Below are 108,592 nucleotides of genomic sequence, written 5' to 3'. Positions count from 1 at the left end.
GCCGCTCGGGTACGCGGCCGCCCGGGTACGTCACCCCGGCGGCACGCGACCGCCCCGGCACGACCGCCCCGGTACGTGGCCGGGCCGCGGGGCCCGGCGGGGGCTCAGGCGGTGAAGGAGCCGTGCCGGCCGGCCCCGGAGGCGAAGCGGGCGGCGCCCGTGAGGGTCTCGCCCGCCGCCAGGGGCACCCTCCCGTGCCGCAGCTCGTTGGCCAGGGCCTCGGGCTCGGCCAGCCCGTGCTGCTCCCGTACGGAGAGCCGGTCGTGGCGCAGGCACAGCTGCGGGAACCCCGCGATCTCCCGCGCGAGCTCCTCGGCCGCCGCCCGGGCCCGCCCGGGCGGTACGAGCCGGTTGGCCAGCCCGATCGCGTGGGCCTCCGCGGCCGGGACCGGGCGGCCGGTCAGGATCAGGTCCATCGCGCGGCTCTCCCCGATCAGCCGCGGCAGCCGCACGGTGCCCCCGTCGATGAGCGGGACCCCCCACCGGCGGCAGAACACCCCGAAGACCGCGTCCTCCTCCACCACCCGGAGATCGCACCACAGGGCCAGCTCCAGCCCGCCCGCCACGGCGTGGCCCGCGACGGCCGCGATCACCGGCTTGGTCAGCCGCAGCCGCGTCGGCCCCATCGGGCCGTCACCCTCGGGTTCCACGCGGTTGCCGCGCCCGGTGCCCACGGCCTTGAGGTCGGCGCCCGCGCAGAACGTCCCACCCTCGCCCCACAGCACCGCGACCGCCGCCCCCTCGTCGGCCTCGAACTCCCGGAAGGCGTCCGCCAGCAGCCGTGCCGTCGGCCCGTCCACGGCGTTGCGTGCCGAGGGCCGCGACAGCACCACCGTGGTCACGGGCCCGTCCCGCTCGACGCGGACGGCGGGGGCGGCGGCATCGGGTTCGGTCATGGCGGCATTCTCGCGGGGGAGCGGCCCGTTGACCACCTTCGGCCGAAGACCCCGCACGACCGCGGACGTCCGACGTCCGGCCGCCCGCGCCCCGGCTCAGCCGATTCGCCGGGCCCCCGCCGACGGTACGGCCTCCAGTACCGCCGGTGCGTGGAAGCCGGCGGCCGCGAAGGCGGCCGTCACGGCTTCGGACACGGTCCCGGCCCCGTCGGCCCGCACCAGGGCGATCACCGAGCCGCCGAAGCCGCCCCCCGTCATCCGGGCGCCCAGCGCACCCGCGGCCACGGCGGCCTCCACCGCGAGGTCCGTCTCCGGGCAGGAGACCCCGTAGTCGTCCCTCAGCGAGGCGTGACCCTCCGTCAGGAGCGGTCCCAGCCCCTCGGGTCGCCCGGCCGTCAGCCGGTCCACCGCCCGGCCCACCCGGGCGTCCTCCGTGACCACGTGCCGCACCAGCGGCACCAGCGCGGCCGGCAGCCGGTCCAGCGCCGCGGGCAGCTCCGCCTCCGAGAGGTCCCGCAGGGCCGGCAGGCCCAGCAGCCGCGCCGCCCGTTCGCAGCCGGCCCGCAGGGCCGCGTACGCCCCGTCCGCCAGGTCGTGCTGGACGCGCGTGTCGAGCACCAGCAGCCGCAGCCCGTGCCCCCCGAGGTCGAAGGGCACCTGCCGGACCTCCAGGCTGCGGCTGTCCAGGTGCAGGGCGCTGCCCTCGGCGCAGCAGACCGAGGCCATCTGGTCCATCACCCCGCAGGGCACCCCCGCGAACGCGTTCTCGGCGTACTGGGCCACCCGTGCGAGCTCCGGCCGCTCCAGACCCAGCCCGTACATCTCCTCGTACGCGACGGCCACCGCGCACTCCAGCGCCGCCGACGAGGACAGCCCGGCCCCCGCCGGAACGGTGCTGTCGACGTGCAGGTCCGCGCCCCCGACGGGCAGCCCCCGCTCACGCAGCGCCCACACCACCCCGGCCGGGTAGCGGGCCCAGCCGGGCACGGAGCCCGGGGCGAGGTCCGCCACCCGCAGCTCGGTGACCCGGCCGTCGCCCTGGGCGCTGTGCAGCCGCAGCAGCCCGTCGGCGCGGCGGCGGGCGGCGAGCACGGCGGCCTGCGGCAGCGCCATGGGCAGGCAGAAGCCGTCGTTGTAGTCGGTGTGTTCGCCGATCAGGTTGACCCGGCCCGGGGCGGCCCAGAGCCCCTCGGGGGCCCGGCCGTGGACCCGCTCGAAGTCCCGGCGCACCCGCGCGTTCACCGGGCCTCCCGCAGCCGCCGCGCCGCCGTCTCGGGGGACACGTCGTTCATGAAGGCGTCCATCCCGGACTCCGTCCCGGCCAGGTACTTGAGCTTGTCGGCGGTCCGCCGGACGGTGAACAGCTCCAGGTGCAGGGCCAGTTCCTCCCCGCCGTGCAGCGGGGCCTGGTGCCAGGCGGCGATGTACGGGGTGGGCTCCGCCAGCCCGAAGAGCCGGTCGAAGCGGCGCAGCAGCTCCAGGTACAGGCCGGGGAACTCGGCCCGTTCCGCCTCGTCGAGCCGGGTCAGGTCGGGCACCCTGCGGTGCGGGTACAGGTGGACCTCGTAGGGCCAGCGGGCGGCGTACGGGACGAAGGCCGTCCAGTGCTCCCCGGCCAGGACCAGCCGTTCCCCGGCGGCGCGGGCCTGCGCGAGGAGGTCCTCGAACAGGTTCCGCCCGGTGGCCGCCCGGTGCGCGGCCGCCGCCGCGAGGTGCTTGGCCGTGCGGGGGGTGGGCGCGGTGAAGGCGTAGATCTGGCCGTGCGGATGGGGCAGGGTGACGCCGATCTCCGCGCCCCGGTTCTCGAAGCAGTACACCTGCGCGACGCCGGGGCGGGCGGAGAGCGCGGCGGTCCGGTCGGTCCAGGCGTCCAGCACCAGCCGGGCCCGCCCGGGCGTGAGGTCGGCGAACCCCGCGTCGTGCTTGGGGGTGAAGCACACGACCTCGCAGCGGCCGGCGGTGCCGGAGAGCGAGGGGAAACGGTTCTCGAAGATGGCCACCTCGTAGTCGTCGGCCGGGATCTCGCTCGGCCGGCCCTCCCGCGACGGGCACAGCGGGCAGGCGTCGGCGGGCGGGTGGTAGGTGCGGGTCTGCCGGTGGGCGGCGATGGTGACCCAGTCGCCGGTGGCCGGGTCCCGGCGCAGCTCCGGGGTGCTCTCGACGCGCTCCAGGGGGCGCGGGTCGCGGGCCGTGCGGTCACGGCCGGGGGCGCTGTCGTAGTAGATGAGCTCGCGGCCGTCCGCGAGCTCGGTGACGGTCGTGTACACGTCCTCGCCTGTCTGTCGGGGGAGTGCGCGGGGCGGAAGGGGTCGGGAGGGGCGATCGGGGCGGGCGGGTTCAGGAGGGGGCGACCGGGGCGGTCGAGGAGCGGATGACCGGCTCGGGGCAGGAGTGCCGCTCGCCGGTGGGCACGTCCCGGTTGCCGACCGCGGGTTGCCGGACCGTGGTCGGCGGGGGGTCGGTGCACTCGGTGACGCCCGTGCCCTCGTAGCCGACCGCCGACACGTCCCCGGGGTCGGAGCGGCCCTGCCGCCGGATCCCGCGGATCGCGCCGAGCGCCATGCGGTCGCCGGCGGCGCCGATGGCGGTGGCGGTGGCGCCGAGCTCCGGCAGCGCCGAGGCGGCAGCCGGCCCGCCCTCCCCGGCGTACCACGGGCGGATCACCCACCGGCCGGCGTCGTCGATCCCGCGCCGGGCCATGGCGGCCGGGAAGCCCGCCACCCGCCGGTCGGCGGGCCGGCTGCCGGCCGGGCCCGAGGCCCTGCCGATCCGCCGGTGGCCGAGCCGGTACGGGTTCGACGCGGGGTCGGTGATCAGGGCCACCGACCGGCCCTGGGCGGTGCGCTCGTACCCCGGCTCGGCCATCGCCCGCGCGACCGCGTCCCGGGGCTTGCGGGACACGCCCTGGCGGCGGTTGACGACCCTGCGGACGGTCGCCTCGCCGGCCTGCGCGCGGGCCGCGACGTCGGTGATCCCGACCTTCATCGCCGTCCTTCCGTGACCGTGGGCGACACCAGGCCGCCGCGGGGGACGGCCGGCGTGTGCGGCCCCTCCCCGCACGGGCCGACGCGGACTCGATGATACGGCCGTCCGGGGTGTGGATCACCTGTGCGACCTCGGCCGGACCGACCCGCACCGACAGCGTGAGGACGTCGTGGGCGGACCCGTTGACCGGCCCCCCGGCGGTGGACGGCCAGGTCGAGGGGGACCACCACACCACCGTGGACGGCGGCCGCCCGCACAGCAGGGCCAGCAGCCCCGGCCGGACCGGGGTGCGGCCGCGCTCCGGCAGCGACGCCTTGGCCAGGGAGGCGTCGGCGGTCCGCGCGTGGGGCGGGACCCTTCAGCCCGGTCGGGGAGGACGCGTCGTTCCCGGCGTCCGGGTCGGCGGTCTCCGCGCCGACGACGGCCCCGTTCACGATGTCCGAGCCGTCGCCGTCGTACGAGGCCGCCAGCCGGCCGTGAGCACCCGGGTGAGCGTGCGCCCCACCGGCAGGAGGGCCGGCGGCCCGCACCGGACGCCGCGGCCCTCGGGGGCGCACCCGTCCCGGGAGGAGACGAACTCCAGCACGCCGGGAAGCCGGTCGGTGACGACCACCTGCCGGGCGGCGGACGGGCCGTGGCTCGTCACGGTCACGGCGTACTCGAAGGTCTCGCGGACGGTCCGGCGCTCGGCCGCCCGGCGGAGCCCGCCCGCAGCTCGGCGGAGACCGAGGTCGATGGTGTTCCCGGCGCCCCCGCCCCGGGACGCCCGGCGCCGTGCTCCGCCGCGTCCGCCCCCGGACCCGTTCCCACCGCGGCGCCGGCCTCCCCCGACGAGAGGGATGGCACCGCTGCGGGCGAGGGCCGCCCGGCGTCCGGCTGTGCCTCCACGGCCGGGACGCGCACGGGTACGGTCTCGGGCGCGGCCGTCGCCGAGGCGGCCGGGGACGGCAGCGGGCAGGCCGTGCCCGCGCACATGGTCAGGAGGCCCCGCAGGGGCGGACGGCCCACCGGACCCCGAGAGACGCTTGGCTTCGTCGCGCGGTCATCTCTTCACGCTTCTCCGCTCAGTGGATCACCGTTCGTGATCACTTGCCGCCTCAGGGTGATCGTATTCCGCCCGTCCGCCCTGCCCCGTCCGTCGCCGTGAGGAACGGGGGTGGCGCCGCCCCCGCGCGGATAGGGCAAGATCGGGGGATGTCTGATCGCATCATCGCCGCCTGTGACGGGGCGGCCAAGGGAAACCCCGGCCCGGCCGGATGGGCGTGGGTCATCGCGGACGCCGAGGGCCGGCCCGAACGCTGGGAGGCCGGTCCGCTGGGGCGCGCCACCAACAACGTCGGCGAGCTCACCGCCCTCCAGCGGCTGCTGGAGGCCGTGGAGCCGGGTACCGCGCTCCAGGTGCGCATGGACTCCCAGTACGCCATGAAGGCCGTCACCCAGTGGCTGCCGAACTGGAAGCGCAACGGCTGGAAGACCGCCGCCGGCAAGCCCGTCGCCAACCGCGAGCTCGTCGAGAGCATCGACGGGCTGCTGGCCGAGCGGGACGTGGAGTTCCGCTACGTTCCGGCCCACCAGGAGGACGGCGACCACCTCAACGCCATCGCCGACCAGGCCGCCAGCGACGCCGCCGTCAGCCAGGAGCCCGCCGGCACCGCCCACGGCGCCACCACCGTCCCCGTACCGGCCCCCGGCCGTACCGCCCCGGCCCGCAAGGCCCCGGCCCGCGGCGCCGCCTCCGGAGCGGCCCGCGGCGCCGCCTCCGGAGCCGCCCCCGGCGGCGGCGCGGCCCGCTCCGGCGCGCCGCGCACCATCACGGCGAAGTTCCGCGGGACCTGCCCCTGCGGGCAGCCGTACGCGGCCGGCGAGAAGATCGCCAAGCTGGGCACCCGCTGGGGGCACCCCGACTGCCGGCCGGCGGCCGCCTCGGCGTGACCGGAGCGCCCGGCGGCGCCGCCGGCGCGCCGCCGGGCACGGCGCGCCGCCGCGCCGGGGGCCGAGGACGGCCAGAGGTGCTACAACTGGGGGCGTGACCCCTTCTCGCCACCCGTGCCGGGCACGTCGGTGCGGTCACCTCTAGGCAGCCGATCCCGAAGCGTCGCCAGACAGGTATTCGTCCTCCAGGTGGCGATCGTGGTGTTGCTCGCGGCCGGCGCGCTGCTCGCGCTGGTCCTCCAGTCGCGGCACGACGTCGACCGCGAGGCACGCAACCGGTCGGTGGCCGTCGCCCAGACCTTCGCCCACTCCCTGGGCCTCCAGGCGGCGCTGAAGTCCCCGGACCCGACGGCCCTGCTGCAACCCCTCGCGGAGCGCACCCGCAAGGATGCCGGGGTCGACTTCATCGTCGTCATGGACACCCACGGCATCCGCTACACCCACCCCCAGCCCGACCGCATCGGCAAACGGTTCGTCGGCACCATCGGACCCTCCCTCGCCGGGCACACCTACACCGAGAGCGTGAACGGCCCCCTCGGCAAGGAGATCCAGGCGGTGGTGCCCGTCACCGCACCCGACGGCAAGGTGGTCGGACTGGTCTCCGCGGGCCTCACCGTCAAGAACGTGACCGGGGTCGTCAACCGCCAGCTCCCCGTCATCCTGCTCTCCATCGCCGCCACCCTGGCGCTGGCCACCGCCGGCACCGCCCTGATCAGCAGACGGCTGAACCGGCAGACCCACGGCCTGGGCCCGCTGGAGATGACCCGCATGTACGAGCACCACGACGCGGTGCTCCACGCCGTCCGCGAAGGGGTGCTGATCATCGACGGGGACGGGCGGCTGCTCCTCGCCAACGACGAGGCCAAACGGCTGCTCGGGCTGCCCGAGGACGCCGACGGCCGGCACATCGGGGACGTTCCGGGGCTGGACCGCCGGATGGCCGAGCTGCTGCTGTCCGGCCGGGTGGCCACCGACGAGGTGCTGGAGACCGGCGACCGGCTGCTCGTCGTCAACCAGCGGCGCACCCACCCCCGGGGCCGCGCCGACGGCGGCACCGCCGTCACCATCCGCGACTCGACCGAGATGCGGATCCTGACCAGCCGCGCCGAGACGGCCCGCCGCCGCCTGAAGCTGCTCTACGACGCGGGCGGCGACATCGGCACCACCCTGGACGTCGTCCGCACCGCCGAGGAGCTCGCCGACGTCGCCGTCCCCCGCTTCGCCGACTTCGCCACCGTCGACCTGGCCGAACCGGTCCTCGACGGGGACGAGCCCGGGCCCGGGGCCGACATGCGGCGCACCGCGGTCTCCGGCATCCGCTCCGACCACCCCCTCTACCCCCGCGGCCTGCTGATCGACTTCCTGCCGTCCACCCCCCAGGCGCGCGGCTACGGCACCGGCAAGGCCGAACTGGTGCCCGACCTGTCCGCCGATCCGGGCTGGCTCGCCCAGGACCCGCCCCGCACCCGCGCGATCATCGACTACGGCATCCACTCGCTGATCGCGGCCCCGCTCACCGCCCGCGGTGTGGTCCTCGGCGTGGTCAACTTCTGGCGCTCGCGCAAACCCGAGCCCTTCGACGAGGACGACCTGTCGCTCGCCGTGGAACTCGTCGCCCGCGCCGCCGTCAGCATGGACAACGCCCGCCGCTACACCCGCGAGCACGCCCTCGCCGTGACCCTCCAGCGCAGCCTGCTGCCCCGTGCCCTGCCCGAGCAGAGCGCCGTGGACGTGGCGCATTTCTACCTGCCCGCCCAGTCCGGGGTGGGCGGCGACTGGTTCGACGTGATCCCGCTGCCGGGCTGCCGGGTCGCCCTGGTCGTCGGGGACGTCGTCGGACACGGCCTGCACGCCGCCGCGACCATGGGACGGCTGCGCACGGCCGTGCACAACTTCTCCTCGCTCGACCTCGCCCCCGACGAGATCCTCGCCCGCCTCGACGACCTGGTCCAGCGCATCGACCACGACGACGAGGGCGGCGACGCGAACGGCTCCGTCATCGGCGCGACCTGCCTGTACGCCGTCTACGACCCGGTCTCCCGGCGCTGCACGGTGGCCCGGGCCGGGCACCTGCCGCCCCTGCTCTCCGCCCCCGACGGCACCACGGAGATCGTCGACCTGCCCGCCGGGCCCCCGCTGGGGCTGGGTGGCATGCCCTTCGAGACGGCGGAACTGGAACTGGCGGAGGGCAGCCGGCTCGTCCTGTACACGGACGGGCTGATCGAGGAGCGCGGCCGGGACATCGGCGAGGGGCTGGAACTGCTGCGCACCGCGCTCGCCGCGGCCGACGGGGACCCGCGCCAGGCCTGCAAGGACGTCCTCGACCGGGTGCTGCCGCTGCGCCCGGCCGACGACGTGGCCCTGCTCGTCGCCCGGACCCGCACCCTGGGCCCGGACCGGGTCGCCGAGTGGGACGTGCCGTTCGAGGCGAGCGCCGTCGGGCAGATCCGGGGCGAGGCGGCCCGCACCCTCGACACCTGGGGCCTGGCGGACCTCGGCTTCGCCACGGAGCTGATCCTCAGCGAGCTGGTCACCAACGCCCTGCGCCACGGCAGCGCCCCGGTACGCGTCCGGCTGCTCCACGACCACGGCCTGACCTGCGAGGTCTGGGACGGCAGCAGCACCGCCCCGCACCTGCGGTACGCCGCCACCACCGACGAGGGCGGCCGCGGCCTGTTCCTGGTGGCCCAGCTCAGCGAGCACTGGGGCACCCGCTACACCCCCGAGGGCAAGGTCATCTGGGCGGAACTGGCGCCCCAGGGATCCGGGGAGCCGCTCGAACCGGACCCGTCGGCCTTCCTGGACGCCGAGCCGCTCTGAGGCCTCCCGCGGCCTTACCGCCGGTACCCCTCACGGGTATCGCTTCCGGGCACCCCCCGATGATCATCCGCGGCCGCCCATGGGGCAGAATCCGGAACGCCGGGCACGACCATCCCGGCGGCACCGCGCCGGTCACCCCCGGCCCTACGCACGACAGGAGCACGCCCGTTGAACCAGGACAGGCGCGAACAGGTCCGACCCTTCCTGCGTGCGGGGGAGCGCCTCGTCGCCGTGTGCGCGTACGAGCTCGGACCGGGCGTTCCCACCCCGCCCGACGACCTCGTCCCCCCGGCCGACCAGTCCGCGCTCCACCGCCGGATCGAGGCGAAGCTGCCCAAGCCCCTGGCGCAGCTGGTCCGCACCCGCGTGATCGACCCCCGGCGCTCACGGCCCGCCGCCGCGGCGGCCGCCGTGGACCGGCTGCCGGACGCCGTGGACCAGCTCGGGACCCGGCTGGTGCACGGCAAGAGCATGGAGGGCGGCTGGCAGAGCGCGGCCGGGCACTTCCTCATCAGCCGCGCCGCGGCGCGCGGCTCGGTCACCGGCGTCCTCGCCGTCACCGACCGGCGCTGGTTCGCCCTCACCGACGTCTCGCACCTGTGGCAGTCGGCCCCGGTGATGAAGGAGTACTGGGAAGTACCCCGCCCGGCCGTCGCCGCCGTGCGCGCCAGGCCGACGGGCGTCCTCCAGCGGGGCCGGATGGACCTGGAGTTCACCGACGGCTCCTGGGTGGCCCTGCTGGCCTCCGTCCCGGCGCAGGCCGTGACCTTCGCGGAAGCCGCGGCCCACTACCGCTGAGCCGCGGCCCGACGGGGCCGCGGGGGCGCATGTCCGCGGTGGGGGCGGGGAAGACGCCCGGCCACAGACCCGCGAGCCGGCGCGACCCGGCCGCCGACGCGCAGGAGGCCGTGATGGACGGCACCGGACTCTCGCCCCGGGAGAGAAGGACCCTGACGGCGATCGAACGCGCCCTGCGCGCGGACTCCCGATTCGACCGCGCCATGACGTTCGGCACCGGTCTCTTCGCCCAGGAACCCGAGCGGGCGGAGCGGCGGCGCGGCGACCACCACGGCGCGCTGACCGGCACGGTCTGCGCCATGACCGCGGTCGCCCTGGCCCTGCTGCCGCTGGCCGTCGCCACCTCCGCGCCCGCCCTCATCGCGGCCTTCACCTTCTCGTACGCGGCCACCCTGGCCGGTCTGTTCCTCCTGGTGCGCCGCTGGTGCCGGCGCAGCGGATGAGCGCGGCGCCGGTGCGGCCCGGATTGCCGGGGCCGGGCCGGGGCAGGCGCCGCACATGACCTTCGAGCACCCTGCCAAGAAGACCCGCGAGGGGCGGCGCGGCCGCTTCGAGACGCTGGCCGAGCTGGCCTCGAACTTCACCAGCTCCGCGGCTTTCCTGCTGCTCTGCGTCGTCCTCGTGGCCGGCTTTGCCGCCGTTCACCTGGCCCGGCTGTCCATGGAGTGGCAGCACCTCGCGGGCGACGCCATGGGCGCCCTGTCCCTCCTGCTGCTGGCCCTGCTGAAGAACTCCGAGCGCCGGGCCGAACACGCCATCCAGCGCAAACTCGACGCCATCGCCGCCGCCCTCCTGCAACAGCAGGAGGGCGAATGGAGCGAGGCGCACCAGGACCTGGAGGACGCCATCGGCATGGAGGACCGCCTCTAGGACACCGCCCCGGCCGTCCGTGCCCCGGCCGCCCCGGCCGTCCGTCCCCCGGAAGCGGGTGCCCCGTAGCGGGCGAGGCAGTGCCACACCTTCTTGAGCCCCTGCGGGTCGTGCCCGCCGGCGGCCGCGGCGGCTCCGACCACACCCGGGTCGAGCCGGCCGCCGGCGGCGATCCGTGCGCCCAGCTCCACGACCGCCGGCCCCCGGTAGGCGGGGTGCCGGCGCAGCTCCTCGACCGTGAGGCGGAACCCGTCGTGCCACTCCACCGGGCACGGCAGGCGGCGGGCGGCGTCCTCGACGGCCGTGCCCCGGTAGCAGGGGTCCAGGACCAGCGCCTCGACGTCGCGGTCCAGCCGGACCGGGCCGTGCACCTGCGCTTCGACGTAGTCGTCGAGCTCGTCCTGGTCGTCGGCCAGGGCGAGCTCGACGAGCCCCATGCGCCGCGCCGTCCCGAAGTCCGAGGGCTCCAGGAAGCTGTCGGGGTAGCAGAACGTCGTCCGCTCCAGCGCGCCGGCGGTGAGCCGCAGGTGAGCGGAACCGAACCGGGGCGCCGCGCCCACCGTCTTGCGGTGGTGGTTCAGCGCCCCGTAGACGGGCCGCGTGTGCGCGGCCGCCCTGTCGTAGGCCCCGTCGAAGATCCGGCTCTCCCACCGCCACCGGTCACCGCCGGGGTGGGCGGTGAGGCCGCCGTTGCTCGTACCGGTGACGAACTGGGACAGGTAGACCCCGGTCTCCGCCAGCGCCTCCAGGAGGGGCCTGCCGCCGGCCGCACGGTCCGGATGGAAGTTCAGGGTCACCCGCAGCGCCGGGTCCACCGGGGGACCGGCGGAAAGACCGGCCACATGGGCCAGGGCCCGCTGCTGCGCTGCCAGGAGGCGATCGGTGTTCATCCGCGCAGTCTCCCCCGCGCCGACCGCACGCGCACGAGGATTTCCGCCGCCCCGCACCCCCGCCCCGCCCCGCCCCCCGCGCCGACACCACCGCAACGCCCGATCGTCGGCCGAAGCCGAGGCCGGCGCCACCGGCACGGGTTCGGCCGGGGTGGCGGCGCGGCCGAGTGGCCCCCGGACCGGACGCTTTCGGGTGACACCGCCGCCCGCCTGCGCCACCGCCCCCGGCCCCCGCGCCACGATTTCGGGCGGCCGGTCATGACCCGGTCACGAGCTGCCGATCGGACCGGGCGCCGCCGCGCCCCGGCCCCGGGCCCCCCGGGAGACCCCACGTGCACGTCCTGCTCCTCGCGAGCGCGTTCAACAGCCTCACCCAGCGGGTCCACGCCGAGCTGCGCGACCACGGCCACAGCGTGGCCGTCGAACTCGCCCTCCCGGGCCGCCCCCTCGCCGAGGCCGTACGCCGCCACGCGCCCGACCTCGTCCTCGCGCCCATGCTGCGCACCGCGATCCCGGAGGAGGTCTGGTCCGCCCACCCCTGTCTGATCGTCCACCCGGGACCGGTCGGCGACCGGGGACCCGCCTCCCTCGACTGGGCCGTCCAGGAGGGCCGCACCCGCTGGGGGGTGACCGTCCTGCAGGCCGAGGCCGTCATGGACGCCGGCCCCGTCTGGGCCACCGCCGAGTGCGTCCTCCCGGCGGTCGGCAAGAGCGACCTCTACCGCGGCGAGGTCGCCGACGCGGCCCTGGAGGCCGTCCTGCTGGCCGTGGAGCGCTTCGCCTCCGGGACGTACGCCCCGCAGCCCCAGCACACCGGCCTCGCCCGCCCGGCCCTGCGCCAGGAGGGCCGCCGCATCGACTGGGAGACCGACACCACCGAGCGGGTCCTGCGGGTGCTGCGCGCCGCCGACTCCCGGCCGGGCGTACGCGACGACCTGCTCGGCGGGGACTGGTACCTGCACGGCGGCCACCCCGAGGACCGGCTGCGCGGCCGCCCCGGCGAGCTGCTCGCCACCCGCACCGGCGCGGTCTGCCGGGCTACGGCCGACGGCGCCGTCTGGATCCCGGAACTGCGGGCCCGCCACGCGCCCGGGCAGCCGCCGGCACCCCGGCTCCCGGCTGTCCTCGCCCTGGGCGACCGGCTGCCCCCGCTGCGGGAGCACCCCGCGCCCCTGCACACCGACCCCCGCCGCCGCACCTGGTCCGACATCGGCTACCGGGAGGAGGGCCCGGTCGGCTTCCTGTCGTTCTCCTTCCCCTCCGGAGCGATGGACGCCGACCGCTGCCGCCGGCTGCTGGCGGCCTACAAGGCCGCCCTGTCCCGCCCGGCCTCGGTGCTCGTCCTCGGCGGCGGCCGCGACTTCTTCTCCAACGGGATCCACCTGGGCGTGATCGAGGCCGCCGCCGACCCGGCCGCGGAGTCCCGGGCCAACATCGAAGCCATGGACGACCTGGTCGAGGCCGTCCTGACCACCACCGACCGGCTCGTGGTCGCCGCCCTCGGCGGGAACGCCGCCGCCGGCGGGGCCATGCTCGCCCTCGCCGCCGACGAGGTCTGGTGCCGCGCGGGTGTCGTCCTGAACCCGCACTACCGGCTGATGGGCCTGTACGGCTCCGAGTACTGGACGTACACCCTGCCCGCCCGCGTCGGCGAGGCCGCCGCGGCCCGGCTCACGCGGGGCGCCCTGCCGCTGAGCGCCGACGCGGCCCTCGCCCTGGGCCTGTCCGACCGTACGATCGCCTGCCCGCCCGAGGACTTCGCCGGCGAGACGGCCCGGCTCGCGGCCCGCCTCGCCGCCCTGCCCGCCACCGGCGCGCGGATCGCCGCCAAGAAGGCCCGGCGCGAACATGACGAGGCCCGGCGCCCGCTGGCCTCCTACCGGGAGGCGGAACTCGACCGGATGCGGCGGACCTTCGACGACCCGCGGGCCCCCTACCACGCCCTGCGCAGGGCCTTCGTCCGCAAGGAGCCCGCCCGGGAGACCCCGCCCCACCTCACCCGCCGCGCCGCCGCCGCGCCCGCCGGCGTCACTGGACCGGCCGTACAGGACAGCGCGTCCCCGGCCGGTCCCTGCTAGCAAGGAAGAGGTGCGGTCCGCCCGCCCCCTCCCCACCTTCCCCCGCATCCCCTCCAAAGGAGGCCCCGCATGGATGCAGCAACGTCGGACCCGGCAGAGGACCCGACGATCCACATCCTCTGGATCAACGCCGGACTGAGCTGTGACGGCGATTCGGTGTCCCTGACGGCGGCGATGCAGCCCAGCATCGAGGAGATCGTCACGGGCGTCCTGCCGGGCCTTCCCAAAGTGGCCGTGCACTGGCCCCTGATCGACTTCGAGTGCGGGCCCGTCGGCGGCGCCGACACCTTCGTCGAATGGTTCTTCAAGGGCGAGCGCGGCGAGATCGACCCCTTCGTGCTCGTCGTCGAGGGATCCATTCCCAACGAGTCGATCAAGCCAGAGGGCTACTGGTGCGGGTTCGGCGACGACCCCCGCACCGGCCAGCCCATCACCACCAGCGAGTGGATCGACCGGCTCGCCCCCAAGGCGCTCGCCGTGGTGGCCATCGGCACCTGCGCCACCTATGGCGGCATCCACGCCATGGAGGGCAACCCGACCGGCGCCATGGGCGTGCCCGACTACCTCGGCTGGGACTGGACCTCCAAGGCCGGCATCCCCCTCGTCTGCGTCCCGGGCTGCCCCATCCAGCCCGACAACTTCTCCGAGACCCTGACCTACCTGCTGTACCAGGCCGCGGGCTCGGCCCCGATGATCCCGCTGGACGACAAGCTCCGCCCGACCTGGCTGTTCGGGCAGACCGTCCACGAGGGCTGCGACCGCGCCGGCTTCTACGAGCAGGGCCAGTTCGCCGAGGCCTACGACTCCCCGAAGTGCCTGGTCCGGCTGGGCTGCTGGGGCCCCGTGGTCAAGTGCAACGTCCCCAAGCGCGGCTGGATGAACGGCATCGGAGGCTGCCCGAACGTGGGCGGCATCTGCATCGCCTGCACCATGCCGGGCTTCCCCGACAAGTTCATGCCGTTCATGGACGCGCCCCCCGGCTCGCACGTGTCCGCGAAGGCCAGCGGGGCGTACGGGGCCGTGATCCGGCGCCTGCGCGCGGTCACCCTGCACACCGTCGACCAGGAACCCAAGTGGCGCCACGCCGGGGGCAAGCTCACCACCGGCTACCGCCCGCCCTGGTGACGGACCCCTCCCAGCCGACCTCCTCCCCCCTCCCTCCGATCCGATCCCGCACACCCCGCACCGAACGAAGGGTCACGGCACAGACGATGGCACCGAAGACGAACGCGGCCGGCGACGGCAGCGGCCTGGTCGAGATGGCCTGGGATCCGATCACCCGGATCGTGGGCAGCCTCGGCATCCACACGAAGATCGACTTCAAGCAGAAGCGCGTCGCCGAGTGCTACAGCACCTCGTCGGTCTTCCGCGGCTACAGCGTCTTCATGCGCGGCAAGGACCCCCGCGACGCGCACTTCATCACCAGCCGCATCTGCGGCATCTGCGGGGACAACCACGCCACCTGCTCCGTCTACGCCCAGAACATGGCCTACGGGGTCAAGCCGCCGCACCTCGCCGAGTGGATCATCAACCTCGGCGAGTCTGCGGAGTACATGTTCGACCACAACATCTTCCAGGAGAACCTGGTCGGGGTCGACTACTGCGAGAAGATGGTCCGCGAGACCAACCCCGGCGTCCTCGAACTCGCCGAGCGCACCGAGGCCCCGCACGCCGGCGACCACGGCTACCGCACCATCGCCGACATCATGCGCTCCCTCAACCCCATCGAGGGCGAGTTCTACCGCGAGGCCCTCCAGGTCAGCCGGTACACGCGCGAGATGTTCTGCCTGATGGAGGGCCGCCACGTGCACCCCTCGACCCTCTACCCCGGCGGCGTCGGCACCATCGCCTCCGTGCAGCTGTTCACCGACTACATGAGCCGCCTCATGCGGTACTGCGAGTTCATGAAGCGCGTCGTCCCGCTCCACGACGACCTGTTCGACTTCTTCTACGAGGCCCTCCCCGGCTACGAGGAGGTCGGCCGCCGCCGCGTGCTGCTGGGCTGCTGGGGCGCCCTCAACGACCCCGAGCACTGCGACTTCACGTACGCCAACATGACCGACTGGGGACGGAAGATGTTCGTCACCCCGGGCGTCGTCGTCGACGGCAAACTGGTCACCAACGACCTCACCGAGATCAACCTCGGCATCCGCATCCTGCTCGGCAGCTCGTACTACGACGACTGGGAGGGCCGCGAGCAGTTCGTCACCCACGACCCCCTCGGCAACCCCGTCGACCCCCGCCACCCCTGGAACCAGCACACCATCCCCGCCCCGCAGAAGCGGAACTTCGACGACAAGTACAGCTGGGTGATGTCCCCGCGCTGGTTCGACGGCAAGGACCACCTGGCGCTCGACACCGGCGGCGGCCCCATCGCCCGCCTGTGGTCCACCGCCCTGTCCGGGCTCGTCGACGTCGGCTACGTCAAGGCCACCGGCCACAGCGTGGTCATCACCCTGCCGCGTACCATGACCAAGCCGGAGACCACCTTCGAGTGGAAGATCCCGAAGTGGTCCAACGCCCTGGAGCGCAACCGCGCCCGCACCTACTTCCAGGCGTACGCGGCCGCCATCGCCCTGCACTGCGCCGAGAAGGGCCTGGCCGAGGTCCGTGCCGGACGCACCCAGACCTGGGAGAAGTTCGAGGTCCCCGACGAGTCCATCGGCGTCGGTTTCACCGAGGCCGTCCGCGGCGTGCTCTCGCACCACATGGTCATCCGCGACGGGAAGATCGCCAACTACCACCCCTACCCGCCCACCCCCTGGAACGCCAGCACCCGCGACACCTTCGGCACCCCGGGCCCCTACGAGGACGCCGTGCAGAACACCCCGATCTTCGAGGAGAACCCCCCGGAGAACTTCAAGGGCATCGACATCATGCGCGCCGTGCGCAGCTTCGACCCCTGTCTGCCCTGCGGGGTCCACATGTACGTCGGCGGCGGGAAGACCGTGAAGACCATGCACGTCCCCACCGGCCTGAGCGGACTGGGCGGATGAGCGCCGCCGCCGACGCCCGGCGGGCCGGAGCCCGCGTCGAGGAGGTCCTCGACCGGCTGGCCGACTCCGGCGACCGCGCCGCCTGCGCGGCCGCCGAGGAACTCGTCCGCGTCCTCATGGAGTTCTACGGGGCCGGCCTGGCCCGGATCACCGAGCGGCTCGGCGCCCCGGCGCTCGCCCCGCTCCTGGACGACGACCTCGTCGCGAGCCTGCTCACCCTGCACAACCTGCACCCCGACGACGTCGACACCCGCATCGGACGGGCCCTGCGCACCGCGGACACCCCCGTCGAACCGCTCGGCTTCGACCGGGCCACCGGAGTACTGCGGCTGCGCACCGCTCCCGCCGCGGCCTCCGGCTGCGGCTGCGGCTCCGGTGCGGCGGACACCACCCGCACCGCCCTCGAAGACGCCCTGGCCTGCTTCGCCCCCGAGGTCACCGGCGTCGACATCGAGACGGCCGCGCCCCCGGCGCCCCTGCTCCAGATCGGCACCCGCCCGCCCACCCCGGCCCGGGTGCCGTGACGGGCCCCCGCGCCGGGGGGCTGCGCCGCTTCACCGGCCCCCGGCCGCCCCGGCCCGAGAGCTGCGAACTGTGCGGGACACCCGTGCCACCGGACGGCCACCGCCACCTGGTCGAGACCGAGAAGCGGGCCCTGGTGTGCGCCTGCACCGCCTGCGCCCTCCTCTTCGACCGGCCGGGCACCCGCACCGGCCGCTACCGCGCCGTCCCCGACCGCTACCTCGCCGACCCCGGCCACCGGCTCGACGACGCGGACTGGGAACGGCTGCGCATCCCCGTCGGCGTGGCCTTCCTCTTCCGCAACGCCGCCCTCGGCCGCCTCGTCGCCCTCTACCCCAGCCCGGCCGGCGCCACCGAGAGCGAACTCGACCCCGACACCTGGCAGTCCGTCCTCGGCGGCGGACGGCTCGCCGGACTCCTCGAACCCGACGTGGAGGCCCTCCTGCTCCGCCACGCACCCGGCCGCACCACCTGCCACCTCGTCCCGATCGACCTCTGCTACGAACTGGTCGGCCGGATGCGGCTGCTGTGGCGCGGCTTCGACGGCGGAGCCGAGGCCCGGGCCGCCCTCGACACCCTCTTCGCCCACGTCGAGAGCCGCGCCAAGGTCCTCGCGGAGGCCCGCCCCTCATGACGGACCTCACCTTCGCCTGCACCGGGGTGCGCGCCGACCCGTACGCCGCCGGCCCCACCCTCGTCCTGCGGCTGCGCATCACCGCCGCGGCCCCCGACACCCGGGTCCACGCCCTCGCCCTGCGCTGCCAGATCCGCATCGAACCGGCCCGGCGCGGGTACGCCACCGACGAGGCCGAGGCCCTCGCCGACCTGTTCGGCGACCGCTCCCGCTGGGGCACCACCCTGCGGCCCGTGCAGTTCGCCCAGGTCGGCCTGCTGGTGCCCGGGTTCACCGGGGAGACCGAGACCGACCTCGTCGTCCCCTGCACCTACGACATGGACGTCGCCTCCACCCGGTACTTCAACGCCCTCCGGGACGGAGAGGTCCCGCTGCTCCTGCTGTTCTCCGGCACCGTCTTCACCGGGGCCGGAGGATTCCGCGTCGCGCCCGTGCCCTGGGACCGCGAAGCCGCGTACCGGATGCCCGTCGCCGTGTGGCACGAGATGGTCGAGCAGCACTTCCCCGGCTGCGGCTGGCTGCGGCTGCCCCGCGACACCATGGCCGAACTGCTCTCCTACCGCTCCCGCCACGCCCTCGCCTCCTGGGAGGCCACCCTGCGCGCCCTGCTGGACGCCGCCGAACCCGCGCCCGCGGCGCTCCCGCTGCCGGGAGCGCCCGCGCCCCGCGTCACCGAGAGGGCGGCCCCATGACCACCACGGCCCCCGCGGCCACCGCCCAACGCCCGAGCCGCCGCTTCGAGTCGGCCCGCCAGGTGGCCGACGCCGTCCTCTTCGAGGGCTACGTCCTCTACCCCTACCGGGCCTCCGCCGCCAAGAACCGGATGCGCTGGCAGTTCGGCGTCCTCGTTCCGCCGGCCTGGGCCCCCGTCCAGGGCGAACACAGCCTCCAGCGCACCGAGGTCCTCATGGAGCCGCGCGGCGCCGCGACCCTCTCCCTCGAACTGCGCTTCCTGCACGCACAGCGCCGTACCGTCCAACGGGCCTTGGACGACGGCACGTTCGCCGACACCACCGAACTCCACCTGGCCGATCGGGTCCTCGTCCCCTGGGACGAGGGCACCGAGGAACGCGTCGAACTGCGCGTCGCGGTGCCGGAACTGACGCAGAAGGAGGTCGTCCTCCCCTTCGCCCGCCCGGCCCGCGAGGACGTGGAGCCGGTGCTCGACGACCGGGGCCGGACCGTCGGCCGTCTCGTCCGGCGCACGCGGGAGGTCGAGGGGGTGGTACGCCTGCACGCCGAGGAACTCGGCGGCCCCTACCGGGTGCTGAAGCTCACGGCCGTGGTGGAGAACACCAGCCCCTGGGCCCCGGACGCGGCCGCGGCCCGCGAGGAGGCCCTGCCCCGCTCCCTCGTCGCCGCCCACCTGCTGCTCGGCCTCACCCCGGGCTCCTTCCTGTCCATGACCGACCCGCCCGAATGGGCCCGGGCCGCCGTCGCCGCCTGCGCGAACCTCCACACCTGGCCGGTCCTCGCCGGCGAGGACGGCCGCGCCGACGTGGTCCTCTCCTCCCCGATCATCCTGGAGGACCACCCGGCCATCGCCCCCGAGAGCGCCGGCGCGATGTACGACGCCACCGAGATCGACGAGATCCTCGCCCTGCGCACCGCCGCCCTCACCGACGAGGAGAAGCGCGAGGCGCGCGGTACGGACCCCCGCGCCGCGGCCGTCGTCGACCTCGCCGAATCCCTGCCGCCCGAGGTGCTGGAACGGCTGCACGGAGCGGTGCGCTCCCTGCGCGCGGCCACCGGCGGGGCACCGCCCGAAGAGGCCGCCCTGGACGCCCTGTTCAGCCCCGGCACCCCCTGGTGGGACCCGGCCGGCAGCGCCCCCGCGGAACCGGGACCCGACCGGGTGCTCGTCGACGGCGTCCCTGTCGGCCCCGGCAGCCGCGTGACGCTCCGCCCCGGCCTGCGGCGCACCGACGCCCAGGACCTCTTCCTCCAGGGCCGCGCCGCCCACGTCGAGGCGGTCCTGCACGACGTCGACGGGGGAGTGCACCTCGCCGTCACCGTGGAGGGCGACCCGGGCGCGGACATCCGCCGCGAACAGGGCCGGTTCCTGTACTTCCAGCCCGACGAGGTCACCCCGCTGGCGGGGCCGTGAGCGGCCGGGTCCTGGTCGCGGGCATCGGCAACGTCTTCCTCGGCGACGACGGGTTCGGCGTCGAGACGGTGCGGTCCCTGTCCGCGCACGCCCTGCCCGGCCACGTGGAGGTGGCCGACTTCGGCGTGCGCGGCGTCCACCTGGCCTACCAGCTCCTGGACGGCTACGACACCCTCGTCCTGGTCGACGCCACCGAGCGCGGCGGCGACCCCGGCACCCTGTACCTGATCGAGGCGCCCGGCTCCGCCCCACAGGGCGGCGGCCGCCCCGTCCTCGACGGCCACCACATGTCCCCCGACGCGGTCCTCGGCCTGCTGGGCACCCTGTGCGCCGGCACCGGTACCACCCCGCCCCGGCGGACGTACGTCGTCGGCTGCGAACCGGCCCGCGTGGACGAGGGCATCGGGCTCAGCGCCCCCGTGGCGGCCGCGGTACCGGGAGCCGTACGGATGCTGCTGGACCTCCTGACGGACCGGGAGACGGAGCCCGGGCCGGAGACAAGCGACCGGTGCGAACTGAGGAGAACCCCATGAAGAAGGCCGTCTTCTGCGCGGCCGCGGCCCTGGCCGCGGCCGCCGTACTCGCGCAGACGTTCCCCGACATCAGGCGCTACCTGCGGATCCGCCGCATGTGACGCCCCGCGTCCGAACGGAGTACGGGGCGGGCGGCGCGTCGGCGCGCCCGCCCCCCGCGCCGTGGTCCTGCCGCTGTAATGAGGCCCGGCAGGACGGAGTCCGATGCACGAGATGTCGATCGCCATGGCCGTCGTGGACCAGGTGGCGGAGGCGGCCCAGGCCGGAGCGGCACGCTCCGTGAGCCGCGTGGAGCTGGAGATCGGGGAACTGGCCGGCGTCGTCCCCGACGCACTGGCCTTCTCCTTCGAACTGGCCTGCACCGCGACGCCCCTCGAAGGCGCCGAGCTCGTCACCCGCACCGTGGCCGCCCGCGCCCGCTGTGCGACCTGCGCGGGGGAGTGGGCCGTCGGCATGCCCCCCGACCTGTCCTGCCCGGGCTGCCGGAAGGCCACCCCCGTGGAGCTCCTCTCGGGGCGCGAACTGCGGATCCTCCGCGTGGTCTGGGACGACGCCCTCGAACCGATTCCCGAGGAGGCCTGACCATGTGCCGAGAGGTCGAACTGCGCCAAGCGGTGCTCGCGAAGAACGACGGCGCCGCCGAGGCGCTGCGCGCCGGACTCGCCGCCCGCGGAACGGCGGTGGTCAACCTGCTCTCCAGCCCCGGCAGCGGGAAGACGGCGCTGCTGGAACGCGAACTGACGCTCGCCAGGAAGCGGGGCGTGCGCGTGGCCGCGCTGACGGCCGACCTGGCGACCGAGAACGACGCGACCCGGCTGGCCCGTTCGGGCGTCCCGGTCAAGCAGGTCCTCACCGACGGCCTCTGCCACCTCGAAGCGCACATGCTCGGCCGCCACCTGGACGACTGGCTCCCCCCGGACACCCGCCTCCTGTTCGTCGAGAACGTGGGCAACCTGGTCTGCCCGGCCTCCTACGACCTGGGCGAGTCCCTGCGCGTGGTGCTGGCTTCGGTGACGGAGGGCGAGGACAAGCCCCTGAAGTACCCGACCGCCTTCGGGCTGGCCCAACTGGTGGTCATCACCAAGACCGACATCGCCGAGGCCGTCGAGTTCGACGAGGCGGCCTTCCGCGCGAACGTCCTGCGGGTCAACCCCGGGGTGCGGATCCTGCGCACCTCCTCCCGCTCCGCCGAGGGCACGGGCCTCCTCCTCGACCACGCCCTGGCCATCGCGGGCGGCACGCGCCCCCACACCCCGGTGATGTCCCGGCAGCCCCGGGCCGCCCACGTCCACGACGACGCGCCCCCGCAGGCGGGTCCCGCGGCGCGGCCCGCGCAAGCGGCGCAGGGCCCGGCGGCGGACGGCCCCGCGGCGCCCCCGGCACCGGCCCACCCACACGCCCACCTGCACTCCCACCCCCACCCGCACCCCCACCCCCACCCGCACCCCCACCCCCACCCGGCCCCCGCCACCACGGCCGGCCCCCGCTGATGGAGGCCGCGGAACGCCGCCGCGTGACGGTGCGCGGCGTGGTCCAGGGCGTCGGCTTCCGCCCGTACGTGTACACCCGCGCCACCACCCTCGGCCTGGCCGGCCACGTCACCAACACCCCCGAGGGCGTGGTCGCCGAGGTCGAGGGACCCCCGTCGGCGGTGGCGGCGTTCTGCGAGCGCCTCGCCGCCGACGCGCCGCCCCTGGCCGTCGTCGACACCGTCGACCACCGCACGGTCCCCCTCGCGGGCGGCGCCGGCTTCACCATCGTCGCCTCCCGCACCGGCGGCCCGCCCCGCACCCTGGTCTCCCCGGACACCGCCACCTGCGCCGACTGCCTCGCCGAACTCGCGGATCCGGCCGACCGCCGCCACCGCCACCCCTTCATCACCTGCACCCACTGCGGACCCCGCTTCACCATCGTCACCGGGCTGCCCTACGACCGCGCCCACACCACCATGGCCCGCTTCCCGATGTGCCCCGACTGCGCCCGCGAGTACGCCGACCCCGCCGACCGCCGCTTCCACGCCCAGCCCGTCGCCTGCCCGGCCTGCGGCCCGCGCCTCAGACTGCTCACCGGGCGCCCGCCCCGCGAGGAGACCACCGCCGACCCCGTCGCACGGGCCCGCGGGCTGCTGTCCGACGGCGCCGTCCTCGCGGTGAAGGGGCTCGGCGGCTACCACCTGGCCTGCGACGCCGGCAACGCCGCCGCGGTGGCCGCGCTGCGGCGCCGCAAGGAACGCGGCGACAAGCCCTTCGCCCTCATGGCCCGCGACCTCACCGACATCGAGCGGCTCGCCGACGTCGGCCCCGGGGAGCGGGAGCTGCTCACCGGCGCCGTCCGCCCCATCGTCCTGCTCCGCCGCCGCGCCGCCGCGCCCGCCGAGGGCCTGGCGGACGCCGTCGCCCCGGGCAGCCCCGACCTCGGCGTGATGCTCCCGTACACCCCCGTCCACCACCTGCTGCTCGGCCTGCCCGGCGACCCGCCCGGCCCCCGGCTGCTCGTCATGACCAGCGGCAACCTCTCCGGCGAACCCATCGTCACCGACGACGCCGAGGCCCTGGAGCGCCTCGCGCACCTCGCCGACGCCTGGCTCACCCACGACCGCCCCATCCACGTCCCCTGCGACGACTCCGTCGTCCGGATCTGCGACGGCGAACCCCTGCTCCTGCGGCGCTCGCGCGGCTACGCCCCGCTGCCGCTCACCCTCCCCCTGCCGGTCCCCGCCACCCTCGCCGCCGGCGGCGACCTCAAGAGCGCCTTCTGCCTCGGCGAGGGCCGCCGCGCCTGGCCGTCCGCCCACATCGGCGACATGGACGACCTGGCCACGCAGACCGCGTTCGCCCACGCGCAGCGGCAGCTGTCGGCCCTCACCGGGGTCAGCCCCGCCCTGCTGGCCGCCGACCGCCACCCCGGCTACCGCTCCGGCCGCTGGGCCCGCGACTACGCGGCGGGCCGCCCGCTGGTCCCCGTCCAGCACCACCACGCCCACATCGCCTCCGCGCTGGCCGAACACGGGCACGACGGCACCCGCCGGGTGATCGGCGTCGCCTTCGACGGCACCGGGTACGGGGACGACGGCGCGGTGTGGGGCGGGGAGGTCCTCCTCGCCGACTACGCCGGCTACACCCGCTTCGCCCACCTCGCCTACGTCCCGCTGCCCGGCGGCGACGCGGCCGTGCGCCGCCCCTACCGCATGGCCGTGTCCCACCTGCGCGCCGCCGGCCTCGCCCGGACACCGGACCTGCCCTGCGTCGCCGCCTGTCCGGCCGGTGAACTCCGCGTACTGGAAACACAGTTGGCCCGAGACCTGAACTGCGCGCCCACCTCCAGCATGGGCCGGCTCTTCGACGCCGTCTCCTCCCTGGCCGGCGTCTGCCAGTACGCCGGCTACGAGGCCCAGGCCGCCGTCGAGCTGGAGGCCGCCGCCCTGCGGGCGCCCGCGGACCGCCGCGCGTACGCCTTCGGCCTGCGCCTGCCCGCCCCGGATGCGCGGGGTCCGGTCGTCGCCGACCCGGCTCCCGTCCTGGCCGCCGCGGCGGCCGACGTACGGGCGGGCGCGGCTCCGGCGCTCATCGCCGCCCGCTTCCACACCGCGGTCGCGGACCTGGTCGCCGACCTCTGCGAACTCGCCCGCGCCGGACACGGCCTGGACACCGTCGCCCTGACCGGCGGGGTCTTCTGCAACACCCTCCTGTCCTCCGCGTGCGCCCGCACGCTGCGCGCCCGGGGGTTCACCGTCCTGCGCCAGCGCCGGGTGCCGCCCAACGACGGCGGACTGGCACTCGGCCAGCTCATGGTGGCGGCCGCGGCCGCCACCACCGCACACCACCCATCACGAGGAGAGGCCCATGTGCCTGGCGGTACCCGGCAGAGTGCTTGAGATCGGGGAGAGGGACGGCACCCGCATGGCCACCGTCGACTTCGGCGGCGTGCAGAAGGAGGTGTGCCTGGAGTACCTCCCGGACCTCCGCGTGGGCGAGTACGCCATCGTGCACGTGGGCTTCGCGCTCCAGCGGCTCGACGAGGAGTCGGCCCGCAAGACCCTCGACCTGTTCGCCGAACTCGGCATGCTCCAGGAGGAGTTCGGCGACCCCTGGGAACAGGCCGAGGCCGCTCGGCTCGACGACGGAACGGAGGCCCGGCGGTGAGGTACATCGACGAGTTCCAGGACCCCGCCCTCGCCCGCAGGCTCCTCGACGACATCCGCTCCACCGTCACCCGCCCCTGGGCGCTCATGGAGGTGTGCGGCGGGCAGACCCACACCATCATCCGGCACGGCATCGACCAACTGCTCCCCGACGAGATCGAGTTGATCCACGGGCCCGGCTGCCCGGTGTGCGTCACCCCGCTGGAGGTCATCGACAAGGCCCTGGAGATCGCCTCCCGCCCCGAGGTGATCTTCTGCTCCTTCGGGGACATGCTCCGCGTCCCCGGCACCGGCCGCGACCTCTTCCAGGTGCGCGGCGAGGGCGGTGACGTCCGCGTGGTCTACTCGCCGCTGGACGCCCTGAAGGTGGCCCGGCAGAACCCGGACCGCCAGGTGGTCTTCTTCGGCATCGGCTTCGAGACCACCGCCCCGCCCAACGCGATGACGGTCCACCAGGCCCGCAGGCTCGGCATCACCAACTTCAGCCTGCTCGTCTCCCACGTCCGCGTCCCCCCGGCGATCGAGGCGATCATGCGCTCGCCCCGCTGCCGGGTCCAGGGCTTCCTCGCCGCCGGGCACGTGTGCAGCGTCATGGGCACGGCCGAGTACCCCGGCCTCGCGGCCCGCCACCGCGTCCCCATCGTCGTCACCGGCTTCGAACCGCTCGACATCCTCGAAGGCGTACGGCGGGCCGTACGGCAGCTCGAACGCGGCGAGCACACCGTCGAGAACGCCTACGCGCGCGCCGTCCGCCCCGAGGGCAACCCGGCCGCGCTCGCCATGCTGGAGGACGTCTTCGAGGTCACCGACCGGGCCTGGCGCGGCATCGGGGTCATCCCGGACAGCGGCTGGCGGCTCTCCGAGCGGTACCGGGAGTACGACGCCGAACACCGCTTCTCCGTCACCGGCATCACCACTCGCGAACCGGCCGCCTGCCGCAGCGGGGAGGTGCTCCAGGGGCTGATCAAACCGCACGAGTGCGAGGCCTTCGGCGCCCTGTGCACCCCGCGCAACCCGCTCGGCGCCACCATGGTCTCCAGCGAGGGCGCCTGCGCCGCGTACTACCTCTACCGGCGCCTGGAGCTCGGGCCCCCGCAGGCCCGGCCTGCCGCGCCCCCGGCCCAGCCCACCGACCCGACCGCCCCGCTGGAGGCGAGCCCCGTTGTCTGAGACCACGCTCGACGTCACCGGCTGGACCTGCCCGGCGCCCCTGCGCGACCGGCCCCGCGTGGTGATGGGCCACGGGGGCGGCGGAGCCCTCTCGGCGGAACTGGTGCAGCACCTGTTCGCGCCGGCGTTCGGCGGCGAGACCCTCGCCCAGCTCGGCGACTCCGCCGCCCTGCGCCTCGGCGGGGTCCGGCTGGCCTTCTCCACCGACTCCTACGTGGTGCGCCCGCTGTTCTTCCCGGGCGGCGGCATCGGCGGGCTCGCCGTCAACGGCACCGTCAACGACCTGGCCATGAGCGGGGCGGACGCCGCCTACCTGTCCTGCGCCTTCATCCTCGAAGAGGGCGTCGAGACGGCCACCGTCGCCCGCGTCGCCCAGGACATGGGAGCGGCCGCGCGGGCCGCCGGAGTGGAGGTGGTCACCGGCGACACCAAGGTCGTCGAAGCGGGCCACGGGGACGGGATCTACGTCAACACCGCCGGGATCGGCCTGATCCCGGACGGGGTCGACCTGCGCCCGCAGCGCGTCGTACCCGGTGACGTCGTCATCGTCAGCGGGGAGATCGGCCTGCACGGGGTGGCGATCATGAGCGTCCGGGAGGGGCTGGAGTTCGCCGTGGACGTCGAGAGCGACTGCGCGGCCCTGGGCGGCCTCGTCCGGGCGATGCTCGCGGTCACCCCCGACCTGCACGTGCTCCGCGACCCCACCCGGGGCGGGCTCGCGGCCGCCCTCAACGAGATCGCGGCCGCGTCGGGCACCGGTGTCGTCCTGCACGAGGGACGCGTCCCCGTCCCGCCGGCCGTGGCCAACGCCTGCGCGATCCTCGGCCTCGACCCGCTCTACGTGGCCAACGAGGGCAAGCTGGTCGCCTTCGTCCCCCGCGAACACGCCGAAGCGGTCCTCGACGCCATGCGGGCGCACCCGCTGGGCCGGAACGCGGCGGTCGTCGGCGAGGCCGTCGAAGCCCATCCGGGCCTGGTCGTGGCCCGCACCGGCCTCGGCGGCACCCGCGTGGTGGACCTGCCGCTGGGGGAACAGCTGCCACGGATCTGCTGACCGGGATCCGCCGACCGGGATCCGCCGACCGGGATCCGCCGACCGGATCGCGTCGGCGGGATCCGCCGACAGGGCCCCGGCGCCCGTTCCCGCCGCCGCTACGGGCGGGCGTCGTCCGGCCACCCGTAGCCGGTGCGCGGCGGGACGGGAACGGCGCCCATGGCGGCCAGGTCGCGGTCGGCGGCGCGCATCAGCCGCGCCGACAGGTCGCGCATCGCCCGGCTCGCGGCCAGCTCGTCACCGATGGCGGGGACGTCCACGTCCTGCGGATTGCACCGGGCCCGGCCGCTGCCGGTGATCGTGGTCCGCCCGTTGTCGAGTACGGCCCGGGCCCTGGTGGTGCCGCCCTCCTCCACGAGGTAGAGGTCCACCCTCCACTCCTCGGCGTGTGTCATGGCCTGCCTCCTCCGTGTCCGGCCCCCGCTCCCAGGATCCCCCCGGGCGGCCCGCCGGCACAGCGGGTCAGGCGGCGGTCCAGCCGCCGTCCATCGGCAGCGAGGCCCCGGTGACGTGCCCGGTGTGCGGGCCGCACAGCCACAGGGCCACCGCGGCCACCTCCTCCGGCTCGATCAGCCGCTTGATGGCGGAGCCGCGCAGCAGGACCTCCTCGACGACCCGCTCGGCGGGGATGCCGTGGGCCTCGGCCTGGGCGGCGATCTGCCGCTCCACCAGCGGGGTGCGGACGTAGCCGGGGTTCACGCAGTTGCTCGTCACCCCGTACGGGGCGCCCTCCAGCGCGGTGACCTTGCTGAGTCCCTCCAGGGCGTGCTTGGCCGCCACGTAGCCGGACTTGAAGGCGCTGGCGCGCAGCCCGTGCACGCTGGAGATGTTCACCACCCGCCCCCAGCCGCGCCCGTACATGTGCGGCAGTGTCCGGCGCAGCAGCAGGAACGGGGCGTGCACCATCACCCGCTGGATCAGCTCGAACCGCTCCGGCGGGAACTCCTGGATGGCCGCGACGTGCTGCAGCCCCGCACTGTTGACCAGGATGTCCACGGCGGCCGGCAGGGAGTCGACGGCGGCGGGGTCGGCGAGGTCGGCCGTGTGGGGCGTCCCGCCGATCCGCGCGGCCACGGCCCGGGCCGCCTCCGCGTCGACGTCCACGACGTGCACGAAGGCACCGGCGCCGGCCAGCGCCACGGCGCAGGCGCGCCCGATACCGCTGCCGCCCCCGGTGACCAGGGCCACCCGGCCCGCCGGGCCGTGACCGTCCGCCGGGCCGTGACCGTCCGTCCGGCCGGACCCGGTGCCGTCGGACGCGATGCTGGAAGATCCGCTCGTCATGCTCCGAACGGTAGGGATCCCCGGCGCCCTCTGCCGATGTGTGCCGCCCCCACACTCCGCCCGCAGCCCATGGGGGCGAGCGCCACCGGCGGACCGGCGGCGAGGGGGGAGGGGCCCGTTACGGGTGGCGCCAGCCCTGGAGGCCGCCCGACGGGGGCCGGCCCGCCATCACCTGGGCGAGGTGGTGGAGGATCTCCTCCGCCTCACGGCGGACCTGACCCGGAACATCGCCGCGCTCGCGTACGAGCCGGTCGTAGATCGGCGCTTCACTGCTGGTGCTGCTCACTTAGGACGTCGCTCCCCTGAAGCCGGCACCGGCGGCCGGGCGGCACAAGTGTAGGTGGCGGAATCCCGGCACCCGAACACAGGTCGGTACGGGCGCCGGGGCAAACGCCGGAACAGGGGGCAAAGCGGAACTCAGGAACAGACGGTCCCGTCGGCCGGCGCGGTGCCGTCGACGAGGAACGCGTCGACCGCCTTGGTCGCGCAGGCGTCGGAGCCGTAGACCCCGTGCCCCTCGCCCTTCACCGTCAGGTTGACGCCGACGCCCCGCCCGAGCGCGTCGGCCATCCGCTTGGCGCCCTCGAAGGGGGTGGCCGGGTCGCCGGTGTTGCCGATGACGAGGATCGGGGCCGCGCCCTCGGCGGCCACCTGGGGCCGGTCGGACGTGCCGCGCACCGGCCAGTCGGTGCAGACCAGCAGGCCCTTGGCCATCGACGGCCCGAAGACCGGGGAGGCCGAACGGAAGGCCGGCTCCTGGGCGCGCATCTCCTCCACCGTGTAGCGGCGGCCGGTGTCGGCGCAGCCGATCGCGGTGTGGGCGGCGTCGGTGTTGTCGTAGTGGCCGTCCGCGTCCCGCCCGCTGTAGGCGTCGGCGATGGCGAGCAGGTTGTTCCCGGTGCCGCGCAGCTGCAGCTCGGCCAGGCTCTGGACGAGGTAGTCCCAGGTCCGCTTGTCGTAGAGGGTGGCGGCGATGCCGGTGAGCGCCTGGTCGGAGGTGAGCGCGCGTCCGCTCCTGGTGGTGGCGGGCCGGGTCTCCAGCTTCTTCAGCAGCTCGCCTATCCGGCGGTTGCCCTCGTCGGCGCCGGCGCCGGTGGGGCACTTGGCGGCGTACTTGTCCCGGCAGAACTCCATGGCGTGCTCCAGCGCCTGCTGGAACCCCTTGGCCTGGTTGAGGCCCGCCTGGAGCTCGTCGGAGGTGGGGTCGACCACGGCGTCGAAGACGGTACGGCCGACGTTCTTCGGGAACAGGTGGGCGTAGACGCCGCCCAGCTGGGTGCCGTAGGAGATGCCGAAGTAGTTCAGCTTGGCGTCGCCGAGCACCTGGCGCATCAGGTCCATGTCCCGCGCGGTGTCGGCCGTGCCGACGTGGGGGAGGACCTTGTCGGAATTGCGCCGGCACGCCTGCGTGTATGTGCGGACGGGGGCGAGCGGGTCGGCGTCGGAGGGGCCCGGCCCCTCGTCCAGGGCCTTGTCGTCCAGGCAGATCACGGCGGCGGTGTTGCCGACGCCGCGCGGGTCGAAACTGACCAGGTCGTAGACGGCGCCCAGCTTCTCGTAGTCCTTCGCCGCTTTCGGGAGCGTCTTGACGCCGGAGGCGCCGGGGCCGCCGAAGTTGTAGACCAGCGAGCCCAGGCGCTTGTCCGCGGCGGTGGCCTTCCTGCGGATCAGCGCCACGTCCAGGGTTTCGCCGTCGGGCTTGGCGTAGTCCAGGGGCGCCTTCATCGTCGCGCACTCCCAGTCGCCGCCGGGGGCCTTGCCGCCGCCCTGCGCCACGGAGGGCGCCGGGCAGGGGGACCAGGCCGGCTTCTGCCCGGTCAGGGCGGCGGGCAGCGCGGCGGCCGCGCCGGGGGAGGGGGCGGTCGCGGGGGCCGGGGGCTTCATCGCCGCCGGGGCCTTGGCCCCGCCGTCGCAGGCCGCCAGAGCGGGGACCGCCAGCAGCGCGGCGGCGGCCAGTGCGGCCGTCCGCGCGGGGCGGCGCAGGGGGTGGGGCATGCGGGAGCTCCTGGGGACGCGGGCGGCTTCGGTGCCGCCGGGCAAACGGGTGGCAAACTATCCGATCGGTCTCCGGCCGGATCCCCCGGGGTGGGCGCGGGCGGCCGGGGCGGGGCCCCCACGAAGCTGAACACTCCGATGATCGGACTGTTACGGTCGGGGCATGCCCGCACTGATCGCCCCCTCCCCGCACCTGCACGCCTCCTGGCTCGACGCACAGGCCGAATGGGGACCCGACGCCCACATGGACGGCGCCGGACTGGGCTCCGCCGACGAGGTGGAGACCCCCGGGGGCTTCGCGGCCTGGACCGAGCGCCTGCGCCGCCAGGCGGACCGCACGGCGCCGGTGGAGCAGGGCCGCGTCCACGCCACGTACTGGTGGATCAGCGAGGGCGACACCTACCTGGGCGCCATCGACCTGCGGCACTACCTCAACGCCTTCCTCCTCGACGCCGGCGGCCACATCGGCTACAGCGTCCGCCCCTCGGCCCGCCGGCGCGGACTGGCCGGCTGGGCGCTCGGCGAGGTCCTGCACGAGGCCCGCCTGATGGGCATGGACCGGGTCCTGCTGACCTGCGACCCCGGCAACGCGGCCTCGCGGCGCACGATCGAGCGGGCCGGAGGCGTACTGGAGGACGTACGGGAGACCCTGGTCGGCCCCAAGCGCCGCTACTGGATCGGTCTCTGACGGCGGCTCCTCCCCAGGAGCCCCACCCGTCACGGCTACAGTGCGGGGGACCCCGTACCCCGGGGAGGCGCGACGGGATCCCGCCCGCTCCGCCCCCGCCCCGGACCGTGAGAGGCGGCGCACATGGCCGAACCCGTCCCCGACCGACGGCGGCGGCCGGGCCCCCCGCGGGGCGTCGGCCCGGCCGCCCGGGTGGCCCTCGCCGCCTCGGCCGGGTTCGCGCTGCTGGCGCTGTGGATGGTCCTGGCGCCGACCGGGCCGCTGCCCTTCGACACCGGCCCGCACACCTGGTCCGCCGCGCACCGGCCGCCGGCCGCGCTGACCGTGGCCCGCGCGATCACGGACACCGGCACCGGGATCCCGCCGTACGCCCTGGTCGTCCTGGCGGGTCTGTACGCCGGCCGCACCGCCCTGCAGCGGGTCACGGCCGTCGCCGGGTTCGTGCTGTGCCTGGCCGCCGGTCAGGCCGTCCGGCGCGGACTGATGTACGCCTTCGCCCGGCCGCGGCCCCCGGCCGCCGACTGGGCGGTCCACGCCGAGAACTGGTCCTTCCCGTCCGGTCACGCCACGACGGGGGCGCTGACCGCCGGACTGCTGCTCGTGGCCCTCGCCCTGCGCCACGGCGGGCGTCCACCCCTGCCCGCCGCCGCGCCGGTCCTCCTCTGGGGCGCGGCGGTGGGCCTGACCCGTGTCTACCTCGGGGTGCACTGGCTCTCCGACGTGATCGCCGGCTGGCTCCTGGCCACGGCCTGGCTGGCCCTCGCCGTCCTCACGGCCCGCTGGTACATCCGCCGGAAACCGGCCTAGGCAGGCCGGCCCCGGCGGAAGGCCGTCAGCGGACGTCGCGCTCCGGCAGGTCCACGTCGGCCGGGGCGGACGCGAAGCCGCGGGCCTTGGCGGCGGCCGGCTTCTTGCCGCAGAACGCCCCCTCCAGGGTGGCGCCGAGAGCCGTGTTGGCGACGCCCCGGTTCGAGGTGTTCGCCATGGCCGTCATGCTGCGCTTGCCGTCGCGCGTGGTGAACGCGTAGGTGTAGAAGCCCTGCACCGTACCCGTGTGCCCGTACACCGAGGTGCCGCAGGACAGGTCGTAGCGGCGCAGGCCCAGCCCGTAGAAGCGGGTCCCGGCCGCGTCCGTCGGGGTCATGGTGAGCATCTGGTCCAGCAGCTTCGGCGCCACCAGCTTGCCGCCCACCAGCGCGGACATGAACGTGCCGAGGTCCGCCGGGCTGGAGATCATCGCACCGGCCGACTGCGCCCACGACACCGTCTGCTCGGTGGAGTCGACCAGCGGGGCCCCCGCCTCGTCCGGGGTGAGGTAGCCGTGGGTGTGCGGCCCGGAGATCTGCGTGCCGGGGTGCACGTACGCGGTGTCCCGCAGCTTCAGCGGCTTGATGATGCGGCGGTCGTACTCCTTGCCCACGGGGTTGCCGGTGGCCTTCTCGATGAGCATGCCGACCACCACGAAGTTGGTGTTCGAGTACTGGTAGGAGACGCCCGGCTCGGTCGTCCTGGGCTCGGCCAGCGAGAGGTTCACCAGCTCCTGGTAGGTGAACACCCGGTTGCGGACGGCCTCGAAGCCGGGCACGGTCTTGTCGAACATGGCGTTCGTGTAGTCCGAGAGCCCGCTGCGGTGGGTCAGCAGGTGGCGCACGGTGATCCGGTCGTCGGGCAGGAGTCCCGGCAGGTAGCGGTTGACCGGGACGTCCAGCTCGATCTTCTTCTCGTTCACCAGCTGGAGCAGCACGACGCTGGAGAAGGTCTTGGTGACGCTGCCGATCCGGAAACGGGCCCGGGGGTCCATCGCCGCGCCCGTGGCCTTGTCGCTCACGCCCTCCGTCGCGCTCAGGACGCGGCCGCCCTCGGTGATCCGGGCCAGTGCGCCCGGGGCCCCGGCGGCGAGGGTGTTGCGCAGCGCCTGGTCGACGGCCTCCATGTCCGCCGCCGGCAGGGCCGGCCCGGCGGCGGTGCGCAGGGCCTCGGCGGAGGGGGCGGCCGCGGCCTGGGCGGCGGTGGCGGGCGCCACACCGGCGACCACGGCCAGCAGGGCGGCACCGACGGCCAGACGTCGGTTCAGGGGACGGCGGTTCGCGGACAGGGGCACGTTGCTCCTCGGCTCGGTGGGTGCGGTTCCGGGCCCCCGGGGGTCGGCCGGGGTGATCACGACCCTACCGACGCCCCGCGGGCCGCCTGAGGTTCCGTCACCGCCCGCGCGGCCGAAAGTCGTTGTCCCTTCGTACGAGGCTCCCGGCGCGGGATGCCCCGTTCCGGGCCGGAGTGTCCGGTCCGTGCGGGAGCGGAGTCCGCCGGGCCCCGGGGAGGAGGGCCCGGGCGGGGCGGGGGCCGGCACCGGGGGACCGGGCCGGCCCCGGCGGGCCCCCGCGGCGCCGGGCGGGCGGAGCCGAGCCGAAATATGATGTGCCGGGGTCTTGCACACAGCGGGAGCAGAGAGGCAGATGGACGTACCCGGGAGTGGTCCGTGACCCCGCGCCGGCGGCACCCCCGGCCGGCCAGCGCCGATCTGCTGAGCACGCTGGGGCGGCTCACCGCCCAGGCGCGGGAGGGCGCCCAGCTGCACCACGCCCGGGTCGAGCTGGCCCAGGCCCTCCAGCGCGAGATGCTGCCCGCCTCCCTTCCCGTCCTGCCGGGGCTGCGGACCGCGGCCCGGTACGCGCCCGCCCAGCACGGCCTGGACATCGGCGGCGACTGGTACGACGGCTTCCGGCTGCCCGAGGGCTCCCTCGCCTTCTCCATCGGCGACGTCCAGGGGCACGACGTCGCGGCCGCCGCCTTCATGGGGCAGGTACGGGTGTGCCTGCGCGCCGTGGCGGCCGTGGTCTCCGACCCGGGGGAGGTGCTGGGCAGGGCCAACGACGTCCTGCTCTCGATGGACTGCGAACTGTTCGCCACGTGCAGCCTGCTGCGCTACGACCCGTCCACCGGCGAGCTCCAGGGAGCCCGCGCCGGCCACGTCCCCGCCGTCTGGGCCACCGTCGACGGACGCCACGGCATCGCCGAGGACGCCGGCGGGCCGCCGCTGGGCCTGGCCCCCGGGTCCGGGTACGGGGTCACGCGGCGCCGGCTGACGGCGGCGGGGTCCATCGTGCTGCTGACCGACGGCGTGGTGGAGGGGCCCTCGTTCCCGATCGAGGCGGGGCTGGAGCGGGTGTCGCGCATCGTCCGCGAGGCGGCGGGCGGCGACCCCGACGAGCTGGCCGCCGAGGTGATGAAGGTGGCCGACTCCACCGGCCACGCCGACGACGCCGCGGTGCTCGTCCTCAGTCACGACGGCCCCGGGGCGCAGGCCCCGGAGGAACCGGACGGCCGCGGCGGGGCCGCCGCCGCGGGGGGCTGACGCGTGTCACACCGGGGCGGGGGGCCCGGGCTGTTGTCTGATGCTGTGGTGCGCACCCTGCAACGGCGCCGTACGTGGCCATGGCGCCGTACGTGCGGAACGCTCCTGCTGGTCCTCGCCGTCGCCGCCGCCTACTACGCGACCGGACGGCTGGGCCTGCTGCGGCAGGTCGTGGTCGCGGGCGCGGTCGTCACCCCCCTGTGGCCGCCGACCGGCATCGCCGTGGCCGCGCTGCTCCGGTTCGGCCTGCGGGTCTGGCCGGGATTCGCCCTCGGGACGTACCTGGCCATCGAGGCGATCGCCGCGTTCCACCCCGCCGACCTGGGCATCGTGGCGGGCAACGTCCTGGCCCCGGTGTGCGCCCTGCTGCTCCTGCGCCGGGCCGGGTTCCGTCCCGAGCTGGACCGGCTGCGCGACGGGCTGGCGCTGGTCTTCCTGGGCGGGCTGGTCCCGATGCTGATCAGCGCGACCGCGGGGGCCTGGACCCTGGTGCTGACGGGCAACCTGCCGATGAGCAGCTTCTGGCCCACCTGGTCGGCCTGGTGGGCGGGGGACGCCATGGGGGTGCTGTTGGTGACCCCGCTGCTGCTGGCCTTCCCCGGGGGCGGGCTGCCGCGCGCCCCCCTGCGCGTGGCCGAGGCGGCGGCCCTGATGGCGGCGACCGCCGTCACGACCGTCGTCGCCACGCACAGCACCCTCTCCCTGCTGTTCCTGGTCTTCCCGCTGATCATCTGGGCCGCGGTGCGCTTCCAGCTGGCCGGGGCGGCGCCGTGCGCCCTGCTCGTGTCCGTCCTGTCGATCTGGGCGGCCACCGACCACGCCGGCCCGTTCACCGGGCGCAGCCTGCTGGAGCTCATGGTCAACCTCCAGGCCCTCAACGGCGCGGCGGCGCTGACCGGGCTGCTGCTGGCGGCCCTGGTCACCGAGCAGAACAACGTCCGGCTGAAGATCGAGGAGGCGTGCGAGGAACTCGCCGAGGTCGTCGCCCACCTGACCCCGGACGGCGCGGACGGCGGCCCGCCCGGCCGGTTGTAGGGGTGCGGGCGGCCGGTTGCTGCACCACTCCTTGACTCCTCAAGTTTCTCACATATGCTTGAGGGGTCAAGGAGGTAGCAATGAGTGATGCGCTGGATGTGTCCCTGCGCTTGGTGAAGGCCCAGACCGCCCTGGTGCGACGGTTCGACTCCCGGCTGGGTGCCCTGTTCGGGGTCAGCCTCGCCGATTTCCTGGTGCTGCTGCACCTGGGGCGGGCCGAGGGCGGCCGGATGCGACGGGTCGACCTCGCCGGAGCGCTCGGGCTCACGGCCTCGGGCGTGACCCGGGGACTGGCGCCCCTGGAGCGGATAGGGCTGGTGGTGCGCGAGGCCGACGCCCGCGACGCCCGCGTGGCGTACGCGGCCCTCACCGACGCCGGACGGGAGCGGCTGGGGGACGCCCTCAAGGCCGCCGAGCAGGTGGCCGCCGACGTCTTCGGCGGGCCGGAGTGGGCCGGCGGCGACATCGGCGAGCTGAGCGGACTGCTCACCCGCCTGGGCGGCACCGGCCTCCCCGAGGACCGCGGCACGGACCACCCCGCCGACGCCTGACCGGCCCCGGGGGGCGCGGCGCCGGGCGGCCGGAGCCGCGCCGTCCGTACCGGACGGGTCGGTGCCGCGCCGTCCGTACCGGGCGGGTGTTCAGCGCGGGCATCCCGAGTGCGAACCCGGTAGGGGGTCGGCTCTCCGCTCAGCGCTCCGTACGCCGTCAGGTACGGCATCCACACCGCCGCGCCCCGCACCGCGTCGACCCCGGCGGGGCGGCGCAGCACGGCCGTCGCCGTCACGACCGCGCCGGACGTGCGCTGACCGCCCCCGCCGCGAAGCGGAGCGGTGCCCTCAGGGGAACGGCGCCTTAAGCGCCGGGGGAGTTCGGGCCGCACCCGGTGCCACCTCGGTGAACAGGCGGGAAATACCGTCGAGTTGGCGTTGACGCACCCCGCTCTACGCGCGTTGTGTGGGGCGCATGAGGATTCCCCCACGTTTCGCGGCCCTGGCCGCCGCGGCCGCCGTCGCCGCCACCCTGTTCACCGGTCAGGCCGCCACCGCCGCCCCGGCCTCCGCGCCCGCCGCCGTCGCCGCGGTCGGCAGCGTCTGCTACTCCGCCCTGCCCGACGAGGCGTACGACACCCTCGGACTCATCGACCAGGGAGGCCCGTTCCCGTACTCCCAGGACGGCATCGTCTTCCAGAACCGCGAGCGCGTCCTGCCGGCGCAGAGCACCGGCTACTACCACGAGTACACGGTGATCACCCCCGGTGCGTCGACGCGCGGGGCCCGACGGATCGTCACCGGGCAGCAGTACCAGGAGGATTACTACACCGCCGACCACTACGCCACGTTCCGCCGCGTCAACTTCGGCTGCTGACAAGGGCGGAGAACGCCCCGAGACCCTTCCCCCCGCAGCCGCCGGGCCGCGCGGGGAAGGGTCCGGCCGCCCGCCCCGGCCGGTTCATGACTACTGTGTGGGGTGCACACGCATCGGCGTGTGACCGTGCACGGCAACACATGCATTCAGGGGGATTGCAATGGCGCTTGGGACCGAGATAGTGGACCTGCTGGAACTGAGTCCGGACTTCGTCCGCGACCCGTACCCGGTCTACGCCCGGCTCCGCGACCGCGGACCCGTCCACCACGTCCGCACGCCGGACGGCGAGGAGCTGTGGCTGGTCGTCGGGTACGAGGCCTGTCGTACGGCCTTCAACGACCCGCGGCTGAGCCGTGACTGGCTCCGCTCCGGCGACATCAGCCAGATCATCAACGTCGAGCAGGACAACCCGGCGCTGGCCCACATGCTCATGGCCGACCCGCCGCACCACACCCGGCTGCGCCGCCTGGTGGCCCGGGCGTTCACCCCGCGCCGGATCGAGGAACTGGCGCCCCGCATCCAGCAGATCACCGACGAACTGCTCGACGCCATGGAGGCGAACGAGGAGCGCCGGACCGACCTCCTGGAGGCCCTGGCCTTCCCGCTGCCGATGACCGTCATCTGCGAGCTGCTCGGCGTGCCCGGCCTGGACCGCGACGCCTTCCGCGCCTGGTCCAACGAAGCGGTCGCCCGCACCAGCCCGGAGGCCGAGGCCGCCGCGTACGAGGAGATGATCGCCTACCTGAGCGGCCTCATCGACGCCAAGCGCGCCGAGCCCGGCGAGGACCTGCTCAGTGCGATGATCCACGCCGTCGACGAGGGCGGGGACCGGCTCTCGCCGTCCGAGCTGATCGGCATGTCGGTCCTGCTGCTCATCGCCGGCCACGAGACCACCGTCAACATGATCGGCAACGGTCTGCGCGCGCTGTTCGCCCACCCCGAGCAGCTCGCCGACCTGCGCGCGGACCTCGGCCTGCTCGACGGCGCGATCGAGGAGATGCTCCGCTACGACGGCCCGGTGGAGACCTGCACCGAGCGCCTGGCCCTGGAGGACGTGGAGATGGACGGGGTGGTGATCCCCAAGCGCTCCACCGTCCTGATCGCCATGGCCGACGCGGACCGGGACCCGGCCCGGTTCGAGGACCCGGACCGCTTCGACATCCGCCGCGACGCCCGCGGCCACGTCGCCTTCGGGCACGGCCTGCACTACTGCCTCGGCGCCCCGCTGGCCCGCCTGGAGGGCCGCATCGCCCTGCGCTCGCTGCTGGAGCGCTTCCCCGAGCTCACCGGCGACGCCGACGAGGCGAAGCTGCCGTGGATCCCCGGCATGCTGATCCGCGGTGTGAAGCGGCTGCCCGTCACCTGGTGACCCGGCACCCGGGGCCCCGTCCGCGGGGCCCGTCCGCGGGGCCCCGGGAATGCGGTTGTGCGGCGGCCGAGAGGTGCGCCCCCTGTGCGGCGGCCGAGAGGCGCGCCCGCTATTCGGCGGCCGCGAGGTGCGCTTCCGCCGCCAGGACCGCCTGGTGCGTGCTGGGGCGGCCCATCAGCACGCACAGGGTGTAGGCGACGTCGTCCATCGCCCGCAGTGTGCCCGGGTCCGTGGGCGCGGCCGCCAGGCGGGCCTGGCAGCCGCGCAGCCGGGACAGCACCTCCTCGGTGCGCAGCCGGCTCGGCAGGATGCCCACGGACTGGACCGCCCCGGGGCGGTGCGGGGTGCGGGCCGCCTCCAGGGACCGGCGCAGGGCCCGCTCGATCCGGACGGGCATCGGTATCCCGAGCGTGCCGGCGACCATCGCCGCCGCCACCTCCACCGCCGTGACGCGGGCCAGTTCGGCCGCCGCCAGCAGGATCTGCTTCGCCTCGCGCACCGAGCAGGGGGCCGCCGCCATCAGCAGGCCCACCGCCCAGGTGTGGGTCGGGCTCTCCCCGGGCGGCCCGCCCCGTGCGGGAGCGACCTCGACCGGGAGGGCCGGGGACGGCGGATCACCAGGAGACGCCACGAGAGGATCCCTTCAGCCCGAGGCCGCGCACCGCGACGACGACAAGCACGTCAGGCCGGCCCGCCCCGCGCGGGACGCCCGCTCCCACGCTGACACACCCGGTGACGATCCGCATCGCGGGTCGGGCCCGCCGGCGCCCTCAGAACTCCGAGTTGGCGAACCAGAGGTCGAGCAGCTCCGCGTCGCCCGCGGCCGTGACCGTCGGCGCCGATCGGTCCAGGCGGCCGTACAGCAGCAGGAGCAGGTCGGCGGCCGGGGCGCTGACCACCGCGTCGGCGGGGTCCGCGTCCCCGGCGCCGTCCGGGACCACGCCGAAGCCGTCCGGGCGCAGCCGGACCAGCCACGAGCCGTCCGTGTCGGCGCACTCGAACCGGATGCTCCGGTCCGGTGCCCGCAGGGCGGCCACCTTGGGCGCGAAGAGGGCGGCGTAGGGCAGGTTGGCGAGGAACTCGTCCACCCCGTCCCGTGCCAGCGCGAGGTCGACGGCCGAGGGCAGCCCCAGGGTCCGTTCCGCGTCCACCCGGTGGACCAGGGTCTCGAAGAGCATCCGGCGCACCCAGAAGCGGGCGTGGCCGTCGGCGCCCCACACCCACATGGGTGCGTCCAGGTCGGTGCCGGCGAACACCTCCGCCGCCTCGGCGGCGCCCTCGGCCAGCCAGTCGGCGTACCCCTCCGGCCGCTCCGGCAGGCGCAGGTCCACGTCCCGGCTGGTCGGCGGCGCCTGGATGCGCTGCCGCAGCAGCACCGAGAACCAGCGGTGCACGCTGCCGGCGTGCCGGGCCAGGTCGGTCAGGTCCCAGCCGGGACAGGTGGGCACGGGGGCCGTCATGTCGGCGCCGCGGAGCAGGTCCGCGAACCGGGCGGCCTCCGCCGCCACGGCCGCCGGGTGGTCGGGCTGGTCGGCTGTGTTCATGCTGGTGGGCCCTTCTGGCCTGTCGGATGGATGCCCCGGGCACTCTTTCACAGCCCGGTCGGCGGCCTCCCACCGGCTCGGCTCAGGCCGGGCGCTCCCAGAGCCGGGACAGGTGCGCGTGGAGGACCTCCTGGGCCGCGGGCGGGCCGAGGTGTCCGATGAGCACGTGGGTGGTGAGGCCGTCGGCGAGGGCGAGCAGGGTACGAGCCTCCTGCCGCGCATCGAGGGGCACGACCCCGGGACGCGCCGAGGCCGCCTCCGCCAGCAGCCGGGCGAACATCGACTCCAGGGACGCGTAGTTCGCCCTGAGCGTCTCGGCCAGCGGCGCGCTGACCGCCGCCTGCGCCACGAACGCGAGCCAGACCCGGGCCTCCGCGCGGTGCTCCCCGCGCAGCAGGGCCACCTCCGTGGCCGCGTGGCCCAGGGCGGAGGCGGGCGACTGCGCCGGGGTGCGTACGAGCCGGGCCCGCACCCGTTCGCCGATCCGCTCGCCGATGTGCGCCAGGGTGAACAGGAGCATCTCCTCCTTGGTGCGGAAACAGCGCTGCACCGCGCCCATGGACACCCCGGCCCGCCCGGCGACGTCGCGCAGGGTCACGCCCTCCAGCCCGCTCTCGTCCGCGAGCCGGCACACCGCCTCGGCGATCAGCCGGCGCCGCTCCTCGTGGTCCACCTGCCTGGGCACGTTCCCCGCCTCCCTCTCCGCCGCGATCCCCGCCAGCTTATTCGATGCGCTCGCATCGGTTCGGCGTATAGGGTTCCGATGCAAGCGCATCGAAACGACGACGGGAGCGTACGAACCATGCCGGAACCCCTCTGGCGGATGACGGCCGCCGCACAGGCGGCAGCCGTGCGCGGCGGCGAGGTCTCCGCCGCCGAGCTGGTCGAGAGCCACCTGGAACGCATCGCCGAGGTCAACCCGCGGGTGAACGCCGTCACCCAGCCGATGGCCGCGCGGGCCCGCGAGACCGCCGCCCTGACGGACCGCCGGCGGGCCGCCGGGGAGGAGCTCGGACCCCTCGCCGGCGTGCCCTTCACGGTGAAGGAGACCACCCCCGTCGAAGGGGTCCCCACCACCTTCGGCGTCCCCCGCTTCCGCGACCTGGTCGCCCCGGCCGACGCACCCCCCGTGGCCCGGCTGCGCGCCGCCGGCGCCATTCCCGTCGGCCACTCCAACATGCCCACCCTGGTCCTCGCCGGGATGCACACCCGCAGCGAACTCTTCGGCGACACCGCCAACCCCTGGGACCCCGCCCGCACCCCCGGCGGCTCCAGCGGCGGCGACGCGGTCGCCGTCGCCACGGGCATGGCCGCCCTCGGCCTCGGCAACGACTCCGGCGGCTCCATCCGCGTCCCGGCCCAGTTCTGCGGGGTCGCCGGACTGAAGCCGACCACCGGACGCTTCCCCGCCGACCACCGCGTCCTCGGCCCCGACGACCCGGGCCCGGCCTCCCAGGCGCTCGTCACCGACGGCCCGTTCGCCCGCTGCGTCGCCGACCTCCGCCTGGCCTACGAGGCGCTGGCCGGCACCGACCCCCGCGACCCGAGGGCCGTCCCCGTCCCCGCCTACCTGCCCTCGCTCCCCGGCCCCGTGCGGGTCGCCGTGGTGGCGGACCCCGGAGGCCGGGGGGTCCACCCGGCCGTCCGCGCCGCCGTCGCCGACGCGGCCGCCGCGCTCGCCGACGCCGGGTACGAGGTGTGCGAGGTCGCGGACGTCCCGCGGCTGGACGAGACCCTCGACGCCTACGACCGCCTCACCCTCACCGAGTTCGCCCCGGCCTGGCCCGCCGTCCGCCCCCTCCTGGGCGAGGGCGGCGACCGCTACATCGGGTTCGCCATGGACCGCACCCCGCCCGCCACCGCCGCCGAACTCGTGGCGCTGGCGGGCACCTGGCTGAACCTGCGCCGCTCCTGGGCCGGCTTCCTCGACGCCTACCCGCTGCTGCTCGGCCCCTCCTTCACCGAGCCGCCGGTCGAGCCGGGCCTGGAGTCGCGGGACCGGGCGGGCCGCGACCGCGTCGCCTCCGGCATGCGCCTGTGCACCGCGACCAGCTTCGTCGGCGTACCCGCCGTGGCCGTCCCCACCGGACTGCGCGACGGGCTCCCTTCCGGGGTGCAGATCATCGGCCGGGCCTTCCGCGAGGACCTGTGCCTCGCCGCCGCCCAGGCGGTCGAGGACCGCCTCGGGGTCCTGACGCCCGTCGACCCCCGGCCCGCCGGTTAAGGTCTTGCCATGGGGTTGACAGCGAGTCACGAGGGAGGTGCCCTGCCGGCGCAGGGCCCGACGGGGCAGTTCGGTCCGGCAGGGCGGTTCGGGCCGCCGGGGCAGTTCGGTCCGCCGGGCTGGCAGGCGCCGAGCGCGGTCGAGCGCGGACTGTACGAGGCGAAGGAGCGCGGCGACTGGCCCGCCTACTACGACCTCCTCGCCCGCGCGGACCTGTACATGATGCAGTCGCGGGCGTACGTCGACGCCAACCCCGGAAAGAGCCTCTTCCACCCGTACTGGAACCCGCGGACGCAGACGATGTGCCTGGCCGTCTACACGGCCGGCATGCTGCCGCAGCCGCTGCCCGACCCCGTCTACAACGCCTACGACCTGGACTGGTTCGCCGGGGTGTGGACCACGCAGGACCCGCCGTACCTCGTCGTCAACCCCGGCAGCCCCTGCGAGGGAGTGCTGCCCGCCGGGCCCGAGGGCCGGGCGCTGTGGCGGCGCCACCACCACGCCGTCGAGGACCAGGGTCCGGTCGCGGACACCGTCCGCACCCTGGAGCAGGGCGGTCCTCTCACGGGCCGCGTCGCCTTCGGGCTGGCGGCCGGCGCGCACATCGCCGTGGCCAACGGCCGGTTCTGGAACGCCATGGCCTACCACGGCGGCGGCTACGCCGCCGAGAAGCGGTCGCTGGAGCGGTGGTGGGGAGTCACCACCCGCGAGCAGTGGCAGAGCAGCCTGGAGCGACTGCTCGCCGCCGACATGGTCAGCGGGGTCTGGGAGTTCGTCCTGCGGCTGCGCGGCGGCATGGCCCTGGACTTCGCCGGCCCCGTCGAGGCCGACCACTGGCGCCAGGCCGCGGTGAACGTGCTGCGCCGGCGCGCCGAGGCGGCGGCGCAGCCCCGGCTGACCCCCGACGGCGTCACCGAGGGCAGCCCCGTGTCCCCGGCCGAGCTGGAGGGCCAGGTGGCCGGGGTGCAGCGGCTGATCGGCCGGATCACCCGCTACGAGGCCCGCTTCCGCGCCGACGGCCTGCTGCCCGACGGCGGATACGTCCGCAGCGTCGAGGCCTGGGACTACGGCCGGGCCTCCGGCATGGCCCGCTGGGGCCTCGGGGCCCGCCTGTGCACCCCGGCGGAGGCCGAGGCGGCGGTGGTCCGCGCCGGACGCCTCGTCCACGACAACTACCGCTCCTGGGAGGACTTCTCCGCCGGCTACGTCCTCGGCCGCTGCCTCCACTTCGACGACGAGGAGTTCGGCGAGTGGTACGAGTCGGTCCTCGCCGTCCACCGCCTCCTCACCACCGACCCCACCAGCCCCTGGCGCACCCTGCCCTGGGTCTAGAGCGGCGCCAGCGTCGCCGGAGTCGGCCCGTCGGGGCGGACCGTGAGACCGTACGCGGCCCCGTCCGGGACGGAGGAGAAGGCCGGTACGTACAGCGGCAGCAGGTGTTCCAGCAGCACCGTCGACTCCCGCAGTGCGAACTGCGTGCCCAGGCAGGCCCGGGGGCCCATCCCGAAGGGCAGATAGGCGCCCGTCGCGGCGGGGCGGCCGCCCCCGGCCGTGAACCGGCGCGGGTCGAACCGCTCGGGGTCCGGCCACAGGACCGGGTCGCGGTGCGTCAGGTACGGGCAGACCAGCACGTCGCTGTCCGCCTCCACCGCGTACCCGGCCACGGTGTCGGCCTCCGCGGTGTACCGGGGCAGGATCCACGCCGACGGGTACAGCCGCAGGGTCTCGCCGACCAGCGCCTGGACCGCCTCCCGGCGCTGCGGCGAACCCGCGGCGCCGGCGGCGAGCGCCTCCTCGCGGGCCCGCGGATGCCGGTCGAGCAGCAGGTACAGCCAGGTCAGGGTGGTGGCGGTCGTCTCGTGCCCGGCCACCAGCAGGGTCACCAGCTCGTCGCGCACCAGCCGGTCGGTGTACTCGGGGTGCTCCCGCGCGGCGTCGACCAGCACCTGGAGCAGGCCGGGCCCGTCGGGCCCGGCCTGCCCGCGGCGGGCGGCGGCGACGGCCTCCCGGGCCACCGCGTCGATCCGCGCGAGGTCCCGGGCCACCGTGCCCCGGGCCTCCACCGCATCGGCCGGCAGGCTGGGCAGCGCCGCCACCACCGCCGCCACGGAGGCCAGTTCGCGGGCGGTGACCGGGTCCAGGGGGTGTCCGGTGAGGGAGCGCCAGATGGTGTCGAGGGCGAAGTGCCGCATCTCCTCCCCGACGTCGAAGGCCTGCCCGGTGCGCGCGTACCCCGCCCACCGCTCCGCCGCGGCCCGGGCCGCGGCGGCGATCCGCCGCTCGTAGCGGCGCATCCCCGTCCCGGTGAACTGCGACTGGAGCAGCCGCCGCTGCCGCTTCCAGTCCCCGCCGGTGGCGGCGAGCACCCCGTCGCCGATCAGCAGGCGGGCCCGGTGGGAGCGTTTGACGTACCGGTCCGGGTGCCGGGCGAGGACGTGCCGCACGGCCTCCGGCGCGGTGACCAGGACGGTGGGCCGGGGCCCCAGCCGGACGGCGGCGACACCCCCGAGCCGCTCGCGCGCCCGCGCCAGCAGCTCGACCAGCCGGCCCCCGTCGGCCCGCCAGGACTCCACGGCCGCGGGCTCCAGTTCGGGCACGGGCACGGCCCGGCCGCCCGGTCCGGTCGGCTGCGGGGGAAGCTGCTCGGGGGCGGCGTCTGTGGCCACGGGACTGCTCCTGTCCGGCCGTCGGCCCGGCCGTCGAGAGGTGCGGGACAGCACGGACTGTACGCGGACCGATGCCGCGGTACCGGCCGTACGGATCTTCTGGAGCGGAGCCCGGACGCCTACGATCGGGTCGTACACCGGTGTACGACCCGTGGGAGGGGCCCGACGTGTCCGACGCATCCGACACATCCGACGTGAAGACCGAGCTCGACGAGCTGATGCGCGCCTTCCTCGGCGCGTTCGCCAACACCGGTGCGGCCCCGGACCTCGACGCCGTGCGGAAGGTGTTCATCCCCCAAGGGATGATCATCAAGAACGTCGGCGGCCACCCCGTCGTGTACGACCTCGACGCCTTCGTCGAACCCCGCCGCCGGATCCTCACCGACGGCACGCTGACGGAGTTCTCGGAGTGGGAGGTGAGCGAACGCACCGAGATCTTCGGGTCGATCGCCCACCGCTTCAGCACGTACCGCAAGTCGGGCCGCCTGGAGGGCGAGTGGTTCGAGGCCGAGGGCCGCAAGACCACCCAGTTCGTCCGCACCCCGGAGGGCTGGCGGATGAGCTCGATGGCCTGGGACGACCTCCAGCCCCCGCACGACGGCACCTAGACCCCGGCCCCGTCCGGCACCTCGATGATCCGGCCGTCGACCCCCGCCCGGTACAGCCGCCCGGCCGAGAACCCCTGCGTGCCCCGCCCGTACACCAACTGCGTCGACAGGCGCAGTTCCGGCCCCGAGGCCACGGCGCACAGCGCCCCGTCCTCGACCCGCCACACCTGGCCCGCCGCGTGCGTGGCGATCAGCGGGCGGCCCCGGCCGTCGAGGGTGAGCCCGTCCGGCAGCGCCGCGGCGTCGGAGGCCCCGACCGAGACCCACCGGCGCGGATGCCCCGGGTCCCCGACCGGGATCCGGTACACCCCGGGCGCGAGGGTGGTCTGGACGACGTACACCTCGGACCCGTCCGGGGACACGGCGATCCCGTTGGGCTGCGCGACCCGTGCCCACGCGGGATCCACCCGGCCGTCCGGGGTGACGCGCCCGATGCCGGAACCGCCCAGGGTCGTCGTGTACACGGTCCCGTCGGGAGCGAGCGCGACCCCGTCGATCCCGCCGAGCCCCGAGGCGTACACGGAGACGGCCCCGGTGTCCGGGTCCACCTCCAGCAGCTTCGAGACCGGCAGCAGGTCCCCGGTCAGCGAGTGCGCGAGGTCGTTGCCCGTACCGACGAGCAGCCGGCCGTCCTCGCGGACCACGATCCCGCCGTCGGCGCCGATGTTCCCGGTGAGCGCGACGGGAGCCGCCCCCGGGGCGTCGATCCGGTAGACCCGGCCGCTGAAGTACGCGGTGGCGAACATCCGGCCCCGCCGGTCCACCGCGATCGACTCGACCCAGTCCGGGACGTACCCCACCTGCACCGCCCCGCCCGCTCCGGCGGACCCGCACCGCGCCGCCGCCCCGGCCGGCGCCGCGGGGACGAGGACCCCGGCTCCCAGCACCCCCAGCACCGCCAACGCCGCGACCCCGCGCCCGCGCTTGCGCGCGCCGCCGCCCCACAGCCCGCTCGATCCCATCGGTTCCCCGCCCCTCCCGGCCCGTCCCTGCCCCACCCGTGCAGTATCGGCACGCCCCGCCCGCCGCCGCGACCGGTTCCCGGGCCAACTCCGCGCGCCGACAGGCCGGAACCGCTCCCGTGGAGGCGGACGAATCGGGCGCTTGCCGTGGCCACAGGGACGCATGTGACGATGACTCCCGGCACATCCGCACCACATGGGGGGACCATGCGCACCCGTACGACCACCGCCGGCCTCGCCGCCACCCTCGCAGCGCTGCTCGCCCTCTCGGGGTGCACCTCGTCCGACGGCGGCCCTCGCCCGGCCGCGAGCACCCCGGCGGCCGCGCCGGCGCCCGTACAGGGCGGCGGCGCGGGCTACGAGGGCCCCCGCCCGCAGGACCAGAACCTGCTGGCCTGGACCGGCGACCCCAACGACGCCGGGCACGTCACCGCCCAGTCGGCCGCCGGCGTCGGCGGACGGATCACCCTGGTGCGGATCGGCCTGCGCGAGCAGATCACCTGGTCCAACATCTGGCTGGGCCTGGCCGGCGTCGACGCGGGCGCCCAGCTCTCCAACTGCTACCTCGGCGTGTACGACGCCACCGGCAAGCTGGTCGCGTCCACCGCCGACGTCTCGCCCCAGCTGATGACCGACGCGGTGGCCAAACCGCTGCCCCTCACGAAGCCCTTCACCGCCGGCCCCGGCACCTACTTCATCGCCCTCCTGCTGAACGGCACCTGGGCCACCAACGCCCTCACCCTGAAGGCGACGGGCGCCGGCATCTCGGTGAACGCGGGCCTCGCGCCCCCGGCCCTGCGCTACAGCACGGTCCTGACCGGCCAGACCTCGCTGCCGCCCGCCCTCAACCTGGCGGAGCAGTCCACCGGCACGATCAACACCGGCTGGGGCAGCCAGTGGTACGGCGTCTCCTGACGCCCCCTCCGGCCGCCCGTCCGGCCCGTCCGGGTCAGGACGGCTTGGTCAGGGAGAAGGGGGTGACGGTCACCTTGTTGTCGCACTCGGCGATCTGCCCGTCGTCCAGGCCGATCTGGTGGGCGCCCGCGCCCGGCACGCGGATGACCAGGCTGGGGAAGACGACCGGCGTGGAGCCGGACACGCAGTAGCCGTCCGCCTCGCCCTGGACGTTGACGAAGGTCAGCTTCGTCCAGGCGCGGGCCCCGGGGGTCAGGGACACCGGGGCGGCCGTACCGCTGTTGGTGGTGGCCAGCGGGAGGTTCTTGTCGGGCGAGCCGTTGCCCGCGCCGGCGACCTGGGGGAAGCCCTGCAGGGTGCAGTGCGCATGGCTGGTGACCGAGACGAGCGCCGCGCCGGTGCCCGTCCCGGGCGGGCGGACGTCGGCCTGGTGGGCCGGGGAGACCTCGATGTCGTCGATCGTGCAGGCCTTCGTCTTGCCGCCGCCGCCCGGTGCGGAGGGCGTCGGCTTGGCGCCGGTGCCGCCCGCCGTGCCCCCGGTGGCGGAGGAGCCGCCCGTGCCCCCGTTCCCGCCCGTGCCGCCCCCGGCGGGGGTGGTCTGCGCGGGTCCCGAAGCCGCCGGCGGGGAGGAGGGCGTGGCGGCGGCGCCCGTGTCCCCCGTCGGGCCGCAGCCCGTCATCAGGGCGGTGGCCGCTGCGGCCGCCGCGAGTGCGGCGGCGGTGCGCCGGAGGCTGTTGGTGTACTGCATGGGGTGCTCCCGTTGGTTCACGACCGGTTCCGCGCCGGCACTCGCGTCCACGGTCACGCGCCGCGCTCCCGCCCGGTTGCGCGGGCGCGGCGCTGTGGCGGTTCCGTGACATGACCTGGACGGATCACCACCCGCACCTGGGTCTCCTCGGAGTGCACATGACCCACTATGTGTGATCACGTCCCGGAACGGGCGGAAGGCCCGCACGATGTTTTCGGCCTCCCGTTCCGGCCACTCGGTACATGTGGCCCATCCGGCGATCTTGTAGTGGAAAGGCGGCAATGAGCCAGGGAACCGCCTGATCGCCACCTTGCAGGGCAGAACAACAACCCCACAGGTCACCCCTGTTGACTGGGGCAACATCTGAGTCCAGAACCCGAGACGAACTGTGCGGTAATCCAACCGGAGCCGTGCTTTGCGGATAGGTTCTGAACGTCGCCGCCGCACCCGGGACACGGGGTCCGAGCGGGGAATCGCGGCGACAGGGACGTGACCACTCCCATGACCACAGCAATCCGGACCAGCGCCTTCCGCGTTGACCCCTACACCCCGCACTGCCAGGTCATCGCTGGCGAAGGGGACCATGCCGTCATCGGCATCTCCCCCGGCAACTCCTACTTCTCCGCCCAGCGCGTGCACGCGCTCGCCGAATGGGCCCTCGACAACTTCCGTCAGGCGGATCTGATCTACACCGACCTGCACGTGGCCGAAATGTATGTGGCCATGGGCTATCCGGAAGACGAGGCCCGCCGAAAAACAGTCAAGAACCTCCGCGGCGTACGCGCCAAGGTGACCAACGCGGTGGCCGATACCGACCCATCGGGGACCCGTCTGCGCGGGAGGCCCATGTCCTCCCTCCAGGGCATCCCCGCCTACGACCTTATGCACGCGGACCTGCTGGAACGGCTCGGCACCGATCCGGCGTTCGCCGAGACCGCGAACGAACTCGTGGACATCTTCCTGTCCTCGAAGGTGCTCGGAGGCCGGCAGCCCACCGCGCAGCAGCGGAAGGTCTGCCTCGACTACGTGTGCGCCGAGGCGCCCCTGTTCCTCGACACGCCCGCGATCCTCGGCGTCCCCTCGTCGCTGAACTGCTACCACCAGGCGCTGCCCATGGCGGACCTGCTCTACTCGCGCGGCGCCGGACTGCGGGCCTCCCGCAACCAGGGCCACGCCGTCGTCACCCCCGCCACCGAAGGAGACCAGCTGTGACCACCCACGCGGACCCGATCCTCGACTTCCCCTTCACGTGGGACGGCACCCACCTGCCCGCCCAGATCGACGAGCTCGCCCCGGTGGTGAAGGTACGCACCATCGCCGGAGCCGAGGCCTGGCTGGTCTCCTCGTACGAGCTCGTCAAGCAGGTCCTGGAGGACGACCGGTTCAGCCTCAAGAACACCTCCGACCCGGGAGTGCCCCGCCAGTACGCGCTGACGATCCCGCCCGAGGTCGTCAACAACATGGGCAACATCACCGGAGCCGGCCTGCGCAAGGCCGTCATGAAGGCGATCAACCCCAAGGCCCCGGGCCTCCAGGAGTGGATGGAGCAGCACGCCGCCGAGCTGGTCGAGCGGATGCTCCGGCACGGCGCCCCCGTCGACATCCGGTCCATGTTCACCGACCCCTTCTCGGAGGCGATGCACTGCCGGATCCTCGGCATACCGCAGGAGGCGGCCCCGCTGCTGTCGGAGTCCCTGCCGATCGCGTTCATGAACAGCCCCCGGGAGATCCCCGCGGCCCGGCTGAACTGGGACCGCGACATCGCCTACATGACGGCCCGTCTCGACGACACCGAGCAGGGCCTGGTCGGCGATCTCGCGAAGCTGCGCGGCACCGAGGGCTACGAGCACGTCAGCGACGAGATGTTCGCGACCGTCGGCGTCACCCTGTTCGGCGCGGGCGTCATCTCCACCGCCGGCTTCCTCGCGATGGCGCTGGTCACCCTGCTCACCCACCCGGAGGAGGCCGACCACCTGGCCGACCACCCGGAGCTGATGCCCCAGGCCGTGGACGAGCTCCTGCGGATCAACCTGTCCATCGGTGACGGGCTGCCCCGTCTGGCCATGGAGGACATGACCCTCGGCGACGTCGAGGTGAAGAAGGGCGAGCTGGTGCTCGTCCTGCCCGAGGGCGCCAACTTCGACCCCTCGGTGTTCCCGGACCCGCACCGCCTCGACTTCACCCGGGCCAACTCCTCCGCCCACTTCTCCTTCGGCGGCGGCTCGCACTACTGCCCGGCCACGGCCCTCGGCAAGAAGCACGCCGAGATCGGCCTGCGCGCCGTCCTCGCGGCGATGCCCCGGCTGCGGCTGGCGGTCCCCGTCGAACAGCTCGTGTGGCGCACCGGCTTCATGAAGCGCCTGCCGGAGCGCCTGCCGGTGATGTGGTGACCCTCCACCGGTCCCGCTGACGGCACGACGAGGCCCCCCACCCCGGACGCGGGGTGGGGGGCCTCGGCCGTTCAGCTGCCGGCGGAGAGGTTCCCGGAGAGGACCGGGATGTTGTCCAGGATGTGCGAGAGCGGCTCGTCGCCCTTGGCCTGGGTGGAGTTCTCGGTGCACTGCTGGTTCTGCGGGTTGGACAGGACATTGATGTCCTGGACACCGACGTTGGCGATGAGGGCCACCAGCGACTGGGCGTTCACCTTGACGGGCAGGCCGACGCAGGGCTTGTTCAGCGTGCCCTGGACCAGGCCGAGCTGGGGGCTCAGGTCGCCCGCGGTCTTCTGGTTGCCGTAGATCTGCTGGGCACCGTTGCCGTTGACGGTGTTGATCCCGTTGTCGTTGCCGATGGCCATGGCCGGGGCGGCAGCGGCAGCGCCCGCGCCGAGCGCGGCGGCGGTGGCTGCGGCGGTGACCATCATCTTCTTCAGCATGCTCGAAAGGTTCCTTGTCTGGCGGAGGACCGGCCCCGGACGGGAGAGGTCTTCCTGGTAACGGGGGACCGGGCGGGAGGTGGCGCAACGTCACCCGATCGCCGGGCGGTGCGCCCGCCGGTGCCCGGACCCCCCCTTCGGACTCGTGTCCGAATGTGACGGGGAAGCGTCATTGCGGCCCCGCGCCGGCCGCGGGGAGGATGGGGGCATGCCCACCGCACACCGTGTCGTCATCGCGGTCTTCCCCGATGTCGACCTCCTCGACGTCACCGGCCCCGCAGAGGTCTTCGCGCTGGCCAACCGCGAGACCGCGGGCCGGGCCGGGTACGAGGTCCGCCTCGCCGGCGCGGCGGCCGGCGCGGTGCGCACGTCGGCGGGCGTACGGCTGCTGACCGACGTGGCGTTCGGCGACGTCGGCGCGGAGGTGGACACCCTCCTCGTGCCGGGCGCGGTCGACATGGCCGAGGACGGTCCCGTAGCCCGGATCGACGAGGAGGTCGTGGCGTGGGTGCGGGAGACCGCCCCGCACGCCCGGCGCGTCGCGTCGGTGTGCGTGGGCGCCCACCTGCTGGCCGCCGCCGGACTGCTCGCCGGGAGGACGGCCACCACCCACTGGTCGACCGCCGCCCAGCTCGCCGCCGACCACCCGGACGTCACCGTCGACCCCGATCCGATCTTCGTACGGACGGACCGGGGCCGGCTGTGGACGGGGGCCGGGATCAGCGCCTGCCTGGACCTCTCGCTGGCCCTGGTCGCGGAGGACCTCGGCGAGCAGACCGCGCTGGCCGTGGCCCGGCAGCTGGTCATGTACCTCAAGCGGCAGGGCGGGCAGAGCCAGTTCTCGGTCCCGCTCAGCCGCCCGGCCGCCGGCCGGAGGGAGATCGACGACCTGCGCCTGTGGATCGCCGACCACCCCGACGCCGACCTGTCCGCGCCGGCCCTGGCCGCCCGCATGTGCCTGAGCGAACGGCACTTCGCCCGCGTCTTCAAACAGGAGACGGGCACCAGCCCCGCCGCCTACGTCGAGGCGGTCCGCGTCGAAGTGGCCCGGCGGCTGCTGGAGAGCACCGACTGCCCGCTCGACCAGGTGGCGGCCGGCTCCGGACTCGGCTCGGCGGAGACCCTGCACCGGGCCTTCCGGCGGCAGCTCGCCACCACCCCCGCGGCCTACCGGCGCCGCTTCCGCACCCGGACGGCCTGACGGCCGACGGCCCCGACCACCCCTTTTCCCCGGCGGCCGGCCGGGCGGACGCTCCGCCCTGCCCGCTCCCGCCGGACCGCATCCCGATGAGAGGCATCCCGTGACCACCAAGACCACCACCACGACCACCGACGGCACCACCACGACCACCGCCGCGTCCGCGACCCTGCGCGAGCTGAGCGGACTGGACCAGCAGCCGCCCCGGCTGGGCGACTCGGTCCTGATCATGATCGACTTCCAGAACACCTACCGCTCCGGCGTGATGGCGCTGGAGGGCGCCGAGGAGGCCGTCGCGGCCGGCGCCCGGCTGCTGGAGCGGGCCCGCGCCGCCGGCGCCCCCGTCGTCCACGTCGTCCACGACGGCGGCGAGGGCAGCCCGTACGACGTCCGGGAGCACATCGGCGCCCTCGGCGACGAGGTCGCCCCGGCCGACGGCGAACCCGTCGTCGTGAAGAACTTCCCCAACGCCTTCCACGCCACCGACCTGGAGAAGACCCTCACCGGCCTGGGCTTCGCGGCCGGCAGCGGCAAGGACCTGGTGCTGGCCGGGTTCATGACCCACATGTGCGTCACCTTCACCGCCCAGCAGGCCTTCAACCTCGGCTACCGGCCCACCGTCGTCGCCGAGGCCACCGCCACCCGCGCCCTGACCACCCCGGACGGCACGGTCCTGCCCGCGTCCGCCCTCCAGGCCGCCGCCCTGACCACGATCACCGACCTGTTCGGCCTCGTCGTCCCCACCGCGGAGGACCTTCGCGCGTGAGTGCGGGACAGGCCGCCGCCGTGACCCGCGCGGCGACCGGACGACGGCCCCTGATGGCCGCCGGACTCGGCTTCGCGGTCGCGGCGGCCCTCCCCGGCTGCTCCGGCCGCGCCGCGCCCGTACCCCGGCTCCGGCTGGCGACCGGGCCGCGGGGAGGCCCGTACAACGCCTTCGGGCGGGCGCTCGCCCGCGCCGTCGCCGACAGCGGAAGCCGGCTGGAGATCGTCCCGCTCGCCACCGCCGCGAGCGTGGACAACCTGCGCCGGCTGGACGAGGGCTCCGCCGACCTCGCGCTCTCCATGGCCGACGTGGCCGAGGACGCCGCCCTGGGGCGCGAACCGTTCGCCCGGCCGGCCCCGGTGACAGCACTGGCCCGCGTCTACGTCAACTACACCCACCTCCTGGTCCGGGCCGCCGGACCGGTCCGCTCGCTGACCGACCTCGGCGGGCGCCCGCTCGCGGCCGGCGCCGCCGGGTCGGGGGTCCAGGTGCTGGCGGGCCGCGTGCTGCGCGCCGCCGGGCTGACGCAGGGCCCGGCGCCGGCCGGCGAACGGCAGCTGGGCCTGGCCGAGTCGACGGCCGCGCTGCGCTCGGGCGAGGTCGACGCCGTGTTCTGGTCCGGCGGCGTACCCACCCCCGCCCTGACCGACCTGGCCCGCGAACTCCCCTTGCGGTTCCTGCCGCTGGACGGCTACGCGGACGCCCTGCGCCGGATCCACGGCCCCGTCTACACGGCCGTCACCCTGCCCGCCGGAGCCTACGGACTGCCCGGGCCGGTGGGCACCATCGGCGTCGCCAACCACCTCCTGGCCCGCGAGGACGTGGGCGCGTCCGCCGCGGGCGCGCTGCTGCGGGTGCTGTTCGACCGCCGGAGCGACCTGCTGCGCGAGGTGACGGCGGGCGTCCGGCTCGAACCCCGCTTCGCGATCTCCACCGGCGGGGTGCCGCTCCACCCGGGCGCGGTCTCCTACTACCGCTCGGTGTACGGCTGACCGTCCCCGGTGCGGGGCCCACCGTCCCCCGCGTGGGGCCCGCCGTCCCCCGCGCGGGGCGGACCGTCCCCCGCGCGGGGCCGGCTCTCCCCGGAGCGCGGCGCGCCGCTCGCGGGGGGCGGCAGCCGGAATGTGAAGGCCAGGCCCCGCGGGGCGTTCGCGGCGACGTCGAGCCGGCCCCCGCTGATCCGGGCGATCTCCTCGGCGATGGCCAGCCCCAGCCCGCTGCCGCGCACGTTCTGGTGCTCGGGCGCGCGGGCGAAACGCCGCAGGAGCAGGCCCAGTTGGTCGGCCGGAACCCCGGGCCCGTCGTCGGCGACCCGGACCAGGGCCCCGCCGTCGGCCGGGGCCGTGACGCGTACCTCCACCCGGCCGCCGGACGGCACGAACTTCACCGCGTTGTCGAGCAGCGCGTCCAGGATCCGCCCCGCGGCGTCGGGCAGGGCGCGGACCGGCAGCTCCCGCGGCAGGCCGTCGGCCGCCAGCTCCAGCCCGGCGGCCCGGAACACCGGGGCCCAGGCCTCGACCCGTCCCCATACCGCACCCACCAGGTCCTGGTCCGCGAGCTCCGCCGCCCCGGATTCCACCCGCGCCAGCGCCAGCAGCCCGTCCAGCAGCTCCTCCAGCCGCTCCGCCTCGTCCAGGGCCCGGGCGTGCTCGGCCAGCCCCGGGCCCGGGGCGATGTGCGGTTCGACGTTCTCCAACTGGAGCACCAGCGTGGCCAGGGGGTTGCGCAGCTGGTGGGAGGCGTCGGCGACGAAGTCCCGCTGGCGGCCCAGGGAGTCGGCGACGGCCTCCGCCATCCCGTTGAAGTGCTGCCGCAGCCGCCGCAGTTCCGGCGGCCCGGTGTCGGAGGCGGCCCGGGCCCGCAGACTGCCGGCGGCCAGCCGCTCCACCGCCCGGTCCAGGTCGAGGACCGGCCGCATCAGCCAGCGCGTGATCCCCGCGGCGACCAGGGCCGCCGCGGCGAAGGCGGCGACCGCACCGGCGCCGATCAGCGACCAGCGGACCGTCACGTCCCGGCGGGCGGCGTCCGTGGGCACGGCCAGCAGTACCGCCCCGCTGACCCGCTCGTCCCGCCCCACCGGCTCGGCGAGCGCCACGCCGTCCGGGCCCCAGGGGCGGATCGGGGGCAGCCGGTCGGTGGAACGCCCGGTGAGGGCCCTGCGGAGGGCGTCGGCGGCACCGGACGGCTGGGCGGCCCCGGCGGGGCCGCCCCCTTCCGCCCGGGCCACGGTCGCCCCCGCCGCGTCGACCACGATCACCGAGGTCCCGTACAGCTGTGCGTACCGGCCGATCTCGGCGGACAGCTCCGCCCGGTCCGCGTCGCTCTCCGTCCGGTCGGCGAGGTCGGCGAACCGGACGGCCTCCGACCGCCGCTGGAGCAGCAGGTGTTCGGTGCGCCCCCGCGCGTAGGCGTCGGCCAAGGGCACGCAGAGCAGCAGCGCGGCCACCCCCATGAGCACCATCAGCACCACGAGCAGCCTGCGCCTCACCGGTCCGTGTCCCGCTCCCCGCGTACGGCCGGGTCCGCGCCGAGCTGGTAGCCGAACCCGCGCACCGTGCGCACCAGGCCCGGACGGCCCGTCTTGGCGCGGATGCCCGCCACGTGCACGTCCAGGGAGCGGGAGGCGGCGAGGAAGGCGTCGCCCCAGATCCGGTCCAGGATCTCCTCGCGGGAGTGCACCTCGTCCGGGCGGGCCGCCAGCAGCGCGAGTACGTCGAACTCCCGCCGTGTCAGGCGGACTTCGCACGCGGCCACGGTGACGGTCCGCCCGGCCGGGTCGACCTCCACGTCCCCGGCCCGTACGGTCCGGCCGTCGGCCGGGTCCCCGCCGGGCGGCCCCCCGGCGGCCCGCGTCCGGCGGCGTACGGTGTCGATCCGGGCGATCAGCTCCGCCATCCGGAACGGCTTGACCACGTAGTCGTCGGCCCCCGCCCGCAGCCCCTGCACGACGTCCCGCTCCTCGCAGCGGGCGGTCACCACGATCAGCGGCGCGTCACAGACGGTGCGCAGCCGCCGCAGCAGCTCCAGCCCGTCGAGGTCGGGCAGGCCGAGGTCGAGCAGGACGAACCCTGCCTCGTGGACGTACCGCAGGGCGTCCAGCGCCCGGCTGACCCGGCGCACCGTGTGCCCCCGTCGGGCCAGGGCGGTGCCCAGGGCCCGGGCCATGCGGTCGTCGTCCTCGACCAGCAGCGCGTGCACCGCACCCTCCCCGCACCCGACCCCGCAACCGGCCGGCAGCCTATCGCGCCGCCTCCGCCCCGGCCGGCGCCGGCTCCTCCCGCGCCTCCTCCTCGGCGCGGCTGAGCGCCGCGTGGCGGGTGTCGGGCATCAGCACGTACGTCACCAGCGAGACGAGGGCGCACCCGGACACGTACCAGAAGAACGCCTTCTCGTGCCCGCCGTTCTTGAACCACAGCGCCACGTACTCCGCCGTCCCGCCGAACAGCGCGTTGGCGACGGCGTACGGCAGGGCCACGCCCAGCGCCCGGACCCGGGTGGGGAACAGCTCGGCCTTCACCGCCGCGTTGATGGAGGTGTAGCCGGTGACGATCACCAGGGCCAGCAGGGACAGGCCGAGCGCGGACCAGTACGAGGACGCCGAACCGAGCGCCGTCATGATCGGGTACGTGCCGACGGTGCAGCCCACCGCGAAGGTGATCAGCAGGGGGCGGCGGCCGATCCGGTCGGACAGCATCCCCGCGAAGGGCTGGAGGACGGCGAAGAGGGACAGGGCGGTGAAACTCACCAGCGTGGCCGTGTTCTTGGCCATGCCCGCGCTGCCGACCAGGTACTTGGTGAGGTAGGTGGTGTACGTGTAGTAGGCGACGGTGCCGCCGAGGGTGAGCGCCATGACCAGCCCCGCCTGCCGGCGGTGCTCCCACAGCGCCCTGAGCGAGCCGCGCGCGCTGTCGTCGTGGGCGCCGCCCTCCTTGAACGCGTCGGTCTCCTGGAGCCGGCGCCGGATCCAGAACACCACGACCGCGAACACGGCGCCGATCACGAACGGGATCCGCCAGCCCCAGCTGCCCAGTTGCTCCTTGGTCAGCGTGTGCTGCATCGTGATCAGGATCCCCAGGCCGAGGAGCTGACCGCACGTCATCGAGACGTACTGGAACGAGGACCCCAGCCCGCGCCGGCCGCGGGCCGAGGCCTCGGTGAGATAGGTGGCGCTGGCCGCGTACTCCCCGCCGATGCTCATCCCCTGGAGCAGCCGGGCCAGCAGCAGCACGACGGCGCCGAAGTAGCCGGCCTGTCCGTAGGTCGGGGCGACGGCGATCATCAGGGCGGCCACCGACATCATGCTGACGGTGAGCGTGAGCGCGCTCTTGCGCCCGTGCCGGTCGGCGGCCCGCCCCAGGATCCACCCGCCGACGGGACGCATCAGGAACCCGACCGCGAAGATCCCCGCCGTGTTCATCAGCTGGGTGGTCGGGTTGTCGCCGGGGAAGAAGGAATCCGCGAAGTAGAGGGCGAAGCTGGCGTAGACGAACCAGTCGTACCACTCCACCAGGTTCCCGAGCGAGCCGCCGACGAGCGCCAGACGGCGCCTGCGGCGTTCGTCCCCGGGCGGCGGACCGGGCGTGACGGCGGACGAGGACATGGCGGCTCCGGAGGGAAGTCCCCGAGGGGAGGGAGTGGTGCCCCGGTTGCGGGGGAGTGCCCAGAGTGGAGCCGCCGCCGCACCCGGACAAGGTCCGCCGCCCAGATCTAACGTTCCGCTAAGAAAGCCGCGCACGCCCCCCGCCGAGGAGGGCCATCTCCTCGTCCACCGCCGCGCGTTCCTCCGTCCGGGCCATCAGGTCCAGCTGCTCGCGGTAGCGCCCCAGCGCGGTGAGCAGCAGCGGGGTCCGCCCGTGCTCCAGGTCGCACATCCGGCGCGCGGCGGCGACGGCCTCGGCCCGCAGGGCCAGCGCCGTGCCGGGTTCGTGGGCGAAGTCCTGGCGGCTGTACTCGTACAACGCCTCGGCCAGGCGCGGCAGATGGGCCAGTGGGCTGACCTGCGCCAGTACGCGGCGGGCGGCGACCTCCTGCCGGGCCGGCAGGGTCCCCGAGGCGAGGAGGGCAACGCGGGCGCGCAGGACGGCGTCGTGATGGATGTGCGGGGTGGGATTCATGAGGGAGATTCTGAAAGCCGCACAGCCCCCCGAACAAGGGCAATCCGCTGTGCTTTCGGTCCTACGAAAACCCCCTCTGACCTGTCATGATGGATACGTCTTCACCCCTGCGCCCCGGCAGGCCCGCGACCGCGCGGAGGGAGCCGCGTGGCGATCAGCGGGACCCGGTGGCAGGCTGGGACGCGAAGTCACGGCGCCGAGCGCCTCCACACCGTCTCCGCAGGAGGTGGGATCCGTGGGAAGACTTGCTCCCCAGACCCGTTTCGCAGTGAGCCTGGCGACGGCCGGATGCCTCGCCGTCGCCCTCGTACCGGTCGCGGCCGCGCCCGCGTCGGCCGCGTACTGCGACCCCGCCGCGTCCGGCAGTTCGCCGGCCGGCGGCGCCGACGCGGCGCGGCTCGCCGTCGCCTGCCTCATCAACGCCGAGCGCACCCAGCGCGGACTGCCGCCCCTTACCGGCAACCCGTCCCTCACGGCGGCGGCCCAGCAACACACCGCCGCCGCCGTGCAGTTGAAATGGTGGGGCCCCGGCAAGGACGCGCACACCAACCCGCAGACCGGCTCCACCCCGCAGAGCCGCATCAAGGCCGCCGGCTACTGCCCGAACCCCCGCTCGTGGGCCGTCGCCGAGATCGCCTACACCGGCTGGGGCACGGCCGGCACCCCGAAGGCCGCCGTCACCTGGTGGATGAACAGCCCCACCCACCGCAACATCATCCTGGACGGCTCGCTGCGCGAGTACGGCAGCTGGGCCCAGGCCGGCGCGGCCGACCGGGCCGGAGCCGGGGCCGCCGGAGCCGGTACGTACGTGGTGACGTTCGGGCGCTGCCAGCAGTGACGGCCCCGCCGGGTCCGCGCCCAGCGGGTGCGCGGACCGCCCGGATGGGCAAAGCTGGACAGGGTGCGGCAGCGCCGACAGCGGAGCCGACTGGCGAGGAGGGGCTCGTGGACGCTTCAGGAGACGTGCGGCGCGCCCGCCCGGCCCGGCGGCGCGGGCGCAAGGCGGGCCTGCTCTGCGCGGCGGCCGTCCTCGCGGCGGTGGCCGCGCCGGCGGCGGCGCAGGCCCCCGCCGACCCCTATCCGGTCGTGGTCGTCGACTGCTTCTCCACGGCCCAGGTCCAGCCCGAGGAGTACATCCTGGCCTGCGGAGACGGCAACAACCGCCTCGTCGGGCTGCACTGGCGGTCCTGGGGCGCGAGCACGGCGACCGCCACCGGAACCGACATGGTGAACGACTGCACCCCGTCCTGCGCGGGGGGCCGTTTCCGGCCCTACCCCGTGAAGGTCACCCTGAGCGCCCCGCGCCCCTGGCCCACCCATCCCGGGGTCCAGCGCTTCACCGTGATCCGGCTGCTCTACCCGGACCGGGCCCCGGAGCCCGTGCGGAAGGACGTCACCTACAAGCTCCTCTACTGAGCCGGCCGGCCGGCAGGGATCGCCCCGAGCAGCTTCTCCCGGAACAGGTCGAGGACCCGCTCCAGCGCCTGCCGCGTGGGCTGGCCCGGCTCGTCGACGAGGTGCTCCGTCAGGACCGAGTGCGGGGGGAGCGGGCTCTCCGGGTTGGCCGTGTCGTCCTCCAGCTCGACGGCGACGAAGGCGTCGCCGAGCTCGCGGCGCAGGAACGCGAACCGCTCCCCGGGCACCAGACGGTCCCCCTTGAACCGCAGCCCCAGCACCTGCAGCCCCTCGCGCTCACAGCGTCCGCGCACCACCGCCAGCTCACGGGGGCTGATGTCGATCGAACCCGCCCGGCCCGGGGTGCACGGCAGGGGGAGCGACGGCTGGGACAGCACAGGGGCGAGCATCCGCTCGTCCGTGGCCATGGCGAGCGCGAAACCGCCGGTCAGGCACATACCGACCGCCCCCACGCCGGGACCGCCGCAGCGCTCGTGCTCGGCGGCGGCGAGCGCGCGCAGCCAGCCCACCACGCGTGAGCTGCGCCCCGTCGCCAGGAGCGTGAACTCCCGGCTCACGCACACCTGCCCCATGGTCGAGGCCATGGTGCGGGCGGCGCCGGCCCATCCCGCGGTCGAGGGGTTCGCGTCCCGCCCGGGCGTACCGAACAGCACCGGGAGCACGGCCGTGCAGCCGGCGTCCGCCACGCGCTCCGCGAACCGCAGGACCGCGGGGGTGATCCCGGGAACCTCGGCCATGACGACCACCGCAGGGCCCGTGCCCCGGCGCAGCACCCGGCGGGTGGTGCCGTCGTGGGTGAACGTGCTCCTGGTGAACCCGGTCAGATCGTGGTCCGCCACGGTCTCCCCTTCCGTCGAACCTCCTGGACGGCGCTCAAGTTACCGGTACGTACGAGCGACTGGCCAAGCGGACGGCCCGCCGGCCGCGGTTTGTCCGCGACCGACGGGCCGTCCGTCGCCCTAGCGGCCCGCGGCGCCGCCGGCGAGGGGCCACTCGCGGTGCAGGGAGCCCAGCGGGATGCGGCGTTCCAGGACGGGGGTGCCGAACAGGGAGAGCTGGAGGTGCAGTTGGCCGTTCAGGTCGAAGCCGCCGTACAGGGCCCAGGCGCCGCTGACGGAGGTCTTGCCGTCGCTGGACGCGGAGGCCTTCGCGTCGGCCTCGCCGCGCACGTAGGGGGCGAAGTCGGCGCCGACCCCGACGGCCCCGTACAGGCCGACGGAGGCCTCGGCGCCCAGAGCGCCCTTGACCCGTCCGGCGGCGGTCACGGTGGCCTTCACCGGGGTGCTGTGCACGGCCGAGGTGCTGACCGGCTGCCAGCCCTTGCCCGTTGCATAGCTGCCGCCGACGCGGAAGTCGCCCTGGACGTCCTGCTGGACGTCGAGGGTGACCTGGCCGTCGGCCTCCACCTGGATGTAGGTGGTCAGGTCGAGGTTGACCACGACCGGGACCGGGCCGACCTGGATGACGGGGGCGCTGTGGAGCTTGGCGAACGGGATCCGCTTGGGCGCTCCGGTGCTCGCCGCCGCGCGTCCCTTGAGGGCCCACTGCGAGGACCAGTCGCCGCTCATGCCGAGGAAGGCCGCGCTGGGAGCGGAGCCGATCTTCGTGCCCGTGTACGAGAACTCGACCTGGGGGGCGAGCTGGACGAAGCCGGACACCGAGGCACCGGCCGAGGCGGGGGCGTCCTTGGCGGTGTCGATGGCCGCGTTCACGTCGAGCCGCAGGTTGCCCAGCGGCAGCTTGGCGCCCTCGGGGCCGAAGCGGGCGCCCTCGCCCTTGGCCCAGGAGAAGGTGACGCCCTTCATCAGGGGTTCGACGACCATGGCGGAGGGGTCGACCTTGACCTTGCCGTCGGCCTTGGCCTCGCCGAGGGCGGCGGACAGGGTCGTGGGGGCGGTCTTCACCTCGGTGCCGCGGTCTGTCTTCCCGACGACCTCGGTGACCTTCGCGAGGAGGCCGTCGGGGGCGCCGGGCGCCGGGGCGCTGGCGATGACGTCGCCCACCGCGACCGGCTTGGCCGGGGCGGGGGAGTGGTCGGAGGGGGAGTTCTGGCCGCCCTTGGGAGGCTTGGGGGCCGCGGCTATGACGGCCCGCCGGCTGTTCTGGTCGTAGGAGGCGACCCGCAGCGAGGAGGTCTCCGGGCGGCCCTCGCCGGTGGCCGTGCGGGCCAGCGGCGTCGGGTCGGCCGCGCCCTGCGGCGCCGCGGCCACTTCGAGGTGCTGGGAGCCGCCCGCAGCGGGGGCGCCGGGGGAGGTGCCCGGCCCGGTGGAGGCGGTGTGCGCCGGAGAGGAGCAGCCGGCGGTGGCGAGCGCCAACGTGGTCAGGCCGGGAAGCAGGAGGCGTCGGGCGAACGTGCGCACGTAGGAAGAACCATTCGGTAAATGGGGGGAATTGAATGCGTTACCGAGAAGTAACGTGAGGGTTGATCATGACATGAGCAGACTGGTCCGGTCATCTCGGGATCCGGCCAACTCGCTTGCGGCCACTGAAGGTTGAACATTCAAAAGCGATATCCGCAGGGCCGGGTGGCTGACAGCGCCGGCCGGACCGCCACACCCGCCGCCGCCCCTCGTTGAAGGGACAGCCCTCCGCCATCCCGCCGCCAGCCGACCGCCGGCCCACCCCGACCGGAGCCACCGTGACCGCAGTCGCCCTCCCCTTCCGGGCGGCCCTCCCCGTCGCCGTCAAGGTGCCCCTGACGGCGACGGGGTGCGCGCTGCCGCTCTACGGGGTGTGGGCGACGGTCCTCGCGACCGGCGGCGGGGACCTCGCCGCCCAGACGGCCTGGGCCGGCTTCGCCGCCCGCCACCCCGGCTCCGCCTACCAGCTCGGCTGGTACGGCGGACTGCACCCGGCCTCCTACAGCCTCCTCTCCCCGTACGCCATGGCGGCGTTCGGGGTGGTGCCCGTCACCGTGGCGGGCGGCCTGGCCGCCACCTGGCTGGCGGGACTGCTGTGCGTGCGCGGCACCGCCCACGGCGTCCGCGCCCCCGCCCCGGCGGCGCTGGCGGCCGCCCTCTGCGTCTGGTGCCAGGCCGCCTCCGGCCGGACCACCTTCGTCCTCGGCGCCGCCCTGGCCCTCGCGGCGCTGCTCGCCGTCCCGGCCGACGGGCCCGCCCGCCCGGGCCGCCTCGCCGCCGCCGCGTCCTGCGCGGCCCTGGCGACGACGGCGAGCCCGGTCGCCGGACTCCTGCTCACTGTGATCGCGGCGGCCCGGGCCCCGTTCCCCCGCCGCCCCGACGCCGCCACCGCCGCACTCCTCGCCCCGCCCGCCGCCGTACTCGCCCTGACGGCCTGGCTGTTCCCCTTCCACGGCGAGCAGCCCATGCCCCTCCTGCGGATCTGGCCCCCGCTGCTGGCGGCCCTCGCCGTCCTGGCGGCGGCCCCCCGCTCCTGGCCGTGGGTCAGGCGGACGGCCGCGGTCTACGCCGCCGCCGTTGTCCTCGCCCACGCCGTCCCCTCACCGATGGGCACGAACGTCGAGCGGCTGGCCGGCCTCGCCGCACCCCCGCTGCTCCTGGCCGCCGCCTCGGCCACGACCGCCCGGCGGCGCCGGACACGGGCCCTGACCGCACTCGCCCTCTGCCTGCTCTGGCTGGGCGGGAACACCACCGCCCACCTCCGGGACACCGCACGGATCCCGCCCTGGGCCGCCGACACGGACGGGGTCCGCGCGGCCCTCGTCCGGTTCGGCGCCGGCCGGACCCGCGTGGAGGCCGTCATGTCCCGCAGCCACCGCGAGGCGGTCGCCCTCGGCCCGGACGTCCCCCTGGCCCGGGGCTGGAACCGGCAGGCGGACGTGGAGCGCGGCCGCCTGTTCTACGAGGGATTCGGCCCCCGCGCCTACCGCGCCTGGCTCGACCACTGGGCCGTGGGCCTGGTCGCCGTGCCCGCCGGCCCGCCGGACGCCGCCGCGCGGCAGGAGTACGCCCTGGTCACCAGTGGCCCCGACTACCTCGAACCGGTGTGGCGGGACCGGAACTGGCGGGTCTACCGCGTCCGGGACGCCGTACCCCTGGCCGACCCGCCCGCCACCGTGGTCCGCGCGGACGCCGCCCGGATCCGGCTGCGCCTGCCCCGGCCCGGCACGGTGACCGTCCGCGTCGTCGACTCGCCCTGGCTCACGACGGACACCGGATGCCTCGAACCGTCCCCCGACGACCGCGGATTCGCCCGCCTGACCGTGCGCGGACCCGGTGAGGCCACCCTCGGCTCCTCCTACCGCGCCCGCCTCACAGGAGCCCCCCGATGCGCGGACTGAGCCGGATCCCGGCCCGGCTCGCCCTGGTCTGCGTACGCCGGCACGTGCTCGTCCTGACCGTCTGGGCGCTGCTCCTCGGCTCCGGACTGGCCGCCGCCGGCCCGGTGGTCCACCGGCTCGACCGGCGGCCCTGGAGCGTCGCCGCCCACGAATCGGTACGGGCCAACCGGCTGCTGGACGCGGCCAAGCCCCACGGGACCCAGATCGACGCGGTGGTCGCCGGCGCACCCGCCGCCGACCCGGCCCTGCGCCGTGCGCTGACGGCCGCACGCCACGACCTGGCCGCGCTCCCCGGCGTCCACGACGTCGCCCCCCTCACCGGCCCGGCCGTCGCCGCCGACGGCCGGGCCGTCCTGCTCTCCGTACGGCTCGACCGCACCCTCCCCGACCCGGCCCGCCGCCGCTGCGAACGCGCCGTCGAAACCCGGCTGCGCGCGGTCCGCCGGGCCCTGCCCGGCGTCACCGTGACCCTCGGCGGCAGCGACCGGGCCCGGGCCGACGTGGCCGCCCGGACCCTGGCCGACACCAGACGGGCCGAACTGGTCACCCTGCCGGTGACCCTGCTCGTGGTCTGCCTCCTCTTCGGCGGCTTCGTGGCGGCCGCCGTGCCGCTGGCCGCCGCGATCGCGACCGTCGCCACCGGGATGCCGTGGCTCCTGCTGCTCTCCCGCTGGTACGACCTGACCTCCCCGGTCCTGTCCACCACCGCGATGGTGGGCCTCGGACTGGCCGTGGACTACTCCCTGCTGATCGTCGGCCGGCTGCGGGAGGAACGCGCCGCCGGACACGACCTCGCGGAGGCCGTCGTACGCACCATGGGCAGCGCGGGCCGCTCCGTCCTGTTCGCCGCTCTGGTGATCGCCGCCGCCCTCACCGGGCTCGCCGCCTTCCCGAGCGACTTCTACGCCTCCGTGGGCCTGGCCGCGGCCGGCACCGTCCTGCTCTCCCTCGCCGCCGCCGTCACCCTCACCCCGGCCCTGCTGGCGGCCTGCGGACGGCGGATCGGGGCCCGCGGCTGCCGCGACGCCGACGAGGGCGCCTTCGCCGCCCTGGCCCGCTGGACCCGGCGGCGGGCCCCGGCCGTCGCCCTCGGCGTCGGCGCGCTCCTGCTCGCCTCCGCCGCACCCTTCCTCCACGTCCGCCTGGAAAGCCCGGTCGGCGAACGGCAACTGCCGCCCGGCAGCGAGGCCCGCCACTTCGCCGACCTGGTGGCCGGCCGGTTCCCCCAGCACCGGGCCGACGCCGTCGTGGTCGTCGCCCGCACCGACCCCGCCCGGCTCGGGGCCTGGGCGCGGGGCCTCGCGCACCTTCCCGGGGCGGAGTCCGTCGGCCCGGCCACCGCCGCCGGGCCCGGCCTCGCCGCCGTCCGCGTGCTCCCCGTACGCGACGGGGACCCCGCCACGGCCGAGCGCCTGGTCGGCGCGCTCCGGGCCGAACGCCCGGCCGGCCTCCCGCTCCTGGTCACCGGCCGGGCCGCCCTGGACGCCGACTTCCGGGCCGAGGTCGTCGACCACGCCCCGCGCGCCGCCGCCGTCATCGCGCTCGTCAGCTACGTCCTGCTGTTCCTCATGACCGGCTCGCTGCTCCTGCCGCTCAAGGCGATCGTGATGAACACCCTGTCCCTGGGGGCGTCGTTCGGCGCGCTCGTCCTCGTCTTCCAGGACGGCTGGTGCGCCCGCGCCCTCGGCGTGCACACCCTGGGCGGCCTGGGCTACTGGCTCCCGGTGGTCGTGTTCGCGCTGGCCTTCGGACTGTCCATGGACTACGAGGTCTTCCTGCTCTCCCGCATCCAGGAACTCCACCGCGACGGGGCGGACAACGACCGCGCGGTGGAGGCCGGCCTCCAGCGCTCCGCCCGGGTCATCAGCTCCTCGGCCCTGCTCATGTGCATCGTCTTCACCGGCTTCGCGACGGGCGAGGTCCTGGTGATGAAGCAGCTCGCGACGGCCCTCGCCCTCGTCGTCGTGGTCGACGCCACGCTGGTCCGCTGCCTGCTGGTCCCCGCCACGATGACCCTGCTGGGCCGGGCCAACTGGTGGGGCCCGCGACCCCTGCGCAGGCCGCGCGCCGTGGCTCAGGCGATGCCGACGGTATAGGCGGCGCGGTACCCGCCGCCCTCGGCCACGGGCGCCAGCGTCATGGTCCCGGCGGCGGCCCTGTACCGGTCGTCGTGGGCGTTGGGGCTGCGCGGCGCCTTGCGGCGGGTGTAGGGCGCCCGGGCGTAGACCTCCCGCAGGAAGTCCTCGGGGAGGAAGAACTGCGAGGTCGTCTCGGAACGGGCGTCCGGCCGCACCTTGAAGTGGATGTGCGGCGCCAGCCCCGCGTACCAGCCGGGGACGATCGTCCGGAACACGCACCGCCCTGCGCCGTCGGTCACCTGCACCCCGCGCAGCGGGCCCTGGCGCCCCTGTGAGTACACCCCGCCGGCGTCGGCCTGCCAGATGTCCACGGCGGCACCGGCCAGCGGACGGCAGCCGGCCGAAGCCCGCACCACCGTCAGTTCCAGCCGCAGCGGCACCCCCTCACGCCCGTCGGTGACGTCCGAACGGGTCAGGCCCGCACCGGAGTAGTTCGGTCCCGCACCCGCCTGCACCGCCAGCACGCACCCGGGCGTGGCCCCGGCCGGCGGCGCGGCGGCCGGGCGGCCGCAGCCGGCGGTCAGCGCGGCGACCGAGGCCGAGCCGGCCGCCAGCAGAAGGGCACGACGACTGCTCGGGAAGGTGCCGTTGTCGGTCATCCGAACCTCTCACGCGTACGCCCGGGGCCGCACGACCCGCACGGCCGCCCCCGGCAGCCACCGTGCCGCACCCCGCCGCCGGGCCCCGCGACCGACACACCGCCGACCGGGCGTCACACCCGCCCCGCCCCGCTCAGTTCCCGTCCCCGAAGCCCCATGAGGCGATGTCCCGGTAGTGGATCGGACCCGGGCCGCGCCCGATGTTGCTGCCCACCAGGTGGAGGCGCCCGGCGTGCCAGGCGCGGCCGGCGAACCCGGTGAGACCGGCGGCCGCCTCCGGCACGCTGGCGGTGTCCCCGCGCCGGGCGCGGGCCAGCGTGAGGTGGGGGCGCAGCGGCCGGCCCACGTAGGGGATGGCGCACTCCTCGACGAGGGAGCGCACCTCGCCGGCCAGCCGGTGCAGCCCGTCGAGGTCCCCGTCGATCCCGGTCCACAGCACCCGCTCGTCGAAGTGGCCCCCGCCGCGCAGTGCCAGCCGCAGGGGCCGGCGTATCGCGGCGAGGCCGGCGAGGGGACCGCGCAGGCGGGGGACGGCCGCGACCGGGAGCTCACCGAGGAAGGCCAGGGTGATGTGCCAGTCCTCGATCCGGTTCCACCGCATGCGCGGGTACGCCTCGTACGCGGGCAGCAGCTCCCGTTCCAGTTCCTCCTTCGCGTCGTCGGGCGGGGCGAGGGCGATGAACACGCGGACGGTCGCGCTGTGGGTCTGATGTTTCACAGGGGACTTCGTACCGTGCCGGGGCCGTCGGAACCAGCCGGCGGACCCGGGGCCCGCCCGGCGTGGCAGAATCACGGCACGTGACCGAACCAGCGATGTGCCCCACGCCCCGTCGGACCGGGCCCCGCCGGGAGGGGGCGTGACCCCGCGCCCCGTGCTGATCGTCGACGCCGCGAACGTCGTCGGTTCCGTGCCCGACGGCTGGTGGCGCGACCGCAGGGTGGCCGCCGAGCGGCTGCGCGACCGGCTGGCGGAGCGGGACGCCGGCGAGGAGGTGATCCTCGTCGTCGAGGGAGCCGCCCGGGGCGTCGCGTCCGTGCCCGGCGTACGGGTCGAGTCCGCGTCCGGCAGCGGCGACGACCTCATCGTGGAACTCGCCGCCGCCCACGCCGACCGCCCCTGCACGGTCGTCACCGCGGACCGCGCCCTGCGCGAACGCGTCCGCGCGCACGGCGCCGCGTGCGCGGGCCCCCGCACGGTGCGCCCGGTCTAGGCCGTCCAGGTCGTCCCCGCCGCGTCGGTGGCGCTGCCCAGCTGTGCGGCCAGGCCGTCCAGGACGAGGCGCAGGCCCAGTTCGAAGCCGCGGTCGTCCAGGCCGGCGAGGCCGCCGGGCACGGAGCGGGTCGCTTCGAGGGAGTCGGCGAGGGCCGGGTAGCCGGGGCGGTAGTCGCCCGGGGCGCGGGTGAAGCCCGCGGTGAAGGTCTCCAGGGCCGAGCCGAGGACCAGGTAGTCGAGGGCGGCCGCGGCCTCGGCCGCCCCGGCGGGCGTGCAGCCCGCCCGGACCAGGGCGGCCAGCAGGACGTCGTAGCTCCGCAGGGCCCGCTCGGCCTCGACCCGGCGGCGGGCCACCAGGGCGATCATGTGCGGGTGCTGGAGGTACACGCGGCGGTAGCCGCGGGCGTACTCGGCGACGCCCCGGCGCCACTCGGGATCCTGGAGCGGTCCGAGGTCGATCTCCTCGTTGAGCAGCTCCGACGCCGCGTCGAGCAGGTCCTCCTTGGACGCGACGTGGTGGTAGAGCGAGGCGCCGCGCACCCCGAGCCGGTCGGCCAGCGACCGCATCTTCAGCGCGTCCGGGCCCTGCTCGTCGAGCAGTTCCAGTGCGGCGCGCGCGATGATCGCGCGGCTCAGCAGCGGCTGGCTCGGTCGGCCCACGGCGGTTCTCCCCCTCTTTCGCCGCAAGGTTACCCGCCGGCAGGTCTTCCCAAGAGGTCGAGGGCGCGTTAACGTCCCCGCAACCCCGTTACCTAACAAGGTTAGATTTAAGTTCGGGGAGCCGCCGGGGTCACGGGACGGCTCCCCCTGCCCTCCGAGGTGTCACGTGTCAGAACCCTCCACCGGCGGCAGACCCGCCACCGCCACCCCGCAGGACGGCGACGCAGCCCGCCTGAACGACCTCGGCTACCGGCAGGAGTTGCGCCGCAGCCTCGGCGTCCTGGGCAACATCGCCATGGGCTTCGCCGTGGTCTCGCCCGTGGTCGCGCTCTACGCGGTGTCCATGGTCGGCACGACCATCGCCGGGCCCGCCTGGGTCTGGGCGCTGCCCGTCGTGCTGCTCGGCCAGTGCCTGGTCGTCAACGTCTACTCCGAGCTGGCCTCCCAGTGGCCGCTCGCCGGCGGCCCCTACCAGTGGGGGCGCCGCCTGCTCGGGCCCTCCTTCGGCTGGATGAGCGGCTGGGTCTGGCAGTTCGCCGTCATGTTCGGCAACACCACCGTCGCCTACCTGGCCGCGCCCTGGGTCTTCGCCCTGACCGGGGTCACGCCCACCCCGGCGGCCATGGTGGCGGTGGCCGCGGCCATCCTGCTGGCCTGTACGGCCGTCAACGCCTTCGGCATCAGGATCCTCAGCTTCTTCGTCTCGCTCGGCATCGCCGCCGAAGCCGTGGCCTCGGTCCTGGTCGGCTTCAGCCTGCTGCTGTTCTTCCGCAAGCACGGCTTCTCCCTCTTCACCGAGACCCTCGGCGCCGAGCAGCTGTCGGGCGGCTCCACGGTGATGGCCTTCCTGGCCGTCCTCGCCGTCGCCGGCTGGGGGTTCATCGGCTTCGACGCCTGCGTCTCGACGGCCGAGGAGACCAAGGACGCCGGACGGCAGGTGCCGCGCGCCATGTGGTGGGCGCTGCTCAGCGTCGGCACCGTGGTCATCCTCAACGCCATGGCGGTGGCCCTGGCCCACCCCGACCCGGCCGCGGTCGTCGCCGGCCGCGACCTCGACCCGGTGACCACCGCCGTGGTCACCTCCTTCGGCTCCTGGTCCGACAAGCCCTTCGTTCTCGTCGTCCTGGTCGGGTTCCTCGCCTGCGCCATGGCCTCCCAGGGCGGCGCGGCCCGCGGCGTCTACTCCCTCGCCCGCGACGGCGTCTTCCCCCTCTCCCGCCAGGTGCGCCGGGTCAACCGGCGCCAGGCCCCGATCGGCGGCCTCGTCGCCTCCACCGCCGTCAGCTGTTCCGCCCTGCTCCTGGGCCTGAACGCCACCGCCATCGGCAGCCTGATCGCCTTCGGCACGGGCGCCACGTTCCTACCGTTCTTCCTGGTCTCCCTCGCCGCGCTCATCGCCCGGCTGCGCGGCACCTGGGTGCCGTCCGGGCACGTCCGCCTGGGCCGCAAGGGCACCTTCCTCAACGTGCTCGCCGTGCTCTGGACGGCCTTCGAGGTGGCCAACGTCTGCTGGCCGCGGGCGATCCTCGCCCCGCCCGGCGCCCCCTGGTACCAGATCTGGGCCGGCCTCCTCGGCATCGGCGCCGTCATCTCGGCCGGCCTGCTCTACCTGCTGGTCCGGCGCCCCCAGGAGAAGCTCCGCGCCCTGGAGGAGCCGACGGCGCCGCGTCGGCCCGCGGACCGCTCCGCCGAACCGGCGCCCGGGCTCTCCTGACCCCACCTGACCCCACCCGTCCACCCCTCCATCGGGAGATATGTCATGCGCATGCCATCGATGAGCCGGCGGGGCTTCGGCGCCGCCGCACTGTCCGCCACCGCCGCCACCCTGCTCGCCGGCCGCGCCCTCGCCGCAGACACGGGCGACACGTCCGCCGCGTCCGCGGAGAAGTACACGGCGCCCGCCGAGTGGGAGGACCACTCCTGTTGCGTCATGTCCTGGCCCTGGGACCGCACGGACGGCTGGGGCTCCCTGCTGCCCGACGTCCAGGGCGAGATCGCCGGCATCGCCCGGGCCATCGCCCGCTCCGAACCGGTCCTGATGTTCGCCGAGCCCGGACACACGGACGAGGCACGCGCCCTGTGCGGCCCCACGGTCACCGTCGTCGAGTACCCCGTCAACGACTGCTGGACGCGCGACACCGGCCCGATCTTCGCCCTCGACGCCGCGAAGGCCCGCAGCATCGGCCTGGACTTCGGCTTCAACGGCTGGGGCGGCAAGTACCCGTACGACAAGGACGACTTCCTGCCGGTCGGCGTCTGCGATCACCTCGGCGTCCCGCGCCGGGACGTCCCCATGATCCTCGAAGGCGGGTCCGTCGTCACCGACGGCCAGGGCACCCTCATCACCACGGAGGAGTGCCTGCTCAACCCCAACCGCAACCCCACGATGACCCGCGCCCGGATCGAGTCGACGCTGCTGGCCGCCTACGGCGCGACCAAGCTGATCTGGCTCCCGTACGGCCTCGCCAACGACACGATCACCAACGGCCACATCGACCTCGTCGCCGCCTACCTCGGCCCCGCCCGGGTCCTCCTGCACACCCAGCCCGACACCACCAGCCCCAACCACGCCCGGATGGCGGCCAACAAGGCGGTCCTGGAAGCCGCCACCGACGCCCGCGGACGCCGCTTCGAGCTGGTGGAGATGCAGCAGCAGCCGCACTTCCGGCAGAACGGCCTCCTGGTCGAGACCTTCAGCTACACCAACTACTACCTGACGGCCTCCCAGGTGGTCGTCCCGCTCTCGGGAGAGCCGGCGGACACCGCGGCCCTCGCGCAGCTCCGGACGCTCTTCCCCGGCCGCGAGGTCGTCGGCAGCCCCGCCCGGATCCTGGCCTGGGGCGGCGGGGGAGTCCACTGCGTCACCCAGCACGTGCCGCGCACGCGCTGACCGGGGGCGCACGGTTCGCGGCGCGCGCCCCGCGCGCCGCGAACCGGCCGGCACGCACCGCTTGACCCGTCCCCGATCTGGGCAGGGTGGGGCCAGAGCATGCGGCCCCCGCCCCCGCGGGACGGCCGCGGGGGCACGGCTGACGGGGAGTGGCCATGGGGTGGACGGCGGAGGAGTTCGGGGCCTCGCACGAGGGCTGGGCCGGCGCGCTCCTGGAGGACGGGACCGAGCCGGGCCCGGTCCACCTGGATCCGGGCAGCGGGGCCGACTTCCGCCAGACGCGGGAGTGGTGGGCCTACAGCGGCATCCTGAACCGGCCCCGGGCCGCCGCCGCGCGGGCCGCGTGCGCGTGCGGCTGGCGCGGCGCCGCGCACTATCCGATCCACCGCGTGGACGAGGACTCCGCCGGCCCGTACGACCCGGACATCGAGGGGCCCCGCGACGACTGGGAGCGCCACCTCGACGAGGTCGAGGCCCGCACCGTACCGCTGCCCGCCGAGCTGGCCGACCTCCTGGAGCGGGTCGAGGAGCAGCTGAACAACCTCGCCGGACAGGCGCCGGTGGCCGCGCTGAAGGCCGTGGCCGCACTGGAGCGGGTCACCCGCAGCGTGGCCCGTGACGCCGCCTACATCGCCGAGGCCGACGACCTGTCCTGGGAGTCGATCGGCACCGGCCTCGGGATCTCCGAGAAGGAGGCCCGCTCGCGCCTCGGCCACTACACCTACCGGCGCTGACCGGCCGTCAGGGGTGGACGGTGCCGAAGAAGCCGTCCGGGGAGAAGGCCAGCCGGGCGAAGCGCTCGCCGATCCGGCGGTGGGTGGCGGCGTCCGGGTGGAGCGCGTCGGGCAGGGGCAGTTCGGCGGCGTCGGCCTCGCCGTAGAGTGCGCGGCCGTCGAGGTGGTACAGGTGCGGGTCCTCGGCCGCCCGCTGCCGCACGATCCGCGCCAGCTCCTCCCGGATAACGGTGAGGGTCAGCTTCCCGGCGGCGCGCTCGGCGGGGTCTCCCGTGGCGCGGAACCGCAGCTCCCCGGTGCTGAGCGCGGCGGTGTCGAAGCCCGTCGGCCCCGGGGTGTCCTCGTGGATCGGGCACAGGAGCGGCGAGACGACCAGCAGGGGCGTGTCCGGGTGCCCGTCGCGGACCGTGTCCAGGAACCCGTGGACGGCGGGGCCGAAGGCGCGCAGCCGCATCAGGTCGGCGTTGACCACGTTGATGCCGAGCTTGAGGCTGATCAGATCGGCCGGGGCGTCGCGCAGGGCGCGGGCCGTGAACGGGTCGAGCAGCGCGCTGCCGCCCAGCCCCAGGTTGACCAGCTCCACCCCGCCGAGGGAGGCGGCGATCGCCGGCCAGGTCCCGGTCGGGCTCTCGGCGCCCGACCCCTGGCTGATCGAACTGCCGTGGTGCAGCCACACCCGGCGGCCCCGGTCCGGCGCGGGGAGCACGGGGGCGTCCGTGCGCAGGGCGACGAGCTCGGTCGTCTCGTCGTGCGGCAGCCAGATCTCCACGTCCTTCACCCGGCCCGGCAGGCCGGTGAAGCGCAGGGTGGCCGGCCCGCCGGCCCGGCGCTCGGCGGCGCCCGTCACCAGGTCGACGGTGACGGTGTCCCCGCCTTCGGCGGTCGCCCGCCCGGCGGGGCGGCCGTCGACGAGGAGCTCGTAGACCCCGTCGGGGCGGGGCGGGGCACCCGGGTAGACCCGCTTGACGGGCACGGTGTCCAGCTCCACGACGGTGGCCGCGCTGCGGAAGGCCAGCCGGACGCCGGAGGGCTGCGACTCGGCCATGGCCAGCTGCCCGTCGGTGTTCCGGGCGCGGGCCCCGGCGGGCAGCCGGTGCGGCAGCAGCCCGCGGCCGGTGCGCTCGGCGTCGAGGGCCCCGCGCAGGAGGTCCGCGGTGACGGCCCTCGTGAGACGGGGGGTGACGGCCGCCGCGGCGGGCGCGGGGCCGGGCGCGGGGGTGCGGGGCGTCACGTCGTGGCCCGGCCGCGCAGCAGGGTGTCGAGGGCGTCGAGGGTCCATGACCAGCTCTCCTGGGGGTCGGGGGCGCTGTGGCCGAAGGCTCCGGCCAGCTCCAGGCTGACGTAGCCGTGGAAGACGCTGCCCAGGAGGCGGACGGCGTGCGTCTGGTCGGGGCCGGCCAGGTCGTAGCCGCGCAGGACGGCCCGCATCATCTCCGCGTGGCGGGGGCCCGCGCTCTCGGCGGCCTCCTCGGGGGTGAGCCGGAACCGGGAGGCGTCGTAGCGGCCGGGGTGTTCGCGGGCGTAGTCGCGGTACACGTCCGCCAGTGCGGTCAGCGCCTCCTTGCCCGCGCGCCCGGCCAGCGCCGAGGCGGCCCGGTCGGCCAGTTCCTCCAGCGCGAGCTGGGCGATCTTCGCCCGCAGGTCCCGCGAGTTGCGCACGTGCGAGTACAGACTGGCGACCTTCACGTCGAACCGCCGGGCGAGCGCCGAGGCGGTCACCTGCTCGAAGCCGACCTCGTCCGCCAGTTCCGCCCCGGCCCGCACCAGGCGGGCCGTGGTCAGGCCGATGCGCCCCATACGCCCTCCCTCCTCATTCCTTGCCTGAGCCGATTATGCAGTTGCCTAAAACCTTTAGGCAACTTAGCGTGCTGCCCATGAAGCCACTGACCGAGCAAGAGATCCGAGCCGCCTTCGTCAACTGCACCAAGGGTGAGGCCAAGCGCCTGTCCGTCCCGCGCGACCTGGCCGACCGCCCCTGGGAGGACCTCGACTACCTCGGCTGGCGCGACCCGCAGTCCCCGGGCCGCGCCTACCTGGTGACCGAGGCCGACGGCCGTACCCGGGCCCTCGTCCTGCGCCGGCCGGCCCAGGGCGCCGGCCAGATGCGGCGCAGCATGTGCTCGGTGTGCCTGACCCCCCATGACGGCGGGGTGTCCCTGATGGTCGCCCCGAAGGCGGGGAAGGCCGGACAGCAGGGCAACTCGGTCGGGGCCTACCTGTGCGACGACCTCGCCTGCTCCCTGTATGTACGGGGGAAGAAGGAGACGGGTTCGGGCGCGCGGCTCCCCGAGACGCTCACGCAGGAGGAGAAGGTCCGGCGGACCGTGGCGAACCTCGCCGCCTTTGTCGCCAAGGTGACTGCCTAGCCCCGTGGTGGCGGCGCTTCTTCCTGGAGGTAGGCGGCGACGAGGGCGAGGTCGTTGGCGATGGACAGGACCCCGGCGGGGTCGGTGGTGGGCGTCGAAGCCCCGTTCACGCCCGCGGAGAAGAGGTCGAAGCGGCCGCCGCCCCGGTCCAGGTATCCGGCGATGGTGATCGCGCCGACGGCGAGCCGGTCGTTCAGCAGGTCCCCGCCCACCGCCGCCCCGGTCTTCGCGAACACCTTTCCGCGTGCCGGGCAGGCGCGGCAGTTCCCGGCGAGCAGGCCGTCGACGCCCAGGACCGGCAGGGCCTCCCGGAAGCGCCGGGCGTCCGGGCCGCGCTGCCAGTACGCCAGCATCTGGACCAGCGCCCGCGCGGTGGCCCGGTCGGCGGGGTTGCCGCCGCGGCCGTCCATGAGCTCCACCTGCGCACGGTCGACACCCGCCCGGTCCAGGAAGGCGGCCAGGACCGGGAACCCGTCCGCGCACCGCGTGCTCCCGGCGGTGGCGGCCATCAGACAGATCCCCAGGTTCGCGCCCAGGTTGTGGCTGACCTTGAGGATCAGCTTCGCGTACTGCTCGTACGAGGGCGAGGTGTACGCGGCCACCCGCGGGCGCCCCCGGTAGTCGTGTGGCAGCCGGCCGACGGGGTCGGCCCCCGTCGCGCGGGCGCGGACCTCGACCCCGGCCCGGCCGAGCGCCTCGATCAGCGCCGTCCGGCCGAAGGCGGCCGGGTCCGCGATGGGGGAGGTCCGCAGCAGCGGCCGGGCGCCGGCGGCGATGGTGCCGGACAGCCGGATACGGGTGCCCGTCGGATCGGCCGCCACGGTGATCTGCGTCGGCTTCCCCGCCGCCACGGTCTTCACCGTGGACGTCACCCGGTACGGGGCCACCCGCGGCCGCCAGTCCAGCCGGGCGTCGGCGCCCGGCCGGTCGCCGGGGGTGGTCAGCAGGTCGATGAGGTCGTCGTTGACCATCAGCGGCGTCGGCGTGGGGTCGAGAGCAGGGTCGGCGGCGAACAGCCGGCCGTCCACGACCACGTCCCCGTCCACCCGGGTGATGCCGGACGCGCGCACCTGCCGGGCGAGGTCGTCGATCCCGGCGAGGGGGTTCTCGGGGGTGAGGGTCGCGCCGGGGAAGTCGTTGGCATAGGTGTGGTCGAGGTCGGTGTAGGCGACGGTGCCGTCCGGCCGGGTGCGGCCGCCCAGGGTCAGGTCGCCCTGGGCGACGAGGTCGAGGTCGCCGGTCAGCGTGCCCGCGCTGCGCTCGCCGACGGCGTAGACCGGGGTCACGAACCGGTGGTCCGTGCCCAGGGTCCGCCAGGTGCCCGAGACGGAGAACAGCTTCGCGGTGGAACCGGGGATGAAGAACTGCTCCGGGAACATCGCGTACCGCACCGGCCCGCCCCCGGGCCCGGTCTCCAGCAGCCCCCACTGCGCGTGCCGGTACTCGGGTCTCCGCATGATCCCGGCGATCCGCGGGTCCAGCCGTCCGGCGTTCCCCGGCCCGGACGGCGACGCGGACGGCGACGCGGAAGGCGACGGCTCGGGGGCCGCGCCGGCCACCGCCCCCGGCCCGAGCACCACCAGGAGCAGCGCCGCGACCCCGGCCCCCGTACGCCTGCGCAGCGCGGCACAACGGATCGGATGTCCCACGGCACGCTCCGTTCGCCGCGGCTGCCCGGCCGGAAGTCCGGCACCTGCGCCCAGCGTGGCACACCGACCCGCACCCCGCCCGTCACCCGGACGGCTGTCAAGCCCCGAACAGCAGGGGCATGACGCGGGGCCCCGGCGCGGGGCCCAATGGAACACACGAAGGCGGCGCCGCAGCGGGCGCCACCTCCCCGACACCCTCGGACGCGAGGCGTCCGCCCCGCCGGGCCGTGCAGTCGAAGGAGAGTCCCATGAGCCAGATCCACCGCGTCTCCCTCCTCGCCGCCGCCATGGAAGCCGGGGCCGTGCGCGTGGCCCCCGGCGTCTTCGCGGCCTCCCGGATGCCAGGCTCCGGCAACACGGCCGTCCCCTCCGCCCCCCGCCCGCCCAGCACCCCGGCGCCGCGGGCCCCGGAGCCGGACGGGAGGTGGAAGACCCTGGTCCGCAGTGGGAGGGCGGCAGCCGTCATCGTCGTCGCCCTGTGACGGACCCGTCCCGGGTCATGTCGCCCCCGCCTCGGCGCCGGCGCCCGACCGGGCCAGGGCCAGGACCCCGGCGCAGATCAGGGACAGGCCGAGCAGCTGGGGCAGCAGCCACCAGTGGGCGCGCAGGTGCTCCTCGTACAGCAGCACCCCCAGGGCGACGCTGACCCCGGCGTCGCCCAGGGTCAGGGCGGGCTGGGAGGCGACCAGCGGGCCGCCCTGCATGGCGTGTTCGAGCAGCAGGACGGCGCAGACGCCGCTCGCGGCGAAGGCGTACGTCTCCCAGGCCGTCAGGAACGCCCCGACACCGCCCGCGGGCAGCAGGTGCACGGCCGACTTCATCAGGGCGGCGGTGAGCGCGTAGCAGACGGCGGTGGCGGCGCCCAGACAGCCCGCCCGCATCCGGCCCGGCGGCCGGCGCAGCCCCGCCACGGCCGGCACCGCCACCGCCGCCGCGCACGCCGGCAGCGCTACCACCCACCGGTCCGGCGGGACGTGCGTACGGTTTCCCGCGGGCGAGGCCGCCACCAGCACCACCCCGAGCCCGGCCACCACCCCCGCGACGGCGAGCCACACCGCACCCGGCAGCCGGCGGTGCGACACGAGCGAGGCGATCAGCAGCGCGAGCGGCAGCTCCAGCACGAACAGGGGCTGGACGAGCGACAGCGCGCCCGTGGCCAGCGCCGCGGCCTGCCCGGCCCCGGCCGCGATCACCGCCAGGATCCCCCCCAGCCACAGCGGTCGGCGCAGCAGGTCGAGGACCAGCCCGAAACGGAAGCCGTCGCTCTGCGGCACGGTCAGCGAGGCCCGCCGCTGGAGGACCGTCGCGAGCGCGTTGGCGAACGCCGCGAACACCGCGAAGAGGACCGGCACGACGATGCCCATGCCCCGATCCTGACCGCACCGGCGCGGCCCGCCGCCCAGCGCCGCCGCCGTGTCCCCCGTCCGGGCCCACCGGCCGTCCCCGGCCGGCACGCTGACAGCGCCTCATCGGCGGAAGGGCCCTCTCCACTACCCCGGTCCCCCCGAGGGGTCCGGCAACGGCCGTTCCGCCGGCCGCGGCTAGGGTGTTCTCCGATCACTCAGGGGGGAACAGATGGACACGGACATCGGCACGTACTACGTGCGGCAGGGGGCGGGGGGCGCCCGCTCGGCCGCGCAAGAGGCACTGGACAACCTCGGCAAGTCCCTCGACTCCAGCGCCACGGCCGCCGACGGCCACCACGGCTGGGCCTCGGCCGCGGCGCTGAAGCGGTGCGCGACCGCCTGGGAGGACCACATGGTCGACCTGGGCCGGCAGATGAACACCATGGCGGACCACCTGCACACGACGGCCAACGCGTACGACACCACGGACGCACAGGCCCGCGACGCCTTCGCCCGGCTGCAGCACGGCCTCGCCGACTTCGGGAGGCACTGACCCGTGGCCACCTACCACGACCTGCACGACTGCCGGGTGGACCAGTGGCAGAAGGCGGCGGACGACTGGGTGGACCTCGCCCGGCGCTCCTCCTCCGCCGCCGAGGACATCCGCGCGCAGGGCAAGAAGCCGCTGGACGACCACTGGGCGGACGCCACCGGCAAGATCGCCGGCAAGCGGCTGGCGGACCTCGCGGACCGGCTGGAGTCGGGCGGCGACATCATGAAGGGCATCGCGATGGTCCTCGACGCGCTGGCCCACACCATGGGCTACGCCCAGCGCACCCTCACCCACGCCGTCGAACTGGCGGCCGGCTACGGGCTGAGCATCCAGGACGGCCGCGCCGTCGGCGCGTACACGGGCGCGGTTCCCGTGGGACCGAACGTCCCGCAGGACGTGCGCGACGCCTACACCCGGGAGCTCGGCCACATCGCCGAGGTCGACGGGCTGATCCAGGAGGCCCTCCGCGAGGCCTCCCAGGCCGACGCGAAGGCCTCCGCCGCCCTGGAGAAGCTCGCCGGGACCATCAACGTGTCCGACACCTCGCAGGCGCACAACGAGATCCTCGTCGACGCGTCCCACGTCGAGTTCGACATCCTCAGGGCGGACATCCCCGTCGGGAAGGACCCGCACCTCGTCCGCGCCTGGTGGGACGGCCTGACCCCCCAGCAGCGGAAGGACCTCATGCGGGCCGACCCCGTGACCCTCGCCGACCTCACCGGCCTCCCGCCGGAGGTGGGGCGCGAACTCCGGGGCCCGGAGGGGAAGATCGACCGGGTGGAGATGGTGCGGTACGCGCTGGACCACTGGGACAAGAAGGACGACCTGGACTACGGGTCGGTCGGCAACTGCACCAACTTCGTGTCGTCGAGCCTGGAGGCGGGCGGCATGCGCAAGAAGGTCGACCCGTGGGCCGGGCTGATGGGCGACGACACCTGGGGCCGTCAGTCCGGAACCGGCTGGAACTGGCTCGACCAGCACGCCTACCACTCCGACTCGTGGGCGCGGGCCGAGGGACTGCAGAACTTCCTGCTGCGGCACGGCGGGAAGGAGGTGTCCAGGGCGGACGCGCGGCCCGGCGACGTCATCTTCTACGAGCAGGTGGCGCCGGGTACGGAGACGGCCCCGGGCGAGACGCACCATGCCGCCGTCGTCACCTCGGTCACACCCGACGGGGACATCAAGCTGACCCAGCACACGAGCTCGTTCCAGAACGTGAGTCTGGACAGCCGGGAACACATTGCGAACAGGAACGGGGGCGAGCAGCGCATCCGCATCGTCCGCCCGGAACCGGATTGGTACTGATGATGTCCGCCCCCTCTCCTCCCCCCGCCACGGGCGCCGTCACGCCTGGAACCGTCACCCCCGGAACCGTCACGGCCGGGCTGTCGGTGCCGTTCCTGGTGGTGGCCGGTGTCGTCACCTCCCTGAAGACGCAGGGAATCCAGGCCGGTTGGGCCGAACGGCAGCGGGCGGCCTGCCGGCACCTGCCCTTCCCCGTGGCGGAGTACGCCGCCGCGTGGGCCGGACCGGTCCTGGGTGTGACGGCGGTCGTGGTCTGCGTGCTGCTCGCCCGCCGGCTGCGCGGCCGGTACGGCCTGCGGCTGGGGGAGTCCTGGCCGGGGCTGCTCGCCGGCATCACCGTCTGGTTCAGCGTCCTGACCCTTCCGATCGAGCTGATCCAGCTGTACGCCGTGTACGCGGACGCCGCGGCCGGGATCAACCTCGGCGACTGCGGCTCCTGAGGGTCAGGCGGCGGCCAGTGAGGGTGAATCCATCCGGACGCGGCCATTGATTGATCGGCCGTCCGGCAGCGAAGGTGGTCACCGCACCCCGGATCCGGCCATCCGGTCCGGAAGTGCTCCCCCTCGCAACGGTGTCCGAGGCCCCGGCCCCGCCGGGACCCCGGCCCGTCGCGCCCCGTCGGAGAGGAGCGACACGCATGTCCACCACCCCCTCACTGCCCCGCAGGAAGCCCGGTGCCAGCGGACGGACCTTCGACGGGCAGGAGCCCGACCCGGGAACCCCGGACCGGGCCCTGCGCGCCCGTGCCACCGAGGGCTGGAAGCGGTTCATGCGGCGCGGCGACATCGACCTCGGCGAGGAGGCCGAGGAGTGCCTCCCCGCCGCCCCCCGGCCGCCCGCGGCGTGAGGGCGCCCGCGCGCGCGGCCCGGCCGGCGACTCAGCCGAGGACGAACGGGAGCCGCGCGGTGACATCGCCCAGCGCTGCCCCCTCCGCCGCAGTCGGGGCGCGCCGGCCGGTGCCGATCAGCAGGGCGTCGCGGTCGGACAGCGAAGCGGGGAAGGGGACGCCGGCGATCGCCTCCAGGGCCGTACGCGCCGCCGCGAGCGTTTCGGCCGGCGGGGGAGGGGCGGCCGGCAGGTGCGCGACCAGGTCGAGGTGGTGCAGGGTCCATTCGAGGACGTACGCCGTCAGGTAGTCGGCGACGGTCAGCACCTCGTCCCGCGTGGCGACGCGGGCGGCGGGGTCGGCGAGCGCGGCCGCCCGGCCCGCGGCGGAGCCGACGTCGTCGAGGTGGAACGTCAGCCACCGCGGCTCGCCGTACGCCGCCGCCAGGCGGGGGACGAGCGCGTCCAGCGAGTCCTCGCCGGTCGGGGGTTCGACGAGCCGCCAGTAGCCGGCCGCGTCCACGGTCGGTTCGCCCCCGGCGGGCGTGGCCAGGGTGATCAGGACGTCCTGGGCGTCGATCACCAGGTGGCAGACCAGGTCCCGCACCAGCCAGCCGGCGCAGCCGGACGGCCGCTCGAAGTCCTCGGCCGGGAGTCCGGCGACCGCCGCGCGCAGGGCCGCCCAGGCGTGTGAGAAGTGGTCCACGGGGGCACGGTAGCGTCCCGGCGGCGCCGGCGCTCACAGCCTCCGGACGCGCAGCACCGCCGTCAGCATCGGCAGGGTGAACTCTCCCCGGGCGGTCTCCGGGCGGCCGGCGAGGTAGCGGCGGATCCGGCCGAGCGCGGCCTCCCGTTCCCGCTCCGGCATGACGAGCATCCCCGCGCGCGTCGCGAGGGTCGCCACGAGGGAGTCGGCGGTGCGGCGCTGCCCGTGGGCGAACGCGGACCGCTCGGGTGAGCCGAACCGGGCGGGGCCGGTGCGCGGAAGGTGGATGTCCTCCGTGGCCGCCCGCCAGGCGGCGGGAGTGTCGCGCGGGCCGACCGCCGCGCTCCCGGCGGTCCGCGCGAGCCCGGCGACCCACTCGACCCCGTCGTCGAGGACGTTCCACAGCCCGGCCAGGACACCACCGGGGGTGAGGACCCTGGCGATCTCCGGGCCGGCGACGGCCATGTCGAACCAGTGCATGGCGTTGCCCGCCAGCACGGCGTCGACCGAGCCGTCCGGCAGCGGGATCGCCTCGGCGCTGCCGGCGCGGGCGCGGACGTCCGGCAGGCCGCGCCGCAGCTCGGCCAGCATCGCCGGGTCGGGCTCGACCGCGACGACGTCGGCGCCCGAGGCGGCCAGCACGGCGGTCAGCTTGCCGGTTCCGGCCCCCAGGTCGAGGACCCGCCGCCCGGGTGCGGCGTCGAGCGCCCAGTCCACGGCGGCCCGCGCGTAGTCGGGACGGTGCTCGGCGTACGCGCCCGCCGCCGTGCCGAACGACGAGGCGTGCAGGGCCCGTTCGGTGTTCTCCGTATGTGCCATTCGATCAAGGTAGCGGCGCGGCCGGGGGCAGCCCACCCCCGCGACGGACCCGCCCGGACCGCGGACGGACGGATACCCGCTTGCCCGCCGGTGGCGGCCGCCGGTGGAATGGCCGCCATGGAAGACACCAGCACACCCGTCCGGATCGGAGTCCTCGCCCCCCTGACGCCGCCCGGCTGGGCCGAGGCGGGCCGGCACCTGCTCGCCGGGCTCCGGCTCGCCGTAGAGGAGGCCAACGACGCCGGCGGGGTCGCCGGCCGGACGCTCGAACCGGTGGTCAGGGACACCGCCGCCGACCCGCGGCGGGCCGCCGCGGCCGTGGACGAACTGGCGGGGCTGGGCGTGGCCGCCCTGGCGGGCGAGTACCACAGCGTCGTCGCCCGCGCCGCGGCCGCCCGGGCCGAGGCCCTCGGCCTGCCGTTCCTCTGCTCGTCGGCGGTCCTCGACGCGCTCACCGAAGACCCGGCGCGAGGCATCGCGCGCCTCGCCCCGCCCCAGTCCCACGGCTGGCGGACCTACGCGGACTTCCTGCTCGGCGCGGGCCACCGGCGCATCGCCGTCGCAGCCGACCCGAGCGTGTACTGGGAGTCGGGGACCCGCGTCCTGCGCGAGCGCCTCGCCGCGCACGGCGCTACCCTCCTCGAACTCGACATGCGTACGCTCACCCCGGAAGCCGTGTGCGACGCGCTCCACGCCGGCCGCGCGACCGCTGTCCTCCTCCTGGTCGGCCACCCGCACCCGGCGGTGCCGCTCGTCCGGGCCGTCCGCCGTGACCGGCGCCTCGACGGGGTGACCATCGGGGCACCCGCCGGCCAGCCGGAGTTCGCCGAGTGGGCGGCCCTGCTGGGCGGGGACGGCGCGGCGGTCCCGTTCCTGCGCTACCTGCCCGAGCGCCTCGGCCCGCTCGGCGCGCGCGTCGAGCGGACCCTGCGCGAACGGCTCGGCGGGACGCCCTCGTTCGTCGCCTTCGAGGGCTACGACACCGGCGCCGTCCTCGCCGGCGTGCTGCGCGCCCACGGCGCGGACGACCGGGCGCGCACGGCCGGGGCCTGGTCGCAGGTCCGGATCGAGGGCACCCGCGGGGAGATCCGGTTCTCCCGCGTACCGGCCACCGGCGTCTGGCAGTGGGAGGGGGCGCCGGTGCAGGTCGCCGACCGCGACCCGGCGGACCTCCACCGCTTCCGGGTCCTCCACACCGGCGTCCTCCACACCGGCGCCCGGGACACCCCGGCGCGGTGAACTCCCCGCCCGCGGCGGCCCCGGCCGTCCACGGCGTGCCGGGCGGGGGCCCTCAGTCCTCCGGCTGCCGGGTGCGCAGCCGGCCGGACGCCCGCAGCCGGGCGAGCCGGCGGTCCTCCCGGACGGCCCAGCGGCGGACCCGGGCGGGGTCGAGGGGGCTGCCGTGGCCGACGTGCAGCCGGGCCGGGTCCAGGTCGAGCATCCGGTTCAGGCTCGCGAGGTTGCCCACGGGGTCGTCGTGGAAGGGAGGGTTGGCCGGTCTGCCCGGGACGAGCCCCATGAAGGAGTTCGCGACCAGGTCGCCCGCGACGAGGTCGCCCTGCGCGGTGAGGACCGAGACCGAGCCGGCGGTGTGCCCCGGCGTGGGGATGATGCGGGCCGCGATCCCGTGGTCGGACAGGTCGGTCTCGCCGCGGACGAGCACGTCCGGTTCGAACGGTTCGGCCCGGGCGTGCAGTTTCCGGTTGCGGGCCATGAGACGGCCCATCGGGCCGGTGGGCAGGTACGGTTCACGGACCCGCCCGGTGCGGAACGGGCCCAGGTCGGCGACGTGGCCCGCCACCGGGGCACCGGTCAGGCGGCGCAGTTCGGCGGCGGAGCCGAAGTGGTCGATGTGGCCGTGCGTGAGGACGATCAGCGACAGGTCGGCCGGGTCCACCCCGTGCGCGGCGATCGCGTCGCGGATCCGGAGTCCGCTGCCGGGCGTGCCGGCGTCGACCACCACCGGGCGACGGCCCAGCAGCAGGTAGGCGTTGACGGCGTGCCGGCCGAGGACGGGGATCGGGATGATGCGGGTGGTGCGGGACACGGCGGGTCCTCCCTGGTGACGGTCGGGGCTCGGGTGCGGGCGAAGGGGGTGCGGGCGAAGGGGGTGCGGGGGCGCGCTCAGCGGAAGCGGCGGCGGTACGCGGCGGGGGTGGTGCCCAGCCGGTGGCGGAAGGAGCGGTGGAGGCTCTCCACCGAGCCGAGGCCGCTGAGGGCGGCCACCTCCGGCAGGCCGAGCTCGCTGTCCTGGAGCAGCCTGCGGGCGGCCTCCAGCCGGGCGGCCTCGACGTACGCGGCCGGCGTGGTGGCGGTGCGGCGCCGGAAGAGCCGGGAGAAGTGCCGGACGCTGAGGTGGAGCCGGGCGGCCAGCGCCTGCGCGGACAGGTCCTCGGTGAGGTGTTCGCCGATCCACACCCGCAGCGCGTCGATCCGGTCGCCGTCGCCGGCGGCGTCCGCCGCCGCGAGCGGCACGCTGAACTGGCTCTGACCGCCCGGGCGTTTGACGTACATGACCATCATCCGCGCGGTCGCCAGGGCGAGTTCGGGGCCGTGGTCCTCCGCGACCATCGCCAGTGCCATGTCCATCCCGGAGGTGATCCCCGCGCAGGTCCACGTCCGGCCGGCCCGCAGGAAGATCGGATCCGGGTCCACGCGGACGCGCGGGTGGTCGGCCGCCAGCCGGGCGGCGGTGAGCCAGTGGGTCGTGGCGGTGAGCCCGTCCAGCAGGCCCGCGGCGGCCAGCAGGTGGGCGCCCGCGCAGATCGAGCCCACCCGGCCGGCCCGGGGCGCGGCCCCGCGCAGCCACGCGACGACCGCGTCGTCGACCACCGGCTCGGCACCGTCCCCGGCCACCTCGACGGCGCCCGACACCAGCAGGGTGTCCACGGCCGCCGCGTCCACCTCCTCCAGCGCCAGGTCGGCCATCACGCGCAGGCCGCCGGAGGTGGCCACCGGCCCTCCGCCGGCCGTCGCCACCCGCAGCTCGTAGCCGGGCCGGCCGGGGCCGGCGACGCGCGTGGCGACCGAGAACACCTCGGCGGGGCCGGTCACGTCGAGGAGTTCGGCGCCGGGGAACGCGACGATGACGATCCTGTGCGGTGGGAGCATGCGCCGATCATTTCGCCCCCGCGTGATGGCCGCAATGACCAGCTTCTGTCACATCCGGTCATGCGGCCGCCGGGTCGGCCCGCCGCCCGGGTCGGCCCGCCGCCCGGGTCGGCCCACCGTGGGGTGTCAGCCCGCCGCGCGGTCCAGCCATACCGCGCTCTCCAGCAGCAGCGCGTGCACGAACGCCTGGGGCAGGTTGCCGCGCAGCTGCCGGTTGCGGACGTCGTACTCCTCCGCGAACAGCCCGGCCTGGCCCACCGCCGTACGGGTCCGCTCGAACCAGCGCGCCGCCGCCACCGGCCGCCCCTGCGCCAGGCAGGCCGAGGACATCAGGAACCCGCCCAGGAGGAAGGCGCCTTCAGCCTCGCCCAGCGGGCCGTCGCCGTGCCGGAAGCGGTACACGAACCCGTCCACGGCCAGCTCCCGCTCCACCGCCTCCCGCGTCGCCGCCGCGACGGCCCTCGGGCCCGGCCAGTACGGCGAGGCCAGGGGGCGCAGCAGGGCCGCGTCCGGGCCCGGGTCCGAGGCCGAGCGCTGCCAGCGGCCCGAAGGGTGCAGGCAGCGCCGCCGCGTCTCCCGCAGCACCGTCTCCGCGAGCTCGCTCCAGCGGCCCGCCGCCGACCCGCCGATCTCCCGCGCGGCCGCGCGCAGCCCGGTGACCGCGGCCAGCCGCGAGTGGGTCCACCAGGCCGTGTCCAGCTCCCACAGTCCCGCGTCCGGCCGGTCCCAGTACTCCTCCAGGGCCTTCCCGGCGACCATCGCCGCCCGCACCCCGTCGTCGGGCAGCCGGTCCTGGCGGGCGGCCGCCGCCAGGAGTTCCAGCGCCTCCCCGAAGGTGTCGAGCTGGAACTGGCCCCCGGCACGGTTGCCGATCCGGTCCGCCGCACCCGGGTAGCCGCACAGCGGCAGCCGGCGCTCGGGCGGCAGGGGAGAGCCGTCCGTCCGGTACGCGGGCCGCAGCCCGGGGCCGTCCGCGAGCACCCGCTCGGTGACCACGCGCACCGCCGCGTCCGTCAGCGGGTGCGGCCCGTGCACGGCCACCGCCTGGCCCGCGTAGCACTGGTCGCGCAGCCAGGCGTAGCGGTAGTCGTAGTCCCGGTCCGCGTCGGCGTGCTCGGGCAGGGACGTGGTCGCCGCCGCCACCATCGCGCCGGTCCGGGGGCAGGTGAGGCCGGTGAGGACGGCATACGCCTGGCGTACGTCCCGGGCCGCCGTCAGTCCGGAGCAGGCGGGCACGGCCCCGGCCCAGAACTCCTCCGTACGCCGCCACGCGGCCCCCGCGTCGGCCGGCTCGCCGAGCGGCCGGTCGCCGACCTCCAGGACCAGGTCGCGCACCCCGCCCTCCGGCAGCTCGACGACCGCCGTCAACTCCCCGTCCGGGCCGCTCCGCGCCGCGGCCGGTCCCCGCAGCCGTACCCACAGCGGTCCGCGCGCCCCCTCCCACAGCTCCTCGCCGGCCCGGCGCAGCACCGGCGCGGGCGCGCTGCCGTAGTCCCCGCGCACCAAGAGCCGTACGGTCACCCGCGCGACTCCCGTCACGGCCCGGATCCGGCGCAGCAGCACCACCCGGTGCGGCTCGGCCGGGGCGGCCAGGGCCTCCCGGCACTCCACCACGGCGTCCGGCAGCGTCCAGCGGGAGGTCCAGATCAGCGAGCCCTCCGCGTACGCCCCGCCGCACACCTTCCAGGAGGGCTCCGGACGCAAGGTGAACGCGCCCGCACCACCGATCAGTTCCGAGAACACCGCGGGCCCGTCCCAGCCGGGCACGCACAGCCACACCACGTCCCCCTCCGGCCCGGTCAGCGCACCGCGCTCCCCGTCGGCCAGCAGCGTGTAGTCCCGCAGCGGCCGCGGCACGTGCCGCAGCCCCGGGCGGGGTCCCGTACACCGGCGGTCCGTGGGGCTCACCCCCTCTCGCTCGTACGGGCGGCTACCCGGTCGGGACGCGCCCAACCGGGGCCGCGCCCGAGGCCTGTCCGGGCCTCAGGCGACCCGGTACTCCTCCACGGCGCCGCGGCGCAGCGCCAGTCCCAGCCCGGGCGCCCCCGAGGCACCCGGCCGCACGGTGCCCCCGGACGGGTCCAGCAGGCCCTCGCCCTCGAACAGCAGCGGCTCCAGCCGGGCGTGGTCGTGGAACCACTCGATGTGCCGGAAGTCCGGTACGGCGGCCGCAGGATGGGCGTGGACGTGCGGGGCGCAGTGCGCCGACAGCTCCAGGCCCTGCGAGCGCGCGAGCGCGGCGACCCGCAGCCACTCCGTGATCCCGCCGCAGCGGGTGGCGTCGGCCTGCAGGCAGTCCACCGCCCCGGCCGCCGTCATCCGGGCGAAGTACGGCAGGTCGTAGCCGTACTCGCCGGCCGCCACGTCACAGTCCAGACGGTCGCGCAGCAGCCGCAGTCCGGCCAGGTCGTCGGAGGACACCGGCTCCTCGAACCAGCGCACCCCGTACGCGGAGAGCTCGTGCCCCACGCGCAGCGCCTGCCCCCGCGCGTAGGCGCCGTTGGCGTCCACGTACAGCTCGGCGTCGGGGCCGATCACCTCCCGGGCCAGCGCGACCCGCGTCAGATCGCGGCCGACCGCGCGGCCCCGGTCCTGCCCGATCTTGATCTTCACGCGCGGGATGTGCAGACCGTGCACCCAGCTCTCCAGCTGCGCCCGCAGCCGCGTGTCCGGTGCCGTGGTGAACCCGCCGCTCCCGTACACCGGCACCTCCGGGCAGGCCGTTCCGAGCAGGTCCGCCAGCGGCAGCCCCACCAGACGGGCCTTGAGGTCCCACAGGGCGACGTCCACCGCCGAGATCGCGCACGAGGCGATGCCGGGCCGTCCCGCGTTGCGCACCGCCCGGCACATCGACTCGTGCAGCCCCGGCACCCCGAACGCGTCGCGCCCCGTCACCACCTCCGCCAGCAGCTCCCGTACGACCCCGGCGGCCGCGGCCGGGGCGTACGTCCAGCCGACGCCGCGCGCCCCGCCGCCTTCGGCCTCCACGACGACCACGGTCGTGGAGTCCCAGGCCAGGGTGCCGTCCCCCTCCGGCGCGTCGGTGGGCACGGTGTACGCACCGGCCTCGATCCGCCGGACGGGGACGTCCCCGCAGCCCGTCCGCGCACGCATCCGGGTCCTCCTCGCCGTAGACGCCCCGCGCCTACCCCCGCCCGGCGCCCGCAGTCCCCGTCCCGCGCGTGCGTCCGCGCGTGTACGGGCCGGACGACGGGGTAGGCGCGGGGCGGACCAGTGCCAGGCCGTACGGGAGGACCGGCAGGAATGGACGAGGGGCACGCTGCCGCGCGGGCGGAACGCGGTGGGAGAAGGCCCGATCCGGGCCGGGACGAGAGCGCCGAGGAGCGGGCCGACCGGCAGTGGCAGGAGCTGATGCAGGAGATCCGCGTCGCCCAGACGGGCGTGCAGATCCTCTTCGGCTTCCTGCTGACGGTCGCCTTCACCCCGCGCTTCCAGACGCTCTCCGGCATCGACCGGGGCATCTACGTCGCCACGGTGGTGGTCGGCTCCCTCGCCGCGGGCGCGCTCATCGGACCGGTCTCCTTCCACCGCATCGTCTCCGGACGCCGCATCAAACCGGAAGCCGTGATCTGGGCCTCGCGCCTGACCTTCACGGGCATCGTGCTGCTCCTCGCCACCTTCACCTCCGCGCTCCTGCTGGTCCTGCGGGTGGCCGTCCACGGGGTGCTCGTCCCCTGCCTGGTCAGCGCCGTGGCCGCCTGGTACCTGCTCTGCTGGTTCGCGCTGCCCCTGTGGGCCCGGGACCGGCACACCGACGAGCGGTGAGGGCGCCGCGGCCGGGGCATGGCCCCCGCCGTGGCGGGCAGGCGCACGACGTCGGGCCCGCCGGGCCGCCCGGTCCGGCGGGGCCACCACCACAGGGACGACGAGGGCAGGAGCCAGCCATGTCGACCGACGCCATCGTGATGCTCAGGGACGACCACCGGCAGATCAGGAAGCTCATCCGCGCCTACCGCGCCGCGGGCGACGCCGGCCCGGCGTCCCCGGCCGGGACCCGCCACACGGCCGCCGACCCCGCCGCCAAGGCGGAAACGGTCGGCGAACTGCTGCGCCTGCTGAGCGTCCACACCTACATCGAGGACGAGGTCATGTACCCGCGCGTCCGCAGACTGCTGCCGGAAACCGGGGACGAGGTCCTCACCTTCCACGAGGAACACCACGTCGCCGACGTCCTCGCCCGCGAACTGGCGGGCATGGACCCCGGTGACGAGGCGTACGACGCCAAGGCCAGGGTCCTGATGGACGCCGTCGAACGGCACATGGCCGCCGAGGAGGGCACCTGGTTCCCCCAGGTCCGCGGGGCCGTCGGCCGCAAGGAGCTCCAGGGCATCGGCGTGCGCATGGCGGAGGCCCGCGAGCGCGCGCCGGAAGGCCCGCACCGGCCGCTGCTGCGCAAGCTCGCCGACGCCGTGACCTCGGCGCGCTAGACACACCGCCCAGGCCCCACAGCACCTCAAGGAACCGGGAGCCCGAGAGCATGGACATCCGCAGGGAGCACCCCCGCCGCCCCCGCCAGACCGTCGTCGTCACGGGAGCCAGCGCCGGCGTCGGCCGCGCCACCGCCCTCGCGTTCGCCGCGCGCGGCGCCCGGGTGGCGCTGATCGCCCGCGGCCGCGCCGGGCTGGAAGCCGCGGCGAACGAGGTGGCGGAGGCGGGCGGCACCCCGCTCGTACTGCCCGCCGACGTCTCCGACCCCGTGCAGGTCGCGGCGGCGGCCGACCGGGTCGAGGCGGTCTTCGGGCCCGTCGACGTCTGGGTCAACGTGGCCTTCACCACCGTCTTCGCGCCCTTCGTGGAGATCCGCCCCGAGGAGTTCCGGCGGGTCACCGAAGTCACCTACCTCGGCTACGTCCACGGCACGCGGGCCGCGCTGGACCGGATGCTGCCCCGGAACTCGGGAACGATCGTCCAGGTGGGATCCGTCCTCGCCGAACGCGCCATCCCGCTCCAGTCGGCGTACTGCGGCGCCAAGCACGCCGTCCGCGGCTTCACCTCCGCCGTCCGCACCGAGCTGATGCACCAGGGCAGCCGGGTGCGGGTCACGGTGGTCCAGCTGCCCGCCGTCAACACCCCGCAGTTCGCCTGGGGCCTCTCCCGGCTGCCGCGCCGCCCGCAGCCCGTACCGCCGATCTACCAGCCGGAGGTGGCCGCCCGGGCCGTCGTCCACGCGGCCGACCACCCGGGGCGGCGCGTCTACTGCGTCGGCGGCCGGGCCCTGGCCACCATCATCGCCAACCGGCTCGTACCGGGCCTGCTGGACCGCTACCTCGCCCGCACCGGGTTCTCCTCCCAGCAGACCTCTGAACCGGACCGCGGGGAACGCCCGCACAACCTGTGGCGCCCCCTCGACGGCGACGACGGCCGGGACTTCGGAGTGCACGGCAGCTTCGACGACCGCGCCCACGCGCGTTCCCCCGAGGCCTGGGCGGCCCGCCGCCCGCGCCTGCTGTGGACCGGCGCGGCGACGGCGGCGGGCCTCGCGCTGGTGGCCCTGCGCCACCGGGGGACCGGACCCCGCTGAGAGGGCCCCGAATCCCGCAATCCCGCCGCGGCCGTCACGACGGCCGCGGCGGGATCACGACGAGGTGCGCGGGGTGGGGCGGGGCGTCCGCCGACGTGCCCGCCCGGCGCCCGCCGTCCGCTGCCCCCGCCCGCCCCCGCGCCGGGCGTCCGGCGCGGCCCGCTCCGGCTGGCCCTCGGGCGGCGGCCCGTCCAGGGCGAGGGCGAGGGCCTCGGCCAGGTGCAGGGCCCGGCGGCCGGTGCCGGCCTGCTCGATCTGCGTCCGGCAGCTGAAGCCGTCCGCCAGCACGAAGGCGTCGGCGGCGGTGGCGCGCACGGCCGGCAGCACGCCCTGTTCGGCGACGGTCATCGACAGGTCGTAATGCCCCCGCTCGAAACCGAAGTTGCCGGCCAGACCACAGCAGCCCGCGTCCAGCACGTCGGCGTCGATCCCCGCCCGGCGCATCAGCTCGCGGTCCGGCCCGGTGCCCAGCTCGGCGTACTGGTGGCAGTGGGTCTGCACGGTCGCCGCCCGCCCGGCCGGCGGGGCCCGCCACGCCTCGGGGGCGTGGTGGACGAGCTGCTCGGCGAACGTGCGCGTCTGCGCGGCCAGCCGCCGGGCCTCCTCGTCCCCCGCCAGCAGCTCGGTCGCGTCGGACCGCAGCGCGGCCCCACAGGAGGGCTCCAGCGCCACGATCGGCGTCCCCGCCTCCAGCCACGGGCGCAGCGTCCGCGTCGTCCGCTCCAGCACCCGCCTGGCGATGCCCAGCTGCCCGGTGGAGATCCAGGTCAGCCCGCAGCACACCGGAGCCGACGGCACCGTCACACGGAAACCGGCATCCTCCAGGACGCGGACGGCGGCGCCGGCGATGTGCGGATGGAAGTGGTTGGTGAACGTGTCCGGCCACAGCAGCACCGTGCGCGGGTCGTCCGGCCGGGGCTCGGGACGGCGCGAGCGCCGCCAGGCCTCCTGGAAGGTCACCGCCGCGAACGGCGGAGCGGCCCGCCGCGGATCCACGCCCGCCGCGAGCTTCCCCAGCCGGCCCACTACCGGCGCCCGCAGGGCGGCGTTGGCCAGGGCCGGGCTCGTGCGCGCCAGCCGCGCCCACAGCGGCAGCCAGCCCAGGGAGTAGTGCGCGGGCGGCCGCGGCCGCCGGCGGTAGTGCTGGGCGAGGAACTCGGCCTTGTACGTCGCCATGTCCACCCCGACGGGACAGTCGGACTTGCAGCCCTTGCAGGACAGGCACAGGTCGAGCGCGTCGCGCACCTCCGTGGAGCGCCAGCCGTCGGTGACGGGGGAGTCCCCGTGCCCCTCCAGCATCTCGAACAGCAGCCGCGCCCGGCCCCGCGTGGAGTGCTCCTCCTCCAGGGTGGCCCGGTACGAGGGGCACATCACACCGCCCTCGTGGGTCCGGCAGTTGCCGATGCCCACGCACCGCTGCGCGGCCTTGTTGAAGTCGTGCCCGTCCTCGGAGTACGCGAAGTACGTCCGGCGCTGCGGCCGCGGCCGCCAGCCCGGCCCCAGGCGCAGGTCCGAGTCCAGCGGATGGGGGTCGACCACCTTGCCGGGGTTCATCCGGTTCCCCGGGTCGAAGAGCGCCTTGACCTCGCCCATCGCCTCCACCAGCTCCGCGCCGAACATCCGGGGCAGCAGCTCGCCGCGGGCCTGTCCGTCGCCGTGCTCGCCCGACAGCGATCCGCCGTACGAGGACACCAGGTCGGCCGCGTCCTGCAGGAACGACCGGAACGCCTTGACGCCCTGGGCGTCGCGCAGCCCGAAGGGGATCCGGGTGTGCACACAGCCCTGGCCGAAGTGCCCGTACAGGGAGGCCTGCTGGTAGCCGTACCGCCGGTACAGCCGCTCCAGGTCGCGCAGGTAGCCGCCCAGCCGCTCCGGGGCCACGGCCGAGTCCTCCCAGCCCTCCCAGGTCTCCGAGCCGTCGGGCGGCCGGGCCGTCACGCCGAGCCCCGCCTCCCGGGCCTTGAGGAACTCCTGCTCCCGGGGCGGGTCGTCGGAGAACGCCACCGAGGCGTCGTCCTCGTCGCGGCCGATGGCGCGCAGCAGCGCGTGGGCCTGCCCGTCCGCCTCCTCCTTGCTCGCGGCGGTGAACTGGACGAGGAGCCAGGCGTCGCCCTCGGGCAGCAGGTCCAGCGAGTGCAGGTGGACCCCCTCCTCGCGCATCAGCTGCGCCATCCGGCCGTCGACGGCTTCGAGCTGGGCGGGCCGGGCGTGCTCCAGCAGGGCCGGCACGGCGTCCGCGGCGGTGTACACGTCCTCGTAGCCCAGCACCAGCAGGGCCTCCGCCGCCGGGACCTCCACCAGCGCGAGCTCCGCCCGCAGCACCGTCACCAGCGTGCCCTCGCTGCCCACCAGGGCCCGGGCCACGTCGAAGCCGTTCTCCGGCAGCAGCGAGTCCAGGTTGTACCCCGACACCCGCCGGGGGATCTTCGGATAGCCGCGGCGGATCTCGGCGAGGTGGCGGGTGGCGATGTCCTTGAGCCCCCGGTGCAGCCGCGCGCGGGCCCCGCCCCCGGCGACGATCCGCTCGTACTCCTCCGCATCCGTGGGACCCGCCCAGAAGCGGTCCCCGGCGTACGTGAGGACCTCCAGGCGGCGGACGTTGTCGACCGTCTTGCCGTACGCCTGGGCCGACGCCCCGCAGCTGTTGTTGCCGATCATCCCGCCCAGCGTGCAGTGGCTGTGCGTGGCCGGTTTGGGGCCGAACTTCAGCCCGTACGGCTCCAGCTGCCGGTTGAGCTCGTCGAGGGCGATCCCCGGCTCGACGACGCAGCCGCGCGCCGCCGGATCCACCGACACGAGGCGGTTGCAGTACTTGGTCCAGTCGACGACCACGGCCGCGTTGGTGCACTGCCCGCCCAGGCTGGTGCCGCCGCCCCGCGACAGGACCGGCGCCGAGTAGCGGGCGCAGACGGCCACCGCCCGCGCGCCGGCCTCCACCGACCGGGGCACGACCACCCCGAGCGGGACCTGGCGGTAGTTCGAGGCGTCGGTGGCGTACGTGCCGCGGCTGCCGGCGTCGAAGCGGACCTCCCCGTCCACCTCGGCGCGCAGCGCGCGTTCCAGCCCCGCCAGGTCCACCGGGGCGGGTTCCCCCGGCGCGCGCCCCGCCGGCATCAGCCGGCCCCTCCCGGCAGGAAGTCCTGGATCTTCGCCTTCAGGCCCTGGCGCACGACGGACGCGCGGTCGCTGTCCCCGTGCAGCACCGCCGAGGCGGAGTCCTTGATCTGCTCCCAGGTGGCGTGCGGCGGGATCGGCGGCACCGCCGGGTCCGTGCGGAAGTCGATGACGAACGGACGGTCCGCCGCCAGCGCCTGCCGCCAGGCCGCGCCCACGTCCTCCGGCCGCTCCACCCGCACCCCGCCCAGGCCGAACAGCGCGGCCACATCGGCGTAGCGCACGTCCGGGATGGACTGCGAGGCCTCGAACTGCGGGGCGCCCTGCATGGCCCGCATCTCCCAGGTGACCTGGTTGAGGTCCTGGTTGTTCAGCACCGCGACCACCAGCCGCGGGTCCGACCACTCCGGGTAGTACTTCGCGGCCGTGATGAGCTCCGCCATGCCGTTCATCTGCATGGCCCCGTCCCCGACGACCGCGATGCCGGGACGGTCGGGGTGGGCGAACTTGGCGCCGATCAGGTACGGGACCCCCGGGCCCATCGTGGCGAGCGTGCCGGAGAGCGAACCGCGCATGCCGTCGCGCATCCGCAGGTGCCGGGCGTACCAGTTGGCCGCCGAACCGGAGTCCGCCGTCACGATCGCGTTCTCCGGCAGGAGCCCGTCCAGCTCGTGGACCACGTACTCCGGGTTGATCGGGTCGGCGGACACGCCGGCCCGCCGTTCCATGACCTCCCACCAGCGCTCGGTCCCGGCCTCGATGCCGTCGCGCCAGGACCCGTCCCGCCGCGGTTCCAGCAGCGGAAGCAGCCGGCGCAGCGTCTCGGCGGCGTCACCGACCAGGTTGAGCTCGAACGGGTAGCGCAGCCCGACCATCGTCGGCTCGATGTCGATCTGCACCGCGCGGGCCTGCCCGAACTCCGGCAGGAACTGCGTATAGGGGAAGCTGGAGCCGACGACGAGCAGGGTGTCGCAGTCGCGCATCATCTCGTACGAGGGCCGCGTCCCCAGCAGACCGATCGACCCGGTGACGTACGGCAGGGTGTCGGGCAGCGCGTCCTTGCCGAGGAGGGCCTTCGCGACGCCCGCGCCGAGGAGTTCGGCGACCTGCTGGACCTCCGCACGGGCCTGCCGGGCGCCCTGCCCGACGAGGATCGCGGGCCGCTCGCCGGCGTTGAGGATCCGCGCCGCCCGGTGCAGCTCCTCGTCGGCGGGGACGGGGGCGTAGTGCCCCACGCCCAGGCTGGAGGGCACCTGCTTGAACACGTGGGCGGGCGCCTCGTAGTCCAGCTCCTGCACGTCCGCGGGAAGGATCACCGCGGTCACGGTGCGGCGGGTCGCGGCGATGCGCAGGGCCCGGTCCAGGACATTGGGCAGCTGCTCGGGGACGGTGACCATCTGGCAGAACTCGGACGCCACGTCCTTGTAGAGGGACAGCAGGTCCACCTCCTGCTGGTACGAGCCGCCCATCGCGCTGCGGTCGGTCTGCCCGACGATCGCCACCACGGGGACGTGGTCGAGCTTGGCGTCGTACAGACCGTTGAGCAGGTGGATCGCCCCGGGCCCGGACGTCGCCGCGCAGACTCCGGTCCGGCCGGAGAACTTCGCGTAGCCGACGGCCTCGAAGGCGGCCATCTCCTCGTGCCGGGCCTGGATGAACCGGGGTGCTTCCTTCGCCCGCCCCCAGGCGGCGAGGAGCCCGTTGATCCCGTCACCGGGATAGGCGAAGACGTGCTCGACGTCCCACTCCCGCAGGCGCTGCAACACGTAGTCGGCTACCTTCATCGTCCTGGTCCCTCCTGCTCGCTGCCGTTGCGGTGGGCCCCGGCGGACGACGGCCCGCGCGCCGGCCCCTCGGGGGCGCCGGGGAGGCGACCGCCCGCCGGCCCCTGGCTGCGCCTGCCCGGGCCGGTATACCCGAAACGCCGCCGTCCGCAGGCCGGGGGCCGCGCCGTTTGGCCGGCGGGGCGGCGGGAAGATGCGCAGGCCCGACCGGAAGGACCGGCTCCCCACCATGACCACCCCCACCGACCACCGGCCCCGGGCCGCCCTCTTCGACCTGGACGGCACCCTGGTCGACACCAACTACCTGCACGCCCTGACGTGGTGGCAGGCCCTGCACCAGCACGGCCACGACGTTCCGATGGCCCGCATCCACCGCGCCATCGGCATGGGCGGCGACCGGATCCTCGAACACCTGCTGGGCGCCGAGCACGACCACCGCCAGGACCAGGCGCTGCGCGACGCGCACCACGCCCTCTACGCCGCCTGGTTCGACTCCCTGCCCGTCCTGGACCGGGCCGCCGACCTGCTGCGGGCGATCGCCGCGCGGGGGCTGCGCATCGTCCTGGCGAGCTCGGCCTCCGCCGACGAAGTCAAGGCGATCCGCGCGGCGCTCGACGTGGACGAGGTCATCCACGGAGCCACCTCCGCGGACGACGTCGACCGCTCCAAACCCGCCCCCGACCTGGTCCACCGGGCGCTCGCCCTCACCGACGCCGCACCGGAGGAAGCCGTCTTCGTCGGCGACACCGTCTGGGACGTCGAGGCGGCCGCCCGCGCCGGCGTCCCCTGCATCGGCCTCCTCACCGGCGGCATCTCCGAGGCCGAACTCACGGCGGCGGGACCGGTGACCGTCTACCCCGGGCCGCCGGAGCTGCTGCGCTCCCTCGACTCCAGCCCCCTGGCCCCGCGGCCCCGGGGGTGAGCCGGACCCACCCGGGTAGGCGCAGCGCATGACCGAGACCAAGGAATGGTTCCACCCGGGCCGGGTCGTGCCGGCCAGCGGGATCTACACCTGCGACTGCGGCGGCGGCCACCACTGGAGCACCGACGTCAAGGGGCACCGTTTCCCGCCGCTGCCGGCCGGATGCCCCGGCACCGCCTGGACCCTCGACACCGACGCCCACCCCGGCGACTGAACCCCACGACCACCGAACCCTCGCGCCCCCGAGGACCGAGGAGGGCCATGCGGCTGCGCACCAGCCGGCCCGACCGCCCCGGCTACACCCGGGTCCGGCACGGCCGGGGATTCCGCTACCTCGACGCGACGGGCCGGCCCCTCACCGACGCGGCGGAGCGCGCCCGGATCCGCGCGCTCGTGATCCCGCCCGCCTGGCGCGACGTCTGGATCTGCCCCTGGCCCGGCGGCCACATCCAGGCCATGGGCACGGACGAGGCGGGCCGCCGGCAGTACCTCTACCACGAGCGGTTCCGCGAACGCCAGGAAGCCGCCAAGCACGCGCACGTCCTCGACGTCGCGACCCGGCTGCCCGGGCTGCGCGAGGCCGTCGCCCGGGACCTCGGCGCCCGCGGACTCGCCCGCGACCGGGTCCTGGCCTGTACCGCCCGCCTCCTCGACCTGGGCTTCTTCCGCGTCGGCGGGGCGGGCTACCGCAGGGACCACGGCGCGTACGGACTGACCACGCTGCTGCCCGAACACGCCCGGTGCCGCCGCGGCGAGGTCTGCTTCAGCTACCCGGGCAAGTCCGGACAGGACCAGACGCGCGCCCTGGTCGACCCGGCCGCCTACGAGGTGGTCCGCGCGCTCCTGCGCCGCCGCGGCGGCGAACAGCAGCTGTTCGTCTACTGGGAGGGCGGGCGCTGGCACGACGTCCACGCCGGCGACGTCAACGACTACCTCCGCGGCCGCTCCGGAACCGCCGTCACCGCCAAGGACTTCCGCACCTGGCACGCCACCGTCCTCGCCGCCGTCGCCCTCGCGGTCTCCGTCGAGGCCGCCGGCGACTCCAGGGCCCGGCGCGCCAAGGCGATCAGCCGGGCGGTGCGCGAGGTCAGCGCCTACCTGGGCAACACCCCCGCCGTCTGCCGGGCCTCGTACATCAACCCCCGCCTCTTCGAACTCTACGAGGAGGGGGTCACGGTCGCCCCGGCCCTCGGCCGGCTCGGCAAGGACGTCACGTTCGGCCACCCGGCCACCCACGGCGCGGTGGAGGCCGCAGTACTGCGCCTCCTGACGGGCCAGGACCCCGCGGGCTGACGCAGGACCCCGCGGGCTGAGGCGCGCCCGGACCGATGGCCCGGGCGCGCCTCAGCCCGCGGGTGCGCCGGGGGCGGATCAGCCGGCCCGGCGCAGGTGCCCGGTGACGGGCTCGGCCACCGCCTCGGCCTCCGCCGCGTCGGCCACGTCGGCCGCACGCGGGGCGCGGTCCCCGGCCAGCGGGGGAGTAGGCAGCCCGGCCCCCGCGCGCAGCCCCCGCAGGAAGGCCGCCATGGCCTCCCCCGACGAGTGGCGCGGCTCCCAGCCCAGTTCCCGCCGGGCCCGGGCCGCGCTCAGCAGCGGGAGCCGCAGCAGGGCGTCGAGCAGGCCGGGCGGAGCCGGTACCAGGTGCATCCGCCAGGCCGCGGCCAGCGCCGCCCGGGCCGGCCGCAGCGGCAGCCGCACCACCCGGGCCTCCAGTAGCCGGGCCAGCGCGGCCACGTCCAGCACCGGGTCCGCCGCCAGGTTGAACGCCCCGTACACCGGCAGCCGTACGGCGGCGGCATAGGCGGCCGCAGCGTCGTCGGTGTGCAGCGCCTGGAAGCGCAGCCCCGGCAGATCGGGCAGGGCGGGCAGCAGACCGGGCCGCACCAGCCGGCCCGGAAGCAGCGGACCGGCGAAGATCCGGCGCTGCTCGGACGCCGAGACCTCCTTGAACAGGAACGCCGGGCGCATCCGCACCACCCGCACCTCCGGATGCCGGGCCTCGAACCCGTCCAGGCACCGCTCCAGGTACGCCTTCTCCCGCGTGTACGCGGCCCCCGGCCAGCCGTGGGTCGGCCAGGTCTCGTCCACCCTCCGGTCGTACGGCGGCCCCGGCGCGTAGGCGCCGACCGACGAGGCGTACACCAGCGCCGGCACCCCGGCCGCCGCCGCCTCCTCGAACACCCGCAGCGAACCGAGCACGTTGGTCCGCCAGGTCTCCAGCGGATCGTGCGTCGGCTGGAACTTCCACGCCAGGTGGACGACGGCCCCCGCGCCCGCGAACAGCGGGCCCAGGGGCGTCCCGCCCGGGTCGACGTCGGCCGCGGCCCACCGGACCCCCGGCTGCCGCCACCGGGGCACCCGCCGGGCCAGCCCCAGGACCTCCGTCACGTGCGGTTCGGCGGCCAGGCGGCACACCACACTGGTGCCGGCGTTGCCGGTGGCCCCGGTGACAACGACCTTCATGGCTCAGGCTGCCCTGTTGTCCTTGCCGCGCCCCGTGAGCAGGTCACGGACCCGGTCGACCAGCCCCATCCCCGGGGCCAGCAGCTTGTTCGCCGGCGGAGTGGAGGGCGAGCCGGGGTGCGGGCGCGTCGGTGCCGTCTTCTTGGCCCGGCGGGTCTTGTCGCCCAGGTCGTCGAGCACGTCCTGCGTGCAGGCGTGGCGCAGCGCCGGGAACAGGTTCTGCTCCTCGTCGTGGATGTGGGCCAGGACGTCCGTCTCCAGCTCGCGCAACACCGAGGCGAACCGGGTACCGGTCGTGTCCTCCTCCTGGAGCTGCTTCATCAGGCGTTCCGACCGTTCGTGGTCGGCGATCTCCTTGTCGGCGATGACGTCACCGTCCTGGAGGTGTTCGCGCACCGCCGGGTAGAGGTACTGCTCCTCGGCGACCGAGTGGCGGACCAGTTCGATCGTGAGGAGGTCGGCGAGCTTGCGCCGTTCCTCCGCCGAGGTGGTCCGGTTCAGCCGCTGGAAGTAGTCCTTGACCTCGTCGTGGTCCGCGGTCAGTTCCGCCACCACGTCGCCGCCGTGTCCCATGGTCTCGCGTCCTTCCGTTCGTGGATCCCCGCGTTCGGGTCCCTGCGCGCCTGCCCCTGGCCGGCCCGTCCATGCCTGTCCCTACGGCGGCCGCCCGGCGGTCGCGCCCGCGTCCCGGCCGCTTCGTTTCGTGGACCGGGGACTTCGTCCACGGAGCAGCGGCACGGCGGTCGCGTGCCGGACCCTGGCACCAGCGGAAATCCGTCCGCCCGCCCGGCCCGAGCCCCGCGCCCGCCTCCGGACGACGGCGCCGGACCGCTTCACGGAAGGCCCCGTATGCTCGACCCGGCTCCGACGCCCGTCACGCTCGACCACCCGGCCCGGTCCGGCGGGGTGGTGGTGTGCCGGCTGGCCGGCGAGATCGACATCGACGACCGGCCGGCGGTGGCGGAGGTCTTCAGCCGGGCCACCGCCGTGGCCACCAGGGCCGTCGTCGTCGACTGCCGACGCCTCGCCTTCTGTGACTCCACCCTGCTCAACGCCCTGATCGGGCTCCGCAGGGAAGCCGCCGCGGCCGGCCTGCGCATGGTCTTGGCCGGCCCCACCCCGCAACTGCTGCGGCTCCTGGAGCTGACCGGCGCCGCGGGGCTGCTCCCCGCCCACCCCACGCTCGGGCGTGCCCTGGACGCGGTGAGGGCCGGGCGGACGCCGTGACGGGCGGCCGCCGGCCGGCAGCCGTCAGTCCGGGGGCTCCGCGGGCGGGGGAGTGGCCGGAACGGCGGTCCCGGGCCCGTCCCCGCTCCCGGACTCCCCGCTTCCGGACTCCCCGCTTCCGGCCTCGCCCTCCACGGCCTCCTCGGCCCGGCGGCGCTCCTCGCGGTCGCCCGCCTCGCCGGGGGCCCGCGACGGCGGGGTCGGCCGCCCCTGGTCGGGACCGGGCCGGCCTGCTGCGCCCGCTCCGTCCCCCGTTCCCTTCCCTGTGCCGTTCTCTCGCGTCATCGGGTTGCTCCTTCCGTACCGGGCGTACCTCCGGGGCGGCTGCCCGGATCCGCCGGACGGAAACGGGCGGCCGCCCCGCCGGCGGTGGACCGTGGAGGTCCGGGGTAGACGACGGCCGGAGGAAACGGAGGCGTGCGATGTCCAGGTCCAGTGGTGAGGTGTTCGGGGCGCCGGTATGCGTGAGCCTGGCCACGCACGACCTCGCGGCGGCCGAGGGGTTCTACGGGGACGTACTGGGATGGCGGTTCCGCCGCAGCCGGCTCGGGGAGGAGTTCCGGGTGGCGTGCGCCGATGACGTCCCCGTGGCCGGCATCGCCGCCGTCGTCCCCCGGCTGGGCGTACCCATGGCCTGGACCCCGTACTTCGCCGTCGCGGACGCCGACGTCGCCGCGGCACGGATCCGCGAGCGGGGCGCGACGACGGCCGTGGGCCCGCTGGCCTTCGCGACCGGACGCGCGGGACTGGCGGCGGACCGCGACGGCGCGGTCTTCGGGTTCTGGGAGGGCGAGGTCGGCCCCGAGCGGTGGCCGGACCGGGACGGCCCGGTATGGGTCGAGCTCAAGGCGCGCGACGCGTTCGCCGCGGCCGTCTTCTACGGCGAGGTCCTCGACTGGGCCGCGGACCTGCCCGGCTCCCTGGACGTCGCCTACGAACAGGACCACGTCGTGGTGCGGCGCCACCGCCACACCGTGGCCCGGATCGACGCCGGAGCCGTGGAAGCCGCCCCCGACCCCCATGCGCGAGCGCGCTGGGAGGTCCACTTCGCCGTCCCCGACCTCGACGAGGCCGCCGACCGGGCCGTACGGGGCGGCGGTGGCGTCCTGCGCCCCGTGACCACCACCCCCACGGACCGCCGGGTGACCCTGAGCGACTGGGCCGGTACCCCCTTCACCGTCACCGAAGCCGCCGGACGCCCCTGAAGGCGGGACGCGCTCCCCGCGCGCCACGCCATACGGGTGAGCGCGGGAGGGACTTCGCTCCGTGGACGTGTCCCGGCCGGGACGGGGCCGCGGGCGCCGAACATCCGCTGAGCGAAATCCCGGCGCCCCCGGCGCGCCGCACGGTCCGCCCGCGGCGTCCCGCCACGCGGTAGACCTGGGGAGCCCGCACGGCCCGAGGCCGCCGCGCCGGCCGCGCGACCTCCGCGTAGGGCCGCCCCTCACAGGGAGGAACGTTTGTGCTGGAACGCACCGCTCACAAGAACCGCACCGAGGTGACCTTCGTCCTCCCCGCCGGGGAGCCCTCGGGCGACGTCAGCGTCGTCGGCGACTTCAACGACTGGACGCCCGGCGTCCACCCCCTGACGCCCCGCCCCGACGGCCGGCGCGCCGTCACCGTGAAGCTGGAGGCCCGGCGGGTGCACCACTTCCGCTACCTCGCGGCCGGGGACTACTGGTTCAACGAGGACGAGGCGGACGGCCGCGAGGGCGAGAACAGCCGCCTGACCACCTGACCCGGCGTCGCGCGCCCCGGACGCCGCAGGCCGGTCACCCGCTCGGGGGCGGGTGTCGGTCGACGACCCGGGCGTCCCGGTCTGATGGGGTGGACCCCGTCGACACGCCGGGCCGCAAGCCCCTGCCGGGGACCGGCCCGCGGGAGGGAGACCGGATGCCCGCTGTCCCCGCCCCGGGACGCCGCTCCTGCGTGTCGCACGACGCCGCGGCCGTCCGCGCCTTCCTGGAGGAGGCCTACGGCACCGGCTTCACGCTGACCGTCCTCGCCCCGGCCGCGGAGCCGTACCGCGTCACCCACACCGACGCGGGCGACCTCGCCGGCGGCGACCTGGTGCTCCCGGGCCGGCTCGGCTTCGTCTCGGGGCCGCCCGCGCGGCTGGTCGTCGCCACGGTGCGGGCGGGCCGGCTGACCCTGCGCGACGGCCGCGACGAGTACCCCCTCGCCGCCGGCCAGACCTTCCTGGACGGCCGCTTCGGCCGCTCCCTCACCGCCCGCACCGAGGACCTCGAACTGCGGACGGTGGCCATCCCCTGGGAGGCGGTCCGTACGGCGGCCCGCCGCGCGGCCCCGGGGGACGACCGGCCGGTCCGCTTCACCGGCCTGCTCCCGTGCGACGCCGCCCACGCCACCGTCTGGCAGCGGACCGCGGACTTCGCGCACGAGACCCTGCTGGCACCGGACCTGCCGGCCTCCCCCCGGGTACTCCTCGAATCGGCCCGGCTGCTGGCCGCGACCGCGCTCGCCGTGTTCCCCAACACCGCGCTCGCCGCGCGCCCGCAGGGCCCCCCGCCGGCCGACTGCCGCGACACCGCCTCCGACACCCTCCGGCGCGCCGTCGCCTTCATCGAGGGCAACGCCGGCGCGGACATCGGGCTCGCCGACATCGCCGCCGCCGTACCCGTCACCGCCCGCGCCCTCCAGTACGCCTTCGCCCGCCACGCCGACACCACCCCCCTCGGGTACCTGCGCCGGGTCCGGCTCGCCCGCGTCCACGACGAGCTCCGGGCGGCGGCGCCGGACGACGGGCTCAGCGTCTCGCGCATCGCCGCCCGCTGGGGCTTCGCCCACGCCGGCCGGTTCGCCGCCACCTACCGGGAGGCGTACGGCTGCTCCCCGTCCCAGACCTTCAGGGCGAGGGAATGACCCCGGCCGGCCGGCACCGGCCGGCCGCGGCCCCGCGGCACGCCGGGACACCCCGCCGGGCACCGGACGGAACCGGGAGGCGCGCCCGCGCACCCGCCGCCCGCCGGGCGGTCCGGACACACGGCACAATACGTCCGTACACCCCGCGTCACGTCCGGCGGACACCCCGGGGCGCAGGAGAAGAACGGCAGGGAGGTGCGCGCATGGCCGAGGACCCCCGGGAGGACGGCGGGGAGAGCCGCCGCACCCTGAGCGCACTGCGGATCGCGGTCGTACGCGAGATCGCGACCGCCCTGACGGGGGTGCCCGCCGAGGACGTGCCCGGACGGCTGTGCACGGCCCTCCTGAACCTGCTGCCCGTCACCGGGCTCGCCCTCAACCTGAGGGCCGAGGGCATCTACAACACCACCATCGGCGCCACCGACGCCACGGCGAGCCGTCTGGCCGACATCCAGTTCACGCTCGGGGAGGGCCCGGGAGTGCGGGCCGCCGAGGTCTTCGCCCCGGTCCTCGCCCCGGACCTGTCCCAGGACGGCAGGCGCTGGCCGCTGTTCGTACCGCAGGCCCTCCAGACCGGGGCCCGGGCCATGTACTCCGTCCCGCTCGGCAACTCGACCGTGGTGATCGGGACGCTCGACCTCTACCGCGACGCGGCCGGCCGGCTGGCACCCGCCGACCTGGCGTCGGCCGTCCTCGCCGCCGACGCCTCCACCGCGGTCCTCGCGGGCCTCGACCACGGCGGGGCGTCCGCCGAGGGCGTCGCCTCCTGGCTGCACGGTGCCGGCGAGGCCCACAATGAGGTGTACCAGGCGGCCGGCATGCTGATGGCCCAGCTCGGGGCCAGGGCGGACGAGGCACTGCTCCTGCTGCGCGCCCGGGCCTTCCGCGAAGGGCGCACCGCGGCCGAGGTCGCCCGGGACGTACTCCTGCGCAGAATCGATTTCAGCGAGAATGAATAGTGCCAAGCCCATCAGGGACGGGAAGCAGGCGACCGAGATGACCCGCGAACAGCAGTTGGCCAGGGCCTTCGTCAGCCTTGCGGACACCCTCGCACCCGGCTTCAACCCCCTGAGCCTCTTCGACGGCCTGGTCCGCCACTGCGTCGGCCTCCTCGACGCCGACGCCGGCGGCGTGCTGATGGGCGACGCCCGCGGGGGGCTGCGCATCATGGCCGCCTCCGGAGAGGACGCGGTCCTGCTGGAGCTCCTCCAGCTCCAGACCGGCAGCGGCCCCTGCGTGGACTGCTACCACAGCGGCCGGCCCCTGTCCGTCCCCGACCTGGCGGCGGACCGCCACCGCTGGCCGGAACTGGCCACGGCCGCGCTGGAGGTCGGCTACCGCTCCACGCAGACCGTCCCCCTGCGCCTGCACGAGCAGGTCATCGGGGCGCTGACCCTCTTCCGGCGGGCCGCGGGACGCCTTCCCGCGGAACAGACCGAGGTCGCCCAGGCCCTCGCCGACTCCGCGGCCCTGTCCCTGCTCCACTGGAGCGCCGACCCGGATCCCGGTGCCGAGGTGCTCACCAAGACGCAGGCGGCCATCGCCTACAAGAACGCCCTGGAGATCGCCAAGGGCATGATCGCCCAGCACGCCGGGGTGAGCGTGGAGGAAGCCTCGGCCCTGCTGCGCGGCTACGCCCTCGACCGCGGGGTGTCGCTCGCGGACACCGTCCACGCCGGCGTCCTCGGTCTCGACCGGATCACCGCCGTGCGGCGGCCGTGACGAAGGCCCCGGATCACTCCGCGAGGGCCCGCGCGGCGACCCGCAGATCGGCCACCAGCCCCCGGTAGGCGCCGTCCCGGTCCCTCGCGCGCAGCACCGCCGACGGGTGCACGGTCACCAGCACCCGCGCCTCGGGCAGGGCGGGACCGTCCTGCGCCCCCTCGTCCGCCGGCAGCGGCTCCAGCAGCCCGCGGTGGTCACCGACCCGGAACGGTCCCCCGAGCAGCGCCCGCCCCGCCGTCGCCCCCAGGGCCACGACCAGCAGGGGCCGGACCGCCGCGAGCTCCGCCACCAGCCACGGCCGGCAGGCCGTCATCTCGCGCAGGCTCGGCGCTTTGTGGATCCGCCGCTTGCCCGGCTCCGGCACGGTGAACTTGAAGTGCTTCACCGCGTTGGTGAAGTACACGGACGACTCGTCGAGCCCGGCCGCGGCCAGGGCCCGGCGCAGCAGCGCGCCGGCGGGCCCCACGAACGGCTCCCCCTCCCGGTCCTCCCGGTCCCCGGGCTGTTCGCCCACCAGGACCAGCCGGGCCCGCCGCGGCCCCGCACCGAACACCGTCTGCGTCGCCGGCAAGTACAGCGGGCAGCCCCGGCAGGAGGCCGCGGCCCGGCCCAGCTCATCGAGGTCGCCGCTGTTCGGCACGTACGGGCGGGCGTCGTGCTCCGCCCCGCTGCCGGCCCTCTCCCGCGTGCCCCGCGCCATACCGCTCACCTCCGACGCGTTCCGGGACACGGTGCCGTGGCCCGTCCGGCGTCTTCACCCGGGACACCGGGGGCAAACCCCCGTCACCGGCCGCGGTCCCGGCGCCGGGTGACGGCCAGCACGGTCCCGTGCGGGACGGTCTCGTACCCCGCCGCGTCCAGGGCGGCGCGCAGGGCGGCCCGTACGGTGCGCTGGATGGCGTGGGCCGGCCGGCCGCCGTCATGGGAGTTCCAGGAGACGGCCACACCGCCCCGCCCGTCCTCCCGCACGTCGACGCCCGGCTGGGCCGGCGTACTGCTCAGGGGGAAGCCGGAGGAGGCCAGCGCCGCCCTGACGTCCGCGGCCCGTACCCCGACCGCCCGGCCGGCCGGGCCGGCGGGCGCCGGAACGAGGGGGGAGAACGCCGGGCCCGCGGCCGTCACCAGGACGGCCCGGCCGGTCGCACGGACCCGTTCCCAGTACCCGGTCAGGGCCGCGCGGGCGCCGGGGGCGCAGGAGGTGACACCGGCCAGGTCCAGGTCGATGCCGCCCGGCGAGGCCGTCAGCGCGGCGGCGCAGGTCGCCAGCAGGTCGGGCACGTCCCCGTCGTCGATCGCCCCGGCCACGCAGACCACCGTCCGCCCTCCGCCGCCACCTCCGCCGTCGACGCTCGTGGCCAGGTAAGGGTTGGCGGGCGGCTGCCCGGCCCTGCGGCGATGGGCGGCGGACGCGGCCATGGCGGGACTCCTTCCCGGCCTCCCATGATGGCCCCGTCGGCCCCCGTGGCGCTGCCCCCCGAACGAAGCCCCGGCACGGTACCGTCCGCTCGGCGAAGCCCGCACCGGACCGGCCGAGAGGGAGGGGTCCGGGGGCGAGGCATGAAGGGCGCGCGGCCGGGCAGGCGTCCGGCGAAGACGGCACCGGCCCGGCACGGCCGCCGCCCCGGCGCCGCAGCGGTGCGCCCGGTCCACGGACCGCGGTGCGTGAGGCGGTGGGTGTGCATGGAGACGCAATCGACAGTCCGGTGTCCGGACGGCCCGGCCCCCGAGCCCGAGGAGCTCATGGAGATCGCCTACGAGGTGGGCCGCGACTACCTCCGCTGGCGCTCCCGGCTGTCGGAGCCGGACGGCGAGGGCAGCTGGACCCAGCTGTTCCGCGCCGACCGGATCGGCGTCTGGGCGATCAGCTGGCACCACATGCCGCCGGGAACCTGCTACCTGGACCACGAACGGGTCCGGGGCGCGGTGTACGTGGCGCGCGGCGCCCTCACCCACGAGCGGGCCCGGCTGGGCAGCGCCCCGCACACCACGGAGATCGGCGCGGGCAACGCGTTCTGCTTCGACGAGACCTTCTACCACCGCATGCACGCGGCGCGCGACGCCGGGCCGACCGTCACCGTCCACGTGTTCGCCACGCCCGCCGCGCCCGCGCCCGACGGGGGCGGCCCGGCCTGCCCGCCGCTGTGACTGGGCCTGCCCTGAGGCCGGTCCGCCCGGCGGACCCGCGCGCTACGCGCCCTCGTCGTAGGTGCCCGCCTCGACCTCCAGGGCGAGTTCCTGGAGGACCTCGATCGAGGAGACGTCCGTACGACCGTTGTCGTGCGCGATCGCCAGGCTGGTGAAGGCCAGGCTGAACCCGGAGACCATCGTGTGCAGGGCCGGCCCGAGGGCCTCGGCCACCAGGGCCGCCACCTGCTGCGGCGTCGCGTCCGCCGGGACCCGGATCGACGGCAGCATCTCGTTCAGCAGCAGCGTGGCCACCCCCGGCCCCTGCACCGCACCGGTCCCCCCGGCCAGGTCGTCGTCCCCGGCCGGGAGGTCGTCCGCGTCCCGCCCGCTCTCCACGGCCCGGCGGACGTCCTGGGCCTCCGTGAGGATGCCGATCACCCGTTTGAGTATCTCTGCGCGCTCCATTCGGGGAGCCTAGCCCCGGGCCGCGCCCCACGCCGCCGGAAACGCCCGGTTGCCCCCGACCCGCCCTCAGCCGGACGGGGGCAGCAGCGGGCCGAGGGGCCCCAGGTCGAGGTTGAGGTCGGCGAGCCGGTAGCCGTGCTGGTCGCACAGCTCCGTCATCCGGTCGTGGAGGGCCAGCAGCGTGGCGCCGAGCTCCTCCTCCTGCGCCTCGCTGAGGCCGCCCGCCTCCACGCGCCGCAGGGCCTGGCGTTCGATGAGCTGGCGCAGCAGCTCCACCACGGTCAGGACGAGCTTCACGAGGTCCTCCGCGGCAGTGTCCGGGCCGGTGCGGACCCGTCTGCCGGGCGCGTGCCGGCCGTCGGTCTCGGCGGGGGCGGCTGGCAGCAGGCGCAGCGCCTCGGCCATTTTGTCGCCGACCCCGCGCAGGTCGGCCGCGGCGGCGGGGCGGTCCGGGGACGGGCGGTCAGCGGCCATCGCGGTCACCGTCCGGTGGTCGGGGGCCGTCGGGGGTGGCGGCGTCTGCGGTGGCGATGTCGGCTGTGGTGATGTGGGGGGCGGCGGCGTCGGCGATGGCGACGGAGCAGACGAGGGCACGCAGGGAGATCCGGACGAGGTCGATGTCGGCGATCGACAGCACGATGTCACCCGCGATGACGACCCCGCCCGCCAGGAGCCGGTCGAGGAGGTCGACGAGGGCGACCTGCCGGCCGGGCAGCGCGGCCTCACGGTGGTCGGCGGGTGTCATGGCGTCCACGGCGTCCCGGGCGGGGGCGGGGCGGCGGCGAAGGAGTAGGGCGCCCAGGGGCCCGTCACCTCCAGCCGGATCCCCGGGAGCCCGCGGGCCGCGCCCTCCAGGGCCCCCAGGAAGGCCTCCACATGGGCGTCGGGCACCAGGTAGGCGTCGTTGAGGACGTTCTCCCCCGGAGCCGTGGCGGCGAGGGGGCCGCTCTGGGCGGGGTGGCTCACCCGGTCGGAGGTGTGGTGCCGGGCGATGTCGGCGAGGCGTTCGGCGGCCAGGCGGGCCTGGCGGTAGTGGTCCTCGTGGGCGTCGCGCTGGCTGCGCCGGGCCTGGAGGTAGGCCCGGCCGGGGCTCGCGGCGGCGGACGGCGCACCGGTGTCCGGGGGACCGGCGGTGTCCGGGGCGGGCGCGGGGCGGACGTAGATCTTGACCCCGTACTCGGTGTGGCCGCTGAGACGCGCCAGCAGGGTGGCGAACGCCTGCCCCCGGGTGCGTAGGACGCCCAGCGCGCCGGCGTGGTCCTCGTAGAGCGTGGCCAGGCGCAGGGGCAGGACCGTGGTGTGCGCGGCCAGGGCCTCGACGACCCGGTGGTGGTGGCGCGCGGCGTCCTCCAGCCACCGCAGGTCCTCGAAACGGGCCTTGAGCGCGTCCTCGTCCCACCCGGGGCGCGGGACGTCGCTGATGACGAACGCGACCGGCCCCGGATCGTCGCCGGGGGCGTGCAGCAGCGTCACGGGACGGTCCTCCACACCGGTCAGGGACGGCAGCAGCCGCCGCACGGCGGGCGACGGGGGCGTGACGGCGTACACGTACGTCAGCAGGGGAGCGGACGGGACCGGCGGGGCGCTCATGACCGGGGCCTGCGCCGTGCCGGGCCGCGCACGGGGGACTCGTCCTCCCGGGGAGCGCCGGTGGCCCCGGGCTCCGCGGACTCCTCCTGCGCCCCGGGCAGGGCGGAGGCGGTGCGTCGCAGCTGCTCCAGTTCGGCGCGCAGCCGTTCGTTCTCGGCGGCCAGCGAGCGGTCCTCGCCGCGGGAGGACAGCGAGGCGTCGTGCTCCCACCAGTCGATGCCCATTTCCCTGGCCTTGTCCACGGACGCGATCAGGATGCGCAGCTTGATCGTCAGCAGCTCGATGTCCAGCAGGTTGATGCGGATGTCGCCGGCGATCACGATGCCCTTGTCGAGGACGCGCTCCAGGATGTCCGCCAGACTGCTGGCCGAGGAACCCGGCGGGTATCCGGCCATGGAGGAGCCCGAGCCGAAGCCGCGGACCATCGGGTCGGTCACCGCACTCACCTCCGGCGGTCTCGTCGTACCGCGTCGCGTCGGGTCCCGTCACCGGCCGGTGCGGCCGCGGAACTCCTCGATCTCCCTCAGACGGTCGAGCAGCACCTCCTCCTCGCGGTCGAACGTCTCCTGGTCGATCTCCCCCTCGACCAGGAGGCGTTCGAGCCCGGCGAGTTCGGCCCACACCGGGGCCGGGTCGTAGTAGCGGGCCTCCGCCTCCTGCGCCACGCGCTCGGCCGCCCACAGCGCGGCGCGCACCGGCAGCAGGGGCGCGGTGACCAGCTTGCCGAGCAGTCCCATGGCGGGGCGCTCCTCTCGTCGTGTCGCCCTACGGAACGAAGCTGTACGGGGGGAGCGGCCCGGCCACCCGGGTGCGGACCCCGACGCCGGCGTCCCGGGCGAGCCCGGCGTGCGCGTCGAGGAAGGCGTCCTCGCCGCCCCGGGGGATGAGCAGGGAGAGGTTGAGGAAGTCCTCACCGGTCGGCGGATGGACGACGTACGCGCGGGCCAGCGGGGCCAGTGCCCGGATCAGCTCCGCGGAGGCGTTCGAGCGGCGCGCGTCCACCTCGGCGGCGACCAGCTGC

At 75.4% G+C, this 108,592-nt stretch carries 115 protein-coding genes (1 of these 115 running past the window's edge); 64 read left to right on the top strand and 51 right to left on the bottom strand.

Going from position 1 to position 108,592, the window contains the following annotated elements:
- Window positions 1-104 precede the first annotated feature (104 nt).
- The 5 genes from ACZ5NJ_RS21175 to ACZ5NJ_RS21155 form a co-directional block, all read right to left on the bottom strand.
- Window positions 105-896, bottom strand: coding sequence for a crotonase/enoyl-CoA hydratase family protein (locus tag ACZ5NJ_RS21175; RefSeq protein ID WP_468766614.1), 792 nt, complete (start codon window positions 894-896; stop codon window positions 105-107).
- A 96-nt stretch (window positions 897-992) separates the two neighbouring features.
- On the bottom strand, window positions 993-2,138 hold the full coding sequence (gene galK / locus ACZ5NJ_RS21170; protein WP_468766613.1) for a galactokinase: 1,146 nt from the start codon (window positions 2,136-2,138) through the stop codon (window positions 993-995).
- On the bottom strand, window positions 2,135-3,163 hold the full coding sequence (gene galT / locus ACZ5NJ_RS21165; RefSeq protein ID WP_468766612.1) for a galactose-1-phosphate uridylyltransferase: 1,029 nt from the start codon (window positions 3,161-3,163) through the stop codon (window positions 2,135-2,137). The genes galK and galT overlap by 4 nt, the downstream gene beginning before the upstream one ends.
- 70 nt (window positions 3,164-3,233) lie before the next feature.
- Entirely contained in the window at window positions 3,234-3,881 is a 648-nt protein-coding gene (locus ACZ5NJ_RS21160) for a substrate-binding domain-containing protein (protein ID WP_468766611.1), read from the bottom strand.
- Between the two features lie 430 nt (window positions 3,882-4,311).
- The gene (locus ACZ5NJ_RS21155; RefSeq protein ID WP_468766610.1) at window positions 4,312-4,854 is read right to left on the bottom strand and encodes a hypothetical protein; all 543 of its coding nucleotides are present in this window, start codon (window positions 4,852-4,854) and stop codon (window positions 4,312-4,314) included.
- A 221-nt stretch (window positions 4,855-5,075) separates the two neighbouring features.
- Here ACZ5NJ_RS21155 and ACZ5NJ_RS21150 point away from each other — a divergent pair, with 221 nt between their 5' ends.
- The 5 genes from ACZ5NJ_RS21150 (at window position 5,076) to ACZ5NJ_RS21130 (ending at window position 10,301) form a co-directional block, all read left to right on the top strand.
- Entirely contained in the window at window positions 5,076-5,813 is a 738-nt protein-coding gene (locus ACZ5NJ_RS21150; protein ID WP_468766609.1) for a ribonuclease H family protein, read from the top strand.
- A 129-nt stretch (window positions 5,814-5,942) separates the two neighbouring features.
- Window positions 5,943-8,633: a SpoIIE family protein phosphatase gene (locus ACZ5NJ_RS21145; protein WP_468766608.1), complete on the top strand. Its 2,691-nt coding sequence runs from the start codon at window positions 5,943-5,945 to the stop codon at window positions 8,631-8,633.
- Between the two features lie 168 nt (window positions 8,634-8,801).
- Window positions 8,802-9,431, top strand: coding sequence for a hypothetical protein (locus ACZ5NJ_RS21140; protein WP_468766607.1), 630 nt, complete (start codon window positions 8,802-8,804; stop codon window positions 9,429-9,431).
- A 113-nt stretch (window positions 9,432-9,544) separates the two neighbouring features.
- Entirely contained in the window at window positions 9,545-9,874 is a 330-nt protein-coding gene (locus ACZ5NJ_RS21135) for a DUF3040 domain-containing protein (RefSeq protein ID WP_468766606.1), read from the top strand.
- Between the two features lie 55 nt (window positions 9,875-9,929).
- Entirely contained in the window at window positions 9,930-10,301 is a 372-nt protein-coding gene (locus tag ACZ5NJ_RS21130) for a hypothetical protein (protein ID WP_468766605.1), read from the top strand.
- On the opposite strand, the gene ACZ5NJ_RS21125 is transcribed toward ACZ5NJ_RS21130, so the two are convergent.
- Window positions 10,298-11,191, bottom strand: a complete 894-nt coding sequence (locus ACZ5NJ_RS21125) for a DUF3626 domain-containing protein (RefSeq protein WP_468766604.1) — start codon at window positions 11,189-11,191, stop codon at window positions 10,298-10,300. The genes ACZ5NJ_RS21130 and ACZ5NJ_RS21125 overlap by 4 nt on opposite strands.
- A gap of 332 nt (window positions 11,192-11,523) precedes the next feature.
- Between ACZ5NJ_RS21125 and ACZ5NJ_RS21120 the strand changes: the two genes are divergently transcribed.
- The 15 genes from ACZ5NJ_RS21120 (at window position 11,524) to hypE (ending at window position 26,426) form a co-directional block, all read left to right on the top strand.
- Window positions 11,524-13,269, top strand: a complete 1,746-nt coding sequence (locus tag ACZ5NJ_RS21120; RefSeq protein ID WP_468766603.1) for an enoyl-CoA hydratase-related protein — start codon at window positions 11,524-11,526, stop codon at window positions 13,267-13,269.
- Window positions 13,270-13,338: 69 nt separating this feature from the next.
- On the top strand, window positions 13,339-14,394 hold the full coding sequence (locus ACZ5NJ_RS21115) for an NADH-quinone oxidoreductase subunit B family protein (protein ID WP_468766602.1): 1,056 nt from the start codon (window positions 13,339-13,341) through the stop codon (window positions 14,392-14,394).
- An 86-nt stretch (window positions 14,395-14,480) separates the two neighbouring features.
- A complete protein-coding gene (locus tag ACZ5NJ_RS21110; RefSeq protein WP_468766601.1) occupies window positions 14,481-16,265 on the top strand; it encodes a nickel-dependent hydrogenase large subunit in 1,785 nt (594 codons plus the stop codon).
- Window positions 16,262-16,789, top strand: coding sequence for a hypothetical protein (locus tag ACZ5NJ_RS21105; protein WP_468766600.1), 528 nt, complete (start codon window positions 16,262-16,264; stop codon window positions 16,787-16,789). The genes ACZ5NJ_RS21110 and ACZ5NJ_RS21105 overlap by 4 nt, the downstream gene beginning before the upstream one ends.
- Window positions 16,786-17,421, top strand: a complete 636-nt coding sequence (locus tag ACZ5NJ_RS21100) for a DUF5947 family protein (RefSeq protein WP_468766599.1) — start codon at window positions 16,786-16,788, stop codon at window positions 17,419-17,421. The genes ACZ5NJ_RS21105 and ACZ5NJ_RS21100 overlap by 4 nt, the downstream gene beginning before the upstream one ends.
- The gene (locus ACZ5NJ_RS21095) at window positions 17,418-18,113 is read left to right on the top strand and encodes a DUF6084 family protein (protein WP_468766598.1); all 696 of its coding nucleotides are present in this window, start codon (window positions 17,418-17,420) and stop codon (window positions 18,111-18,113) included. The genes ACZ5NJ_RS21100 and ACZ5NJ_RS21095 overlap by 4 nt, the downstream gene beginning before the upstream one ends.
- Window positions 18,110-19,528, top strand: a complete 1,419-nt coding sequence (locus tag ACZ5NJ_RS21090) for a hypothetical protein (RefSeq protein WP_468766597.1) — start codon at window positions 18,110-18,112, stop codon at window positions 19,526-19,528. The genes ACZ5NJ_RS21095 and ACZ5NJ_RS21090 overlap by 4 nt, the downstream gene beginning before the upstream one ends.
- Complete coding sequence (locus ACZ5NJ_RS21085) at window positions 19,525-20,061, top strand: hydrogenase maturation protease (RefSeq protein WP_468766596.1); 537 nt, start codon at window positions 19,525-19,527, stop codon at window positions 20,059-20,061. The genes ACZ5NJ_RS21090 and ACZ5NJ_RS21085 overlap by 4 nt, the downstream gene beginning before the upstream one ends.
- The gene (locus tag ACZ5NJ_RS21080) at window positions 20,058-20,162 is read left to right on the top strand and encodes a DUF6893 family small protein (RefSeq protein WP_468766595.1); all 105 of its coding nucleotides are present in this window, start codon (window positions 20,058-20,060) and stop codon (window positions 20,160-20,162) included. The genes ACZ5NJ_RS21085 and ACZ5NJ_RS21080 overlap by 4 nt, the downstream gene beginning before the upstream one ends.
- Window positions 20,163-20,265: 103 nt before the next feature.
- Window positions 20,266-20,643: a hydrogenase maturation nickel metallochaperone HypA/HybF gene (locus ACZ5NJ_RS21075; protein WP_468766594.1), complete on the top strand. Its 378-nt coding sequence runs from the start codon at window positions 20,266-20,268 to the stop codon at window positions 20,641-20,643.
- A gap of 2 nt (window positions 20,644-20,645) precedes the next feature.
- A complete protein-coding gene (gene hypB, locus ACZ5NJ_RS21070; protein WP_468766593.1) occupies window positions 20,646-21,551 on the top strand; it encodes a hydrogenase nickel incorporation protein HypB in 906 nt (301 codons plus the stop codon).
- Window positions 21,551-23,935, top strand: coding sequence for a carbamoyltransferase HypF (hypF, locus tag ACZ5NJ_RS21065; RefSeq protein WP_468766592.1), 2,385 nt, complete (start codon window positions 21,551-21,553; stop codon window positions 23,933-23,935). Before hypB ends, hypF begins: the two co-directional genes overlap by 1 nt.
- Entirely contained in the window at window positions 23,904-24,203 is a 300-nt protein-coding gene (locus ACZ5NJ_RS21060) for a HypC/HybG/HupF family hydrogenase formation chaperone (RefSeq protein ID WP_468766591.1), read from the top strand. The genes hypF and ACZ5NJ_RS21060 overlap by 32 nt, the downstream gene beginning before the upstream one ends.
- Entirely contained in the window at window positions 24,200-25,372 is a 1,173-nt protein-coding gene (gene hypD, locus ACZ5NJ_RS21055; protein WP_468766590.1) for a hydrogenase formation protein HypD, read from the top strand. Before ACZ5NJ_RS21060 ends, hypD begins: the two co-directional genes overlap by 4 nt.
- Complete coding sequence (gene hypE / locus ACZ5NJ_RS21050) at window positions 25,365-26,426, top strand: hydrogenase expression/formation protein HypE (protein ID WP_468766589.1); 1,062 nt, start codon at window positions 25,365-25,367, stop codon at window positions 26,424-26,426. Before hypD ends, hypE begins: the two co-directional genes overlap by 8 nt.
- 98 nt (window positions 26,427-26,524) lie before the next feature.
- Here the strand turns inward: hypE and ACZ5NJ_RS21045 are convergent, their stop codons facing one another.
- The 4 genes from ACZ5NJ_RS21045 to ACZ5NJ_RS21030 form a co-directional block, all read right to left on the bottom strand.
- Complete coding sequence (locus ACZ5NJ_RS21045; RefSeq protein ID WP_468766588.1) at window positions 26,525-26,821, bottom strand: DUF1876 domain-containing protein; 297 nt, start codon at window positions 26,819-26,821, stop codon at window positions 26,525-26,527.
- A 67-nt stretch (window positions 26,822-26,888) separates the two neighbouring features.
- Entirely contained in the window at window positions 26,889-27,710 is an 822-nt protein-coding gene (locus ACZ5NJ_RS21040; protein WP_468766587.1) for a 3-hydroxybutyrate dehydrogenase, read from the bottom strand.
- A gap of 118 nt (window positions 27,711-27,828) precedes the next feature.
- Window positions 27,829-27,996, bottom strand: a complete 168-nt coding sequence (locus ACZ5NJ_RS21035) for a hypothetical protein (RefSeq protein WP_468766586.1) — start codon at window positions 27,994-27,996, stop codon at window positions 27,829-27,831.
- Window positions 27,997-28,127: 131 nt separating this feature from the next.
- The gene (locus ACZ5NJ_RS21030) at window positions 28,128-29,705 is read right to left on the bottom strand and encodes an alpha/beta hydrolase (RefSeq protein WP_468766585.1); all 1,578 of its coding nucleotides are present in this window, start codon (window positions 29,703-29,705) and stop codon (window positions 28,128-28,130) included.
- 163 nt (window positions 29,706-29,868) lie between these two features.
- Between ACZ5NJ_RS21030 and ACZ5NJ_RS21025 the strand changes: the two genes are divergently transcribed.
- Both ACZ5NJ_RS21025 and ACZ5NJ_RS21020 read left to right on the top strand, forming a co-directional pair.
- On the top strand, window positions 29,869-30,393 hold the full coding sequence (locus ACZ5NJ_RS21025; RefSeq protein WP_468766583.1) for a GNAT family N-acetyltransferase: 525 nt from the start codon (window positions 29,869-29,871) through the stop codon (window positions 30,391-30,393).
- A gap of 123 nt (window positions 30,394-30,516) precedes the next feature.
- Entirely contained in the window at window positions 30,517-31,200 is a 684-nt protein-coding gene (locus ACZ5NJ_RS21020) for a phosphatase PAP2 family protein (RefSeq protein WP_468766582.1), read from the top strand.
- 25 nt (window positions 31,201-31,225) lie between these two features.
- Here ACZ5NJ_RS21020 and ACZ5NJ_RS21015 read toward each other — a convergent pair whose 3' ends face one another.
- Window positions 31,226-32,494, bottom strand: a complete 1,269-nt coding sequence (locus tag ACZ5NJ_RS21015; protein WP_468766581.1) for a serine hydrolase domain-containing protein — start codon at window positions 32,492-32,494, stop codon at window positions 31,226-31,228.
- Between the two features lie 375 nt (window positions 32,495-32,869).
- On the opposite strand from ACZ5NJ_RS21015, the gene ACZ5NJ_RS21010 reads away from it, so the two are divergent.
- From ACZ5NJ_RS21010 to ACZ5NJ_RS20990, 5 genes are all read left to right on the top strand, one after another.
- Complete coding sequence (locus ACZ5NJ_RS21010) at window positions 32,870-33,745, top strand: PP2C family protein-serine/threonine phosphatase (protein WP_468766580.1); 876 nt, start codon at window positions 32,870-32,872, stop codon at window positions 33,743-33,745.
- A gap of 48 nt (window positions 33,746-33,793) precedes the next feature.
- Complete coding sequence (locus ACZ5NJ_RS21005; protein ID WP_468766579.1) at window positions 33,794-34,780, top strand: MASE1 domain-containing protein; 987 nt, start codon at window positions 33,794-33,796, stop codon at window positions 34,778-34,780.
- 80 nt (window positions 34,781-34,860) lie between these two features.
- Window positions 34,861-35,331: a MarR family winged helix-turn-helix transcriptional regulator gene (locus tag ACZ5NJ_RS21000; RefSeq protein WP_468766578.1), complete on the top strand. Its 471-nt coding sequence runs from the start codon at window positions 34,861-34,863 to the stop codon at window positions 35,329-35,331.
- A gap of 415 nt (window positions 35,332-35,746) precedes the next feature.
- The gene (locus tag ACZ5NJ_RS20995) at window positions 35,747-36,148 is read left to right on the top strand and encodes a guanyl-specific ribonuclease (RefSeq protein WP_468766577.1); all 402 of its coding nucleotides are present in this window, start codon (window positions 35,747-35,749) and stop codon (window positions 36,146-36,148) included.
- 160 nt (window positions 36,149-36,308) lie between these two features.
- Entirely contained in the window at window positions 36,309-37,517 is a 1,209-nt protein-coding gene (locus ACZ5NJ_RS20990) for a cytochrome P450 family protein (protein WP_468766576.1), read from the top strand.
- Between the two features lie 109 nt (window positions 37,518-37,626).
- Here ACZ5NJ_RS20990 and ACZ5NJ_RS20985 read toward each other — a convergent pair whose 3' ends face one another.
- From ACZ5NJ_RS20985 to ACZ5NJ_RS20975, 3 genes are all read right to left on the bottom strand, one after another.
- Window positions 37,627-38,148 carry a DUF5133 domain-containing protein gene (locus tag ACZ5NJ_RS20985; RefSeq protein WP_468766575.1) on the bottom strand — a complete coding sequence of 174 codons (522 nt, stop codon included), beginning with the start codon at window positions 38,146-38,148 and terminating at the stop codon, window positions 37,627-37,629.
- Window positions 38,149-38,287: 139 nt separating this feature from the next.
- The gene (locus tag ACZ5NJ_RS20980; protein ID WP_468766574.1) at window positions 38,288-39,061 is read right to left on the bottom strand and encodes a maleylpyruvate isomerase family mycothiol-dependent enzyme; all 774 of its coding nucleotides are present in this window, start codon (window positions 39,059-39,061) and stop codon (window positions 38,288-38,290) included.
- A gap of 82 nt (window positions 39,062-39,143) precedes the next feature.
- Window positions 39,144-39,746, bottom strand: a complete 603-nt coding sequence (locus ACZ5NJ_RS20975; RefSeq protein ID WP_468766573.1) for a TetR/AcrR family transcriptional regulator — start codon at window positions 39,744-39,746, stop codon at window positions 39,144-39,146.
- Window positions 39,747-39,863: 117 nt separating this feature from the next.
- Here ACZ5NJ_RS20975 and ACZ5NJ_RS20970 point away from each other — a divergent pair, with 117 nt between their 5' ends.
- Complete coding sequence (locus ACZ5NJ_RS20970; protein WP_468766571.1) at window positions 39,864-41,285, top strand: amidase; 1,422 nt, start codon at window positions 39,864-39,866, stop codon at window positions 41,283-41,285.
- Between the two features lie 9 nt (window positions 41,286-41,294).
- Entirely contained in the window at window positions 41,295-42,617 is a 1,323-nt protein-coding gene (locus ACZ5NJ_RS20965; protein ID WP_468766570.1) for a DUF1266 domain-containing protein, read from the top strand.
- On the opposite strand, the gene ACZ5NJ_RS20960 is transcribed toward ACZ5NJ_RS20965, so the two are convergent.
- Window positions 42,614-43,951 (bottom strand): cytochrome P450, encoded by a 1,338-nt coding sequence (locus ACZ5NJ_RS20960; protein ID WP_468766569.1) that lies wholly within the window; start codon window positions 43,949-43,951, stop codon window positions 42,614-42,616. The two genes, ACZ5NJ_RS20965 and ACZ5NJ_RS20960, sit on opposite strands and share 4 nt — an antisense overlap.
- A 167-nt stretch (window positions 43,952-44,118) precedes the next feature.
- Between ACZ5NJ_RS20960 and ACZ5NJ_RS20955 the strand changes: the two genes are divergently transcribed.
- A complete protein-coding gene (locus tag ACZ5NJ_RS20955) occupies window positions 44,119-44,559 on the top strand; it encodes a nuclear transport factor 2 family protein (protein WP_468766568.1) in 441 nt (146 codons plus the stop codon).
- Here ACZ5NJ_RS20955 and ACZ5NJ_RS20950 read toward each other — a convergent pair.
- Entirely contained in the window at window positions 44,556-45,521 is a 966-nt protein-coding gene (locus ACZ5NJ_RS20950) for an SMP-30/gluconolactonase/LRE family protein (RefSeq protein ID WP_468766567.1), read from the bottom strand. The two genes, ACZ5NJ_RS20955 and ACZ5NJ_RS20950, sit on opposite strands and share 4 nt — an antisense overlap.
- Before the next feature lie 207 nt (window positions 45,522-45,728).
- Here ACZ5NJ_RS20950 and ACZ5NJ_RS20945 point away from each other — a divergent pair, with 207 nt between their 5' ends.
- On the top strand, window positions 45,729-46,436 hold the full coding sequence (locus ACZ5NJ_RS20945; protein WP_468766566.1) for a hypothetical protein: 708 nt from the start codon (window positions 45,729-45,731) through the stop codon (window positions 46,434-46,436).
- Window positions 46,437-46,470: 34 nt separating this feature from the next.
- On the opposite strand, the gene ACZ5NJ_RS20940 is transcribed toward ACZ5NJ_RS20945, so the two are convergent.
- On the bottom strand, window positions 46,471-47,184 hold the full coding sequence (locus ACZ5NJ_RS20940; RefSeq protein WP_468766565.1) for a DUF4232 domain-containing protein: 714 nt from the start codon (window positions 47,182-47,184) through the stop codon (window positions 46,471-46,473).
- A 501-nt stretch (window positions 47,185-47,685) separates the two neighbouring features.
- Here ACZ5NJ_RS20940 and ACZ5NJ_RS20935 point away from each other — a divergent pair.
- Entirely contained in the window at window positions 47,686-48,396 is a 711-nt protein-coding gene (locus ACZ5NJ_RS20935) for a cyclodityrosine synthase (protein ID WP_468766564.1), read from the top strand.
- Entirely contained in the window at window positions 48,393-49,574 is a 1,182-nt protein-coding gene (locus ACZ5NJ_RS20930; protein WP_468766563.1) for a cytochrome P450, read from the top strand. Before ACZ5NJ_RS20935 ends, ACZ5NJ_RS20930 begins: the two co-directional genes overlap by 4 nt.
- A gap of 71 nt (window positions 49,575-49,645) precedes the next feature.
- Here the strand turns inward: ACZ5NJ_RS20930 and ACZ5NJ_RS20925 are convergent, their stop codons facing one another.
- Window positions 49,646-50,059, bottom strand: coding sequence for a rodlin (locus ACZ5NJ_RS20925; RefSeq protein WP_468766562.1), 414 nt, complete (start codon window positions 50,057-50,059; stop codon window positions 49,646-49,648).
- Window positions 50,060-50,267: 208 nt separating this feature from the next.
- Between ACZ5NJ_RS20925 and ACZ5NJ_RS20920 the strand changes: the two genes are divergently transcribed.
- The 3 genes from ACZ5NJ_RS20920 to ACZ5NJ_RS20910 all read left to right on the top strand — a co-directional run bounded on the left by ACZ5NJ_RS20920 (window position 50,268) and on the right by ACZ5NJ_RS20910 (window position 53,015).
- Window positions 50,268-51,260, top strand: coding sequence for a GlxA family transcriptional regulator (locus ACZ5NJ_RS20920; RefSeq protein ID WP_468766560.1), 993 nt, complete (start codon window positions 50,268-50,270; stop codon window positions 51,258-51,260).
- A gap of 100 nt (window positions 51,261-51,360) precedes the next feature.
- Window positions 51,361-52,023 (top strand): cysteine hydrolase family protein, encoded by a 663-nt coding sequence (locus ACZ5NJ_RS20915; RefSeq protein WP_468766559.1) that lies wholly within the window; start codon window positions 51,361-51,363, stop codon window positions 52,021-52,023.
- On the top strand, window positions 52,020-53,015 hold the full coding sequence (locus tag ACZ5NJ_RS20910; RefSeq protein ID WP_468766558.1) for a TAXI family TRAP transporter solute-binding subunit: 996 nt from the start codon (window positions 52,020-52,022) through the stop codon (window positions 53,013-53,015). The genes ACZ5NJ_RS20915 and ACZ5NJ_RS20910 overlap by 4 nt, the downstream gene beginning before the upstream one ends.
- On the opposite strand, the gene ACZ5NJ_RS20905 is transcribed toward ACZ5NJ_RS20910, so the two are convergent.
- The 4 genes from ACZ5NJ_RS20905 to ACZ5NJ_RS20890 form a co-directional block, all read right to left on the bottom strand.
- Window positions 52,994-54,511 (bottom strand): sensor histidine kinase, encoded by a 1,518-nt coding sequence (locus ACZ5NJ_RS20905; RefSeq protein ID WP_468766557.1) that lies wholly within the window; start codon window positions 54,509-54,511, stop codon window positions 52,994-52,996. The genes ACZ5NJ_RS20910 and ACZ5NJ_RS20905 overlap by 22 nt on opposite strands.
- On the bottom strand, window positions 54,508-55,221 hold the full coding sequence (locus tag ACZ5NJ_RS20900) for a response regulator transcription factor (RefSeq protein WP_468766556.1): 714 nt from the start codon (window positions 55,219-55,221) through the stop codon (window positions 54,508-54,510). The genes ACZ5NJ_RS20905 and ACZ5NJ_RS20900 overlap by 4 nt, the downstream gene beginning before the upstream one ends.
- A gap of 40 nt (window positions 55,222-55,261) precedes the next feature.
- Window positions 55,262-56,623, bottom strand: coding sequence for an MFS transporter (locus ACZ5NJ_RS20895; protein ID WP_468766555.1), 1,362 nt, complete (start codon window positions 56,621-56,623; stop codon window positions 55,262-55,264).
- Window positions 56,624-56,741: 118 nt separating this feature from the next.
- On the bottom strand, window positions 56,742-57,137 hold the full coding sequence (locus tag ACZ5NJ_RS20890; protein WP_468766554.1) for a hypothetical protein: 396 nt from the start codon (window positions 57,135-57,137) through the stop codon (window positions 56,742-56,744).
- Between the two features lie 235 nt (window positions 57,138-57,372).
- Here ACZ5NJ_RS20890 and ACZ5NJ_RS20885 point away from each other — a divergent pair, with 235 nt between their 5' ends.
- Both ACZ5NJ_RS20885 and ACZ5NJ_RS20880 read left to right on the top strand, forming a co-directional pair.
- Window positions 57,373-57,975, top strand: a complete 603-nt coding sequence (locus tag ACZ5NJ_RS20885; protein WP_468766553.1) for a CAP domain-containing protein — start codon at window positions 57,373-57,375, stop codon at window positions 57,973-57,975.
- 107 nt (window positions 57,976-58,082) lie between these two features.
- Window positions 58,083-58,553: a hypothetical protein gene (locus ACZ5NJ_RS20880; protein WP_468766552.1), complete on the top strand. Its 471-nt coding sequence runs from the start codon at window positions 58,083-58,085 to the stop codon at window positions 58,551-58,553.
- On the opposite strand, the gene ACZ5NJ_RS20875 is transcribed toward ACZ5NJ_RS20880, so the two are convergent.
- Window positions 58,547-59,392 carry a dienelactone hydrolase family protein gene (locus ACZ5NJ_RS20875; RefSeq protein WP_468766551.1) on the bottom strand — a complete coding sequence of 282 codons (846 nt, stop codon included), beginning with the start codon at window positions 59,390-59,392 and terminating at the stop codon, window positions 58,547-58,549. The two genes, ACZ5NJ_RS20880 and ACZ5NJ_RS20875, sit on opposite strands and share 7 nt — an antisense overlap.
- Window positions 59,393-59,512: 120 nt before the next feature.
- Window positions 59,513-60,913, bottom strand: a complete 1,401-nt coding sequence (locus ACZ5NJ_RS20870; RefSeq protein ID WP_468766550.1) for a hypothetical protein — start codon at window positions 60,911-60,913, stop codon at window positions 59,513-59,515.
- Between the two features lie 278 nt (window positions 60,914-61,191).
- Here ACZ5NJ_RS20870 and ACZ5NJ_RS20865 point away from each other — a divergent pair, with 278 nt between their 5' ends.
- Window positions 61,192-62,814: a hypothetical protein gene (locus ACZ5NJ_RS20865; RefSeq protein ID WP_468766549.1), complete on the top strand. Its 1,623-nt coding sequence runs from the start codon at window positions 61,192-61,194 to the stop codon at window positions 62,812-62,814.
- The gene (locus ACZ5NJ_RS20860; protein WP_468766548.1) at window positions 62,802-64,910 is read left to right on the top strand and encodes an MMPL family transporter; all 2,109 of its coding nucleotides are present in this window, start codon (window positions 62,802-62,804) and stop codon (window positions 64,908-64,910) included. The genes ACZ5NJ_RS20865 and ACZ5NJ_RS20860 overlap by 13 nt, the downstream gene beginning before the upstream one ends.
- Here the strand turns inward: ACZ5NJ_RS20860 and ACZ5NJ_RS20855 are convergent.
- Both ACZ5NJ_RS20855 and thpR read right to left on the bottom strand, forming a co-directional pair.
- A complete protein-coding gene (locus ACZ5NJ_RS20855) occupies window positions 64,889-65,551 on the bottom strand; it encodes a dioxygenase family protein (protein WP_468766547.1) in 663 nt (220 codons plus the stop codon). The genes ACZ5NJ_RS20860 and ACZ5NJ_RS20855 overlap by 22 nt on opposite strands.
- A gap of 133 nt (window positions 65,552-65,684) precedes the next feature.
- The gene (gene thpR / locus ACZ5NJ_RS20850; RefSeq protein WP_468766546.1) at window positions 65,685-66,269 is read right to left on the bottom strand and encodes an RNA 2',3'-cyclic phosphodiesterase; all 585 of its coding nucleotides are present in this window, start codon (window positions 66,267-66,269) and stop codon (window positions 65,685-65,687) included.
- A gap of 139 nt (window positions 66,270-66,408) precedes the next feature.
- Between thpR and ACZ5NJ_RS20845 the strand changes: the two genes are divergently transcribed.
- Window positions 66,409-66,762, top strand: coding sequence for a PIN domain-containing protein (locus ACZ5NJ_RS20845; protein ID WP_468766545.1), 354 nt, complete (start codon window positions 66,409-66,411; stop codon window positions 66,760-66,762).
- Here the strand turns inward: ACZ5NJ_RS20845 and ACZ5NJ_RS20840 are convergent.
- The gene (locus tag ACZ5NJ_RS20840) at window positions 66,759-67,424 is read right to left on the bottom strand and encodes a TetR/AcrR family transcriptional regulator (protein ID WP_468766544.1); all 666 of its coding nucleotides are present in this window, start codon (window positions 67,422-67,424) and stop codon (window positions 66,759-66,761) included. The two genes, ACZ5NJ_RS20845 and ACZ5NJ_RS20840, sit on opposite strands and share 4 nt — an antisense overlap.
- A 166-nt stretch (window positions 67,425-67,590) precedes the next feature.
- Here ACZ5NJ_RS20840 and ACZ5NJ_RS20835 point away from each other — a divergent pair, with 166 nt between their 5' ends.
- From ACZ5NJ_RS20835 to ACZ5NJ_RS20825, 3 genes are all read left to right on the top strand, one after another.
- Window positions 67,591-69,138: an APC family permease gene (locus ACZ5NJ_RS20835; RefSeq protein WP_468766543.1), complete on the top strand. Its 1,548-nt coding sequence runs from the start codon at window positions 67,591-67,593 to the stop codon at window positions 69,136-69,138.
- A 45-nt stretch (window positions 69,139-69,183) separates the two neighbouring features.
- Window positions 69,184-70,314, top strand: coding sequence for an agmatine deiminase family protein (locus ACZ5NJ_RS20830; protein WP_468766542.1), 1,131 nt, complete (start codon window positions 69,184-69,186; stop codon window positions 70,312-70,314).
- 155 nt (window positions 70,315-70,469) lie between these two features.
- Window positions 70,470-71,048 (top strand): hypothetical protein, encoded by a 579-nt coding sequence (locus tag ACZ5NJ_RS20825; RefSeq protein WP_468766541.1) that lies wholly within the window; start codon window positions 70,470-70,472, stop codon window positions 71,046-71,048.
- Between the two features lie 7 nt (window positions 71,049-71,055).
- On the opposite strand, the gene ACZ5NJ_RS20820 is transcribed toward ACZ5NJ_RS20825, so the two are convergent.
- Window positions 71,056-72,279, bottom strand: a complete 1,224-nt coding sequence (locus tag ACZ5NJ_RS20820; RefSeq protein ID WP_468766540.1) for a GDSL-type esterase/lipase family protein — start codon at window positions 72,277-72,279, stop codon at window positions 71,056-71,058.
- Window positions 72,276-72,845: a TetR/AcrR family transcriptional regulator gene (locus tag ACZ5NJ_RS20815; RefSeq protein WP_468766538.1), complete on the bottom strand. Its 570-nt coding sequence runs from the start codon at window positions 72,843-72,845 to the stop codon at window positions 72,276-72,278. The genes ACZ5NJ_RS20820 and ACZ5NJ_RS20815 overlap by 4 nt, the downstream gene beginning before the upstream one ends.
- A 77-nt stretch (window positions 72,846-72,922) precedes the next feature.
- On the opposite strand from ACZ5NJ_RS20815, the gene ACZ5NJ_RS20810 reads away from it, so the two are divergent.
- Window positions 72,923-73,414 carry an FBP domain-containing protein gene (locus tag ACZ5NJ_RS20810; protein WP_468766537.1) on the top strand — a complete coding sequence of 164 codons (492 nt, stop codon included), beginning with the start codon at window positions 72,923-72,925 and terminating at the stop codon, window positions 73,412-73,414.
- On the opposite strand, the gene ACZ5NJ_RS20805 is transcribed toward ACZ5NJ_RS20810, so the two are convergent.
- Window positions 73,411-75,063, bottom strand: a complete 1,653-nt coding sequence (locus tag ACZ5NJ_RS20805; protein WP_468766536.1) for a D-alanyl-D-alanine carboxypeptidase/D-alanyl-D-alanine-endopeptidase — start codon at window positions 75,061-75,063, stop codon at window positions 73,411-73,413. The two genes, ACZ5NJ_RS20810 and ACZ5NJ_RS20805, sit on opposite strands and share 4 nt — an antisense overlap.
- A gap of 248 nt (window positions 75,064-75,311) precedes the next feature.
- Between ACZ5NJ_RS20805 and ACZ5NJ_RS20800 the strand changes: the two genes are divergently transcribed.
- Entirely contained in the window at window positions 75,312-75,545 is a 234-nt protein-coding gene (locus ACZ5NJ_RS20800) for a hypothetical protein (RefSeq protein WP_468766535.1), read from the top strand.
- Between the two features lie 15 nt (window positions 75,546-75,560).
- Here ACZ5NJ_RS20800 and ACZ5NJ_RS20795 read toward each other — a convergent pair whose 3' ends face one another.
- Window positions 75,561-76,427, bottom strand: a complete 867-nt coding sequence (locus tag ACZ5NJ_RS20795) for a DMT family transporter (protein WP_468766534.1) — start codon at window positions 76,425-76,427, stop codon at window positions 75,561-75,563.
- 211 nt (window positions 76,428-76,638) lie between these two features.
- Here ACZ5NJ_RS20795 and ACZ5NJ_RS20790 point away from each other — a divergent pair, with 211 nt between their 5' ends.
- The 4 genes from ACZ5NJ_RS20790 to ACZ5NJ_RS20775 all read left to right on the top strand — a co-directional run bounded on the left by ACZ5NJ_RS20790 (window position 76,639) and on the right by ACZ5NJ_RS20775 (window position 79,114).
- Window positions 76,639-76,962, top strand: coding sequence for a hypothetical protein (locus ACZ5NJ_RS20790; protein WP_468766533.1), 324 nt, complete (start codon window positions 76,639-76,641; stop codon window positions 76,960-76,962).
- 3 nt (window positions 76,963-76,965) lie between these two features.
- Window positions 76,966-78,267, top strand: a complete 1,302-nt coding sequence (locus ACZ5NJ_RS20785; RefSeq protein WP_468766532.1) for an amidase domain-containing protein — start codon at window positions 76,966-76,968, stop codon at window positions 78,265-78,267.
- Complete coding sequence (locus tag ACZ5NJ_RS20780) at window positions 78,267-78,707, top strand: hypothetical protein (protein WP_468766531.1); 441 nt, start codon at window positions 78,267-78,269, stop codon at window positions 78,705-78,707. The genes ACZ5NJ_RS20785 and ACZ5NJ_RS20780 overlap by 1 nt, the downstream gene beginning before the upstream one ends.
- Window positions 78,708-78,904: 197 nt before the next feature.
- Entirely contained in the window at window positions 78,905-79,114 is a 210-nt protein-coding gene (locus tag ACZ5NJ_RS20775; RefSeq protein WP_468766530.1) for a hypothetical protein, read from the top strand.
- A 31-nt stretch (window positions 79,115-79,145) separates the two neighbouring features.
- On the opposite strand, the gene ACZ5NJ_RS20770 is transcribed toward ACZ5NJ_RS20775, so the two are convergent.
- Together ACZ5NJ_RS20770 and ACZ5NJ_RS20765 are read right to left on the bottom strand one after the other, a co-directional pair.
- Entirely contained in the window at window positions 79,146-79,799 is a 654-nt protein-coding gene (locus ACZ5NJ_RS20770; protein ID WP_468766529.1) for a maleylpyruvate isomerase N-terminal domain-containing protein, read from the bottom strand.
- A 33-nt stretch (window positions 79,800-79,832) separates the two neighbouring features.
- A complete protein-coding gene (locus ACZ5NJ_RS20765; protein WP_468766527.1) occupies window positions 79,833-80,618 on the bottom strand; it encodes a class I SAM-dependent methyltransferase in 786 nt (261 codons plus the stop codon).
- Window positions 80,619-80,726: 108 nt separating this feature from the next.
- Between ACZ5NJ_RS20765 and ACZ5NJ_RS20760 the strand changes: the two genes are divergently transcribed.
- Window positions 80,727-81,857 carry an ABC transporter substrate-binding protein gene (locus ACZ5NJ_RS20760; RefSeq protein WP_468766526.1) on the top strand — a complete coding sequence of 377 codons (1,131 nt, stop codon included), beginning with the start codon at window positions 80,727-80,729 and terminating at the stop codon, window positions 81,855-81,857.
- 52 nt (window positions 81,858-81,909) lie between these two features.
- Here the strand turns inward: ACZ5NJ_RS20760 and ACZ5NJ_RS20755 are convergent, their stop codons facing one another.
- The 4 genes from ACZ5NJ_RS20755 to ACZ5NJ_RS20740 form a co-directional block, all read right to left on the bottom strand.
- Window positions 81,910-82,665 (bottom strand): MBL fold metallo-hydrolase, encoded by a 756-nt coding sequence (locus ACZ5NJ_RS20755; protein WP_468766524.1) that lies wholly within the window; start codon window positions 82,663-82,665, stop codon window positions 81,910-81,912.
- A gap of 77 nt (window positions 82,666-82,742) precedes the next feature.
- Window positions 82,743-83,729 carry a GlxA family transcriptional regulator gene (locus ACZ5NJ_RS20750; protein WP_468766523.1) on the bottom strand — a complete coding sequence of 329 codons (987 nt, stop codon included), beginning with the start codon at window positions 83,727-83,729 and terminating at the stop codon, window positions 82,743-82,745.
- A 126-nt stretch (window positions 83,730-83,855) separates the two neighbouring features.
- Complete coding sequence (locus ACZ5NJ_RS20745) at window positions 83,856-85,637, bottom strand: glycoside hydrolase family 15 protein (protein WP_468766522.1); 1,782 nt, start codon at window positions 85,635-85,637, stop codon at window positions 83,856-83,858.
- A 75-nt stretch (window positions 85,638-85,712) separates the two neighbouring features.
- Window positions 85,713-86,843, bottom strand: coding sequence for an enolase C-terminal domain-like protein (locus tag ACZ5NJ_RS20740; protein ID WP_468766521.1), 1,131 nt, complete (start codon window positions 86,841-86,843; stop codon window positions 85,713-85,715).
- A 150-nt stretch (window positions 86,844-86,993) separates the two neighbouring features.
- Between ACZ5NJ_RS20740 and ACZ5NJ_RS20735 the strand changes: the two genes are divergently transcribed.
- From ACZ5NJ_RS20735 to ACZ5NJ_RS20725, 3 genes are all read left to right on the top strand, one after another.
- Window positions 86,994-87,515 (top strand): DUF6328 family protein, encoded by a 522-nt coding sequence (locus ACZ5NJ_RS20735; RefSeq protein WP_468766520.1) that lies wholly within the window; start codon window positions 86,994-86,996, stop codon window positions 87,513-87,515.
- Between the two features lie 119 nt (window positions 87,516-87,634).
- Window positions 87,635-88,177: a hemerythrin domain-containing protein gene (locus tag ACZ5NJ_RS20730; protein ID WP_468766519.1), complete on the top strand. Its 543-nt coding sequence runs from the start codon at window positions 87,635-87,637 to the stop codon at window positions 88,175-88,177.
- Window positions 88,178-88,227: 50 nt separating this feature from the next.
- Complete coding sequence (locus ACZ5NJ_RS20725; RefSeq protein WP_468766518.1) at window positions 88,228-89,271, top strand: SDR family oxidoreductase; 1,044 nt, start codon at window positions 88,228-88,230, stop codon at window positions 89,269-89,271.
- Between the two features lie 54 nt (window positions 89,272-89,325).
- Here ACZ5NJ_RS20725 and ACZ5NJ_RS20720 read toward each other — a convergent pair whose 3' ends face one another.
- Window positions 89,326-92,385, bottom strand: a complete 3,060-nt coding sequence (locus tag ACZ5NJ_RS20720; RefSeq protein WP_468766517.1) for an FAD-binding and (Fe-S)-binding domain-containing protein — start codon at window positions 92,383-92,385, stop codon at window positions 89,326-89,328.
- A complete protein-coding gene (locus tag ACZ5NJ_RS20715; RefSeq protein ID WP_468766516.1) occupies window positions 92,385-94,169 on the bottom strand; it encodes a thiamine pyrophosphate-requiring protein in 1,785 nt (594 codons plus the stop codon). Before ACZ5NJ_RS20715 ends, ACZ5NJ_RS20720 begins: the two co-directional genes overlap by 1 nt.
- Before the next feature lie 229 nt (window positions 94,170-94,398).
- On the opposite strand from ACZ5NJ_RS20715, the gene ACZ5NJ_RS20710 reads away from it, so the two are divergent.
- From ACZ5NJ_RS20710 to ACZ5NJ_RS20700, 3 genes are read left to right on the top strand one after another with little or no spacing between them, the layout of a single operon-like run.
- A complete protein-coding gene (locus tag ACZ5NJ_RS20710; protein WP_468766515.1) occupies window positions 94,399-95,091 on the top strand; it encodes an HAD family hydrolase in 693 nt (230 codons plus the stop codon).
- A 28-nt stretch (window positions 95,092-95,119) separates the two neighbouring features.
- On the top strand, window positions 95,120-95,305 hold the full coding sequence (locus ACZ5NJ_RS20705; RefSeq protein ID WP_468766514.1) for a hypothetical protein: 186 nt from the start codon (window positions 95,120-95,122) through the stop codon (window positions 95,303-95,305).
- Window positions 95,306-95,352: 47 nt separating this feature from the next.
- Window positions 95,353-96,384, top strand: coding sequence for a DNA topoisomerase IB (locus tag ACZ5NJ_RS20700; RefSeq protein ID WP_468766513.1), 1,032 nt, complete (start codon window positions 95,353-95,355; stop codon window positions 96,382-96,384).
- A 78-nt stretch (window positions 96,385-96,462) separates the two neighbouring features.
- On the opposite strand, the gene ACZ5NJ_RS20695 is transcribed toward ACZ5NJ_RS20700, so the two are convergent.
- On the bottom strand, window positions 96,463-97,554 hold the full coding sequence (locus ACZ5NJ_RS20695; protein ID WP_468766512.1) for an NAD-dependent epimerase/dehydratase family protein: 1,092 nt from the start codon (window positions 97,552-97,554) through the stop codon (window positions 96,463-96,465).
- Between the two features lie 3 nt (window positions 97,555-97,557).
- The gene (locus tag ACZ5NJ_RS20690; protein WP_468766511.1) at window positions 97,558-98,127 is read right to left on the bottom strand and encodes a hemerythrin domain-containing protein; all 570 of its coding nucleotides are present in this window, start codon (window positions 98,125-98,127) and stop codon (window positions 97,558-97,560) included.
- A 276-nt stretch (window positions 98,128-98,403) separates the two neighbouring features.
- On the opposite strand from ACZ5NJ_RS20690, the gene ACZ5NJ_RS20685 reads away from it, so the two are divergent.
- Window positions 98,404-98,781 (top strand): STAS domain-containing protein, encoded by a 378-nt coding sequence (locus tag ACZ5NJ_RS20685; protein WP_468766510.1) that lies wholly within the window; start codon window positions 98,404-98,406, stop codon window positions 98,779-98,781.
- Window positions 98,782-98,805: 24 nt separating this feature from the next.
- Here the strand turns inward: ACZ5NJ_RS20685 and ACZ5NJ_RS20680 are convergent, their stop codons facing one another.
- On the bottom strand, window positions 98,806-99,066 hold the full coding sequence (locus ACZ5NJ_RS20680) for a hypothetical protein (RefSeq protein ID WP_468766509.1): 261 nt from the start codon (window positions 99,064-99,066) through the stop codon (window positions 98,806-98,808).
- A gap of 137 nt (window positions 99,067-99,203) precedes the next feature.
- Between ACZ5NJ_RS20680 and ACZ5NJ_RS20675 the strand changes: the two genes are divergently transcribed.
- The 5 genes from ACZ5NJ_RS20675 to ACZ5NJ_RS20655 all read left to right on the top strand — a co-directional run bounded on the left by ACZ5NJ_RS20675 (window position 99,204) and on the right by ACZ5NJ_RS20655 (window position 103,386).
- Window positions 99,204-99,986: a VOC family protein gene (locus ACZ5NJ_RS20675; protein WP_468766508.1), complete on the top strand. Its 783-nt coding sequence runs from the start codon at window positions 99,204-99,206 to the stop codon at window positions 99,984-99,986.
- A gap of 257 nt (window positions 99,987-100,243) precedes the next feature.
- Window positions 100,244-100,519 (top strand): isoamylase early set domain-containing protein, encoded by a 276-nt coding sequence (locus ACZ5NJ_RS20670; protein WP_468766506.1) that lies wholly within the window; start codon window positions 100,244-100,246, stop codon window positions 100,517-100,519.
- A 155-nt stretch (window positions 100,520-100,674) separates the two neighbouring features.
- On the top strand, window positions 100,675-101,664 hold the full coding sequence (locus ACZ5NJ_RS20665; RefSeq protein ID WP_468766505.1) for a helix-turn-helix transcriptional regulator: 990 nt from the start codon (window positions 100,675-100,677) through the stop codon (window positions 101,662-101,664).
- Between the two features lie 203 nt (window positions 101,665-101,867).
- Window positions 101,868-102,623 carry an ANTAR domain-containing protein gene (locus tag ACZ5NJ_RS20660; RefSeq protein WP_468766504.1) on the top strand — a complete coding sequence of 252 codons (756 nt, stop codon included), beginning with the start codon at window positions 101,868-101,870 and terminating at the stop codon, window positions 102,621-102,623.
- A 37-nt stretch (window positions 102,624-102,660) separates the two neighbouring features.
- The gene (locus ACZ5NJ_RS20655) at window positions 102,661-103,386 is read left to right on the top strand and encodes a GAF and ANTAR domain-containing protein (RefSeq protein WP_468766503.1); all 726 of its coding nucleotides are present in this window, start codon (window positions 102,661-102,663) and stop codon (window positions 103,384-103,386) included.
- A gap of 13 nt (window positions 103,387-103,399) precedes the next feature.
- Here ACZ5NJ_RS20655 and ACZ5NJ_RS20650 read toward each other — a convergent pair whose 3' ends face one another.
- On the bottom strand, window positions 103,400-104,089 hold the full coding sequence (locus ACZ5NJ_RS20650) for a UdgX family uracil-DNA binding protein (protein ID WP_468766502.1): 690 nt from the start codon (window positions 104,087-104,089) through the stop codon (window positions 103,400-103,402).
- A gap of 83 nt (window positions 104,090-104,172) precedes the next feature.
- Entirely contained in the window at window positions 104,173-104,805 is a 633-nt protein-coding gene (locus tag ACZ5NJ_RS20645) for a hypothetical protein (protein ID WP_468766501.1), read from the bottom strand.
- A gap of 324 nt (window positions 104,806-105,129) precedes the next feature.
- Here ACZ5NJ_RS20645 and ACZ5NJ_RS20640 point away from each other — a divergent pair, with 324 nt between their 5' ends.
- Complete coding sequence (locus tag ACZ5NJ_RS20640; protein WP_468766500.1) at window positions 105,130-105,534, top strand: cupin domain-containing protein; 405 nt, start codon at window positions 105,130-105,132, stop codon at window positions 105,532-105,534.
- A gap of 42 nt (window positions 105,535-105,576) precedes the next feature.
- Here ACZ5NJ_RS20640 and ACZ5NJ_RS20635 read toward each other — a convergent pair whose 3' ends face one another.
- The 7 genes from ACZ5NJ_RS20635 to ACZ5NJ_RS20605 all read right to left on the bottom strand — a co-directional run.
- Window positions 105,577-105,981, bottom strand: coding sequence for a hypothetical protein (locus ACZ5NJ_RS20635; RefSeq protein WP_468766499.1), 405 nt, complete (start codon window positions 105,979-105,981; stop codon window positions 105,577-105,579).
- Between the two features lie 66 nt (window positions 105,982-106,047).
- The gene (locus ACZ5NJ_RS20630; RefSeq protein ID WP_468766498.1) at window positions 106,048-106,455 is read right to left on the bottom strand and encodes a gas vesicle protein K; all 408 of its coding nucleotides are present in this window, start codon (window positions 106,453-106,455) and stop codon (window positions 106,048-106,050) included.
- Window positions 106,445-106,726: a gas vesicle protein gene (locus tag ACZ5NJ_RS20625; protein ID WP_468766497.1), complete on the bottom strand. Its 282-nt coding sequence runs from the start codon at window positions 106,724-106,726 to the stop codon at window positions 106,445-106,447. The genes ACZ5NJ_RS20630 and ACZ5NJ_RS20625 overlap by 11 nt, the downstream gene beginning before the upstream one ends.
- Window positions 106,723-107,571 (bottom strand): GvpL/GvpF family gas vesicle protein, encoded by an 849-nt coding sequence (locus ACZ5NJ_RS20620; protein ID WP_468766496.1) that lies wholly within the window; start codon window positions 107,569-107,571, stop codon window positions 106,723-106,725. The genes ACZ5NJ_RS20625 and ACZ5NJ_RS20620 overlap by 4 nt, the downstream gene beginning before the upstream one ends.
- A complete protein-coding gene (locus ACZ5NJ_RS20615) occupies window positions 107,568-108,008 on the bottom strand; it encodes a gas vesicle protein (RefSeq protein WP_468766495.1) in 441 nt (146 codons plus the stop codon). Before ACZ5NJ_RS20615 ends, ACZ5NJ_RS20620 begins: the two co-directional genes overlap by 4 nt.
- Window positions 108,009-108,056: 48 nt before the next feature.
- Window positions 108,057-108,308, bottom strand: a complete 252-nt coding sequence (locus ACZ5NJ_RS20610) for a gas vesicle protein GvpG (protein WP_468766494.1) — start codon at window positions 108,306-108,308, stop codon at window positions 108,057-108,059.
- Between the two features lie 28 nt (window positions 108,309-108,336).
- Window positions 108,337-108,592, bottom strand: partial view of a GvpL/GvpF family gas vesicle protein gene (locus tag ACZ5NJ_RS20605; RefSeq protein ID WP_468766493.1) — the 3' portion only. 461 nt of this gene lie beyond the right edge of the window; 256 of the gene's 717 nt are visible here — the last part of the coding sequence; the start codon falls outside the window, past its right edge; the stop codon is at window positions 108,337-108,339.

Source organism: Streptomyces sp. NPDC032091, assembly GCF_055580265.1.
The sequence above is the reverse complement of the archived record's forward strand: the minus strand, read 5'-3'. Positions and strand labels throughout refer to the sequence as shown.

What these genes read in the sequence shown, in the direction of transcription:
- ACZ5NJ_RS21175 (WP_468766614.1), bottom strand. Translation starts at nt 896, where the DNA reads ATGACCGAACCCGATGCCGCCGCCCCCGCCGTCCGCGTCGAGCGGGAC.
- ACZ5NJ_RS21105 (WP_468766600.1), top strand. Translation starts at nt 16,262, where the DNA reads ATGAGCGCCGCCGCCGACGCCCGGCGGGCCGGAGCCCGCGTCGAGGAG.
- ACZ5NJ_RS20650 (WP_468766502.1), bottom strand. Translation starts at nt 104,089, where the DNA reads ATGGCGCGGGGCACGCGGGAGAGGGCCGGCAGCGGGGCGGAGCACGAC.
- ACZ5NJ_RS21090 (WP_468766597.1), top strand. Translation starts at nt 18,110, where the DNA reads ATGACCACCACGGCCCCCGCGGCCACCGCCCAACGCCCGAGCCGCCGC.
- ACZ5NJ_RS20810 (WP_468766537.1), top strand. Translation starts at nt 72,923, where the DNA reads ATGAAGCCACTGACCGAGCAAGAGATCCGAGCCGCCTTCGTCAACTGC.
- ACZ5NJ_RS20765 (WP_468766527.1), bottom strand. Translation starts at nt 80,618, where the DNA reads ATGGCACATACGGAGAACACCGAACGGGCCCTGCACGCCTCGTCGTTC.
- ACZ5NJ_RS20725 (WP_468766518.1), top strand. Translation starts at nt 88,228, where the DNA reads ATGGACATCCGCAGGGAGCACCCCCGCCGCCCCCGCCAGACCGTCGTC.
- ACZ5NJ_RS21025 (WP_468766583.1), top strand. Translation starts at nt 29,869, where the DNA reads ATGCCCGCACTGATCGCCCCCTCCCCGCACCTGCACGCCTCCTGGCTC.
- ACZ5NJ_RS20965 (WP_468766570.1), top strand. Translation starts at nt 41,295, where the DNA reads ATGGGGTTGACAGCGAGTCACGAGGGAGGTGCCCTGCCGGCGCAGGGC.
- ACZ5NJ_RS20860 (WP_468766548.1), top strand. Translation starts at nt 62,802, where the DNA reads ATGCGCGGACTGAGCCGGATCCCGGCCCGGCTCGCCCTGGTCTGCGTA.
- ACZ5NJ_RS21135 (WP_468766606.1), top strand. Translation starts at nt 9,545, where the DNA reads ATGGACGGCACCGGACTCTCGCCCCGGGAGAGAAGGACCCTGACGGCG.
- ACZ5NJ_RS21075 (WP_468766594.1), top strand. Translation starts at nt 20,266, where the DNA reads ATGCACGAGATGTCGATCGCCATGGCCGTCGTGGACCAGGTGGCGGAG.
- ACZ5NJ_RS21060 (WP_468766591.1), top strand. Translation starts at nt 23,904, where the DNA reads ATGTGCCTGGCGGTACCCGGCAGAGTGCTTGAGATCGGGGAGAGGGAC.
- ACZ5NJ_RS21095 (WP_468766598.1), top strand. Translation starts at nt 17,418, where the DNA reads ATGACGGACCTCACCTTCGCCTGCACCGGGGTGCGCGCCGACCCGTAC.
- ACZ5NJ_RS20610 (WP_468766494.1), bottom strand. Translation starts at nt 108,308, where the DNA reads ATGGGACTGCTCGGCAAGCTGGTCACCGCGCCCCTGCTGCCGGTGCGC.
- ACZ5NJ_RS21080 (WP_468766595.1), top strand. Translation starts at nt 20,058, where the DNA reads ATGAAGAAGGCCGTCTTCTGCGCGGCCGCGGCCCTGGCCGCGGCCGCC.
- ACZ5NJ_RS20945 (WP_468766566.1), top strand. Translation starts at nt 45,729, where the DNA reads ATGCGCACCCGTACGACCACCGCCGGCCTCGCCGCCACCCTCGCAGCG.
- ACZ5NJ_RS20740 (WP_468766521.1), bottom strand. Translation starts at nt 86,843, where the DNA reads ATGCGTGCGCGGACGGGCTGCGGGGACGTCCCCGTCCGGCGGATCGAG.
- ACZ5NJ_RS21045 (WP_468766588.1), bottom strand. Translation starts at nt 26,821, where the DNA reads ATGACACACGCCGAGGAGTGGAGGGTGGACCTCTACCTCGTGGAGGAG.
- ACZ5NJ_RS20775 (WP_468766530.1), top strand. Translation starts at nt 78,905, where the DNA reads ATGTCCACCACCCCCTCACTGCCCCGCAGGAAGCCCGGTGCCAGCGGA.
- ACZ5NJ_RS20700 (WP_468766513.1), top strand. Translation starts at nt 95,353, where the DNA reads ATGCGGCTGCGCACCAGCCGGCCCGACCGCCCCGGCTACACCCGGGTC.
- ACZ5NJ_RS20730 (WP_468766519.1), top strand. Translation starts at nt 87,635, where the DNA reads ATGTCGACCGACGCCATCGTGATGCTCAGGGACGACCACCGGCAGATC.
- ACZ5NJ_RS20780 (WP_468766531.1), top strand. Translation starts at nt 78,267, where the DNA reads ATGATGTCCGCCCCCTCTCCTCCCCCCGCCACGGGCGCCGTCACGCCT.
- ACZ5NJ_RS20895 (WP_468766555.1), bottom strand. Translation starts at nt 56,623, where the DNA reads ATGTCCTCGTCCGCCGTCACGCCCGGTCCGCCGCCCGGGGACGAACGC.
- ACZ5NJ_RS20950 (WP_468766567.1), bottom strand. Translation starts at nt 45,521, where the DNA reads ATGGGATCGAGCGGGCTGTGGGGCGGCGGCGCGCGCAAGCGCGGGCGC.
- ACZ5NJ_RS21110 (WP_468766601.1), top strand. Translation starts at nt 14,481, where the DNA reads ATGGCACCGAAGACGAACGCGGCCGGCGACGGCAGCGGCCTGGTCGAG.
- ACZ5NJ_RS20655 (WP_468766503.1), top strand. Translation starts at nt 102,661, where the DNA reads ATGACCCGCGAACAGCAGTTGGCCAGGGCCTTCGTCAGCCTTGCGGAC.
- ACZ5NJ_RS20720 (WP_468766517.1), bottom strand. Translation starts at nt 92,385, where the DNA reads ATGCCGGCGGGGCGCGCGCCGGGGGAACCCGCCCCGGTGGACCTGGCG.
- ACZ5NJ_RS21160 (WP_468766611.1), bottom strand. Translation starts at nt 3,881, where the DNA reads ATGAAGGTCGGGATCACCGACGTCGCGGCCCGCGCGCAGGCCGGCGAG.
- hypF (WP_468766592.1), top strand. Translation starts at nt 21,551, where the DNA reads ATGGAGGCCGCGGAACGCCGCCGCGTGACGGTGCGCGGCGTGGTCCAG.
- ACZ5NJ_RS20830 (WP_468766542.1), top strand. Translation starts at nt 69,184, where the DNA reads ATGCGCATGCCATCGATGAGCCGGCGGGGCTTCGGCGCCGCCGCACTG.
- hypB (WP_468766593.1), top strand. Translation starts at nt 20,646, where the DNA reads ATGTGCCGAGAGGTCGAACTGCGCCAAGCGGTGCTCGCGAAGAACGAC.
- ACZ5NJ_RS21040 (WP_468766587.1), bottom strand. Translation starts at nt 27,710, where the DNA reads ATGACGAGCGGATCTTCCAGCATCGCGTCCGACGGCACCGGGTCCGGC.
- ACZ5NJ_RS20800 (WP_468766535.1), top strand. Translation starts at nt 75,312, where the DNA reads ATGAGCCAGATCCACCGCGTCTCCCTCCTCGCCGCCGCCATGGAAGCC.
- ACZ5NJ_RS20935 (WP_468766564.1), top strand. Translation starts at nt 47,686, where the DNA reads ATGACCACAGCAATCCGGACCAGCGCCTTCCGCGTTGACCCCTACACC.
- ACZ5NJ_RS20940 (WP_468766565.1), bottom strand. Translation starts at nt 47,184, where the DNA reads ATGCAGTACACCAACAGCCTCCGGCGCACCGCCGCCGCACTCGCGGCG.
- ACZ5NJ_RS20735 (WP_468766520.1), top strand. Translation starts at nt 86,994, where the DNA reads ATGGACGAGGGGCACGCTGCCGCGCGGGCGGAACGCGGTGGGAGAAGG.
- ACZ5NJ_RS20625 (WP_468766497.1), bottom strand. Translation starts at nt 106,726, where the DNA reads ATGACACCCGCCGACCACCGTGAGGCCGCGCTGCCCGGCCGGCAGGTC.
- ACZ5NJ_RS21150 (WP_468766609.1), top strand. Translation starts at nt 5,076, where the DNA reads ATGTCTGATCGCATCATCGCCGCCTGTGACGGGGCGGCCAAGGGAAAC.
- ACZ5NJ_RS20990 (WP_468766576.1), top strand. Translation starts at nt 36,309, where the DNA reads ATGGCGCTTGGGACCGAGATAGTGGACCTGCTGGAACTGAGTCCGGAC.
- ACZ5NJ_RS20645 (WP_468766501.1), bottom strand. Translation starts at nt 104,805, where the DNA reads ATGGCCGCGTCCGCCGCCCATCGCCGCAGGGCCGGGCAGCCGCCCGCC.
- ACZ5NJ_RS20635 (WP_468766499.1), bottom strand. Translation starts at nt 105,981, where the DNA reads ATGGAGCGCGCAGAGATACTCAAACGGGTGATCGGCATCCTCACGGAG.
- ACZ5NJ_RS20795 (WP_468766534.1), bottom strand. Translation starts at nt 76,427, where the DNA reads ATGGGCATCGTCGTGCCGGTCCTCTTCGCGGTGTTCGCGGCGTTCGCC.
- ACZ5NJ_RS20995 (WP_468766577.1), top strand. Translation starts at nt 35,747, where the DNA reads ATGAGGATTCCCCCACGTTTCGCGGCCCTGGCCGCCGCGGCCGCCGTC.
- ACZ5NJ_RS20705 (WP_468766514.1), top strand. Translation starts at nt 95,120, where the DNA reads ATGACCGAGACCAAGGAATGGTTCCACCCGGGCCGGGTCGTGCCGGCC.
- ACZ5NJ_RS21125 (WP_468766604.1), bottom strand. Translation starts at nt 11,191, where the DNA reads ATGAACACCGATCGCCTCCTGGCAGCGCAGCAGCGGGCCCTGGCCCAT.
- ACZ5NJ_RS20675 (WP_468766508.1), top strand. Translation starts at nt 99,204, where the DNA reads ATGTCCAGGTCCAGTGGTGAGGTGTTCGGGGCGCCGGTATGCGTGAGC.
- ACZ5NJ_RS21030 (WP_468766585.1), bottom strand. Translation starts at nt 29,705, where the DNA reads ATGCCCCACCCCCTGCGCCGCCCCGCGCGGACGGCCGCACTGGCCGCC.
- ACZ5NJ_RS21020 (WP_468766582.1), top strand. Translation starts at nt 30,517, where the DNA reads ATGGCCGAACCCGTCCCCGACCGACGGCGGCGGCCGGGCCCCCCGCGG.
- ACZ5NJ_RS20855 (WP_468766547.1), bottom strand. Translation starts at nt 65,551, where the DNA reads ATGACCGACAACGGCACCTTCCCGAGCAGTCGTCGTGCCCTTCTGCTG.
- ACZ5NJ_RS20920 (WP_468766560.1), top strand. Translation starts at nt 50,268, where the DNA reads ATGCCCACCGCACACCGTGTCGTCATCGCGGTCTTCCCCGATGTCGAC.
- ACZ5NJ_RS21115 (WP_468766602.1), top strand. Translation starts at nt 13,339, where the DNA reads ATGGATGCAGCAACGTCGGACCCGGCAGAGGACCCGACGATCCACATC.
- ACZ5NJ_RS20715 (WP_468766516.1), bottom strand. Translation starts at nt 94,169, where the DNA reads ATGAAGGTAGCCGACTACGTGTTGCAGCGCCTGCGGGAGTGGGACGTC.
- ACZ5NJ_RS20890 (WP_468766554.1), bottom strand. Translation starts at nt 57,137, where the DNA reads ATGAATCCCACCCCGCACATCCATCACGACGCCGTCCTGCGCGCCCGC.
- ACZ5NJ_RS20660 (WP_468766504.1), top strand. Translation starts at nt 101,868, where the DNA reads ATGGCCGAGGACCCCCGGGAGGACGGCGGGGAGAGCCGCCGCACCCTG.
- ACZ5NJ_RS20640 (WP_468766500.1), top strand. Translation starts at nt 105,130, where the DNA reads ATGGAGATCGCCTACGAGGTGGGCCGCGACTACCTCCGCTGGCGCTCC.
- ACZ5NJ_RS20760 (WP_468766526.1), top strand. Translation starts at nt 80,727, where the DNA reads ATGGCCGCCATGGAAGACACCAGCACACCCGTCCGGATCGGAGTCCTC.
- ACZ5NJ_RS20825 (WP_468766541.1), top strand. Translation starts at nt 70,470, where the DNA reads ATGGGGTGGACGGCGGAGGAGTTCGGGGCCTCGCACGAGGGCTGGGCC.
- ACZ5NJ_RS20970 (WP_468766571.1), top strand. Translation starts at nt 39,864, where the DNA reads ATGCCGGAACCCCTCTGGCGGATGACGGCCGCCGCACAGGCGGCAGCC.
- ACZ5NJ_RS21130 (WP_468766605.1), top strand. Translation starts at nt 9,930, where the DNA reads ATGACCTTCGAGCACCCTGCCAAGAAGACCCGCGAGGGGCGGCGCGGC.
- ACZ5NJ_RS20620 (WP_468766496.1), bottom strand. Translation starts at nt 107,571, where the DNA reads ATGAGCGCCCCGCCGGTCCCGTCCGCTCCCCTGCTGACGTACGTGTAC.
- ACZ5NJ_RS20685 (WP_468766510.1), top strand. Translation starts at nt 98,404, where the DNA reads ATGCTCGACCCGGCTCCGACGCCCGTCACGCTCGACCACCCGGCCCGG.
- ACZ5NJ_RS20815 (WP_468766538.1), bottom strand. Translation starts at nt 72,845, where the DNA reads ATGGGGCGCATCGGCCTGACCACGGCCCGCCTGGTGCGGGCCGGGGCG.
- ACZ5NJ_RS20690 (WP_468766511.1), bottom strand. Translation starts at nt 98,127, where the DNA reads ATGGGACACGGCGGCGACGTGGTGGCGGAACTGACCGCGGACCACGAC.
- ACZ5NJ_RS20695 (WP_468766512.1), bottom strand. Translation starts at nt 97,554, where the DNA reads ATGAAGGTCGTTGTCACCGGGGCCACCGGCAACGCCGGCACCAGTGTG.
- ACZ5NJ_RS20710 (WP_468766515.1), top strand. Translation starts at nt 94,399, where the DNA reads ATGACCACCCCCACCGACCACCGGCCCCGGGCCGCCCTCTTCGACCTG.
- ACZ5NJ_RS20750 (WP_468766523.1), bottom strand. Translation starts at nt 83,729, where the DNA reads ATGCTCCCACCGCACAGGATCGTCATCGTCGCGTTCCCCGGCGCCGAA.
- ACZ5NJ_RS21000 (WP_468766578.1), top strand. Translation starts at nt 34,861, where the DNA reads ATGAGTGATGCGCTGGATGTGTCCCTGCGCTTGGTGAAGGCCCAGACC.
- ACZ5NJ_RS20925 (WP_468766562.1), bottom strand. Translation starts at nt 50,059, where the DNA reads ATGCTGAAGAAGATGATGGTCACCGCCGCAGCCACCGCCGCCGCGCTC.
- ACZ5NJ_RS20665 (WP_468766505.1), top strand. Translation starts at nt 100,675, where the DNA reads ATGCCCGCTGTCCCCGCCCCGGGACGCCGCTCCTGCGTGTCGCACGAC.
- ACZ5NJ_RS20630 (WP_468766498.1), bottom strand. Translation starts at nt 106,455, where the DNA reads ATGGCCGCTGACCGCCCGTCCCCGGACCGCCCCGCCGCCGCGGCCGAC.
- ACZ5NJ_RS20980 (WP_468766574.1), bottom strand. Translation starts at nt 39,061, where the DNA reads ATGAACACAGCCGACCAGCCCGACCACCCGGCGGCCGTGGCGGCGGAG.
- ACZ5NJ_RS20680 (WP_468766509.1), bottom strand. Translation starts at nt 99,066, where the DNA reads ATGACGCGAGAGAACGGCACAGGGAAGGGAACGGGGGACGGAGCGGGC.
- ACZ5NJ_RS20790 (WP_468766533.1), top strand. Translation starts at nt 76,639, where the DNA reads ATGGACACGGACATCGGCACGTACTACGTGCGGCAGGGGGCGGGGGGC.